Source organism: Streptomyces sp. NPDC002640 (assembly GCF_053592575.1).
The window spans coordinates 56,299-170,689 of record NZ_JBSFVZ010000009.1; the positions used below are offsets into that span (position 1 = coordinate 56,299).

Genomic DNA, 114,391 nt, shown 5'->3' on the forward strand with positions numbered 1-114,391 from the left:
GGTGGACCGCGGCCGGATGACGGCCGAGGACGCGGCGCAGGTCCTGGACCGTATCACCCCGGCGGGCAGCTACGACGCCTTCGCCGACGTCGACCTGGCCCTGGAGGCCGTCGCCGAGGACCTGGAGGTCAAGCGGCAGCTCTTCGCCACCCTGGACAAGGTCTGCAGGCCCGGCGCGATCCTGGCGACGACCACCTCCTCGCTGCCGGTGGTGGCCTGCGCCCGCGCCACCTCCCGCCCGCGCGACGTCATCGGGATGCACTTCTTCAACCCGGCCCCGGCGATGAAGCTGGTCGAGGTGGTCCGCACCGTCCTCACCGACGACGACGTGCACGCCACGGTCCTCGAGGTCTGCCGGAGGATCCGCAAGCACCCGGTGGACTGCGGCGACCGGGCCGGCTTCATCGTCAACGCGCTGCTGTTCCCGTACCTCAACAACGCCGTGAAGATGGTCCAGGAGCACTACGCCACGCTGGACGACGTCGACGCCGCGATGAAGCTGGGCGGCGGCTACCCGATGGGCCCGTTCGAGCTGCTGGACGTCGTCGGTCTGGACGTCTCGCTGGCGATCCAGAAGGTGCTGCACCGCGAGTTCCGCGACCCGGGCCTGGCCCCGGCGCCGCTCCTGGAGCACCTGGTGGCCGCGGGCTGCCTGGGCCGGAAGACGGGCCGCGGCTTCCGCGAACATGCCCGGCGCTGAGCCCCGCCCCGGCCCCGGCCGGGCCCCGGGGGACGAGGAGTCCCCCGGGGACTGGGGCGGCCTGCTGGACCGCCCCGGCTTCCCTCCCCCGGACCCGGCGGCGCCCCTCCCGCCCGGGCCTCCCGCGGCCTCGCCGCCCGCCCCCGGCCGGGGAAGTCCGGGGCGCGCACATCGGGGTGCGCGGATGGAGTACGTTCGGGGCATGTCCCACCCCGCCAAGTCGACACGATCCCCCGCCGCGGCCGACGCCCCGGAGAGCACCGCGGGCAGCCGGGCGGCCGCCCAGCGGCTCAAGATGCGCCGCGAACTGGCGGCGGCGGCCATGGAGCTGTTCTCCACCAAGGGGTACGAGGCGACCACCGTCGACGAGATCGCCGCCGCGGCCGGCGTGGCCCGGCGCACCTTCTTCCGCCACTTCCGCTCCAAGGAGGAGGCGATCTTCCCGGACCACGACGACACCCTGGTCCGGGCCGAGGCCGTGCTCAAGGCGGCCCCGGCGCACGAGCACCCGCTGGACACGGTGTGCCGCGGCATCAAGGAGGTCATGCGGATGTACGCGGCCCACCCGGAGGTGTCGGTGGCCCGCTACCGGCTGACCCGCGAGGTGCCGACGCTCCGCGAGGCCGAGATCGCCTCGGTGGCCCGCTACGAGCGGCTGTTCACCCGCTACCTGCTGGGGCACTTCGACGAGAAGGCGCACGCCGACGACGCGAACGACGACCCGCTGCTGGCCGAGGTGGCCGCCTCCGCGGTGGTGACGGCCCACAACCACGTGCTGCGGCGCTGGCTGCGGGCCGACGGCCAGGGCGACGTGGAGCGGCAGCTGGACCACGCGTTCGCGATCGTCCGGCGGACCTTCGGCCGCGGCATCGGCGCGGGCCGGGACGACTCCGGCCGGACCTCGCCGGACGCGGCCTCGGTCTCCGCCTCGGGCGAGGTGCTGGTCACCGTGGCCCGGGTGGACGCGCCGCTGGACGAGATCATGCACACCATCGAGAAGGCCCTGCGGGACCGCGCCTGAGCGCTCCCCGGGGCCTTCCCCGCCTCCCGGCGCCTTCCCCCGCGGTGGAAGGCGCCGCGAACCGCGCCGCCGACCGCCCCGCGAACCGCGCCGCCGCCCCGGCCGCGAACCGCGCCGCCGCTCAGTGGACCCCCGGCGCCACCAGCAGGTCGGCCAGCACCGGCAGGTGGTCCGAGGCCCCCGGATCGAGGCCGACCACGGCGGCCCGGACCACGCGGACGTCCTCGGAGGCCAGCAGGTAGTCGATCCGGGTGTACGGGTCGAGCGAGCCGTAGGTGAACCCGTCGCCCTCGCCCGCGACCGTCCAGGTGTCCGTCAGGAGATCGGTCAGCACCCGGATCTCGGGGGCGTCCGGCCGGGCGTTCAGGTCCCCGGCCAGCACGGTCCGGCGGGCGTCGTCACCGAGCAGTTCCCGGATCCGCGCGGCCTGCAGCTGGCGTTCGGGGCTGTTGTCGTGCTGCAGGTGGGTGCCGGCGAGGCGGAGCCGGGCGCCGCGGACCTGGATCTCCGCCTGGAGCAGCCCGCGCTGCTCGTGACCGGCCAGCTTGGGCAGCGGGGTGTTGCTCCAGGACAGGATCGGCCACGGGGTGAGGACCGCCGTCCCGTACTGGCGGCGGGGCGCGCCCTCGGCGGGCGGGTCGAGGTCGAGGTTGGCGCCGAAGACGTGCCGCATCCGCAGCCGCCGGCCGAGCTCGGCGGCCAGGTCGGTCCAGTCGCTGCGCGCCCCCCAGTGCCGGTCGACCTCCTGGAGCGCGATCACGTCCGGGCCGGTCTCCTCGATCACCCGCGCCACCCGCTCCGGGTCGAACACCTCGCCGGCGTCCGCGCCGTGGTGGACGTTGAACGTCAGCACCCGGACCGGGGTCAGGGCGGACGGCGCGGCGACGGCGGGCGCGGCGGCCAGAGCTCCGCCGAGCGCTCCCAGCGCGGCGGCCAGCACACTGCGTCGGCCGGGGATCAGGTCGGTGGCACGGAGTGTCATCTACTCCCTCGTTTCGGGGCGTCGGGACGGGTCCCGGCGAGTCTGCGGGACGTCGGCCAACCGCTGTGGACGATCGTCCGAACGCCCTCTGAACCCCTCACCACCCTTGCAAATATTGATCGATCATCGATCGGGCGGGCCCCCTGGACGGCCTCTGATCGATCATCGCTCGTTTGTTGCGTAAAGATTTCACCTGAGCGCAACTTGTGGCACTCAGTGCCTTGTCAACCGTCACGCCGTGCCATACGTTGGGGATGTCCGGACGGCCGGCGCACCGCGGAACCCCAGGTGCGACGGGTGTCCCCCGGGGCGATGCCCCGTGCGTCCGGGCGCCTGCGTCACAGGCATCCACCGCGCCACCACGCGCTGCCGCACCACCCGCCGAACCGACGGCACCCCACCGAACAGCACCAGCACCGACGTACCCCCTGCGCCCCGCGAGCGGGCGCCCGTCGCCGGAGGCAACACCGTGACCGTGAAGGACATCCTGGACGCGATCCAGTCGCAGAACGCCTCGTCCGAGGACTTCGCCGCCATCGAGCTCCCCGAGTCGTACCGCGCGATCACCGTGCACAAGGACGAGACGGAGATGTTCGCGGGCCTCGCCACCCGCGACAAGGACCCGCGCAAGTCCCTGCACCTGGACGAGGTCCCGCTGCCCGAGCTCGGCCCGGGCGAGGCCCTGGTGGCCGTCATGGCGTCCTCGGTCAACTACAACTCGGTGTGGACGTCCATCTTCGAGCCGCTGTCGACCTTCGGCTTCCTTGAGCGCTACGGCCGGACCAGCGACCTGGCCAAGCGCCACGACCTGCCGTACCACATCATCGGCTCCGACCTGGCGGGCGTCGTCCTGCGCACCGGCCCGGGCGTCAACGCCTGGAACCCCGGTGACGAGGTCGTCGCGCACTGCCTGAGCGTCGAACTGGAGTCCTCCGACGGACACAACGACACCATGCTCGACCCGGAGCAGCGGATCTGGGGCTTCGAGACCAACTTCGGCGGCCTGGCGGAGATCGCCCTGGTCAAGTCCAACCAGCTGATGCCGAAGCCGGCCCACCTGACCTGGGAGGAGGCCGCCTCCCCGGGCCTGGTCAACTCCACCGCCTACCGGCAGCTGGTCTCCACCAACGGCGCGAACATGAAGCAGGGCGACAACGTCCTGATCTGGGGCGCCAGCGGCGGCCTCGGCTCGTACGCCACCCAGTTCGCGCTGGCCGGCGGCGCCACCCCGATCTGCGTGGTCTCCTCGCCGGAGAAGGCGGAGATCTGCCGGAAGATGGGCGCCGAGCTGATCATCGACCGCGCGGCCGAGGACTACCGGTTCTGGAAGGACGAGCACACCCAGGACCCGAAGGAGTGGAAGCGCTTCGGCAAGCGCATCCGCGAGCTCACCGGCGGCGAGGACATCGACATCGTCTTCGAGCACCCCGGCAAGGAGACCTTCGGCGCCTCGGTGTTCGTCACCCGCAAGGGCGGCACCATCACGACCTGCGCCTCCACCTCGGGCTACATGCACCAGTACGACAACCGCTACCTGTGGATGTCGCTCAAGCGCATCATCGGCTCGCACTTCGCCAACTACCGCGAGGCGTGGGAGGCCAACCGCCTGATCGCCAAGGGCAAGATCCACCCGACGCTCTCCCGGACCTACAGCCTGGAGGAGACCGGCCAGGCCACCTACGACGTGCACCGCAACCTGCACCAGGGCAAGGTCGGCGTGCTCTGCCTGGCGCCCGAGGAGGGCCTGGGCGTCCGCGACCACGAGATGCGCGCCCAGCACGTCGACGCCATCAACCGCTTCCGGAACGTCTGAGGACCGTCATGGCAGAGCGTCAGAAGGACCGTCCGTGGCTGATGCGGACGTACGCCGGCCACTCCACGGCCGAGGCGTCCAACGAGCTGTACCGGCGCAACCTCGCCAAGGGGCAGACCGGTCTGTCGGTGGCGTTCGACCTGCCCACCCAGACCGGCTACGACTCCGACCACGTCCTCGCCCGCGGCGAGGTCGGCCGGGTCGGCGTCCCGGTGGCCCACGTCGGTGACATGCGCCGGCTCTTCGAGGACATCCCGCTCGAGAAGATGAACACCTCGATGACCATCAACGCCACCGCCATGTGGCTTCTGGCGCTCTACCAGGTGGTCGCCGAGGAGCAGGGCGCGGACGTCTCCGCCCTGCAGGGCACCACCCAGAACGACATCGTCAAGGAGTACCTCTCCCGGGGGACCCACGTCTTCCCGCCCGGGCCCTCCCTGCGCCTGACCACGGACCTGATCACGTACACGGTCACCCACATGCCGAAGTGGAACCCGATCAACATCTGCAGCTACCACCTGCAGGAGGCGGGGGCCACCCCGGTCCAGGAGATCGCCTACGCGATGTCCACCGCGATCTCCGTGCTGGACGCCGTCCGCGACAGCGGCCAGGTGCCCCCGGAGAAGTTCGGCGACGTGGTCGCCCGGATCTCGTTCTTCGTGAACGCCGGCGTCCGCTTCGTCGAGGAGATGTGCAAGATGCGGGCCTTCACCCGCGTCTGGGACCGGGTCACCCGGGAGCGGTACGGCATCGAGGACCCCAAGCAGCGCCGCTTCCGCTACGGCGTCCAGGTCAACTCGCTCGGCCTGACCGAGGCGCAGCCGGAGAACAACGTCCAGCGGATCGTGCTGGAGATGCTGGCCGTCACCCTCTCCAAGGACGCCCGCGCCCGCGCGGTGCAGCTGCCGGCCTGGAACGAGGCGCTGGGCCTGCCCCGGCCCTGGGACCAGCAGTGGTCGCTGCGCATCCAGCAGGTGCTCGCCTACGAGAGCGACCTGCTGGAGTACGACGACATCTTCGAGGGCTCGACCGTGATCGAGACCAAGGTCGCGGAGCTGGTCGAGGAGTCCTGGGCCGAGATCGAGCGGATCCAGGAGATGGGCGGCGCGCTGGCCGCGGTGGAGTCCGGCTACCTCAAGTCGCAGCTCGTCGCCTCGCACGCCGAGCGCCGGGCGCGGATCGAGTCCGGCCAGGACAGGATCGTCGGCGTCAACGCCTTCGAGTCGACCGAGCCCAGCCCGCTCACCGCGGACCTGGACACCGCGATCCAGACCGTCGACCCGGCCGTCGAGGCCCGGGTGATCGCCTCGCTGCAGGCCTGGCGGGACACCCGCTACCAGCCGCCCTTCAACCACCCGCGCCCGTGCAAGGCGCTGGAGCGGCTGAAGCAGGCGGCGCGCGGCGACGGCAACCTGATGGAGGCCACCCTCGAATGCGCCCGTGCGGGGGCGACCACCGGGGAGTGGGCGGGGGCGCTGCGTGAGGTGTTCGGTGAGTACCGCGCGCCCACCGGCGTCTCCGCCGCCCCGGTGGCGGTGGCTCCGGAGGAGGGCACCGCGCTCGCCGAGGTGCGCCGCCGCGTCGACGCCACCGCCCGCGACCTGGGCGTGGGCAAGCTCCGCTTCCTGGTCGGCAAGCCGGGCCTGGACGGGCACTCCAACGGCGCCGAGCAGATCGCCGTGCGGGCCCGCGACGCCGGCTTCGAGGTGGTCTACCAGGGCATCCGGCTGACTCCGGAGCAGATCGTGGACGCCGCCCTCGCCGAGGACGTGCACGCGGTCGGCCTGTCCGTCCTGTCCGGCTCGCACGCCCAGTTGGTGCCCGACGTCCTGACCCGGCTGCGCACCGCCGGGGCGGACGACATCCCGGTGATCGCGGGAGGCATCATTCCCGGCGCGGACGCCGAACAGCTCCGGTCCGCCGGGGTGGCCGCGGTGTTCACCCCGAAGGACTTCGACATCACGGGGATCATCGGCCGTATCGTCGACGAGATCCGCAAAGCCAACAAGCTCGACCCCCTGGAGGTCACCGCATGACCGCGCCCCAGCCCGTGAACCGCCTGCGTCCCCGGCGTTCCTGCCTGGCCGTTCCCGGCTCCAACCCGCGCTTCCTGGAGAAGGCCCAGGGGCTGCCCGCGGACCAGGTGTTCCTGGACCTGGAGGACGCCTGCGCGCCGCTGGCCAAGCCGGAGGCCCGGCACACCATCGTCAAGTTCCTCAACGAGGGCGACTGGACGGGCAAGACCCGGGTGGTGCGGGTCAACGACTGGACCACCGAGTGGACCTACCGCGACGTGGTGACCGTGGTCGAGGGCGCCGGACCGAACCTGGACTGCATCATGCTGCCCAAGGTGCAGAACGCCGAGCAGGTCGTGGCGCTGGACCTGCTGCTGACCCAGATCGAGAAGACCATGGGCTTCGAGGTCGGCCGGATCGGCATCGAGGCGCAGATCGAGAACGCCCAGGGCCTCAACAACGTCAACGCGATCGCCGAGGCGTCGCCGCGCCTGGAGACCATCATCTTCGGGCCGGCCGACTTCATGGCCTCCATCAACATGAAGTCCCTGGTGGTCGGCGAGCAGCCGCCGGGCTACGGCGCCGACGCCTACCACTACATCCTGATGAAGATCCTGATGGCGGCCCGCGCCAACGACCTGCAGGCGATCGACGGCCCCTACCTGCAGATCCGCAACGTGGACGGCTTCCGCGAGGTGGCCGGCCGCGCCGCGGCCCTCGGCTTCGACGGCAAGTGGGTGCTGCACCCGGGCCAGGTGGACGCCGCCAACGAGGTCTTCTCGCCCTCCCAGGAGGACTACGACCACGCCGAGCTGATCCTGGACGCGTACGAGTACTACACGTCGGAGGCGGGCGGAAAGAAGGGCTCGGCGATGCTCGGCGACGAGATGATCGACGAGGCCAGCCGGAAGATGGCGCTGGTCATCGCGGGCAAGGGCCGCGCGGCCGGCATGAAGCGCACCAGCAAGTTCGAGATCCCGGAGGGCTGAGCCGATGCAGTTCGGGCGCACCTACGAGGAGTTCGAGGTCGGGGCGACGTACAAGCACTGGCCGGGCAAGACGGTCACCGAGTACGACGACCACCTGTTCTGCCTCCTCACCATGAACCACCACCCGCTCCACATGGACGCCAACTACGCCGAGAGGACGACCGACTTCGGCAAGAACGTCGTGGTGGGCAACTACGTCTACTCGCTGCTGCTCGGCATGTCGGTGCCGGACGTCTCGGGCAAGGCGATCGCCAACCTGGAGATCGAGTCGCTCCGGCACGTGGCGCCGACCTTCCACGGCGACACGATCTACGGCCAGACCACCGTGCTCGACAAGTGGCCGTCGAAGTCGAAGAGCGACCGCGGCATCGTGCACGTGGAGACCAAGGGCTACAAGCAGGACGGCACCCTGGTCTGCGTCTTCCGCCGCAAGGTGATGGTGCCCACCGAGACGTACATCAAGGAGCGCGGCGGGGAGCAGCCCGGGCGTCCCGAGCTGAAGGAGAAGGAGTCCAAGGGATGAGCCGACTCGCCCGGACCCACGGTCTCACCGACGTCCAGCAGGAGATCCTGTCCACCGTGCGGGAGTTCGTGGACAAGGAGATCATCCCGGTCGCCACGCAGCTGGAGCACCGCGACGAATACCCGCAGGCGATCGTCGACGGGCTGAAGGAACTCGGCCTGTTCGGCCTGATGATCCCCGAGGAGTACGGGGGTCTGGGCGAGTCCCTCCTGACCTACGCGCTGTGCGTGGAGGAGCTCTCGCGGGGGTGGATGTCGGTCTCCGGCATCATCAACACGCATTTCATCGTGGCCTACATGCTCAAGCAGCACGGCACCGACGAGCAGAAGGAATACTTCCTGCCGCGGATGGCGGCGGGCGAGATCCGCGGCGCCTTCTCGATGTCCGAGCCGGCGCTCGGCTCCGACGTGTCGGCCATCTCGTCCAAGGCCGTCCGGGACGGCGACGAGTTCGTCCTCACCGGCCAGAAGATGTGGCTGACCAACGGCGGAACCTCCACGCTGGTGGCCGTCCTGGTCAAGAGTGACGAAGGACACCCCGAGGGCACCGCGCCGCACCGCTCGATGACCACCTTCCTCGTGGAGAAGCCGGCCGGCTTCGGCGAGGTCCTTCCCGGTCTGACCATTCCCGGCAAGATCGAGAAAATGGGCTACAAGGGGGTCGACACCACCGAGCTCATCATGGACGGCCTGCGAATTCCGGCCAATCGGGTGCTGGGCGGCACGACCGGCCGCGGCTTCTACCAGATGATGGACGGCGTCGAGGTGGGCCGGGTGAATGTGGCGGCCCGTGGCTGCGGTGTCGCACAGCGTGCGTTCGAGCTGGGTGTCCAGTACGCGCAGCAGCGCCACACCTTCGGCAAGCCGATCGCACAGCACCAGGCGATCCAGTTCAAATTGGCCGAAATGGCCACCAAGGTTGAGGCCGCTCATGCGATGATGGTTAATGCAGCCCGCAAAAAGGACTCCGGGGAACGAAACGACCTCGAGGCAGGCATGGCGAAATACCTCGCCAGCGAGTACTGCAAAGAGGTCGTGGAGGACTCCTTCCGGATCCACGGCGGCTACGGCTTCTCCAAGGAGTACGAGATCGAGCGCCTCTACCGAGAGGCACCGATGCTGCTGATCGGTGAAGGCACCGCAGAAATCCAGAAAATGATCATCGGACGCAGGCTCCTCGAGGAGTACCGGTTCCAGGGCTGATTCCGGAACGTTCCGGACGCGGCCCGGCCGATTGTCCTGCTACGGGGTGTTTTCTTCGAGAAGAAGATCACACCCCGTCAGCGCTCTCGGTCGCCGACTCGGCTTCTGGCTTGCCCAGTTGCAGTGCCTGCCCGGTACGATTCCGGAAAGCCGCCGTCCCCAGAACTGCAGCGCGGCCCCATCCCGCTACGAAGGTCTTCCATGCCCCACAGCCAATCCTCTGCACACCGCGACAGCCTCGTCGGCGCACGGATCGCGCGCGGAGCGTCGCCGTGGCTCGCCCCGACGGTCGCCACCGCCGCTCTCAGCCTTCTCCGGGCTCGCCGCTCCGGCGCGGCCAAGGCCGTGGCGGTTCCCGCCACCGCCCTCGCGGCGGGCATGCTGTGGTTCTTCCGGGACCCGGAGCGTGAGATCGCGCAGGGCCGCGTGATCTCGCCCGCCGACGGCGTGGTGCAGAGCATCATGCCCTGGAAGGACGGCCGCACCCGCGTCGCCATCTTCATGAGCCCGCTCAACGTCCACGTCAACCGCGCGCCGCTGGCCGGCACCGTGACGTCGGTCGAGCACGTGCCGGGTGGGTTCGTCCCCGCTTTCAACAAGGAGAGCGAGAACAACGAGCGGGTCGTCTGGCACTTCGACACCGAGCTCGGCGACATCGAGATGATTCAGATCGCCGGCGCGGTGGCCCGCCGCATCGTGCCCTACATCCCCCAGGGGACCAAGGTCGAGCAGGGCGAGCGGATCGGTCTGATCCGGTTCGGCTCGCGCGTCGACCTGTACCTCCCGGCCGGGGTGGAGGTGGCGGTCGAGGTCGGCCAGAAGACCGTGGCTGGGGTGACTCGAATTGACCGTGACTGACCAAGATCCCAGTACCGGCTGGGCGCCCTCGGCGTCCGGCCGGGCCGGCGTCGAGGAGGCCGAGGACGAGGAGATGCCGCTGTCGCTGCGTCTGTCGATAGCGGACACGCTGACCCTCGGCAACGCGACCTGCGGCTTCATGGCGGTGTACTTCACCACCACCGGCATCCTCATCCCGCACCTCACCGGCAGCCAGGAGACGGGCATGGCCCGTCACAGCGCGGCCACCGCGGTGATCCTGATGCTGTGCGCGGCGGTCTTCGACCTGTTCGACGGCCTGGTCGCCCGCAAGCTGCGCTCGTCCCCGATGGGCGCGGAGCTGGACAACCTCTCCGACCTGATCAGCTTCGGTCTGGCACCGGCGTACTTCGTCCTGGTGTACGGCATGGTCGCCGACGACGCGCATCAGCGGGTCGCGGCGCTGGCCGCGATCGTGGTGCTGCTGGCGGTGGTGCTGCGGCTTGCGCGGTTCTCCTGCGTGACGGTGCCCAACGGCACGTTCCAGGGCATGCCATCGCCCTTCGGGGCGTTGACGGTGGTCTCGATCGTGCTGCTGGAGCTGCCGTTCGTGGCGACGCTGCTGGCGGTGCTGGGCACGGCGTGGCTGATGGTGAGCCGCGTCGAGTACCCGAAGCCGCGGGGGAAGTCGGCCGCGGCGATGCTGATCTGGATCGTCGCGTCGATGGGCATGCTGGTGGCCTGGGCCGCCGGTGCGCCGAGCGGTGAGCTGCTGCTCCAGACCGGCTGCGCCCTGCAGCTGGTGCTGGGCGCGGTGATCCCGCTCTTCGCGACCGCCCGCCGGGTGAACAACTTCCGCGACAACCGGCGCGAGGCCAGGGCGGCCCAGCTCCAGTAGTTACGCCGCCTCCCGCACCGCTCCACGGCCCCCCGAGCCCACCCGGCCCGGGGGGCCGTCGGCGTTCCGGGGCCGCTGCGCCGGGCCGTGACGTCGCCGGGCCGTGCCTTGGGCCCCGTGCCCGGGTGTGGGCGGGTACGGGGCCGCGGGCGTCAGGCGAGCCAGTCGTGGGCGAGGGTGGTGGCCGCGCGTTCCAGCAGGGGGCCGGCGTTCGCGATGCTGCGGGGGACGTCCGGCTCCAGTGCGGAGAGGGGGTAGGCGCGGGCGATGCCGGCGCCCGACAGCTCCTCGGGGGAGAGCGCGAGCCGCCCGCAGACGGCGACCACCGGCACCCCCGCCGCGACGGCGGCCGCGGCGACCCCCGCCGGCGCCTTGCCGCGCAGGGTCTGCGCGTCCAGCGACCCCTCCCCCGTGACCACCAGGCCGGCCCGCCGCAGCTCGGCGTCGAACCCCACGACCTCCAGCAGCACCTCGATGCCCGCCCGGAACCGCGCCCCCAGCAGCAGCGCGGCGAAGCCGATGCCGCCGGCCGCTCCCGCCCCCGGCGCCTGCGCCAGCCCGGCCGCCCGCGGCCCCACGGCCCGTTCCAGGACCTCCGCGTACCGCGTGAGCCCGGCGTCCAGCACCGCCACGTCCTGCGGCGAGGCGCCCTTCTGCGGCCCGTACACCGCCGCCGCCCCCGAGGGGCCGGTCAGCGGGTTGTCCACGTCGCTGGCGAGGACCAGCTCCACCGTGCCGTCCGACAGCCTCGGGTCCAGCCCGGAGAGGTCCACGGAGGCCAGCGCCCCGAGCGCCCCGCCGCCGGGGCCCAGCTCCTGCCCCCGCGCGTCGAGGAACCGCGCGCCGAGGGCCGTCAGCATGCCCGCCCCGCCGTCCGTGGTGGCGCTGCCGCCGACGCCGAACACCAGCGTCCGCGCCCCCGCGTCCAGCGCGGCCCGCAGGAGCTCGCCGGAGCCGTGGGTGGAGGCCGTGAGCGGCGCGAGCTCGCCGGCCGGCAGCCGCTGCAGCCCGCTGGCCTCGGCCATCTCCACCACGGCGGTCTCCCCCCGTACCGCGAACGCCGCCGTGACGGGTGCGCCGAGGGGGCCCGCGACCCGGACCTCGTGCCGTTCGAAGCCGGAGGCCACCGCCGCGGCCACCGTGCCGTCCCCGCCGTCCGCGACCGGCAGGGACACCGTCTCCACCTCCGGCACCGCCGTCCGCAGCCCGGCCGCGACCCGTTCGGCGACCTCCACGGCCGTCAGTGACCCCTTGAACTTGTCCGCCGCGATCAGCACCCGCACCCGCCGGCCCGTCTCCGCCACAACGCCTCCGCTCGTGTCCTGCGTGTCCGGTGCGACCCTAGGGGTCCTCCCGCCCTGTCCGCCACGGACCTGGAGAAGACCGGCCAGGACGCCGCCACCCGGCGGGCTGCTCGCGGTGGACCGGGGGCGCGGTTCCGGCCCCGCGGAGCTGGTGGACGGCCGGCGGGCCGGCCAGGTCCGGGACCGGCGGGCCGGCCGGGTCCGGGACCGGCGGGCCGGCCGGGTCCGGGACACGCCGCCCCGACAAATCCGCTCGCGGACGTCCGGGCGCCCGCCCTACCCTCGGCCGCATGACCACGCCCGACTCCTCCCCGCGCGCCTCCGCCGGGCCGCTGGTGGCGATCCTCAGCGGCGCCGGGATCTCCACCGACTCCGGCATCCCCGACTACCGGGGCCCCGGCGGCGTGTGGACCAGGGACCCGGACGCCGAGAAGCTGGTCACCTACGACCACTACATGAACGACCCGGAGATCCGGCGCCGGTCCTGGGCGATGCGCCGCGACACCGGGGTACTCACGGCCGAGCCGAACGCCGCGCACCTGGCCGTGGCCGAGCTGGAGCGGTCCGGCGTCCCGGTCCGGGTGATCACGCAGAACATCGACGGGCTGCACCAGAGGGCCGGGATGCCGGACCGGAAGGTCCTGGAGCTGCACGGTTCCCTGCGCTCCGTGGTCTGCACCCGCTGCCACGCCCGGCGCCCCATGCCGGAGGTGCTGGCCCGGCTGGACGCCGGTGAGGCGGACCCGGCGTGCACGGGCTGCGGCGGCGTCCTCAAGCCGGCGACGGTGATGTTCGGCGAGCGCCTCGACCCGGAGGTCCTCGGGCAGGCCCTGGCGATCGCCAAGGCCTGCGAGGTCTTCGTCGCCGTGGGCACCAGCCTCCAGGTGCACCCCGCGGCGGGGCTGGCCGGGGTCGCCGCGGACCATGGGGCGCGGCTGGTCGTCGTCAACGCCGAGGAGACCCCGTACGACGAGCTCGCCGACGAGGTCGTGCGCGAGCCGATCGGCACCGCCCTGCCCCGTCTCCTGTGCGAGCTGCGCGAACGCCACGAACGGCGCCGCTGACGCCCCGCACGCGGGTCCCCCGGGGCCCGGGCGTCAGCCCGGCAGGGGGACCGCCCCGCGCTCGAACTCCAGCAGCCGCTGCTTGCGCTCCAGCCCGCCGCCGTAGCCGGTGAGCGAACCACCCGCCCCGATGACCCGGTGGCAGGGCACGATGATGCTCACCGGGTTCCGGCCGTTGGCGAGCCCCACGGCCCGCGAGGAGTTGGGGCTGCCCAGCTCGACGGCGAGCTGCCCGTAGGAACGGGTCTGCCCGTACGGGATGGCCCGCAGCCGCTCCCAGACGGTTTGCTGGAAGGGCGTGCCGTTCAGCCGGAGCGGCACGTCGAACTCCGTGAGGTCGCCCGCGAAGTAGGCCGCGAGCTGTTCCGTCACCGCCGGGAACGGTCCCTCGTCGGCGGCGACCCGCTCGCCGAAGGTCTCGTCGGCCGGGCGGTGACGCTGCTGCGTCATGTAGAGCCCGCACAGGACGCCGTCCTCGGCGACCAGCGTCAGGACTCCGTACGGACTGTCCACCACCGTGTGCTGCTTCATCTCTCTCATTTCTCGAACGCCCTCACACCGGAAGGAAGTTGATGGGGTGACTCTCGGTCGCCCACAGGTACTGCACCGCGTACGCCCGCCACGGCCGCCACGCCTCGGCCCGGGCGGTGAGCGCCGCGGGGGTGGACGGCAGCCCCAACTCCCGCGCCGCGCGCCGGATCCCGAGGTCCGTGGGGAGGAAGGCGTCGGGGTCGCCGAGGGCCCGCATGGCGATGACGTCCACCGTCCAGGGCCCGAACCCGGGCAGCTCCAGCAGCCGGGCCCGTGTCTCGGGCCAGTCGCTGTCCACGCCCAGCCTGACCGTCCCGTCGGCGAGTCGGGCGACCAGCGTGGTCAGGGTCCCGCGGCGGCTGCGCGGCATGGCGAGCGCCTCGGGGTCCAGGGCGGCCAGCGCCTCCGGCGACGGGAAGAGGTGGGTGAGCCCGCCCTCGGGGTCGTCGACCGGCTCGCCGTGCGCGGCCACCAGCCGGGCGGCGTGGGTGCGGGCGGCCGCCGTGGACACCTGCTGGCCGAGCACCGCCCGCACCGCGAACTCCGCCTCGTCCACGGTCCGAGGCACGCGCCGCCCGGGCGCCTTGTCGACGTACGGCTGCAGCACGGGGTCCGCGCGCAGCTGTTCGTCCACGGCGACGGGGTCGGCGTCCAGGTCCAGCAGGCGGCGGCAGCGGCTGATGGCGACGGTGAGGTCGCGCAGGTCCTTGAGGGTGAGCCGGCAGGCCACGTGGTCCGGGCGGGGCGCCAGGGAGACCACGCCGTGACCGTGCGGCAGCCGCAGGGTGCGGCGGTAGGCGCCGTCCCGCCACTCCTCGACGCCCGGCACGGCGGTGGCCGCGAGGTGGCCGAACAGGTTGTCCGGGTTGAGGGGCGCGCGGAACGGCAGCCGCAGCGACAGGGTCCCGCCCGCCGTCCCCTCGGCGGGGGTCGCCCTCGCCCGGAGCTCCCCGGGGGTGAGCGCGTAGACCTCGCGGACCGTCTCGTTGAAACTGCGCACGGAGGAGAAACCGGCCGCGAAGGCGACGTCGGCCATGGTGAGCGCGCTGGTCTCGATCAGCATCCGCGCCGTCTGGGCCCGCTGGGCCCGGGCCAGGGCGAGCGGCCCCGCGCCGAGCGTGGCGCGCAGCTGCCGCTCGATCTGCCGGGTGCTGTACCCGAGCCGCCCGGCCAGCCCGGGGACGCCCTCGCGGTCCACCACGCCGTCGGCGATCAGCCGCATCGCCCGCGCCACGACGTCGTCCCGCTCGTTCCACTCCGGCGAGCCGGGGGTGGTGTCGGGCCGGCACCGCTTGCAGGCCCGGAACCCGGCCTGCTGGCAGGCGGCCGCGCTCGGGTGGAACACCATGTTCTCCGGCTTCGGCGTCATCGCCGGGCAGCTCGGCCGGCAGTAGATGCCGGTGCTGAGCACGGCGGTGTAGAACCACCCGTCGAACCGCGCGTCCCTCGACCGCACGGCCCGCACACAGCGTTCCGCGTCGAGATGCATTCCCATCCGCATGCATCCAGCATCCGCCATCGGGAGCGCGGAGGCTGGCAGGAATCCGACATGGCCTTCCCGGCGACCAGCGGCCGTGCTAGGCGAACGGCGCCCGGTGGTCAAGGTTGAGGGAGCGGCGGCCGGCCCAGCGCCAGACGCGGGCGGCGGCGTCCCGGTCCTCGTCGGTGACCAGGTTGCCCATCCACCGCAGCGCCAGCCGCATCAGCAGCTGGGACCGCATGCCGACCGGGCCGAGGGCGGGCAGCAGCCGCGGCACGGTCACCAGACCAGCCAGGCGGCGGGCCACGGAGAACGCCTCGCCGTAGTGGCCGCGCAGCACCTCCGGCCACACCGCGGACAGGTCGTCGTGCTCCGCGAGGACGTCGGCGATCAGCCGGCCCGTCTCCAGGCCGTAGTCGATGCCCTCGCCGTTGAGCGGGTTGACGCAGCCCGCCGCGTCGCCGATGAGCGCCCAGTTGGGGCCCGCGACGCCCGACACGGCGCCGCCCATCGGCAGCAGCGCGGAGGTCTGGGCGCGCAGTTCGCCGCTCAGGCCGAAGCCGTCCCGGCACTGCTCCGCGTAGTGCCGCATCAGCGGCTTGATCGCGACGTCCGCGGGCCGCCTGGCGGTGGCGAGGGTGCCCGCGCCGAGGTTCACCTCGCCGTTGCCGAGGGGGAAGATCCACCCGTAGCCGGCGAGGGCCGCGCCCTTCTCGTCCCGCAGCTCGAGGTGGCTGCTGATCCACGGGTCGTCGGAGCGGTCCGAGGCCACGTACGAGCGGCCGGCCACGCCGTACACCGTGTCGCGGTGCCACTCCCGGCCGAGCGCCTTGCCGAGCGGCGAGCGCACGCCGTCGGCGATCACCAGGCGGCGGCAGAGCACCGTCTCGACCGGCGCGTCGTCGCCCTTGCCGACGCGGAACCGGACGCCGCGCACGCGTCCGCCCTCCATGACGGCGTCCAGCGCCCGCACGCCGTCCTGGGCCGCGGCGCCGCTCTTCACGGCGACGGTGCGCAGGTGGTCGTCGAGCTCGGTGCGGGGGACGGCGGAGCCCCAGTCGGGGAGCGAGCCGCCGGGCCAGCGCAGGTGCAGGGTCTGCCCGAAGCCGTGCGCCCGCAGGCCCTGGTTGACGGTGTGGGTCCGCAGCCAGTCCTCCAGCCCGAGGCGGACCAGCTCGGCGACGGCCCGCGGGGTGAGGCCGTCGCCGCAGGTCTTGTCACGGGGGAAGGTCGCTGCGTCGGTGAGCAGGACGTCCTTGCCGGCGCGGGCCAGCCAGGCGGCGGCGGAGGAGCCGGCCGGGCCGGCGCCCACGACGAGGACGTCCACGGAGGTCGGGAGAGTCACGGGCTCATCCTCCCATCCCGCCCGGTGACGGCCGAAGGACCCCGTCGGCCACCGGCCGGAAGACCGGTCGGCCACCGGCCGGAGGGCTCCCCTGCACCCTGCCGCCTTCTCACCATGCGAGACATTCTTGCCGGTCAGTGAGACGATCATGAGATCGTTCCGGTAGCCGTACGGCGCACGTCCTCCTGTCGGAACGACGCGTTCCGTCGTGCGGGGCCGCCGACGACGGCGCCGGCGGCCTTCACCCTCGTGCGAAAGAACCCGAGCAAAGACATGACCGCAGCAACACCCGCAGCCTCAGCCCCGGCACCCGTCAATTCGCGGTCGCGCGTCCTCATCGCCAGCCTCATCGGCACCACGATCGAGTTCTACGACTTCTACATCTACGCGACCGCGGCCGTCCTGGTCTTCCCCACGCTCTTCTTCCCGAGCGACGACCCGACGACGGCGCTGCTCTCCTCCTTCGCCGTGTTCGGCGCGGCCATGGTGGCCCGTCCGATCGGCGCGGTGGTGTTCGGTCACCTCGGCGACCGGCTCGGCCGCAAGGGGACGCTGGTGGCGTCGCTGCTCACCATGGGCATCGCGACCTTCCTGATCGGTGTGCTGCCGACCTACGCGCAGGCCGGCTGGGTCGCCACCGCGCTGCTGGTCGTGATGCGCCTCGCCCAGGGCTTCGCACTGGGCGGTGAGTGGAGCGGCGCGGCGCTGATCGCCACGGAGAACGCGCCGAAGGGCAAGCGGGCCCTGTTCGGGACGTTCCCCCAGCTCGGCGCCCCGCTGGGCTTCATCATCGGCAACGGCCTGTTCCTGCTGATCGGCGCGCTGCTGCCGTCCGCCGCGGGCGCCGACCCGTCGCAGCCGTCCGAGGCGTTCCTCAGCTGGGGCTGGCGGATCCCGTTCCTGTTCTCCGCGGTGATGGTCGCGATCGGCCTGTGGGTGCGGATGCGGCTGGTCGAGTCGCACGTCTTCTCCAAGACCCGCGAGGCGGGCCTGGTCCGCAAGCTGCCGCTGGCCACCGTCTTCCGCGGCCACTGGAAGCAGCTGGTGCTGGGCACGTTCTTCATGCTGGCCACGTACGTCCTCTTCTACCTGATGACGACGTTCTCGCTGAGCTTCGGCCGCACCCCGGCCGACGCCGCCGTGCCGGGTCTGGGCTACAGCTACACGACGTTCGTGCTGATGCTGATCTTCGGCGTGCTGTTCTTCGCCGCCTTCACCCTGATCTCCGGCCCGCTGGCCGACAAGTACGGCCGCCGCCGCACGCTGATCGCCGTCACCGTCGGCATCGTGGTCTTCGGCCTGGTGTGGGTGCCGCTGATCGACCTGGGCACGCTGGGCGTGGTGCTGTGGCTGGTGCTGGGCTTCTCGCTGATGGGCATGACCTTCGGCCCGATGGGCGCGCTGCTCCCGGAGCTCTTCCCGACGAGCGTCCGCTACACCGGCTCGGGTGTCTCGTACAACGTGAGCTCGATCCTCGGCGCGGCGGTGGCCCCGTTCATAGCGGTCGCCCTGTGGGAGGCCGGCGACGGCTCGCCGTGGCTGGTCGGCGTCTACCTCTCGGCGATGGGCGTGCTCACGCTGATCGCCCTGCTGCTGGGCAAGGAGACCAAGGACGTCGCCCTGGACGAGGGCGAGATCCCGGCGGGCGACCAGCCGGACGACTCGGCCCCGGCCGCTGCCGCCACCACCGTCTGACCTCGCGGCACGACGCACCCGGCGCCCGCCCCCTCACCGTGGAGGGGGCGGGCGCCGTCCCGTGCGCGATGCGGGCGCGGGGTGCGGCGCGCGGGGGCCTCACCAGATGACGATCCCGCCGCCCATCCCCTGGGCACGTCGGACGACCTCGTCGATGATCCGCAGGCGCTCGGCGATGGCCCACCGGTGCTCCTCGACGGAGCGCACGGGTTCGGTGCCGGTCACGATCTCCTCCAGCTTCTCCCGGAGCAGGAGGCACTCGCGATGGAAGGCCGGCAGTTCGTCGGGCCGCACGACGAGGTCCTCATGGGCGAGGACGGGGAAGAAGACCGCCCCGAGCGACCGCACCGCCTGCGACCCCCACACCCGGGTGCGCCAGCTCTCGAAGCCGGCCGACTCGTAGGGGTCGTCCGGCGGGTCGACGATCCGCCACGTTCCGTCCGCGTCGACGACCATGGCGTGCACGGTGAGACTCATGCGCCGAGTCCAGCACGCGGGCAGCCGGTGATCCACGGAATATCCGCCCCCCGGGCACACCGACCCTGGTAGGCGGGTATCTCACTGGGGGGAACGGGAATGAGACCTGTGAGCGCCGCGGTCTGCCTGGCGGTGGGTCCTGTCAGGGATCTCGCTGCTGAGCTGGACGGACGAGGAGGGTGCGGCGGACAGCGGGTGGACGGCGCCGGGGGGCGACCCACCGGGGAGGTGCCGTGTTCCCGGTCTTCTCACCGCCCTCCGCGTGGCGGGCGGAGCCCATGGGCACACAGCGGCGGCTGCCCGACCGGACCTACGCCCTCGCGTTCCGCGGTTCCGGCGGCTACTCGGGCCACGTCCGGTTCACCGCCGCCGACCTCGTCTCCCTCTCCCCCGGCCAGGTCTGGGCCGACGACCGGGCCATGAGCGCCGCGGACTTCGACGAACTGGTCGACAGCTGCTGACGCCGGGGCGCCGTCGCCGGTGCCGGTGCCGGTGCCGGTGCCGGTGCTCTCAGGGGAGCACCAGGACGGCGTCCCCCACCGGGCGTTCGCCGGCGGCGTCCGACGGGGTGTTGATCACGCGGTCGCCCGTCACCATCGTGGTGGAACCTCCGCCGTCGAGGTTGACGGCGTCCCGCATGCCCAGCGCCTGGGCCACCGCGGCCGACTCGGCGATGGACAGGCCGAGGCTGGTGGTCGCCCGGCCGTCGGCGGTGGCCAGCAGGATCCGGCCCCGGGCGTCCACGCCGGCGAGAGTGCGCGGGTTCCGCTTGGTCACCCAGCCGTAGGTGAAACTGGGGTCGCCGGGGCGGATCATGCCGTCGGTGGCGGGGGTGGCGTGCCGGCGGCCGTCCCGCACCAGTTCCGGTCCGCCGTTGACGACGAAGTCGGTCCTCGGGCCCAGCACTCGGCTCCTGATCGTCAACTTCTGGCTCTGCTCGGCCAGTTCGGTGAGCTCCGCCGCCCGCGTGCCGGTGCCCTGGACCGACCTGCCGCCCGGCGGAAGCGTCCCGCCCCGCGGGCTGCGGACCTCCACCACGCGGTCACGCGCGTCGAGGACCACCTCGGCGCCCTCGCCGGACGGGGTGGCGGCGCCGTACTCCGCCGTGTACGCGACCAGTTCGCCCTGGTCGGTGCAGGTCGTGTCGTGGAGCGGGAGGTCGGTGGGCACGTCGCCGGTGCCGCCGCAGTTGCGGATCAGGCCGGGCGCGCGGTTCACGCCGTCGAGTGGCAGCACCGTGCCGCCGCCCGCGAGGGAGCCGGACCAGGTGGGTCGGGCCACGGCCGCGCGGCGGGCGCTCGAGGAGAACAGCAGCGAGGGGCGGCCGCCGACCGACTCGCTCAGCACGCGCCCGTCGTACACGCCGAGCCCTGCCGGGTCGCCGGGGGCGCCCGCCGCCGGGTCCATCACGAAGAAGCCGCCGTTGACCGCGGCAGTCGCGCCCCGGGCCGCGGCCAGCGCGCTGGTCCTCTCGCTGCGCTCCAGGTCCGGGCCGAAGTCGCCGGCCAGTTCACCGCGGAAGGTCCGCGGGTCGACGGTCAGCACGCGGACCACCCACGGGCCGCGGTCCGTCGCCGCCCCGTCCCAGCCGGTGTACACGGTGGACGCCGTGTATCCCGCCGCCCGGACCCGCACCCGCTCCGCCTCGGCGGCGGACCGGTCGCCGTGCCGGCCCACGCGGACCCGGAACCCCAGCGAGCCGCCCGGATGGTCGGCCGCGGGCGGGGTGGTGACCTCCTCCACCCGGGGCGTGAACCCGGCGGCGCGGAGCGCGGCCGCCAGCCGGTCGGCCCGGGCGCGGGCGGCGACGGCGGTGGGCGGCGCGTCGGGGTCCGGCGAACCGCTGCCCCCGGGGACGGCGATCTCCACCGTCCACGCCTGCGCCGGGTCCTCGGCGCCGCGCACGATGGTGGTGAGGGTGACACCGGGCCGCAGCGTCTCGGTGGTCCGGGTCTCCGGGAGGTCCCGCGGGCCGAGCGGCAGCGCCGCGGCGGGCGCGTTTTCGGCGGCCCCGCCCGCGGAGGCGGCGCCCGCGGAGGCCGCGTCTGCGGAAGCCGCGCCCGCGGAGGCCTGACCGGCCGCGGGGGCCGCGCCCGCGGAGGTCTGACCGGCCGCGGGGGCCGCGTCCACCGGGGCCGTGAGGGTGGCCGCCACCAGCAGGGCGCCCGCGAGCACAGTCGGTCTCCTGGTCCACATGCGCCGGACTCAACCACAGGCCGCGACGGCCGGGCAGGCCCCGCAACGCGAGTTCATCGACCCTTCAACGCCCGTTCCAGGGCGATTACTTGAGGTGAAGGACCGGCCGGGCGGGCCGAGGCGATCTGTTGCGGCCGCCCCGGGCCCGCCACACTGGTGCCGCTCGGCACGGCTCCCGTCCGTGGCCGGGCGGGAGCGGCTCGACCGGGGGGAGTGGGCGTCACCGTGACAGTGAACGATCCGTCCGACGACGAGGTGCGCGCGGCGCTCCGCGCCCATGTGACCCGCTCCGGCCCGGGGAGGCGGCGCCCCGCCCCCGCGCCGGAGGACTTCGTCCTCACCCGTCTGCCGCTCCTCGAGGCCACGGTCACCCGCCGCGTCGAGCACCGCACCGAGCGGGTGGAGACCCGGCCGGGCGCCGTCGACCTCGCCCACCTGCCGACGTACGACGTCCTCGCGGAGCACAAGCTGGGCCCGCACGAGACACCGCTGGAGGGGCCGCTCGACCTGGTCCGGCGCGGTTCCCTGCACCTGCGGGCCTGCGACTGCGGCAACGGCCGGCGTCCGTGCGCCGACTGCGGGGGCAAGCGGTACCGGCCGTGCGAGGCCGCCGTGGTGTGCACCGTCTGCGAGGGGATCTCGGCGTGCGCACAGCCCCTGAAGCACGGCGGGACGCCGGATGCTCCCCGGGGAGGCCTGAAGCCGGCCAGGACGGTCGGCGGCGCCGCCGCCGACCGGCGGGTGCCCTGCGAGGTGTGCCGCGCGCCCGACAGCGCGTGCCCCGGCTGCCGGGGCTGGGGAAAGGTCCGGTGCGCCGACTGCAAGGGGAGCGGACGCGTCCCGTGCGGGCCGTGCGGCCGGAAGGGCACCGTCACGTGCGCCACCTGCCAGGGGCGCGCGAGTCTGAGCTCCTGGACGGCGGGGCGGATCGAGTGGACGCGGGAACCCGACGTCGTCACCCCTCCGGTCCCCCGGCCCCGCCGCGTCGCCTCGGTGCTGGACACGGCGGGCTGGCGGGAGGACCGCCTGGACGGCTACGGGCAGCTCCCGGAGGACCTCTCTCCCAGCCACCGGGACGCCGTGCAGCGGCACCTCGGCAGGCGGGGCAACGAGAAGGACCGGGAGGTCGTCGTCCGGCGCCTGGACGTCGTGCGGGCGGAGCTGCCGGTCCTCAGGCACCGGGAGTTCTACGTGTTCCGCGGCGCGGACGGACGGGTCAGGGTCGCGGACCGGCTGTCCGAGGCGGGCCGGTTCCGGTTCACGGCGGTCACCGTGGCGGCCCTGGCGGTCCTCGGACTCGTCCTGTTCCTGGTGGCCCGCTGACACCCGGCCGCACCGGTGGCGACCGGGAGTTGTACGGGTCCGCGCGGCGGTTGTACGGGGCGGCGCCCACGACCCTTCGCCTGGCGGCTCGTTGATGGCGGCACGGGACACCGCGGCAGGCAGGGGTGTGATGGGCAGGACCGAGGAGTGCGGGACGGCGGGGCGACGTCCGGCCGACGAGGAACGCCCCGCGGTGTGGCGCGCGTACGGGAAGCTGGTGCGGCTCTTCCGCGAGCGGGCCGGGCTCACCCAGCAGGGGCTCGCGGAGGCGATCGGGTACTCGCCGGAACAGGTCGCCTCGGTCGAGCGGGGGCGGCGCCCGGCGAAGTCCGCGTTCACGGAGGCGGCGGAACGGGTCCTCCACACGGAGGGCGCGCTGCGGGTCCTGCAGGAGGACGTGGACCGGGCGAAGCTGCCGCTGTTCTTCCGGGACTTCGCCTCCCTCGAGTGCGACGCGGTGAGCCGCTGCTCGTACGAGCCGCTGCTGGTCCCGGGGCTCCTGCAGACCGAGGCGTACGCCCGGGCGTTGTTCTCCGCGCACTGCCCGGCGCTGGAGGACGAGGTGATCGAGCTGCACACCGAGGCGCGCCTGGCACGTCGGCGGTTGCTGACGCGCTCCCCCGTCGTCGAGCTGTCGTTCGTGATCGGGGAACCGGCGCTCACCAATCCCGTGGGCGCGCCCGAGGTGATGCGGGAGCAGCTGCGGCACCTGATGGAGGTGGCGGGGCTGCGCAACGTCGACCTGCAGGTGATGCCCGCCGTGCAGGGGTTCCATCCGGGACTCAACGGCGGCTTCGTGGTGCTGGAGACGGTGGAGCATCGTCGGGTCGGCTACGTGGAGTCGCAGGAGGTCGGGATGGTGGTGACGGACCCTTCTCAGGTCAGCGCCTTCGCGGCGCGGTATGGCAAGCTGCGCTCGCAGGCGTTGACCCCGGAGGAGACCGTGCGGCTGCTCCGGAGACTGGCAGGGGAGGCCGCTGCATGAGTGGTGATCAGCACCCTGGCCCCGGCGGGGGCCGCACCGTTTGGCGCAGGAGCAGTTACAGCGGCTCGGGGGGCGGTGACTGCGTGGAGGTCGCGGAGGACGCGGGGGCCGTGCGGGTGCGGGACTCGAAGCGGCCCGACGGCCCGGTGCTGGCGTTCCCCCGGGCCCGGTGGGCGGCGTTCACCGCGTACGCGCGGGAGCGGTCCGGCTGAACCGGCGCCGCCCCGCCGAGGTCAGCCCCCGAACGTGTACGTGGCCACCGGCTCGCCCGGCCCGGCGGGCGGCACCTCAGGGGTCGGTGTCGGGCGGGGCGGCGCCGGCGGAGGCGTGGGGCCGCGGTTCGGGTTCTGCTGGACCGTCCCACCGCCCGAGGAGCCGCCGCTCACCGTGCCGCCACCACCGCTCGTACCGGTCCGCCGAGGAGCCGGCGGCGTGGAGGCGGGTGGCCGGGCGGTTCCGGCGGCGGCCTTCCCGGACGGGGACGACGAGGGCGAGGGCGAGGCCGACGCCGAGGGGGAAGGGCTGGTCGTCCCGCTCGCGGACGGGGACGCGGCAGGTGGGACCGAGGACTTCCGCCCGGCGTCCCGCTCCCCCTCACCGCCCCCGCAGGCGACCGCGCCGAGGGCCAGCAGGCCCGCTGCCACGCCCAGCCCCGTCCACACACCGCCACGCCGCGCAGCCATGCTCATGCTCGTCCCGCCCCGGAATCCCGTACCCTCACGAAGATCACGGAGGGTGAGTGCGGTGATCGTACCGGAGCGGGGCGGTCAGGCTTCCAGGCCACCGGTCCTGGCGAACACCTGGTACGCGCGCTCGTCGAACAGCACGAACCGGACCTCCTCGACGGAGGTCGGTGTCGCCCGCACCGTCTCGACGGCGATGCGGGCGGCGTCGTCCATCGGCCAGCCGTACACGCCGGTGGAGATCGCGGGGAACGCCACGGTGCGTGCCCCGAGTTCGTCCGCCACTCGCAGGCACTCCCGGTGGCAGGAGGCCAGCAGCTCCGAGCGGTCCTCGTCCCGCGCGAAGACGGGGCCCACGGTGTGGATCACCCAGCGGGCGTCCAGCCGCCCCGCGGTGGTCGCGACGGCCTGGCCGGTGGGGAGGCCGCGGCCGTAGTGGGAGGCGCGCAGGGCGCGGCACTCGGCGAGGATCTCGGGGCCGCCGCGGCGGTGGATCGCGCCGTCGACGCCTCCGCCGCCGAGGAGGGAGGAGTTGGCGGCGTTGACGACGGCGTCCACGGACTGCTGCGTGATGTCTCCCCGGACGAGCGTGATGCGGGTCATCGCCGGTTCTCCCTCAGGTGGCGCCAGACGGCCTTGGCGGCGTTGTGCCCGGACATGCCGTGGACGCCAGGGCCGGGCGGGGTGGCGGAGGAGCAGAGGAAGACCGCCGGGTGGCGGGTCCGGTAGGGGTGCAGGGTGACCTCGGGCCGCATCAGCAGCCGCAGCCCGGAGGCGGCTCCGCAGGCGATGTCGCCGCCGACGTAGTTGGCGTTGCGGGCGGCGAGTTCGGCAGGGCCGCTGACGGCGCGGGCCAGCACGCGGTCCCGGAACCCGGGGGCGAAGCGCTCCAGTTGGCGCTCGATGGCGTCCGTGAGGTCGCCGGTCCAGCCGTTGGGGACGTGGCCGTAGGCCCAGAAGACGTGCTTGCCCTCGGGGGCGCGGCTCGGGTCGGCGAGGCCGGGCTGGGTGGTGATCAGGAACGGGCGTTCCGGTGCGCGTCCCTCGCGGGAGGCGGCGTTCAGCGCCGTGCCGATCTCGGCGGCGCTCGCGCCGACCTGCACCGTGCCGGCCTGGCGGGCCTCGGGCGCGGTCCAGGGGACGGGGCCGTCCAGCGCGTAGTCGATCTTGAAGGCGGCGGCGCCGTACCGGTAGTCCTGGTAGGTGTTGCCGAGGCCGGCGATGCGGGCCAGCGCGGTCGGCGAGGTGTCGAAGACGTAGGCGCGGGCGGGCGGCAGGTCGTCGAGGCGCTTGACCTCGTAGCCGGTGTGCACGACACCGCCGAGGTCCCGGAGGTAGCCGGCGAGGGCGTCGGAGATGGCCTGGGAGCCGCCGCGGGCGAACGGCCAGCCGCGGGCGTGGGCGGCCAGGGCGAAGACCAGGCCGACCGCCCCGGTGGCGAGGCCGCCCAGCGGAGCCATCACGTGGGCCACCAGCCCGGCGAACAGGGCCTTGAACCGCTCGTCGTGGAAGCGCCGCATCAGCCACGTGGACGGCGGCAGCCCGGTGAGGCCGAAGCGGGCCAGGGAGACGGGGTCCCGGGGCAGCGCGGTGAGCGGCAGCGACATGAAGTCGCGCACCAGCGTGTCCCAGTTCCGCAGGAACGGCTCGGCCAGCCGCCGGTAGGCCCCCGCGTCCCGCGGCCCGAAGGAGGCCGCCGTCTCGGCGACGGAGCGGGAGAGCACGGCGGCCGTGCCGTCGGTGAACGGATGCGCCATCGGCAGCGGGGCGTGCACCCACTCCAGCCCGTACCGCTCCAGCGGCATCCCCCGGAAGGCGGGCGAGCTGATGCCCAGCGGGTGAGCGGCGGCGCACGGGTCGTGCCGGAACCCGGGCAGCGTGAGCTCCTCGGTGCGCGCGCCTCCGCCCACCGTGTCCTTGGCCTCGAACACGGCGACCGAGTAACCGCGCCGGGCGAGCTCCACGGCGGCCGTCAGCCCGTTCGGTCCCGCGCCCACCACGACCGCGTCGAGTATCGATGTCGCCGGCACCTCGGACTCCTTCGTCGGCGGTGACCCCCTGGGTGATCAGGATAGGCCGCCGCGCCGACACCCGTACGGAGCGGGGCCTGAGCGCGGCCTGAGCGATCCTGCGGCGGGCCGTGGTCGCGGCGCGGCCGGGCCCGCCCGCGGCGGTCTCCCTACGGGGCGCGGGCCCGCCCCGCCCCGCGGAGGTCCGAGGTCAGCGCCCGACCGCGTAGCCCTGCATGCCGCGGGGGTTGGCGGCCGCCGACAGCACACCCGTCCCCGGGTCGCGGGCGACGGCGCACAGCCGGCCCTCCGACCATGCCTCGCCGACCCGCACGTCGTGCCCGCGGCGGCGCAGCTCCTCGACGACGGCCGGATCGGTGCCGGACTCGACGACGACCCGGCCGGGGCGCATGCCGCGGGGGTAGAAGGAGCCGGGGAAGGACTCGTTGTGCCAGTTCGGGGCGTCGATCGCGCCCTGGAGGTCGAGGCCGCCGCGGACCTCGGCGCGTTCGGCGACGGCGAGGAAGAAGTGGAGCTGCCACTGGTCCTGCTGGTCGCCGCCGGGGGTGCCGAAGGCCATGACCGGCACGCCGTCGCGCAGGGCGAGGGACGGGGTGAGGGTGGTGCGGGGGCGGCGGCCCGGGGTGAGGGTGTTGGGCAGGCCCTCCTCCAGCCAGGTCATCTGCAGCCGGGTGCCGAGCGGGAAGCCGAGTTCGGGGACGACCGGGTTGGACTGCAGCCAGCCGCCGCTCGGGGTGGCGGCGACCATGTTGCCCCAGCGGTCGACGACGTCGAGGTGGCAGGTGTCGCCGCGGCTGCCGCCGTCCGGGGCGACGGTGGGCTCGCCGACGCCGAGGGCGTTGAACTCGGGCTCGTCGTCGGCTGTCAGGTGGGCCTGGGCGGCGAGGCGGGGGGTGCGGCCGCCGGGGCTGCCGGGGCGCAGTTCGTGCGAGGCCTTGGCGGGGTCGATCAGGCGGCGGCGTTCGGCGTTGTACTCGGCGGACAGCAGGTCGGCGAGGGGGACCTCGCCGGGGGCCGCGTCGCCGTACCAGGCCTCGCGGTCGGCCATGGCCAGCTTGCAGCCCTCGATCAGCAGGTGGAGGTGGTCGGCGGAACCGTGCGGGGGCAACCGGTCGGGCAGCAGGGCGAGTTGCTGGAGGAAGGCGGGGCCCTGGCTCCACGGGCCGGCCTTGCAGAGGGTCCAGTCGCGCCACCGGAAGGTCGCGGGGGCCTCGTAGGTCGCCGACCAGGAGGCGAGGTCCTCGGCGGTGAGGGTGCCGGTGTGGCGTTCGCCGCTGGTGTCCAGGGTGGGGCGGGCGGACCGGTCGAGCAGGGCGCGGGCGACGAAGCCCGAGCGCCAGATCTCCCGGGCGCGTTCGATGCGGGCCGCGCGGTAGCCGCCGGGCGCCTCGGCCTCCGCTATCAGGCGCCGCCAGGTGGCGGCCAGCGCCGGGTTGCGGAACAGCGTTCCGGGGCGCGGGAGTTCACCGCCGGGCAGGTACACGTCGGCGGACGTCGTCCACTCGGTCTCGAAGAGTTCCCGCACCGTGGCCACGGTCTGCGCCATCCGCTCCACGGGCGGGTGGCCGTCCTCGGCGTACCCGATCGCGTACTGGAGGACGTCGGCGAGCTCCTTGGTGCCGTGGTCGCGCAGCAGCACCATCCAGGCGTCGAACGCGCCGGGCACGGCGGCGGCCAACGGGCCGGTGCCGGGCACGAGTTCGAGGCCGAGGCCGCGGTAGTGGGCGACCGTCGCGCCGGCGGGCGCGACGCCCTGCCCGCACAGCACGCGCACTTCTCCCCCGGCGGGCGCCAGCAGGATCGGGACCTCGCCCGCGGGGCCGTTGAGGTGCGGTTCGACGACGTGCAGCACGAACCCGGCCGCCACCGCCGCGTCGTAGGCGTTGCCGCCGTCCTCCAGCACCGCCATCGCCGACTGCGAGGCGAGCCAGTGGGTGGACGACACCATGCCGAAGGTGCCCTGGAGAGTGGGACGGGTGGTGAACATAGGGCCTCTCACCTCGCTGTTTACGCGTCGCGGCCCGGCTGACGGGCACTCGGGACGGGGCCTGGGGAGAATCTGAGGAGCTTGCGCCGTCGGCCCCCTCCTTCTCTCTCCCCCGCTCCCCCAGAAGGTTATCGATCGCCCTGCGCCCTTCCGCCTCGCCTCCGGCATGCAGTGCGCGTAGTGGTCGAGGGTTCCGTCACGTTGAGGACGGTGTCCTCGCGCAACCGTCGGCGCGGCCGAAGCGCGAGGAGGGCCCGAGGTGGTCGATGATGCGGTCGGCTGCGGACTTCGAGACCCCGAACAGCGGACGGAGCCGGCACAGCGGCAAGTTGGTCCGCCAGTACGCTGCGACCAGCAGAATCCGGCCCTCCGGCGACAGGCTCAACGGCCGGCCCGGCCGGACCGCGTCCGCTCCCTCGCGGCGCGGCGCGGCGCGGTCACGAGCTTACGGAAACAGTGCGGGCTCAGCCCGGCGAAGGCGACAAGTTCGGCGACCTCGCCGACGGTATGCGCTTCGTCAGCTTCCAGCCGACCTGTGTACGCCTCGATATCGGCTGGCTGGCCGCCGGCCACCGGTGGGTGAGCGGCCCGGCTTCCGAGGCTTTCACCAGTCTCGGCGGACGGGACAGTGCGGCGGGACCAGCGTGCGAGCCTTGGTGGGCTCACCGCGGCCACCACGCGCAGCACCGGTGCCGTGAGGCGTCGCCTCCGTACTCAATCGATGAAACGCACCTCCGGGTGGGCGGAGGAAGGGCCGTTCAACAAGTCCTGGGGCCGGTCCCGCAGGTGCTGGTCGAAGAACGCGGTGATGAAGGCGCGCTGGGCGGCGGTACTGCGCTCGGGGTCCACCGTGCCGATGTACTGCTCGCGGAGTTGGGCCGGGACGTCCAGGCGCTCGTCCAGGGCCGGTACGAACGACTGGGCATCCGTGTAACTGAAGTGACTGCCCTGTTCCAGACTCAGGTCGCGCTTCCAGCCCGTCGAGCGGTCCCAGAAGGACTGCCAGGACGACTTGTTGAGGTGCGTCTGGTTGGCCTTGCCCATGAGCATGAACGGACGGTCCAGTCCGCTCCGCGCCACGGGAAGGAATTCGCTGTCGTTGAACTGAAGCGTGCCGTCCATGTTGATACCCGCGTCGATACGGCGGTCCACGCGCATGGTCTCAGCCGCAGTGGCGCCCCCGCCCGAATGTCCGTACATCCCGACCCGCTCCAGGTCCAGCGCCTTCCCCAGCCCTTCAGGCAGTCGGCGCCCCTCTGCGTCCGGGTTCCGACCGCGATGGAGTACGGCGAGCTGATCGAGAACGAAGCGCGTGTCGCGCACCCGGGTGTCCACGGCCTTCTTCAGTCCTTCGGTTCCGGACATCGGTTTCTGCGACTCGACCCGGCCCCGGGGGAACTCCACCGCAGGGGCCTCATAAGTGTGGTCCACGGTGACGACGACATAGCCACGGCTTGCCAGCTCCACCGCTGTCGAGGTGCCGAGCGTCCGGGAGACCTGCAAGCCCGGTGAGTACAGCACAACAGGCCGGCCCTCACGGTGGTCGGCCGGGGCAACCGCGGCCGCCTCCGTGCGGATGCCGGCCCAGTCCACCTGGCCGGGCTCGGCAAGATTGAAGGAGCCGGATTCGTCCACGGAACGCGCGACGCCGGCAGGCATGTACGGCTGACGCGGATACCCCTGCGCCCGACGGGCCGGGTACCAGATGCTGACCATCAGCTCCCGGGCCCTGTCGGTAGCCCAGGGGTCTCGCCGGTCACGGTCGACGAGATGGAGCTCGGTGCTCCCGACAGGATGCGGTCCCGTCGACTCCGGCAACTCGAATCGCACACCCGCATGACCAAGGGGCGGGGGCGGAGCGGAAGGCGCGGCAGAGGCGGCAGCCCCCGCGGCGACGACCAGGCACAGGGCAAGAGACACGCTGGTGTTCACGACCGGGTGAATTCGCATGGCGACCAATCTCCGCCCGGGCAGGCGCTCATGGCATCCGTCGCCAGACGGACTCGCCCCTCACATCCCCCCAGTGACTTCTCATCAACTCGTCAGGGTCGGCTCTGCGTCGGGAATCCCGACTGCTCGGGCGTCAGACGCTCCGCCGGCGCGCGAGCGCCACCCCCGGGCCGGTCCATCTCCCGCCACTGCGGCCGGAGTCCGGCGAGGGTGGTGGTGAGGAAGTACAGCACCGCGCTGGCCAGGAGCGCCGGGGCCGCTCCCGCGAGACCCACCGCCGCACCGGCGAGCAACCCGCCGAACGGGATCCCGGCGAACGCGACCGAGTCGGCGAGGGCGTTGACGCGGCCGAGCATCTCACGGGGGACCCGCTCGACCATGACCGCTCCCAGCACGGGGTTGATGAACCCGCCGCCGAGGCCCGCGACCACGAACACGGCGAGCACCAGGGGGACCGGCAGGTCGCCGAGCAGGACCAGCCGCACCGGCGCGCCGATGAGCGCGAACCCGCCGAGGACCACCAGCCGCCGGTCGAGCCGGTGGGCGAGGACCGCGGCGAGCACGCTGCCCACCACGGCGGCCCCGCTGAACACCGCCATCACCAGGCCCAGCAGGGCGGGGCCGTGGCCCGATTCCCTGGCCCACACGGGCAGCAGGACGGACATGAACGCGGCGTCCAGCAGGTTGGCGACGGCGACCGTCAGGACGACGGTGAAGAGCAGGGCGTCGCGCCGGACGAAGGTGAGGCCCTCGCGCAGGCTGCGCCAGTAGCCCTGGGTCCCGGCGGTGCGGGCGGCGGGCCGTCCCACCGTGCGGGGCAGGGCCAGCGCGACGACGACCGAACCCGTCGCCATGCAGGCGGCGTTGACCAGCAGGACGGTCATCGGGCCGAACAGCGAGACCAGCACGCCGCCGACCGCCGGGCCGACGGTGGAGGCGAGCCGTTCGGTGGTGGCGGAGACGGCCATGGCCCGTTCCATCGGGATGCGGCCGCGGTCGGCCGCCTCGGGGACCATGACCTCCTTGGCCAGGTCGCCCGGCCCGCGGGCGGCGCCGATCAGTGCCACCAGCACCAGCAGGACGGGCAGGGTGAGCAGGTCCCTGGCGTGCAGGACCGGCACCGCGAGCGCGGCCACGGAGCTCACCAGGTCGGTGGTCCAGGAGACGACGCGCGGGCCGACCCGGTCCACCACCGGTCCGCCGAGCGCCTTGACCACCACGAGCGGCGCCATCTGGCAGAACGCCACCAGGCCGGTGTGCGCGGCGCTGCCGGTGGTGACCAGCACGAACCAGGGGATCGCCACGGCGGCCACCCGGGTGCCGGTGAACGACACCGCCATCGCGGCCAACACGCTGCTTAGCGGCTTCAGTTCAGGTCCTGCGGTACCGCTCCCCGCGCTTCCCGTGCCCCTCGCCCATGCCTCGTCTCCCCCTGTGTCGTGCGGGCCGTCAGCCGCCGTCCCGCGTCCCGGGCGGCTCCTCCTCGCCCGGGTCGGGCAGGATCTGGAGGATCACCGAGACGGTGCCCGCCGCGGCGGGCGCGGAGTCCGCGGCCTCGGTGCCCTCCTCCCGGTGCCGCCGCACCACGGCGACCAGTTCCTCGCGCAGCGCGACGGCCTCCTCGGGGGTGAGCCGCAGCGCCCAGTCGTTCATGTCGAAGGCCTCCCGCCACCGGGCGGGGAGGGTGTCCACCTCGGACACCGCCTGCTGGACCCGCAGGGCGTAGGTGTCGGCGACGGACTGGAGGTAGGCGCGGGTGGCGTCCGGTTCGCGGTCGGCCAGGTCACGGTCGGCGAAGCAGGTCACCCGGTGGGCCGCCCTCCACCACCGCTCGCGGGCGTTGCCCCGGTCGGTGAGTTCCTCGACGAACCCGGCCTCGGCCAGCTGCCGCAGGTGGTAGCTGGCGCTTCCGGAGTTCACCCCGAGCCGCTCGGCGAGCCGGGTCGCCGTCGACGGCCCGTGCCGGCGCAGCAGTCCGACGATCCGCACGCGCAGCGGGTGGGCCATCGCCCGCAGGCCTTTCGCGTCCAGCCAGACCTCGTCGCTCTTCCACATGACGGCCACCGTAGACCGCCAAGAAGTCTTTGCAAAGACTCCTTCGCGAAGAATCTTTGGCGATCGCCGTGAGAGAGACCAGGGGCGACTCCAGGGGACAGGGCCGCCGCTGCGGGCCGGGACGCTACGGGCGACCATGGTGTTACCTGGGCAATCGCCCGCGGAACCGTCCGGAAGGGAACGAAGCCCGTGCATGGCGAGTACAAGGTGCCCGGCGGCAAGCTGGTCGTGGTGGACCTGGAGGTCCGGGACGACCAGCTGCGCGATGTGCGCGTCGCCGGGGACTTCTTCCTGGAACCCGACGAGGCGATCCTCGCGATCAACGGCGCCCTGGAAGGCGCACCCGCCTCGACGGACGCCGCCGGGCTGGCGGCCCGGATCACGGCGGCACTGCCGGAGTCGACCGTGATGCTGGGCATCACCGCGGAGGGCGTGGGCACCGCCGTGCGGCGCGCGCTGGCCCACGCGACCGAGTGGGGCGACTACGACTGGCAGCTCGTGCACATGGAACCGCAGGCCCCGGCCCTGCACATGGCGCTGGACGAGGTGATCACGGCGGAGGTGGCGGCCGGCCGGCGGCCGCCGACACTGCGGGTGTGGGAGTGGGCCGCCCCGGCCGTCGTCATCGGCAGCTTCCAGTCCCTGCGCAACGAGGTCGACCCGCAGGGCGCGGCCCGCCACGGCATCACCGTGGTGCGGCGGATCTCCGGGGGCGGCGCGATGTTCGTCGAACCCATGAGCACCATCACGTACTCCCTGTCGGTGCCGGACTCGCTGATCTCCGGGCTCTCCTTCGCCGACAGCTACGCCTATCTCGACGACTGGGTGCTCGGCGCGCTCGGCGACATGGGCATCAAGGCCTGGTACCAGCCGCTCAACGACATCGCCACGGAGGCCGGGAAGATCGCCGGCGCGGCGCAGAAGCGGGTGGTCGGCCCGGACGGCGGTCCGGGCGCGGTGCTGCACCACGTGACGATGTCCTACGACATCGACGCCGACAAGATGCTCGAGGTACTCCGGATCGGCAAGGAGAAGATGTCCGACAAGGGGACCAGGAGCGCCAAGAAGCGGGTGGACCCGCTGCGGCGCCAGACCGGTCTGGCCCGCGAGCAGGTCATCGAGAACATGATCGCCTCCTTCCGGGGCCGCTACGGGCTGACGACCGGCGGGGTCACCGCGGAGGAGATGGCCCGCGCGGAGGAGCTGGTGCGGACGAAGTTCGCGACGGAGGAGTGGACCGCGCGGGTGCCGTGACCGAAAATCGCCGGCCGGAAATCGCTGTAGCAGTTGCGCCACCGGATGTAGTACTTCTTGTACATGAGCGAGCAGGTGCACAACAGGCTGTCGATGGTGCGTGCCGAGCGGAAGGTGTCGCGGCAGGTGCTGGCCGAGGCCGTGGGGGCGCACTACCAGACCATCGGTTACATCGAGCGGGGGCAGTACAACCCCAGCCTCGACCTGGCGTTGCGCATCGCCCGGTACTTCGGCCTGCCGGTGGAGGCGCTGTTCTCCCTGGAGCCGTTTGCGCCGCTCACCGAAGAGGTCTACGGAGGGAAGCAGTGATGACGACGTCCACGAGCCGGCTCACCCGCTACGACCGGGCGATGCTCCGCCTGATGAACCGGGGGGAGGGCCGCGCCCTGTACGCGACGGCGGCCCGCCGCCGCGGGGTCGTCGCGGCGCACGTGGCCCTCACGCTGGCGCTGGGCGGGCTGCTGCTGTACGTCTACCTGGCGGAGGAGGGCCAGTGGTGGGCCGTCGCGCCGATGGCCGTGCTGCTGCTCGGCTGGTGCGTGTGCACCGGCGTCATCAACAGCGCCACCCGAGGCCTGCTGGAACTGCGGGAGCGGGCACTGGACGAGCGGCAGCTCGCCGAACGGACGAGGGTGCAGGCGCGAGCGCACTGGACGATGACCGTGCTGCTGCTGACGGCCGCGGTGACGCTGCTGGTCGCCGGGGCCGTGCGGGGACACGCCCCGACCGCATACGCGGCGCCCGTGCTGATCGCCGTCCTGGTGACGCACTGGCTGATGCCGCTGTGGGTCGCGGGCCTGATGGCCGGGGACGAGCCGGACGACGAGCCGCTGGAGGCCTGACCGGCGGGGCGGCGCCCGCGCCGCCCCGCCTCACCGCCCCACCCCGCCTCACCGCCCCACCCCGTCCCACCGCCCCGCCTCACCGCGCCGCCCCGCCTCACCGCGCCGCCCGCCTCACCGCGCCGCCCCGCGTTACCGCCCCCCTCACCGCGCCACCCCGTCCCACCACCCCGTCTCACCCTCTCGCTCACATGGCGAGACGCGTGGCCCGTACAGGCATTGCGTCCGTATCCTCGTTCGCATGTCCGCACCCGCCTCGCTGCTGTGTCTCGCGCTCTTCGCGACCTCGGCCTGGTGCGTCGACGACGCTCTCTGTCGCAGCTGACCGCGCCCGTGCGTCGTCGGCACCCCACGTGCCGGCGACGGCTTCCGAACGCCTTCGGCTCCGTCCCCCACGCGACCCTGGAGACACTCCTTGACCACCGCGCCTCCCTCCGAGGTGACGGCCGCGCCGCCGCACGCGCCGGCCGCCGCCCGCTTCTCCCCCGCCCGGACCTCCCGCCCCGCTCCCCCGGCGCCGCCGCTGCGGCCGGTCCGCAAGGGGCCGCTGACCGTCTCCGCCCTCGCGTCGGTGGCGCTCACCGCGTACGTGTGGACCACGCACGGGGCCCGGCCGGGCGTGCTGCTCCTGCTCGGCCTCGGACTAGGCGTGGGCCTGTTCCACTCCCGGTTCGGTTTCACCTCCGCCTGGCGGCAGTTGGTCGCCGTCGGCAACGGCACCGGGTTGCGCGCCCACACCCTGCTGCTGGGCACCACGGCGACCCTCTTCGCCCTCGTCATCGGCACCGGGACCGGTCTGTTCGGGTCGACGCCGGCCCCCTCGTCCGGTCCGCTGGGCATCGGTCTGCTGCTCGGGGCGGTGCTCTTCGCCGTCGGGATGCAGCTCGGCGGCGCCTGCGCCTCCGGCACGCTCTACGTGGTCGGTTCCGGCCAGTCCACGCTGCTGCTCACGCTCGGCGGCTTCATCGGCGGCGCGACCCTCGCCGCCTGGCAGTTCGACCTCTGGAAGGACCTGCCCGCGCTGGAGCCGGTCGTGCTCGCCGACCACGTCGGCTGGTTCGGCTCCTGGGCCGTCACGATCGCCGCGCTGGCACTGATCGTCCTGGTCACCCGGCGGATCCAGGCACGCCGCAATCCGCCGCCGGTGGACACCGTGCCCTCCGCCCAGGGCGCCCTGGCCCGCGTGGTGCGCGGCTCCTGGCCGCTGGCGGCCGGCGCCCTGGTCCTCGCCGTCCTCGGCGGCGCGGTGCTGCTGGTCTCCGGCGGCGCCTGGGGCGTCACCAGCGCCTTCAGCCTCTGGGGCTCCGAGCTGATCGGCGCCCTGGGCGGCCACCCGGAGAACTGGACGTGGTGGCAGCGCCCCGGCAACGCGGAGATGCTCGCCGGTCCGGTGCTGGCCGACAAGACCAGCCTCACCGACATCGGGATCATGCTCGGCGCCGCCGTCGCCGCCTCCCTCGGCGGCACCTGGGCCCTGCACCGGCACATCCCCTGGCGCACGGCGGTGGCCGCGGTCCTCGGCGGCGTCCTGATGGGCATCGGCGCCCGCCTGGCCGGTGGCTGCAACATCGGCGCGTACCTGGCGGGCATCGCCTCCGGGAGCCTGCACGGCTGGCTGTGGGGGGCGTTCGCCCTCGGCGGGACGTGGATCGGCCTCAAGCTGCGTCCGCTGTTCGGCCTCGGCAACCCCCGGCCGGGCGACGGCGTCTGCTGACCCCGTGCCGCCGCGCCGGGGTCCGGGCGGGCCCGCCCGCCGCGGAGCGACCGGTTCCGCCGTCACGTCGGCGTGACCGGTCGGCCACGGAGCGAGTTCGGACTTCCGCACCGGCGGAAACACATGTTTGACTGGCGTCCGCCTGCCCCGGCAGGCTCCGCCGTCGTCTCCCAGAGAAGTGCGCCGTGCCTTTTCCTCTGCCGCTCGCTCTCACTGTGCGCCTGATGCCGGTCGTCGTGCTCGCCTCCGTGGGCTGGGCGATGTCCGCCGGTCCGCTCGCGGACGCCCCCGAGGCCGCCGCGAGCGACCAGGGGAGCGGCGCGTCCGGCACCTCCTCGGACTCCGGCGACGGCGGCGGGGACGGGGACGGCGCGGCCGAGGAGGAGCAGGGCTCGTCGGAGAAGTCGGCCGAGCAGGAGAAGAAGCGGTACGAGACGGCGCCGGACCCGTGCAAGGCGCTCGCGAAGAAGACCGTCTCCTCCCTGGTGCCGGGCAAGCTGACCAGCGGGGAACTGCCGTCCACCGACAAGGACGTGCGGCGGATGTGCCAGTGGAACGCCCTCAAGGGCTACTCCTACCACTGGCTCGACGTCTCCTACGAGATACGGCGGTCCACCGAGGACGCGGAGAAGGCCTTCGACCGCGTCGCCGCCGGCAAGGGCGGACCGTTCAAGGGGCTGGGCGACGAGGCGTACTCCCTCAGCGCCGTGACCAGCGACAAGGGCAACAAGGTCCAGGAGACCGAGCTCACCGTCCGCTCGGGCAACGCGCTGATCGTGGTCACCTACAACGGCGGCGACTTCGTCGAGAAGACGACGCCGAGCGCGGACAAGATCCGTGACGGGGCGGCGAAGGCGGCGGGCGAGGCGCTCGCCGCGCTGGAGAAGCCGGCCGGCTGACGACGCGGCGGCTCAGGCCTCACCACTCCCGCCCGCGCGGCGGATGCACGGTGGGCGCGCCCCGCGACCGGACCCGTGACCCCTGCCGGAGCCGGGCGTCAGGTGGCGTCGCGGGACGGCGCCCCGGCGGAGGCGCCGAGGACCGGGACCACCCCCGCCCCGTACGCGTCGACGACCTTCTCCCGCGCGTCGTGCATGGCGTAGACCGCGAACTGGTCGACGCCCAGGTCGCGCAGGGCGGACAGCTTCTCCAGGTGCCGTTCGACGGGCCCGAGGACGCAGAACCGGTCGACGATCTCGTCCGGCACGAAGGCGGTGTCCGGGTTCCCGCTGCGCCCGTGGTGGGAGTAGTCGTAGCCCTGGCGGGCGCTGATGTAGTCGGTGAGCTCGGGCGGCACCACACCGGTGTCCGCGCCGTAGCGGGCGACCAGGTCGGCCACGTGGTTGCCGACCATGCCGCCGAACCACCGGCACTGTTCGCGGGCGTGGGCGAGCGCCTCGGGCGAGTCGTCGTCCGTGACGTAGGCGGGGGCGGCGACACACACGGTCACCGCGTCCGGGTCCCGTCCGGCGGCCGCGGCGGCCTGGCGGACCGCCTTGACCAGGTACTCGGTGAGGTACAGGTCGGCGAGCTGCAGGATGAAGCCGTCCGCCTGCTCGCCCGCCAGACGCAGCGCCTTCGGCCCGTAGGCGGCCATCCACACCGGGAGCAGCGACCCGGGCCGCACCCACGGGATGCGGACCGGCGTGCCGTCGCCGAGGTCGGCCTCCTCGCCGGAGGCCAGGGCACGGATCGCCCGGATCGCGGCGCCCACGGTGGCGAGGGAGTTGGGCCGGCGCCCGGCCACCCGCATGGCCGAGTCGCCGCGCCCGATCCCGCAGACGGTGCGGTCGCCGAACATGTCGTTGAGCGTGGCGAAGGTGGAGGCGGTGACCTCCCAGGTGCGGGTGCCGGGGTTGGTGACCATCGGGCCGACGACCAGGCGCTCGGTCCGCGACAGGATCTGGCTGTGGATCACGAACGGCTCCTGCCAGAGCACGGCGGAGTCGAAGGTCCAGCCGTGGGTGAAGCCGTTGTCCTCGGCGCGGCGCATCAGGTCGATCACGCGGGAGGCGGGCGGGTCGGTCTGCAGGACGAGGCCGAAATCCATGGGTGGGCTCCTGGAGGACGAGGCGTGGCCGAGGCGTGGCCGAAAGAGGGGTGCTGCGGCGTGCTCACGTCGACCAGGTCGTGCGCGGAGTCTGGTTACCGACCCGTAGGGCCGTTACCTTACCCCCGGTAACAGCATCCCTGGTGTTCACACCCGGTCACGGGAGACAGGAGCACAGCGTGAGACTCGAGGTCGGACGCGGACGGACGTTCTCTGCGCTCGTGGCCGCGACGGTGCTAGCCGTCACGGGTGCGGGGCAGGCCAACGCCGAGGAGGCCGGGCAGCAGCGCGAGGTTCTGTACGTCGCCAACAACTGGGAGGGCACCGCCAGCGTGCTCTCCTCCGACGCCCGGCTGACGCCGGTCGGGAAGCTGAACCTGATTCCCGACAAGGAGCAGCGCCTGCGGGAGATCTACCTCAACCCGGTGCGGCTGGCCGGCTTCCTCGTCATCCGGGAGACCGCGGGCGAGGGCCACGACCAGTTCGCCGACGACATGTACTCCACCCCGGACGGCTCCTCGGTGGTCGTCTCCCGGCCCAGCTTCGCCGACGTGGTCTCCATCTCGCTGACCACGGGCCGGATCAACTGGCGCTTCCAGGTGGACGGTTTCCGCTCGGACCACATGGCGGTCTCCCCGGACGGCAACCGGGTCGCGGTCTCCGCCTCCACCGGCAACAAGGTGCACGTCCTCGACATCACCACCGGCCGGGAGATCGGCAACTTCCCCACCGGGGACAAGCCGCACGAGAACGTCTTCACCTCCGACGGCAAGATCTGGAACATGTCCATCGGCGAGGTCAACAACGACCTGGACGCGCCCTGGCTGGACTTCCTGAAGGGCGACCGGAAGATCACCGTGGCCGACGCGGAGACGCTGCGGGTGGAGCGCACCATCGACATGCGCGAACGCCTGGACGCGGCCGGCCACGACGAGTACTCGGACGCGGTCCGCCCGGCGGCGTTCAGCCCGGACGAGTCGAAGCTCTACTTCCAGGTGTCGTTCTTCAACGGCTTCTTCGAGTACGACGTGGCCGCCGACCGCATAACCCGCCTGAAGACCCTGCCGAAGAACCCGGCCACCTCCGACGAGCGGACCGGTTTCGTCAACGACTCCCGCCACCACGGCCTGACCATGCAGCCGAACGGCGACAACCTGTGCGTCGCCGGGACCATGGACGACTACGCGACGATCGTGAACCGCTCGACGCTCCAGGAGGGCCCGCTGGTCCCGGTCTCCAAGCCGTACTGGTCGACGGTCACGGGCGACGGCACGGCGTGCGTCGTCTCGGAGTCCGGCGCGGACCAGGTCACCTCGATCTCCTTCGCCACCGGCCGGAAGGTCGCCTCCACGCCGGTGGGCGACCACCCGCAGCGGGTCCGTCTCGGCACGGTGCCCGCGGGCTGGAGCGGCGTCGACTGACCGCCGGGCCGCCGGGGCCGCGTGGGCGTGCCGTTCCGGTCGCCGCGTCCGCATACCGCCTCCCGTGGGTGCTCGAGGGGCCGTGCCGTGCGGACCATGGTGCCCCCCGCCCCCTGCCGGGGGAAGGGCGCCTCGCTCGCGGTGTCGCCCGTCAGGGGGAAGGACCGGGGGTGCGGTCGGAGCACGAGGGCGCGGTCAGAGCACGAGGGCCTCGAACTCCCACTCCGGCTCCCGCCCGAGCCGCAGGGCCTCGCGAAGCCTGCCGCTTCCCGTGGTCCAGGGGTGGCGGCCCCCCAGCGCCGCGGCCAGCCCCGCATGGGCCTCGGCGGCCGCCCGGGACGCCTCCCGCGGGTCCCGGGCGGCCAGCGCCGCGGCCAGGTTGGCGCGGGCGCCCAGGGTGAACGGATGGCGTCCGCCCAGGAAGGCGGTGTACCCGCGCCAGGTGTCGGAGGCGAGGTCCAGGCCGCGTTCGGGGTCTCCGTGCCGGCACTCGAACATGGCCGCCGAGGTCGCGATCTGGAGGTAGAGCAGGTTCCGGTCCCCCAGCGTCCGGGCCGCGTCGTCGAGCGTCCGCCGGATCTCGTCGCCCGCCGCGGCGGTCTCGCCCACCGCCCTGAGGCACTGCGCCCAGTTGTGCCGCACCGAGAGCGTCTGGGCGCGGTCGGGGCCCAGCAGATCCGCGGTGAGCGCCAGGTTGGTCTCCTGGAGGGCGAGGGCGCGCCGGACCTCGCCCAGCAGCCTCAGGTCGAGGGCGATCTCGTAGGCGCTCCACAGCGTCCAGGGGTGGCCGCCGCCCAGCGCGCCCTGGCGCAGTTCCAGCGCCCGCTCGTCCAGGGCGAGGGCCTCCGGGCAGCGCCCCAGCAGCCGCAGGGTCACCGCGAGGTTGTTGAGCGACGTGGCCAGGTGGCCGTCGCTGCCCTCGCCGGTGCGCGCCCGGCAGATGGCGTGCACCTGGTCGCAGAAGCGCAGCGCCTCCTGGAACCGGCCGAGCCCCCGCAGGTCGGCCGCGTAGCCGCCGGCCGCGCGGATGTACCCGGTGTCCGTGTTCTCCTGGCGCACCAGGGCGTCGCCGACCGTCATGCTGCGCGCGAAGTCCCCGACCGACCGCAGGAAGTTGGCGTACTGGTGGTCGAGTTCGCGCAGGACGTCGTCCGACGCCCGCCCGACCCAGGCCTCGCGGGCCGTCTCGGCGAGTTCGAGACCGTAGTCGTACTCGGCGGCCAGGTACATCTGCCGCAGGCACCCGAGCACCGACGGCGCCGCGTCGACCTCGGTGAGGGCGCCGCAGTGGGGCAGGTGGCGGGCCATCTCCTCGTACACGGGCCAGACGCGCACATCGGCCGGGGCGCCCGGATCGCAGGCGGCCAGGGCGCGGCGGACCAGGCGGGCACCGTCCTCACGGAGACCGTGCGGGGTCCCGGCGCGGACCTGGGCGTGGACGAGGCCGTGCACCCCCAGGCAGGGTTCGAGGCCCGTGCCCCGGTCGGGCGCCCGGCTCACGAGGGAGTACCGCAGCAGTGGTTCGACCGCCCGCCGCACGGCGTCACGCGAGGCCAACAGGGCGCGCAGCCGGGGTGGGACGTCCTCGCCGACGAGGGCGTCGAGCATGCCGACGGGCACCGGCCCCGGGGCGAAGTGGGCGCACAGGCGCAGGAGTTCGAGCGACAGGGGCGCCTCCCGCTCGAGTTCCCGCAGGGTGACCGTCCAGGTGGCGGCGAAACCGGCCGGGCCACCCAGGTCCCCGTCCGCCGGCCACGCTCCGACCAGGTCGAGGTAACGCCGCACCGGCTGGCCGGAGTTGGCCAGCCAGGCGGTGGCCTGGGTGAGCGCCAGGGGCAGGTCGCCGACCGCCTCCGCGAGCGCCTCGGCCTCGGTCGTGCTGAGACCGGGGGCGTGGGCGCGGGCCCATTCCACGGCTTCCGCGCGGTCGTACACGGGCACTTCGAGCACCTGGGCGTCGTGGCTCTCCCAGAGCCCGGAGCGGGAGGTCGTCAGCACGTGTCCGGGGCCGGACGGCAGGTGGTCGCGGAGGTCGGCCGGAGCGTCCGCCCCGTCCACGACGACCAGCCAGGGCGAGCGGACGCCGCGCCGCAGCGCGTCCAGGACGGTGCGGAACCCCTGGGCGCGCCCCGGTTCCGCGGACGGATCGGCGGCGAGCGGCAGGGACGCGAGCTGGGAGCGGTAGGTGGCCGGGGTCTCGCCGCTCACCCACCAGACGACCTCGTACTGCGACGCGAACCGGTGCGCGTACTCCGCCGCCAGCTGGGTCTTCCCCACGCCGCCCATGCCGACCAGCGCCAGCGGCGTCCCCTGTCCCAGCCGCCGCCGGATCCGCTCCAGCAGGACGTCGCGCCCGGTGAAGTCGTCGTTGCGCGGCGGCAGGGAGTCCAGCCCCGCCGGTGACCGGCCGGGGTGCCGCACGAGCGGCCCCGGATCCGCCGGACGGGGCGGGAGTCCGAGCAGTAGCGCCAGGTCCTCCTCGGCCCGTTCCCCGTCGACGGCGGCGAGGCGGAGCGGCCGGGTCCCGTCGGGGAGGCGTGGCAGCGGTCCGTCGTCCACGGCGGCGACGTGGAGGCCGTCGGGGAACGCCGCGCCCTGCCCCGCGAGCGCCGCCTCCCACGCCTGGAGGGTGTGACCGCCCCGGGTGAGGAACGCGGGGCCGAGGAGCAGGAGGACCGGCCCGGCGGCCGACTCCCGCAGGCGGGCCAGCAGTCCGGCCGGGCTCCGGTCGCCCCGCACGGTCTCGGCGCGCAGCCGGGCCGCACCTCCGCGGCGCCGGATCGCGTCCGCCGCCCAGAGCGCCCAGGCGCTGTCGACGCCGGCGTGGACGACGGTGACCGGGGGGTCCTCCGCGTCCGCCCCGGTCCCCGTCCCGGCCCCGGCACCGGTCTCCGGGCCCGGGGCTTCCTCCGGGGTGCTCCGCCACGCATGCTCGCCGTGCGCGCTGTCGTCGTCCCGGGGCTCCCCCTCCTCGCCGTCCGCCACGATCTCCACCGGGAGGTCGACGCTGTGCACCGGCATGCCGTGCTCGTTGTTCAGGGTGAGCCAGAGCCCTGCGGGCCCGACGGTGTCCGCGGCGACCACCAGGAACTCCACCGGCTCGTAGGTGCCCCCGAACCGGTGCAGGAGCAGCAGAGGTTCGCCGAGCGCCTTGCAGGCGAAGGCGGATCCGCCGTCGAGTCCGACGGTGAACCCGAGTTCCTCCTCCGGCCAGGGCCAGGGCCCGAGCCCTCCGCCGTCCTCGTCGTCCGCCGCCTCGCCGCCGACCGCCTCGCCGTCCCACACCTCGTCGTCCCACACCTCGTCCCCGGTGAGCGGGCCGCGGAGGTCGACGGTGACGATGTGGCGGCTGCCGGGTGTCGCCCGCGCCGGCCAGGCCACGACGGGGACGGTGAGCAGGGTGTCGTCGTCGCCGGTCATGCGGGGGCCTCCCGGCCGGTCGCGGTCAGGGCGAGGGCGCGGTCGGGGTGCCCGTAGTAGTGGAACATGAAGGCGTACAGCACGGAGCGGACGCGGCTCTGCCCCTCGACGTCGCTTTCGTCGTCCTCGTCTGCCAGGAACGGCAGGTCGTCCAGGTCGATCCGTGCGGCCGCCCGGGCGCGGAAGTCCTGGAGGAAGCCGCCGAGCGGCCGACCCGGTCCGCGGGCGGTGTCGGCCATGAGGGCGTGGACGAGGACGCGGGCCTCGCGGTCCCCGACGGCTCCGGCGGCCACGATGCAGCCGTCGGCGCCCTTGCGCAGGAAGAGTTCGGCGAAGCCCCGCAGCCGGCGTTCGCCCTGTCCCCGGTTGTCGAGGAAGCGGCCGGTCTCGCAGACGTTGAGGAAGACGACCGGGCGGTGCTTCTCCACGGCGGCCAGGGGACGCCGGTCGAGCTCCTGCCAGGTGAGGGTGCCGAGGCGCAGGCCGCTGAGGCGGTCGCCGTGGTGCCCGTGGCAGGCCATGTACACCAGGTCGGTGTGGGCGGCGGCGTCCTCCAGGTCGGTCAGGAAGTCCCGCATCCGGCGGTGCAGCCGCGGGGCGAACGACTCGAAGGCGCCGATGTCGTCGGCCATCGCGTCGTGCACATAGCCCACCACCCGGCCGGGGACGGGGTCGCGCCGCACCGGCAGCGTCTCCGGTCCCCGGACGATCCAGCGGCTCACCGGCATCAGGGCGCCGAGCAGCGCCGGGGACTCCCGCGGCGGCGCGGTGACCCACAGCAGCTCCCAGGGCATGTCCCCGCCGGTCTCGTCCCGGACCAGCAGGGCGGGCACGGGGTGCCGGCCGTCGTGGAGGCCGCGGAGCCAGGCCAGCAGTTCCGGATGGCGTTCGGACCAGCCGCCGATGGCGCGCAGCAGCTCCGACGGCGGCTCGCCGCCCGCCCGCGCCTTCGACAGCGTCACATCGGGGGCGAGGAGGCGGTCGGCGGACGGGCCGAGGTTGAGCGGCCGGTGCGCGGCGCACCAGCAGTGTCCGAGGATCCGGTAGGACTCGCCGTCCTCGAACCGCTCCGCCGCGACCCGCAGGACGGCGAGCCCCTCGGGCAGCCGGCGGCCCAGCGGGATGCGTGCCAGGGGCAGGGCGACCCTGGGGTGGGCCGCGGCGCGGGCGGCGGTCCGGCGCGCCGTCCGCCGCACCCGGCCCAACGGCCCCGGGCCTCCGGGGGGTTCGGGGAATCCGGGTCGCGGGGTCACGGGGCGGCCTCCTCGGCCCGGGTCGCGGGGAGCACCACCGCGCCCATGCGGTCGGCCAAGTCCTGGACCAGCGTGCGCCCTCCGTGTCCGGGCGGGGCCAGCACGAAGGGACGGAAGCGTGTGGGGTCCTGGCTTCCGAGCAGCGCGGCCTGCGCGTGGGCGTCCCGGACGGCCTCGGAGCCCACGGGTCGGTCGGGGGCGCGGTTCCGGAGGCTCGCCGCGAGCGGCACGTTGGCCCGTCCGTCGGTCGCCGCCACGGCGAGGACCTCGGTGACGGCGGCCGCGTGGCGGCGCAGGTGCCGGACGAGGAGCGCCATGCCGTGCGCCAGCGGTGTGGCGCGGCCGGGCCGGCGCCGCAGGACGGGGGCCAGTGCCGGGTGCAGCACGCCCCGCAGGCCGAGGGCCTCGGCCCGCAGTTCGGTGGCGGCGGTCGCCGCCCCCACCTCGACCACCAGCAGCTCGGCCCGGCGGGTGTACGCCCAGCGCAGGAACGGTTCGAGGTGTGGCGTCCAGTCCGGCCCCTCCCGTGCGGTGTGGTCCAGCAGGAGGGCCAGCAGCCGGTCGGGCAGCGGTGGGCGGAGGTGTTCGCGCAGATCCTGCGGCCGGACGACCAGGGGCCCGCCCCGCGGGGAGCGCAGCGGTCTGAACCGCGCGGCCTGGAGCACCGTCCCGACGACGGAGACGTCCCGCAGCGAGCGGGCCTGGAGCAGGCCGGTCGACGGTCCCCGGCCGGGCTGCCGGCCGGCGCCGGCGCAGCGGCCGTGCGGGAGGCGCAGGCGGGACGGGCCGCCGTCGGGGGCCTCGGTGTCCCCGCCCGGGGCCGTGTCGGGGTAGGGCTCCCAGTGGGGCAGCGGCGCCGACGGCAGGGTGCGCAGTTCCGACGGCGGGTGGACCCGCGCGGTGGCCGTCGCCGGGCGGTCGCCGTCCGGTCCGGGCTGCCGCGGCCGGTGGGTGCGGCGCGGCAGGGCGGGCGGCATGTAGGGGCGTGGGCCGGGCGTGTCCTGCCGCTCCGGCGTGGGGAGTCCGGGCAGGCCCATGGCGTCCGCGGCGCGCCGCGCGTGCGGCGGTCCGGCGCGGTCGGCGGCGTCGAACCGCGCCAGGACCCGGGCGAGGCGGGCGGCGGTGAGCAGCCTGCGCGGGGTGACGGCGGCCCCGAGACGGCGGGTCAGGTGGCGCACCGCCTCGTCGGTGACGGCCGGACAGGGCCGGGCGGTGCCGTCGTCGCGGGGCGGCCGGCGGGCGAGGGCCGCCACCTGCTCCGGGGTGATGCCGACGGCCGAGGCACGCAGGGCGAAACGTTCCCGCACGTGCCGCGGCACGGTGGTCAGTGCCGCGGTCTCGCAGAGGACGAGCCAGCGGGAGCGCGGCCGGAACCGGCGGCTGACCCCGGCGTGCTCCACGACGGTCTCCTCGGCGCCGACGATCTGCAGCGCGGCCCGTAACCCGGCCACGCCGAGCCGCGCGAGGTCGGGCACCACGACCACCGGGGCCGGCCCCGGCGCCAGTTCCGCCGCGACCAGGGGGCCCGGGCCGAGCCGCCAGTGGTGCGGTGGCCGGGGGTCGGGGCGGGGTGCGGCCCAGATGTCCTCGTCGCGCGCACCGGCGCCGAGGATCAGCCGCGGCGCGGGGCCGTCCGGGCCTCCCACCTGCCGCGCGAACCAGGCGGTCAGCGGTTCGACCAGCGCCGGGTCGGCGTCGAGCACCAGGGCCCCGCCGAGCGCGGGTTCGGAGGCGAGGGCGGTGAGCAGCAGCTCCAGCCGCTCGGCGGCGACGGTCGTCGTGGCGGCCACCGTCACGCTCCCAGCAGTTCGTCCAGTACCGCCTCGTCCTGCTCGGACCAGACCCGGACCCCGGTCTGGTCGTCGTCGGGCCGCCGGTGGGTCAGCGCCATCGGCAGGACCTCGCGGACGTGGCGGGCGGTGACCTCGTCGGCGCCGTCGCGGGCGGCGTGGGCCTTGGCGGCGGTGAGGGCGGCGATCTCGCCCCGGTGCCCCAGGGCGCCCAGCCGCATCGCGGCGTCGGTGGTTGCGCGGACCAGGTCCTCGGGGAGCCGTACCGCGGGCAGGGCCTCGCGGGCGGCGGCGAGGGCCGCGGCCTGCTCCCGGTCCTCGGCCCGCGCCTCCTCCAGCCAGGCGGACGGCTCCCCCGCCTGCTGCCGTGCGCGTTCCTCCTCGAAGCGGAGGACGGTCGTCACCATGCGGTGCCGCTGCTCGGCGTCGAGCGGGGCGACGGGCGCCAGCAGGCCGAAGCGGTCCAGGAGTTGGGGCCGTAACCAGCCCTCCTCCGGGTTCATGGTGCCCAGCAGGACGAACGACAGGCGGGCCAGGACGTCCTGGCTCTCGCGCTGCACGGAGAGGATGCCGGTGGAGGCGACATCGAGCAGGATGTTGACGATGTGGTCGTCCAGCAGGTTGACCTCGTCGATGTAGAGCATCCCGGCCCGGCCTGCCTCCTCCAGCAGGCCGGCGCGCTTGCCGGCCCGGCTGTTCATCAGCGCGTCGATGTCCCAGCCGCCCAGCACCCGGTCGTCGGTGGCGTTGATGGGGAGGGTGACGGGGAGCGTCCCGTACGCCATCGTGGCGAAGGCGCGCACCAGGGTGGACTTGGCGGTGCCGCGCTGGCCGCTGACCAGGACCCCGCCCACCGCCGGTGCCACGTAGGCCAGTTCCAGCGCCAGTTTGAGGGGTTCCTGGCCGACGACTCGGCCGTACGGGAGGATGCCCGCCGCGAGTTCCTCGTGGGTCCGGCTCAAGACTGCGGCTCCGGCTGCCCGTCGGACGCCGCCGCGTCGCCGGGGCTCGTCTCGACCTGGGTGACCTGCTCGTCGAGGCGCGGGGACGGGATGACCGGCACGGCGGCGGTGTGCCAGCGGAAGGTGAAGCGGATCTGGGACTCGGCGCCGGCCTTGGCGATGCCGACGGTGCCCTCGCCCTTGACCGTGATGCCGAACTGCATCTCGATCTCGTCGGGCCGCACCGCGTTCCCGAGGGCGCGGAACCGTGCGGCGGCCTCCCGCACGGCCTGCTCGGCGACCTCCAGCGCGGGGCCGTAACTGTCGCGCGCCACCGCGCCGACCCGGCGGGCCGTGCCGCCCGGTCCGCCGCGGGTGCCGACGTCGGAGAAGAAGACGTCGTCGCCGGGCGGGACGGCGCCACCGCGGGCGCCGTCCTCGTCGTCCACGAAGATCGGGATGCGTATCTGGTCGTCGTCGGGCATCGGATCCCCCCGTGTCCTGGTGCCGGTCAGGTGATCTGCGGTTCGAAGTCCCAGTAGGGCCGGTTCTGGTTGCGGGCGGACAGGGTGTGCGGGTGGCTGCGGCCGAGCGTCTCGGCGAGGTCGGTGACGGCGGCCTCCTCCTCCTTGGCCGCGCGGGTCCACTTGCGCATGCCGCGGAGGTCGTCGGCGTAGGCGACGCGGGCGGACAGCGCCATGGGGTGCGTCCGGCCCAGGACCTCGGTGGCCCGTGTGACGGTGGCCTCGGACAGGTCCACGGCCTGCTCGTACTCACCGATGAAGTTGCGCAGGGCGCTGGCGTTGATGGCGCAGCCCAGCGTCCAGGGGTGCAGTTCCCCGACCGCGGACGTCATGGCGGCCAGGGCCTCCTCCGCCATGTCGTACGCCTGACGGCGCTCGCCCAGGTTCCGCAGCACGATGGCGAGGTTGCTGCGCGTACCCGCGCTGTACGGGTGACCGGGACCGAGCTGCGTCTCGTAGGCGTGGACCACGCGCTCCGAGAGGCTGCGGGCCTCGTCGATGTCGCCGTGCTCGCGGGTGTAGACGGCCAGCGAGTTGAGGAACCGGCTGGTGTCCGGGTGGCGTTCACCGAGTTTCCGCTCGGCGCGTTCGACGACGGAGGCGATCTCCTGACCGGCCTCACGGATACGGCCGTTGCGGTAGCGGACGAGGGCGAGGTTCAGCTCCGCGGACAGCCGCCAGGGGTTGTCCTCCTCCACCCGTGCCCGCACGAACTGACGGAGGTTGTCCCTCTGCAGCGACTCGGCCTCGTCGTAACGCCCGAGGAAGCGCTGCACCTCGGCCGTGAGCGTGTCGGAGAAGAGGACGTTGAGGTCCTGGCCGTCGAGGATCCGGCGGTACGCCTCGGTGGCCGCCCGGTGCGTGGTCAGCGCGTCCTCGTAGCGTCCGAGCAGGCGCTGGCTGATGGCCACGTTGTGCAGCGCCCTGACGGTGAGGAACTCGTCCTCCCCGAGCACCCTGCGGTAGGCCTCCATCACCCAGACGGACACGTCGAGGGCTTCCCGGTAGCGCCCCAGCCCGCGCAGGTCGGCCGCGAGGCCTCCGGCCGCCCGCAGGTGGTCGAGGTCGTCGTTGCCCCGCTGGGTGCGCAGGCGTTCCACGATGCGCCGGTTCAGCTTCTCCGTGCGCGCGTAGTCGCCCGCTCCACGGAGCAGGTTGGTGTAGTGGTGGTTGAGGTCCCAGATCCGCTCGTGCTCGGGGCCGAGCAGGTCGCGCCACGCCTCGAGGGTGCGCTCCGCCAGCTGGATGCCCTCGGTGTACTCACCCGACCGGTACAGGTAGCGGAGGCAGTTGAGGACGAGTTCCTGCACCTCGGGAGCCGTGCTGCGCAGCGCGTCCGACTGCACCAGGTGAGGGGTGATGGTGGCGTACTGGGCCCAGGAGGACGACTCGTCGGGGCGTCGGGGGTCGGCGGCGGCCAGGGCCTTGCGGGCGACCTGGCAGAACGCCTCGTGGTCCGCGTCGGACATGTTGAGGTGCACGATGCCGTGCACCATCCGGTGCAGGTAGACCGACTCACGGGCGCCGTCGTCCCGGTCCGGCGCCTCGAGGCTGACCACCGAGTACTGGCGCAGCTGGGCCAGCGCCCGGTTCCACAGCACCCGGTCGGTGAGCAGCCCGCGGACCTGTTCGGGGACGTCCTGGCGGCGGAGCCCCTGGAGGAGGCCGACGGGGATGTGCCCGGGCGCGAAGCAGGTGCACAGCCGCAGCAGCGCGACGGACTCCGGCAGTTTCTCGCGGAGGTTGTTGATGAGCAGGGACCAGGCCGTGGGGAAGGCGACCGGGGAGTCGTCGGAGACCCGCAGGACGTCGTCGTCGATCCCTTCCCGCAGAAGCTCTATGTACTCGGGGACGGACATCTCCGAGTCGCTGAGCCAGGCCGCCGTCTGGTCGAGGATGAGCGGCAGGTCGCCGAGCGCGTCGGCCAGCAGGTCCGCGTCGTGGTCGGTCAGGCGGGGAGCCCGCCGGCGGATGAAGGAGACGGACTCCACCCGGTCGTAGACCGGGACCTCCATGAGTTCGCTGTTGTAGTGCGACCACTCGGTGTTGCGTGAGGTGATGAGCACGTGCCCGGGCCCCGAGGGCAGCAGGTTCCTGAGCCCTTCCGGCTCGTCCGCGCCGTCCAGGATGATCAGCCAGCGGTCGTAGGGTTCGCCCTTCCGCAGGGCCTCCATGACCGCGCGGAGCCGCTCGCCGTAGCCCTGGCCGGTGGAGAGCCCCAACGCTCCGGCCAGGCGCGCGACTTGCTGCCGGTAGGTGGGCACCGACCCGGCGTCGACCCACCACACCACGTCGTACTCGGAACCGAAGCGGTAGACGTACTCCGCCGCGAGCTGCGTCTTGCCCACCCCCGGCATGCCGTGGAGGGTGAGGACGCCGGCGCCGGGAGCCGCCTGGCCGAAGAACTGGTACGCGTCGTGGAGGAAGCGCTCGCGGCCGGTGAAGCGGATGTTGCGTCGGCGGATGCCGCCCCACACGTCGGGCACGCTGCGGGGGAAGCGGGGCGAGCGCGGGCCGGCGGGCTGCGGCTCCACGTGCGTGAGGGAGAGGCTGGCCAGGAGCCGCCGCTCGGCCTCCGGCTCGCCGTGGCCGATCAGTTCGACCGGCGCCAGGGCGGCGGTGGCCGCCGGGAGCGGGTTGGCGGCGACCGTCACGGCGTGGAAGCGTCCCGGGTGGCTTCGCAGCACGGTGCGCAGCGCCTGGTTCCACTCGCCGACGGTGCGCGGACCCATCTGGAAGTACCAGTCGCTGCACACCATGAGCACGCGTCCCGGCGCCATCGCCAGGTCGGTCAGCAGGACCTCGAGCGGTTCCTCGGGCGCCGGGTCCCAGCGTTGGTAGACGACGCGCAGACCGCGCCGCTCGAGGCGGTCGCCGATCCAGGCCGCCCAGGGGCGGTTGAAGCCCGCGAAGCTGATGGTGACGACTTCGTCCTTCGCCGCTGCCGGCATCTGATCCCCCATCGTTCAGCCTCGACTCTCCACTTTAGAGCGGACCTCACCCGACCACACGCGTAACATCTCACTTATACCGTTTTGGCACGACTCCACAGGGCACGCGCGGTCTGGATGTACGAACGCGCCCTGACGAGGTGGCCGGGAGGCGGGTCGATCTCCTGGAGCCGCTGGTGCGCGGCCACCATACCGTCGGCCAACCTCCTTCCCTCGTAGGTGAGTTGTTCGGACCCGACGAGGTCGGGGAGGGCTGCCGCGGTCTGCTCCCGGCAGCGGGTGTACTCCGCCCATGCGTGTTCCCGGGCAGGGCCGTCCGGCGTAACGAGGGCGCAGTGCTGCCACCAGAAGGCGAGCGCCAGATGGCTGTAGATGCCCTGCCAGAGGCCGTCGAAGGGGCGCGGGTCCGGCCGCCAGGGGGCGAAGTGGCGCGGCTCGGGCCCGGCGTGGTGCAGCGGTACGAGGTCCGCGAGCGCGCTCAGTTTGGCGTGCTGCAGTTCGTGGACCAGCATCGAGGCCAGTCCGGCCGTGGTCGGCGGGACGCTGCTGTAGACGGCCCCGAAGGCTCCCCGGCGGGTCCCGCTGCAGTAGCCCGCGGGGCCCGCGTCCCGGGGAGGCAGGAGGGGAACGACCGAGCGCAGCAGGCGGGCCGTCTCGCGCAGCCGCATCGGGTGGCCGAGGTCCAGCAGTTCGGCCGTCTCCCCGGTCCACACCTCGTACCAGCGCTTGCGTCCGGTGTCGTCCGGCGGCGTGGGCGGAGCCGGGTGGGGGGCCGCGTCCTGCTGCCCTGCGTCCCGGTACGGCCCCTGGTCGTCCAGCGGGACGGGCGGGTTGCCGGGTGCGAGCGGCGGCAGGGCGACGACGGAGCGCCAGAGCGAGTGGGCGGCCCAGGCTCCGTGCGCGGGCTGCGGGCACACCGTCACCTCGGTGGCGGCGCCTTGCGGGCGCAGCCGGAGCACGGTGCCGTCCGAGCGGATCTCCACCGCGCCGCGCGGGCAGGTCAGCGTGCCCAGGGTGGGGAGGTGCAGCCCGTCCTCGCCGGCGTGCAGGCGGGTGGTGAACGTGAGCCCCGCCCGTAAGCCGGCGGCCACCGCCATCGCCCCGAGCCGGTCCACGTCCGCCGGGCGGCGCGCGCGGAGGTCGGCGAGGGCCTGCCGGATCCACGGGCCGGTGAGGGGGTGCTGGACGGTGGTGCGGACGGTCTCGCGACCGGTGGGGTCTTGGAGTTCGGCCGCCTCCAGGAGGGACCAGTGGTCGAGGAAGCGGGCCCGGTCCCCGGGCGGGGCGTCGGCGCTGACGGTGTCGAGGAGGAGGCGCAGCAGCAGGAGCCGGCGGGTGTGCTGGCCGTGGACGAGGAGGTCGAGGGTCTCCTCGTCGCTCTCCGTGCGGGCGAGCCGGTCGATGACGTGACCGGGGACGGCGGGCCGCGCGGCGGGGGCGGGCGTCATCGTAATTCTCCTCCCGGGGGCTCGACGGCCGTCGGCGGGACGGCCGGGGGTAAGAAGGGCGCGGGCGGCACAGGCGCGGGTGCCGCAGGCGCGGGCGTCACGGCGCCGGGCCTCGTGGCCGGAGGCGCCGCGGGCGCGGGCAGCTGAGCAGGGCGCGTTGCGGTCGCGGGTGCCGCAGGCGCGTGCGTCACGGCGCCGGGCCTCGTGGCCGGAGGCGCCGCGGGCGCGGGCAGCTGAGCAGGGCGCGTTGCGGTCGCGGGTGCCGCAGGCGCGTGCGGCGCAGGCGCGGGCGTCACGGCGGCGGGCCTCGTGGTCGGAGGCGCCGCGGGCGCGGGCAGCTGAGCAGGGGGCGTTGCGGTCGCGGGCGGCGCAGGCGCGTGCGGCGCGGGCGTTGCGGTCGCGGGCAGGGCCGGCACGGCCGGCGCCGGCTTGGGCGGCGCGGGCGGCGGCGGCTGCGCGGGCGCGGCGGTCACGGGCACCGCGGGAGCAGGAGTGTCGGCCAGGGGTGCCACTGGCTCGGGCGCTGTGGCCGGGGTCGCAACGGGTGCGGGCGGCCCTGGCTCGGACGTCACGGGCGCGGCCGGCACGGCCAGCGCCGGCTCGGGCGCTGCGGCCGCCGCGGGCGGGGGCGGCGCGGGCTGGGCGGGTGTGGCGGATGGGGTGGTGCGGGTGAGGGTGGCCGCCTGGGTCGCGAGGGCGGTGGCGACGTGGTGGATGAGGCGTTGCAGGTCGGCGCAGTAGACGGACGGGTGGGCGAAGCCGGCGCCCGCCCGGTACCGGTGGGCGTAGTGGCCGCCGCCGCACACCCGGACCACGGGGCACGCGCGGCAGGCGGGGGCCAGGGCCGCGGTTCCGGCCTGGCGGGCGGCGATGCCGGGGTGGTCGAGGGCGTCGTCGAAGGTGTGGCGGAAGACGTCCAGGCCGGTGGCGGCGGCGCCGTGGTAGGCGGACTTGAGGCTGTCGACCTGTTCGAGGGCGCCGTCGGTCTCGACGACGACGGCGGTGAACGGGGCGGTGCCGAGGGACTCGCCAGCGGCGGGACGCCCGAGCAGCAGGGCGACGCACTGCTCGAAGAGGCGGACGCGGGTGCGGTGGCGGGGGGCGTTCCACCACAGGTCGAAGACGGCGCGGAGCCAGTCGCCGTAGGGGGTGGCGGTCCCGTCGGCGGGCAGGCCGGGCGGCGGGGAGGTCCAGTTGCCGTGGGGCAGCAGGAGGTCCAGGGCGGGCGGGTCGAGGTCCAGCAGGGAGCCGTACACCTCGGCCGGGTCCAGCGTGGGGTCGACGACGACCAGGACGCCCGCGTAGGCGTCGCGGTGACGGGTCGCCAGCAGGCGGGCGGCGCGGACCACGTCGGGGTGGGAGGGGCGGCCGGCGTGGTCCACGCGGTGGCGGTTGTGGTGCTGGCGGCCGCCGTCGAGGCTGAGCCCCACCGTGATGCGGTGCCCCGAAAGGAGAGCGGCGCTCTCGTCGGTGAGCAGTGTTCCGTTGGTCTGCACGGTGGCGTGGACGGTGGTCCCGACGGGCACCGCGCGGCGGACGGCCTCGGTGTACGCGACCAGCGGTCCGGCGCCGTGCAGCAACGGTTCTCCCCCGTGCAGCACCAGGGAGACGTGGCGCAGCCCGTGCCGGGCGGCGTGCTCGCCGATCCGCCGGGCGGTCCGGTCCCGCACCGCCGCGGAGGCGGTCGGCGGGCGGCTGCGCCAGCTCCGGTCGGGGCCGGAGTACAGGTAGCAGTAGCGGCAGGCCAGGTTGCACCGGGAGTGCGTCTTGACGATGAACTGGTTGAACGGCAGGCGCGCCCCGCCGCCCGGCCGCGCCGTCGTGCCCGGCGCGGGGGTCGCCGCGGGCGTCACTGCGGGGCTGAGTTGTTGAAGCCCCAGAGGGTCTCGGTGCCGTCGTCCTGCCGGGCCTGCAGGCGCTCGAGGACGTCGCGCAGGACCGGGTGGTCGAGGCGGCGCAGGGACTCGAGGTCGAGCGCGGTGAGGTCCGGAAGTGCGCGGGCGTCGCGGTCGGTCATGGGTCCCCCGTGGTCGTCGGCCGGCCTGGTGTCCCGGTGAGCTCCTCGAGGCGGCGTGCGGTGTCCTCGGGCGTCGGCTCCCCTAGCACCTGCATGCCCGCGGGCAGCCGACTCCACTCCTCCGCGGCCTCCCGGTAGGCGGCCTGCGCGGCCCTGGGGCGCTGGGCGGCCTCCTGGGCGGCGGCGTGCAGGTGGAGGGCGCGGGCGGCGAGGGTGACGGTGCGTGCGGCGCGCCGTGGGGTGAGGACCTCCTCGCCGGTGTCGATGAGCTGACGGGCCGTCCGGGCGGCGGTGCGGAAGGTGCGGGCCGCGTCGTCGTGGCGGGCCGGGCGGTCCAGGCCGGTGGCGGCGGTCATCTGGGCGCGGCCGAGGTCGACGAGGCGGGCGGCGCGGGTGAGCGGGTCGGTGGTGGCGCGGGCGGCGAGCCCGAGGTGGTGTTCGGCCTCGCGCAGGTCGACGCGGTCGCGGGCCAGGTCGTAGCGGGCCAGCAGGGCGCGGCCGAGCAGGGCGCGGCGTTCGGGGCCGGCGGGGTCGTCGGCGGCGGTGCCGGCCAGGCAGGCGCGCAGCGCGGAGACGGCGCGGCCGACGCGGTCCGGGTCGGGCGCGGCGTTCGGTGTGGCGGGGGTGAGGAGGGCGCCGCCGAGGAGGACCTGGGCGGTGGCGTGTTCGCCCTCGTGGCGGGGCAGCGTGTCGAGCGCCCCGGTGAGGTCGGCCTCGGCCGCCGCCAGGTGTGCGGGGTCGTCGGTCTCGTGGTGCCGGGCGAGGTTCAGGCGGCCGGAGCGGACCAGGAGGCGGGCGCGGTGGACGCCGTCGGCGCCGGGGAGGCGTTCGGCGAGGAGGGCGCGCAGGTCGGCGTGGGCCTCGGGTCCGGCGTCGAGGAGGGCGTCGGCGAGTTCCAGGACCAGGGCCCGGTCGGCGTCGTCGCCGTGCGCGGACAGGGCGGTGTGCAGGGAGCGGGCGGCGCGGGCCGCGTGGGCGCGGGCCTCGGCCTCGTCGGCGGTGGTGGTGGCCAGGCGGCGCAGCAGGCGGCCGTGGACGAGGGCGACGTCGGGAGGCAGGTCGCCGGGGGTGCGGGCGTCGGCGAGGGCTTCGAGCATGCCGATGCCGCTCTGCAGGGGCGCGGAGCGGCCGCCGACGCTCCACCGGTTCTCCAGGGCGCGGGCGCGGGCGAGGGTGTGCCGGAGCAGGGTGTCGGCGTCGGGCGCGGTGCGGCAGGCGTCGGCGTAGGCCTCGTCGGCGCGGGCGAGGAGGGCGAGGGCGGCGGAGCGGTCCTCGGCGCGGACGGCTTCGTCGGCCTGGGCGCAGAGCACGGCGGCGACGGCGGCGTGGCCGGGTCCGGCCGGGTCGCGGTGGACGGAGGTCTCGGCGTGCCGGAGGGCTTCGTCGAGGAGGCCGGCGCCTCCGTGGACGTTCCAGAGGCGGAGGAGGGTGGTGGCGCACTCGGCGGCGAGGGCGGGATCGGCGTCGTGGTTCTCGGCGGCCTGCCGGAGCAGGCGCACCGCCTGGAGGAGGGAGGGGACCATGCCGTTCACCTCGAAGTCGGCGACGAGCCGGCGGACGTCGGCCAGGGTGGCGTCGGGCGGTGCGGGGACGAGGGTGGGCAGGAAGCGGCGCAGGACCTCGGCGGCCACCTGGGCGAACGGCCGGGTGGCGGGGTCGGCGCCGTGGGCGGCGCCCTCCCAGACCCCGGGCGGCACGGCGGTGCGGCCGGGGTCGGCGTTCTCGAGCTGGGCGTGGGCGAGGGCGGGGAAGTTGGGGCCGCCGCGGCCGAGGTTGCGGGTGACGTAGGCGGAGCAGTGCTTGAGGACGAGCAGGGCCTCGTCGCGTCCGAGGGGGCCGAGGAGGGCCTGGCGGACCTCGGGGTCCATGGTGAAGCGGGGGCCGTCGTCGGGGACGGGGCCGGGTTCGCGGGCGACCAGGCCGCCGAGCAGGACCTCGGCGAGTTCGGTGGGCCCGGAGGAGGGCAGCATCGCGCGCTGGACGAGTTGCATGACGGGCAGGTGGAGCGGGGCGGCGGCGAGGTGGGTGGCGAGGCGGGAGGCGGTGGGCGAGGCGGAGGCGCGGAAGCGGCTGACCCGCTCCAGCGGCCCCGGCGGGTGGGCGGCGGGCCGTGTCGGCGCGGGCGGCTGGTCGGCGCGGACCCAGCCGGCGGCGCCCGGGACGGTGCCGGTGCCGGCGCTGGTCAGCAGCCGGGCCCAGGCTTCGAGGGCCTCCGGCAGCGGGGGCAGGACGGGAACCGGGACGGCGCCGGGGGCGGGCGGCGGGTGCGGCGTGGCGAGCCGGACGCGGCCGTCGGGGCCGCAGCGCAGCGGTCCGGGGGTGGCGGGCAGGGCGGTGCGGCGCCACATCCGCTGCGGCAGCGGCTGCACCACGACGACGGGTCCGGCGGAGGCCAGCCGGTGCAGCAGGCGGTGGGCCTGGCCGCCGCGCCACAGTGGTCCGGCGCAGTCGCTGACCAGGCAGGTGACGCGCCGTCCGGTCGGGTCGATCAGGCGCTGCGGGAAGTAGGGGACGCCGGCGCCGGGGTTCGGGGAGCGGCTGAGGCGTGGACGGCCGCCGGGTCCCTCGTGGAGGTGGTGGGTGCGCACGTCGCGGAAGGCGCCGATGCGGGCGAAGATCTGCTCGAGTTCGGCGGCGAGCCGGTCCCAGACCCGCATGGACGGCGAGGCGTCCACGACGATCTGCAGGTCGGCGTCGCGCCGGGTGTCCTCGCGGAACGCGGGCAGCAGCAGGCCGCCGGCGCGGGCGCTGAGGTCGGCGGTCGCGGCCTCGTCGAGCACCGGCCGGGGGCGGCTGCCGGGGGTGCGGTAGCGCTGGAGCGGGCGCAGGGCGCGCTGGAGGCGGAGGGCGGAGGGGAAGGCGGGGGCGGCCGGCACCGCGATCGCGGGGGCGCCGGCGGCGGCCCCGGCGTCCTTGCCCGCCTCGGGGGGCGGGGCCGGGGTGATCGCGTAGTTGTCGGGCGGCACGCCGCCGCGCCCCGGGTCCGGGCCGGCCGCGGGCTCGTCGGTGCCGTCGGCCGCGTCCGGGCCGCGGTCGTGAGGCGTGCCGGTCCCGGTCCCGCCGTCGCCGGAGGTGGCGCCCGTGCCGAGCCGGCCGTCCCCGGCAGCCGTGTCGCGCCCTCCGCCCTCCCCTTCGGCGGCGGGGGCGGGATCCGGGCCGAGGTGGCCGGCCAGCCACAGGGCGTCGACGAGTTGCGCGGCGTCGGGTTCGATGCCCGACTCGCGCATCGCGCCGACCAGTTCGGCGATCGGGTCCCGTGGTCCCCCCATCACGTCACCTCGGCCGGTCGAGTCGCTGGACGAGCAGGTCGGCGAGGCGTTCGCGGTCCATTCCGGGGGCCTGTCCGGTGAGGTGGATGGCGTTGAGGAGCTGGTCGGCGGCGAGCATCTCGGTGCGCGAGCGTTCCATGAACCGCTGGACGAGGTCGGCGGCGGCCTCGGCCCGGTCCTCGCCGAGGTGCGCGCGGACGAACGCGGCGAGGCGTTCCCGGTCGGGGCGTCCGAGCTCCAGGTGGAGGCAGCGGCGCATCAGGGCGGCGGGGAAGTCGCGTTCCTGGTTGCTGGTGAGCACCACGAACGGGAACTCGGTGCACCGCACCTTGCCGTCGCGGATCTCGACCGTGGTGCCGTCGGCGGCCCGCACCCTGGCCACCCCGTCGGGCAGCCGGTGCGCCACGCGTTCCAGCTCGGGGATGGCGAACTCACCCTCCTCCAGGACGTTGAGGAGGTCGTTGGGCAGGTCGATGTCGCTCTTGTCGAGTTCGTCGACGAGCAGCACCCGCGGCTTCGTCGTCGGCAGCAGGGCGGTGCCGAGCGGGCCGAGGCGGATGTAGTCGCCGATGCTCTCCACCGACCCGGGGTCGCCCTGGCCGACGCCGCCGGGGGCGTGGGCGGCGATCTGCACGTCCTGGAGGCGGGCGATGGCGTCGTAGCGGTAGAGGCCGTCCTGGAGGGTGGTGCGGGAGACCACCGGCCAGCGCAGCACCGCGCCCAGGCCGAGTTCGTCGGCGACCGCGTGGGCGAGGGTGCTCTTGCCCACCCCGGGCGCCCCGGTCACCAGCAGCGGGCGGCGCAGGTAGAGGGCGGCGTTGACCACCTCCAGCTCCTCGGCGCCGGGGCGCCAGGCGGCGGCCCGGCTGCGGTGCACGCCCAGGCGGCGGGTCTCCGCGTCGCGGTCCCGGTCGCGGAAGTCGCGCCAGGGCGGCGGGGCGGGGAGCCGGTCGATCCCGTCGTGGCGCTCCCCCGCACCGCGGAAGATGAGCCATTCCCCGGTCGGGCTGGGTTCGCTCATGTCGGTTCCTCGTCCTCGCTCGGTTCGGGTCGGGCGACGGCTGCGGCCCACCGTAGTGGTCCGGACCGCTCCTCGGCAGTGGTCCCGTGGCCCCGGCTACAGGGCGGCCAGCGGATCCTCCTCGGGCAGGGGCGGGTCGTAGAGCAGGGTGACCCCGGCGCTCCAGAAGTGGCCGGTGTCGCCGGCCGCCACCGCGGCGCGCCAGGCCCGGACCCGGCCGGGGAGCGCGGCGGCCGTCCGCATCGCCTCGGTCTCCTCCTCCGCGCGGCGGTGCAGCTCGCCGCACACCTCGCCCACCAACTCGTCCAGCACGGCGGCCCGTTCGCCGCGGCGGCGCCAGAGCGAGACGGGGAACCCGGCCTCGACCACGGAGGCGGGCCCTTCCTCGTCGTCGCCGTGGCGGCACAGTACCGGCACCGCCTCGAGGGGCAGCTGGGCGAGCCGGTCGCGGTCCGGCGGGAAGGGATGGGGGTTGCCCCGGTCGCAGTCGACGATCTGGGCGCGCAGGCCCGCCGCGCCGTCCTCGGGGTGGGCGGCGGCCCACCGTTTGGCCTGCCACTGCGAGGGCGTGCGGGAGGAGCAGCCGATGACCACCGGGCGTGACTCCCCCAGCGGGCGGCCGCCCGGGCCCAGGGGCCACTCCTCCGGGCGCAGGCGCAGCATGCCGAGCGGCACCATCAGCCGGAACAGGGCGGGGGCGCCGTCGAGGTCGGCGGTGTCGAACGCGGCGGTGAGTTCGGCGGCGGCGCGCTCCGCGAGCAGGCGCACAGGTGTGCCGGAGCGGTCCTCCGCGACGGTTTCCGGGAGGGCCTCCGGGCCGGGACCGGTGATCTGGATCCACCAGTCGACCACTTCCGTGTCCCAGCCGCTCGGCCAGAAGTGCAGGGTGACCGTCCGGGCCGCGGGGGGCTCGGCGGACGGCTCGTGCGAGGTGCCGCCCTCGGGCCGGTCCGCGGGCGGGAGGAGCGGCCGGTCCCGCAGCGGCCCGATGCGCCGGAGCACCTCGCTGCGGGTGAACGGGTCGAGGTCGGCGCTGAGTTCCTCCGCCCAGGCGCACAGTTCGTTGCCGGCCTGCTCGTGCCGCGGGTCGCGGGGCGGTCCGCCGGTCTCCAGCGCCCCGACGACGTACTGCAGGTACAGCTCCAGCTGGCTCGCGCGGTCACCGCGGGCGCCGCGCAGCAGGCCGATGCCGTCGCGCCACAGGCACGGCCGGGCGACCAGTCCGGGGCCGCGCAGCAGACCGCGCAGCATGTGCAGCAGCGCCATCGGGTCGGGCGGCGGCGGCAGCGTGGCCAGCCGGGCCAGCAGGCGGGTCAGTTCGGACGGCCCGAGGTCCCTGCCGCGGGCCGCGGCGGTGGCCGGCAGCCGGTTCTGCGCGTCGGTCCAGGTGCCGGCGGGCGGGGCACCGGTCATCGCCTGGCCGTGGTACCGGTCGTGGGCGGCCAGCAGTTCGTGGTGCAGGCCGCCCTTGCGGGGCAGCAGACTCAGCTTGGTCAGGTCGACGAAGTAACCCCCGCTCTCCGGGGGCGCGTTGCGCTGGTAGGGGTCGGGCTGGGCCAGGGCCTTGCTCTTCACCAGGCCGACCACCTCGCCGCGTTCGAGGTCGAGCACCGGCCCTCCGGAGACGCCCTCGCGCGGGGTCTCGCCGACGAAGCGGATCAACTGCCGTGCCGGGCCGTGGTCGTGGGTGCCGCCGACCTTGACGCCGGCCCCGATCCGCACGGCGTCGCGGTCGCCCCGGGGGGCCCAGCCGCAGTAGCGCATCTCGGCGCCGCTCTCGGTGCGGGCCGGCCGGTGCGCCAGCAGGACGCAGGGGTGCGGTCCGGCGTCGCGCAGCCGCAGCACGGCGAGGTCCGGCGGGTGGTGACCGCCGCGGCCGTCGGGTTCGCCGAGGACCGCCTCGACGACGGCGCGGGCGGCGAGGGTACGGCCGGGCAGTCCGGGTTCGTACACCACCGTCACCCCCTCCCCCTCACCGGCCCCGTCCAGCACGTGAGCGCAGGTCAGGACGAGTCCCGGCGCCGCGAACACGCCGCTGCCCAGGAACACCCCGGGCTCCCATCCCGCCTCGTCCGGGTCATACCCCTCGGTCCCGCGGTGGATGCGCACGGTGGCCGCCTCGGTGAGGGTCACCAGGAGGCTCCTCGCGTCCTCCCCGCTCACCGCCGCGCCCCCGGACCGCCCCCGGGTTGCGGCGCTGCGCCCCGTCGTGCTCCCGCCCGCACGGCTCCCGCGTCCCTCACGGCCCACCCCCGTCGTCCGTCGCGGCGCCGCCGGTCAACGGGCGCCGATGAGAAGGGAGTCGAGGGTAGCCCGCCCGGCAGGGTGCCGGGGAGGGTTCCGTCCGGGTCCCGGCGTTCCCCCCGCCCCGCGCGTCACCGGGTCAGCCGTGGAGAGGGAGGGTTCCCGGTCCGCGGTCGCACCGGCACGCGGGGGGCGCGGAGGCCGGCCCGGATCCCGTCCCGGGCATGCCTGATCCGGTGCCGGGCACCACCACCGCGGTGGTGACGAACCCTCCGGCCGCGTTCCACCGGCCGTCGAACGAGGCCGGACCGCCGTCGACGAGCGCGCCCGGCAGCACCCGGGCGTGGAACGCGCCGGAGGGGTCGAAGGTGAGGACGGCGTCCTTGAAGCCCAGCCAGGCGCCGGTCAGCGGGTACCAGGTCTTGTAGACGGACTCCTTGGCGGAGAACAGCAGGCGGTCCCAGTGGATCTCCGGCCGCTTCCCGGCGAGTTCCGCCAGGTGCTCGCGCTCGACGGGCAGCGTGACGCCGTCCAGCACGCCCTCGGGCAGCGGCTCGTGCGGCTCCGCGTCGATGCCGACGGAGGCCACGACCGCGGCGTCCGCGACGGCCGCCGCCCGGTAGCCGTCGCAGTGGGTCAGTGCCCCCACCACGCCCGCCGGCCAGCGCGGCGCCCGGCCCTGGCCGGGGACCACCGCGGCGTCGCCGTGGCCGAGGCAGGCCAGGGCGCGCCGCGCCAGGTGCCGGACGGTGGTGTACTCCTGGCGGCGCTTCGCCACGGCCCGGGCGACGGCCGGCTCCTCCTCGGGCAGCAGCACCGCCCCGGGCGGGTCGCCGAACGTCTCCGCCACGTGCACGGTGGGGGGCAGCAGGTCCCGCATCATCGCCGGGCGCTCCCGCGCCGGCGGTGGAGCGCGACGTAGTGGCTCCGGCGTTCGCCGTCGGCGGCGAGGTCGATGCCGGTGCGGGCCAGCAGGGTGGCCGCGTCCAGCAGGGCGGTGTCGGCGGCGGGGGTGGTCATGGCGTCGGCGAACTCCGCGTTGTGGGGCGTCGCCTCGCAGCCCAGCACCCCGATGTGCGGGTGGATCGACGGCAGCGCGTGGCTGACGTTGCCCATGTCGGTGGAGGCGGTGACGCTGCCGGGCGGCAGCGGTTCGGCGGTTCGGCCGACGTCGGCGAGGTGCCGCTCGTAGGTGCCGAGCAGCCACGGGTCCTGGCGGAGGTCGAGGTAGTCGGGCTGGGTGCGTTCGGTCCCGGCGGTGGTGCCGGTGGCGAGGGCGGCGCCGCGGAAGCAGTCCAGCACCCGCTCGGTGAGCGGCGCCAGTTCCTCGGCGGAGGGCACCCGGACCTCGTACTCGAGCACGGCCCGGTCAGGGATCATGTTGGTGCGCCGGCCCGCCTCGCGGACGTAGCCGGATATCCGGGAGCCGGGGGTGGTCTGCTGCCGCAGCAGTCCGACCGCCACCTGGGCGACCACCGCGGCGTCGCCGGCGTTCAGCGCCAGGTGCGGCGACTTGGCGGAGTGGGCGGTGCGGCCGTGGAAGACCGCCCTGAAGCGCGCGGCCGCGGTGGTGCGGTCGCCGCCGAAGGTGAGGTCGGTGGGGCCGGGGTGGACCATCATGGCCACGGTCACGTCGTCGAACGCGCCGCGCTCGAGCATCAGCACCTTGCCGCCGCCGTGCTCCTCGGCGGGCGTGCCGAGGAGTTTCACGCGGAAACCGAGGTCACCGGCGACCGCGGCCAGGGCGATCGCGGCACCCACGGCCGCGGAGGCGATCAGGTTGTGGCCGCAGGCGTGGCCGACCTCCGGCAGGGCGTCGTACTCGGCGCAGAGGCCGATGGTGAGGTCCCCCTCGCCGTAGGAGGCGGTCAGCGCGGTGGGCAGCTCGCACACGCCGCGCTCCACCGCGAACCCGGCCTCCTCCAGCAGACCGGCCACCCGGGCCGAGGCCGCGTGCTCGGCGAAGGCCGTCTCCGGCTCGGCGTGGATCGCCCGGCTCAGCGCGAGGAGCCGGTCGGTCCACCGGCCTATCGCCTCGTCGGCGGGGGCGTAGGAGGTCTCGGTCATCATCGCTTCCTGGGCGGCGGCACGGCACGTCGAACGGGCCTTCGGGCGGAAGGCTCCCTCGGACCGTACACGGCGCCCCCGCACCGGCGAAGAACGCCTCCCCCAGGGCCCGGTGACGCCGGTGCGCCCCCGGCTACCCTGGCGCGATGCGCCTTCCGCCCGGCCCCGGCCGCCCCGGTCCCGCCCCGTCCTCCTTCTGGGACCCGGACCCGGCGTTGCCGATCCGCCCTCCGGTGACCGACGCCGCCGTGCGGGAGGCGGAGCGCGTGCTCGGGGTGACCCTCCCGGAGGCCCTGCTCGAACTGCTGCGGGTGCGCGACGGCGGGGTGGTCTCCGACCGGTACAGCGTCTTCCCCACCTCCGCGCCGACCTCGTGGAGCGCCGACCACGTCCCGCTGGACCTCCTGATGGGCGCCGGCCCGGACCCGGACGGCCACACGCTCCTGGACACGCCGTACCTAATAAATGGGGCCTCCCCTCCCCCGTCGTGCTGCTCGACGGGGACGGACACTGCTGGATCGCCCTCGACCACCGGCTCCGCGGCCCGCACGGGGAGCCGTCCGAGACCTGGCTGGACGCGGAACTCGGCACCGAACTCCCGCCGGCGCCGGACTTCCGGACGTTCCTGCACGGCCTGCTCCCGGAGACCGCCTTCCCCTACGAGCCCTGCGGCCCACCGGTCGCCCGCGGCCCCCGCCGCAGCGATCTTGACAGGGCTCCGGTGACCGAGCATCGTCGCCCCCATGACCGACGATCCGGGCCTGGCGCTGGGCCGGAAGATCCTCGCCGAGCAGCCGTTCAGCACCCTCCTCGGCGCGCGCCTGACCGCCTTCGGGGACGGCCGGGCCACGCTGGAGGTGAACGTCCGTGACGAGCTGCGCCAGCAGAACGGGTACCTGCACGGCGGTGTGCTGAGCTACACCGCGGACAACGCAATCACCTTCGCCGCGGGCGCCGCCGTCGGGCCGGGTGTCCTCACCGCCGGCTTCACCGTCGACTACCTCCGTCCCGCCGACGGCGTCCTGCTGCGCGCCGAGGCGCGGGTGGTGCGGGCGGGGCGCAGCCGGGTGGTGTGCCGGTGCGACCTGGTCTGCGTCGCCGAGGACGGCACCGAGTCGCTGTGCGCCGTCGCCCAGGGCTCCGTGTCACTGACGTCACCGCGCGCCGGGTCCTGAGCGAGCGCCCGGGGGAAGACCTGAGCGAAGGCCCGAACGCCCGCGGGGCCCCGGTGCCGGGGCCCCGCGGGCGCGCGCCCGGTCAGGGCTGCGGCTGCAGGTAGCGCGCCAGCAGGTCGTCGAGGGCGACCATGCCGGTGACCCGTCCGGCCTCGTCGCGCACCACCGCCAGCGAGGCCCGGTTGCGGCGGAGCAGTTCGATGGCGTCGGCCACCGTGGTCCGGCCCGGCATGGCGGGCACCGGCCGGGCCAGGTCCCGGGCGAGTATGGCCCGCCCCTGGGCACGGGCGACCAGCGCGTCCCGGGCGTGGACGGAGCCGAGGAACTCGCCGTCCTCGCGGACCAGCAGGCGGGTGCGGTCGTGGGCCGCGGCCAGGGCCAGGAGCTCCTCGACCGGGGCCGCGCCGTCCACGGAGGTGATGTCGGCGGCCGGGATCCGCAGCGCCTCCACGGGCGTCTCCGGCTCGACGAGGGAGCGGGTCAGCAGCTCCGAGTCGGACGCGCTGATCAGTCCGAGCCGCTCCGACTCCTCGACGAGGTGGGTGAGCTGCTCGCGGTTGTGCACCGAGGCGAGCTCGTCGCGCGGTGCGACCCGGCAGAGCCGGACCAGGACGTTGCTGATCCGGTTCAGCAGCCCGATCAGCGGCCGGACGGCCTTGGCCACCGCCCGGAAGGGCGGGGACAGCAGCATCGCCGAGCGCTCCGGGTGGGCGATGGCCCAGGACTTGGGCGCCATCTCGCCGACGACCATGTGGAGGAAGACCACCACGATCATGGCGACGGCGAAGGCGATCCCGTAGCTCAGGGCGCTCGGCAGCCCCAGGTCCTTGAGCAGCGGGTCGATCTCGTGGGAGATCGCGGGCTTGGAGACGGACCCCAGCCCCAGGGTGCAGACGGTGATGCCCAGCTGGGCCCCGGCGAGCATCAGCGAGAGCTCGCGCATGCCGGCGAGCGCCGCCTTGGCGCCGCGCTGACCCGCCGCGGCGGCCTTCTCCATGCGGTGCCTCTTGGCGGCTACCAGCGCGAACTCCGCGGCGACGAAGAAGCCGCTGCCGACGAGCAGCAGGACGGTGACGAAGACCGCCATCGGGAAACTCATGCCTGCTCCTCCACGGCTTCACTGCCGTCCTCGGCCAGCCGCTCGATGCGCACCCGGTCGGGCACGTGGCGGTCCAGGGTCCGCACGTCGATCAGCACGCGGCCGCCGTCGTCCGGTTCCACGGTCAGCCGGTCGCCGACGGCCGGGAAGCGGCCGAGGCGGTCCACGACCAGGCCGGCGACGGTGTCGAAGTCCTCCTCCTCGGGCAGGTCGATGCCGGTGGCGGCGGCGATCTCGTCGATGCGGCGGCCCGCGTCCACCAGCCAGCCGTCCCCGTCCGGGACGGCGGGCTCGGTGACGACGTCGCTCTCGTCGGCGATGTCGCCGACCAGTTCCTCGGCGATGTCCTCGTAGGTGACGATGCCGGCGACGCCGCCGTGCTCCTCCAGGACGACCGCGAACTCGTCGCCCCGTTCCCGCATCTGCTCGACGGCCTGCGGAAGGGGCAGCGTGTCGGGGAGGAACAGCGGGCGCCGGGCGGCCGCTCCCGCGGTCGTCGTGGCGAGCCGCTCGGCGGGGAGCCGCATCAGGTCGCGGACGCCGAGGACGCCCGCGACGTCGTCGGGGTGGTCCCCGAGGACGGGGTAGGTGGAGTGGCCGTGCCGGCCGATGAGGGCCACCGCGTCCGCCGCGGTGGCGTCCCGGCGGACGAAGACGGCGTCGACGCGCGGCACCATCACCCCGGCGAGCGTGCGCTCGGAGAACTCCAGGGCGTGGTCGACGAGTTCGGCCGTGTCGCGGGGCAGCTCGCCCTTCTCGTGGGACTCGCCGATGAGGTGGCCGAGTTCCTCCAGGGTGGCGCCGTGGTGCAGTTCCTCGACCGGCTCGATGCCGACCTTGCGCAGCAGCTTGTTCGCCGCGCTGTCGAAGACGCGGACGAGCGGGCCCACGACCTTGAGGTAGACGAGCGTGGAGCCGGCCAGCGCCTTCGCCAGCCGTTCGGGCACGGCGATGGCCAGGTTCTTGGGGAAGAGCTCGCCCAGCACCATCTGGACGACGGTGGCCAGCACGAAGGCGAGGGTGACGGACACGCCGCCCACCGCGCCCTCGGGGACGCCGATGCCGGTCAGGGCGGGGCGCAGCAGCGCGGAGACGGCCGGTTCGGCGATGAAGCCGACGACCAGGCCGGTGACGGTGATGCCGAGCTGGGCGCCGGACAGCATGAAGGACAGGCGCTCCAGCACCTTCAGGGCGCGCGCCGCCTTCCTGTCCCCCGCCTCGGCCTGCCGCGCGAGGGCGAGGCGGTCGACGGAGACGAAGGCGAACTCCTGGGCGACGAAGTACCCGGTGCCCGCGGTGAGCACGAAGACGGCCAGCAGGCCGAGCAGGGCGGTGGCGGCACTCATCGGTCACCACCCCGCCGGGTGCCGCGTTCTCGGTTGCTGGGGCGGGATGGCCGGGGACTGTCCCCGGGGGAGTCCGTCGGACTGGCGGACACGGGCTTGCTCCTTCAGGAAATCGTTGTGCGAGCTGTGAACGGACGAGACGGACGGGACGTTCCCGTCAGTGTGGAACGGGAGCGTCCGCACCACGCCGCGGCACACCGGGGGAGGCTGCCGAGTGCTGTGCGCCGTCAGGACCACCCTATGCTTCTACGCGCTTGTAGAAAATGACCGGGGCCGTGCGGCCCCGGACGGGAACGAGAGGGAGTGGACGTCGCGATGGTGTTCAAGCGACTGCTCGGCGCGCTCGGGGTGGGCGGACCCACGGTGGACACGGTTCTCGACGCGGGAGCGGCCCGCCCCGGCGGGAGCCTGACGGGGCGCGTGCACATCAAGGGCGGCGACCGCGACGCCGAGATCGCCGGCGTGACCCTGGAGCTGGTGGCCCGGGTCGAGGCCGAGCACGCGGAGGGCGAGAGCGAGGGCGTCGTCGGCTTCGGCCGGTTCGTCGTGGGCGGTGGTTTCCGGCTCGGGGCGGGCGAGGAGCGGGACGTGCCGTTCTCGGTGACGCTGCCGTGGGAGACGCCGGTCACCGAGCTGCACGGCCAGCCGCTGGGCGTGGTCCTCGGCGTGCGCACCGAGCTGGAGGTGGCCGGCGCGAGGGACAAGGGCGACCTCGACCCCCTGGCCGTCGCGCCCCTGCCGGCCCAGGAGGCGGTCCTGGAGGCCTTCGGGCAGCTGGGCTTCGGCTTCCGGTCGGCCGACCTGGAGTACGGCCGGATCGCGGGCACCGGCCAGGAGCTGCCGTTTTACCAGGAGCTGGAACTGGTCCCGGCGCCGGATCACGCCGACCGGATCGGTGAGCTGGAGCTGACCTTCCTCGCCTCTCCGGCCGGCCTGGAGGTGGTCCTGGAGGCGGACCGGCACGGCGGCCTCCTCTCCGGAGGGCACGACGCCCTGGCCCGCTTCACGGTCCCGCACGACCAGGCGGAGGGCCAGGACTGGAATGCCCTCGTCGACGGCTGGGTCCGGCAGCTCGTCGACCCCGCACCCCGGACCGCGTACGCGTACGGCCACCACGGGCACGACGGCCACCACGGGAGCCACGATCACGACGACCACCACGGGCACGGCCGCGGCGGATACGGCGGCGCGGTGGCGGCCGGGGCGGCCGGGCTGGCGGTAGGGGTCGCGGGCGGCATGGTCGCCGCCGAAGTGGTCGACGAGGTCGGCGACCTCGTCGAGGACGAGGACGACGACGAGGGGGCGGAGGAAGCCTGACGCCCCACGGCCCACCGCGGGTCGGCCCAGGCCGGACCAGGCCAGGTCGGGCCGGACCAGCTCCGGCCCGGCCAGGTCAGAGCGGTGTGGCCGCGTGGAGGATGAGCATCATGGTCACCGCCGAGTTCGCGGAGGACATCGCGGAGGCGACGACCCCCGCGGCGGCGGTCCACAGCGCCGCGCCCACCGCGGTGAACAGCGACGGCCAGTGACGCGGCGCGGGCGGCGGCGCCAGCAGGGCGGCCATGCGGCGCGGCACGGGACCGGGCGCGGCGAGGCCGGCGAGCGTGGGGGCGGGGACGGCCCGGGAGACGAGTGCGGCCCTGCCGATCGCGCTCGCCACGGTCCGCCGGTCGCCGACGGCCCGCGCCGCCTCCTCGTCGGCCCAGCGCTCGGCCGTGTAGGCGACGGCCGTCCGCAGGGGGCGCAGGAACGGGTTGGCGCAGGCGGCGAGGTGCGTCAGCAGCAGGAAGCGGTGGTGGCGGCCCACCAGGTGGGCGCGCTCGTGGGCGAAGACGGCCCGGCGTTCGGCCGGGCGGAGCGTGTCGAGCAGTCCGGTCGTCACCACGATCCGGCCGCGGGGCCTGCCGGGCAGGGCGTAGGCGTAGGCCTCCGGGTCGGGCAGCACCGCCACCTGGGTCTTCGGCAGCCCGGCGAGCACGCGGTGGGCGCGCCGCCGCACCCGGACGTGCCGTCGGAGCGTCCCGGCGCACAGCACGGCGACGGCGAGCAGGGCGGGGACGGCCACCGTGCCGACGACCTCGTCGTAGGGGACGGCCTCACGGACCTCCGGGTCCGACCAGCCGTCGGGCAGCGGATTGCCGGGCAGCTGGGCGGTGCCCACGACCATCAGCAGCCCCAGGCACACGGTGCTGCACAGGGCCATCACTCCGGCCACGCCGGTCAGCAGCCGCGTGGCCACGCGCGGGTGCAGGTGCTGGGCCAGCCGGGCGATCGGCCAGGCCGTCAGCGGCAGGACCAGGGGCAGGAGGACGAACAAGCCCATGGCGGCGCCTCAGCCTTCCCTCTCGTTCTTCCCCTGCTCCAGCAGTTCGCGGACCAGGCGCTCGTCCGCGGGGTCCAGGGTCGTGATGAAGCTGGCCAGGACGGCCTGCCGGTCCCGTTCCCCGTCGAGCATCCGGCGCATCTTCCGGGCGGCGAGCCCCGCCTCGTCGGACGACGGCGTCCAGAGGAAGGAGCGCCCGGCCCGCTCGCGGGACACGGCCCCCTTCTCCATCAGCCGGGTGAGGATGGTGATCACCGTCGTGTACGCGAGGTCACCGCCCAGGCGCTCCTGCACCCAGCCGGCCGTCGCCGGTTCACCCGCCTCGCGGAGGGCGGCGAGGACCTGCACCTCCAGCTCTCCCTGCCCCCGGCGCCGGGGACGCTGGTGCTCCGTCACGCCCTCGCCTCCTTTCGCTGCCGCGCACGTCATGGACGGTCCATCGTAAGGACACCTCCCGCCGGGACGTCCAGGAATCGCACCCCGTCGCGTTTCTACAGTGCTGTAGATTCTCCTCGGCGGCGCCGCCGCGTACGGCGTCAACGTCTGAGAAGGGATCCTGAGATGTTCGGACTGAGCGAACTCGCGATCATCCTGATCGTGGTCGTCCTGCTCCTCGGCGCGAAGCGGCTTCCCGACCTGGCCCGGGCGGCGGGCCGGTCGGCGCGCATCCTCAAGGCCGAGGCGCGCGCCGCGAAGCAGCAGGAGAACGGGGATGCGGCGGACAGCGGGCCGGGCGCCCCGGCGGACGCCGCCGGGGCGGGCCCCGGCACCCCCGCGGACGCCGCCGGGGCCGGGTCCGGCACCCGGGCGGACGCGACGGCCGCGGGACCGGGGGCCGAACCCCGGGTGATCGAGGGAGTGATCCTCCCGCCCGGCACGGCCGTGCCGTCGGCCGGTGCCCGCCCCTCCCCGGCTCCCGGCGAACCGCACCCGAGGGGCTGACCGGACCGGCGGGCGCCGGGAGCGCCCTCGGCCGCTCACGCGTACTGGCAGAGCCCCCGCGGGAGGTACACACCGTGCCCGGCGCGCCCCACGTACGCGCCGGCCTCGATCACCGGCACCCCGCGGGAGAGGACCGTCTCGACCCGGCCGGTGATCCGCTTCCCCTCGTAGGCGGAGTAGTCGACGTTCATGTGGTGCGTCTCGGCCGAGATCACCTGCTCCGCGTGCGGGTCGTAGATCACCACGTCCGCGTCGGCGCCCGGCGCGAGGGTGCCCTTCCTCGGGTAGAGGCCGAACATGCGCGCCGGTGCGGCGCAGGCGATGTCGATCCAGCGGCGGCGGGTGAGGTGACCGTCGACCACGGCCTGGTGGAGGAGGTCCATGCGGTGCTCCACGCCGGGCATGCCGTTGGGGATCTTGGAGAAGTCGCCGACGCCCATGTCCTTCTGGCCCTTGAAGCAGAACGGGCAGTGGTCGGTGGAGACGACCTGGAGGTCGTCGGTCCGCAGGCCGCGCCAGAGCGCCGCCTGGTGATCCCGGGGCCGCAGCGGCGTGGAGCAGACGTACTTGGCGCCCTCGAAGCCGGGTTCGGCCAGGTTGTCGGTGGACAGGAACAGGTACTGCGGGCAGGTCTCCCCGAAGACCGGCAGCCCCTCGTCGCGCGCCCGGGCCAGCTCGGCCACGGCCTCCCGCGCGGAGACGTGCACCACGTAGACGGGGGCGCCGGCGACCTGCGCGAGCCGGACGACGCGGTGCGTGGCCTCGGCCTCGAGGAGCGCGTGGCGCACCTCTCCGTGGTGGCGCGGGTCGCGTTCCCCCCGCGCCAGGGCCTGTTCGACCAGGACGTCGATGGCGAGGCCGTTCTCGGCGTGCATCATGATCAGGCCGCCGTTGCCGGCTGCGCGCTGCATGGCGCGGAGGATCTGGCCGTCGTCGGAGTAGAAGACCCCGGGGTAGGCCGTGAAGAGCTTGAACGAGCTCACTCCGGCCTCGATCAGGGCGTCCATCTGCCGGAGCGACGACGTGTTGACGTCGGACATGATCATGTGGAAGCCGTAGTCGACGGAGCAGGTGCCCTCCGCCTTCTCGTGCCAGGCGTCGAGGCCCTCGCGCAGGGATCCGCCCTTGGGCTGGATCGCGAAGTCGACGATCGTCGTCGTTCCGCCCCAGGCGGCGGCCCGGGTGCCCGTCGCGAAGGTGTCGGAGGAGGTGGTGCCGCCGAACGGCATCTCCATGTGGGTGTGGGCGTCGACGCCCCCGGGGATGACGTACCGGTCGGTGGCGTCCACCGTGCGGTCGGCGGTCCACGACTCGGCGGCGGAGGTGCCGTGGGCGGCGAGGGCGGCGATGCGGCCGTCCTCGATCAGGACGTCGGCGTGGACCTCGTCGGAGGCGGTGACGACGAGTCCGCCGCGGATCAGGGTGCGCGACATGGGCTGTGCCTCTCCTTCCGTGCGGCGCCCCTGGGCGGGGAGGCCGGGAGCCGGGGGGACCGGTGCGGGCCGTGAGGATGCGAGGACTCGGGACCGCCGCGGTCAGCCGGTGATGCGGTGCAGGGCGCGTGCGAGGACGGCCGCTCCCTCCTCGGCCTCGGCGGCGGTGAGCGAGAGCGGCGGGGCGATCCGCAGCGCGCTGGTGTCGTGGCCGCCGCCCTTGCCGATCAGCAGACCGCCCGCGCGGGTCTCCTCGAGGACGGCCGCGGCGGCCTCCGGGGCGGCCAGGCCGGTGCCGGGCCGGACCAGTTCGATGCCGATCATCAGCCCCCGCCCGCGGACCTCGCGGACGCCCGGCAGCCCGGCGCAGGAGGCGCGCAGACGCTCCAGCAGCAGGCCGCCGACCCGGCGGGCGTTGCCCTGGAGGTCGTGCTCCAGGAGGTGGCCGAGGTTGGCGAGGGCGGCGGCCATGGTGACCTGGGTGCCGCCGAAGGTGGAGATGGAGTTCGCATCGAGGCAGTTCATGATCTCGGCGCGGGCGATCACGCCGCCGACCGACATGCCGTTGCCGATGCCCTTGGCGAAGGTGACGATGTCGGGCGGCCCGTTGCCCGCGTGGGCCTGCCAGCCCCAGAAGTGGTCGCCGGTGCGGCCCCAGCCGGTCTGCACCTCGTCGGCGATCCACAGCACGCCCTGCTCCGCGAGGACTTCGCGGAAGGCCGCGTAGAGCCCGTCGGGCGGCGAGGTGAACCCGCCGACGCCCTGCACCGGTTCGGCGATCAGCGCGGCCGGGGCGCGGACGTGGCCGAGCAGGTCGCGCAGGTCGGCGACGCAGGCGGCGGTGAACGCCGCGTCGTCCAGGTGCGCGTAGGGCCCGCGGTGGCGGACCCCGCCGTGGACGTAGAGGGTCTGCAGCGGGGAGAGCGAGGTGGGCGACCAGCCGCGGTTGCCGGTGACGGAGACGGTGGAGAAGGACCGGCCGTGGTAGCTGTTGCGCATGGCCAGGATCTGGTTGCCGCGCCGGTGGGTGGTGGCGAGCAGCAGGGCGGTGTCGTTGGCCTCGGTGCCTGAGGTGGTGAAGAAGACGCGGGCGTCGGGGATGCCGGACAGGGCGGCGATCCGTTCGGCGAGGTCGACCATCGGCCGGTTGAGGTAGAGCGTGGAGGAGTGCGGCAGCCGGCCGGCCTGGTCGGCGACCGCCCGGGTGACCTCGGGGAGGGCGTGGGCGGTCATGGTGGTGAGGATGCCGCCGAAGAAGTCGAGGTAGCGGCGGCCCTCGGCGTCCCACACGTGGCGGCCCTCGCCGCGGACGATCTCGAGGGGGTCGTCGTAGTAGAGGCCGAGCCAGTCGGGCAGGACGGCCCGGTGCCGGCCGAGCAGTCCCCGCGCGCCGGCGGGCGCGTCCGTCACGGCTCGACCAGCCCCTGGTAGGCGTCGGGCCTGCGGTCGCGGTAGAAGGCCCACTGCTGCCGGACCTCCTCGATCAGGTCGAGGTCGAGGTCGCGGACGACGAGTTCCTCCTCCTTGTCGGAGGCCACCTCGCCCACGAACTGCCCGCGGGGGTCGACGAAGTAGCTGGTGCCGTAGAAGTCGTTGTCGCCGTACGGTTCCTGGCCGACCCGGTTGATGGCGGCGACGAAGTACTCGTTGGCGACGGCGGCCGCGGGCTGCTCGAGCTGCCACAGGTGGGCGGAGAGCCCGCGCGAGGTGGCCGACGGGTTGTAGACGATCTGCGCGCCGTTCAGGCCGAGTTGCCGCCAGCCCTCCGGGAAGTGCCGGTCGTAGCAGATGTACACGCCGACCCTGCCGACGGCGGTGTCGAAGACCGGCCAGCCCAGGTTCCCCGGCTTGAAGTAGTACTTCTCCCAGAAGCCCTTGACCTGGGGGATGTGGTGCTTGCGGTACTTGCCCAGCACCGTCCCGTCCGCGTCGACGACGACGGCGGTGTTGTAGTAGAAGCCGCTCCGCTCGACCTCGAAGACCGGCACCACGATCACCATGCCGGTCTCCCGGGCGAGGGACCGCATACGGGTCACGGTCGGCCCGTCGGGGACGGGTTCCGCCCACCGGTAGTGCTCGGGCTCCTGGACCTGGCAGAAGTAGGGGGCGTTGAAGACTTCCTGGAAGCCGATGATCCGCGCGCCCTGCCGGGCGGCCTCGCGGGCGTGTTCCTCGTGTTTGGCGATCATGGATTCGGTGTCCCCGGTCCAGGTCGCCTGGACGAGGGCCGCGCGTACGACGTCGGCCACGAGCTGCTCCTTCGACGGAACGTCAGAGGGCCTTCACTGCATCGACTCACCGCTGGGACGGCACTGGCACCACCGGACGGCCGGAAGGGGCCGGGGAGGCCGGCCGGCCGCACACGCTGGAAGCTCGAACTTAGGACGCCCCGGAGGGCTTGCCAAGACCATCCCGGCGAAACCGTCGAATCGCCGCCCGCAAGCACCCTTGCGGGCCAGTTCCGGCCACCGGGAAACCCGCCGGCACCTGCTGGAACGGCCGGATCCGGTACCCGGATTCTCTTCCCACCGGAACGTTGGTTAGCCTAACCTTACTTTCGTTGCGCTGCCCGCAGCGGTGGTGACCCCTGCGCACGCTCACCGGGGACGACTGCCGCCACGGGCGGTCCGGTTCCCGGGAAGAAGGAAGCCACCAGTGTCCCACCCGTCCACTCCGCCCGTACCCGCACTCCCGGATCCCGGGGCCACCGGCGCGCAGGAGTTCGCCGGCCGGACCGCGCTGGTGACCGGTGCGGCGCGGGGCATCGGCCGGGCCGTGGTGCACGCGCTCGCCGCCCGGGGCGCCCGGGTGCTGGCCACCGACCTCGAGAAGCCGAAGGCCAAGAAGCTGGCCCGCCGGTACGACGGCCGGGTCGCCGCCCTGGCGCTGGACGTCCGCGACTCGGCCGCCGTGGACGCCGCGGTCGCCCACGCCGAGGACGTGTTCGGCCCGCTGGACGTCGCCGTGAACGTCGCGGGGGTGCTGTGGACCTCCGCCGTCGTCGACCTGACGGACGAGCGGTGGGACGCCCACTTCGCCGTGAACACCACCGGCGTCTTCCACGTCTCCCGGGCCGCCGCCCGGCGCATGACGGAGCGTGGCCGCGGCAGCATCGTGACCGTCGCCTCCAACGCGGCCGGTATCCCCCGGGCCGGTCTGGCCGCCTACGCCGCCTCCAAGGCCGCCACGGTCATGTTCACCAAGTGCCTCGGGCTGGAGGTGGCCGCGCACGGCGTGCGCTGCAACACGGTCTCCCCGGGCTCCACCATGACCGACATGCAGCGCGGCCTGTGGGCCGGGGGCGACGCCGAGGCCGCCGCGCGCCGCGTGATCGAGGGCGACCTGGCCGCCCACCGCACCGGCATACCGCTGGGACGCATCGCCGACCCGGAGGACGTCGCCGAGGCCGTGGCGTTCCTCGCCTCGGACCGCGCCCGGCACATCACCATGCACGACCTCTACGTCGACGGCGGAGCCACCCTGCGTGCCTAGGCCGACCGCTTCCCCCTCCCCCACACCCTCCGGGCCCCACCGCCCCGTCCGACGAACTGGAGATGTGATGACCGCCCCCCTGCGAGAGCCCATGGTCCTCCCCGCTCCGCCGGCCACGCTCGGCGCGGCGACCGCGCTGCTCGACTCCTACCGCCCGGGCGACCGCTTCGTCGCCACCCCCCACCGCACCCTGCTCGGCGAGGGCGTCGTCGCGGAGGTGCCGCACGACGCCCGCCCGCTGACCGAGCGCGTCCGGGAGGTCCTGGCGGCCGCCCGCGACCTCACCGGGGACGACGCCGCCCGCACGGTCGTCCTGGGCTCGGTGCCGTTCTCCCCCGACGCGCCGCCCGCCCTGGCCGTTCCCGCCGCCCTGCGCACCGCGCCCGCGCTGTGCGAGGACCCGCTGATCGCGCTGCCGACGCCCGAGGGCCCGCGTCACGCCTGGCAGGTGCGCGAGGTGCCGTCCGCCGCCGAGTACGGACGCGCGGTCACCGACGCCGCGGCCCGCATCCGCGCCGGGGAGTTCGACAAGGTCGTCCTCGCCCGCACCCTGGAGCTGACGTCCGGCCAGGAGCCCGACCTGCCGCTGATGCTGCGTCGGCTGGCCCGCCGCGACCCCGGCGGCTACACCTTCGCGGTGCCCACCGGCCCGGCCCGCACCCTGATCGGCGCCAGCCCCGAGCTGCTGGTGTCGCGCCGCGGCACCACCCTCGTCGCCAATCCGCTGGCCGGTTCGCTGCCGCGCGGCGCGGACCTCGCCGAGGACGTCCGCCGCGCCAACACGCTGCTGGAGTCGCCGAAGGACCTGCACGAGCACGCCGTCGTGGTGGAGGCGGTCCGGGCCGCGCTGGCCCCGTTCTGCTCCCGCCTGGACGTCCCCGAGCGTCCCACCCTGGTCAACACCGCGGCGATGTGGCACCTGTCCACCACCGTCACCGGCGAGCTCGCCGACCCCGGCACCACGGCGCTGGACCTGGCCTCGGCACTGCACCCGACGCCGGCTGTCTGCGGCACGCCGACGGGCCTCGCCCGTGAGGTGATCGCCGGCTACGAGCCCTTCGACCGCGGCGCCTACACCGGCATGGTGGGCTGGCAGGACGCCGCCGGCGACGGCGAATGGGTCGTCACCATCCGCTGCGCGGAGGCCGAGGGGGCGCTGCTGCGCCTGTTCGCCGGAGCGGGCATCGTGGGGGCGTCCTCCGCCGAGGCGGAGACGGCGGAGACCGCCGCCAAGTTCCGTACCTTCCTGACCGCCGTGGGAGCCTCGCTGTGAACACCGGTACCGACGCCCGCCCGCCCGCCACGACGCCCGGCGTGGACGCGCCGACCTGGCCCGAGGAGTTCGCCGCCCGCTACCGCGCCGCGGGCTGGTGGCGGGGCGAGACCATCGGCGGGATGCTGCGCGAGCGCGCCGAGCGGTACCCGGACCGGGAGGCCCTGGTCGACCCGGCGCCCGAGCGGCGTTCGTGGACCTACCGCGAGCTGGACGCGGCGGTGGACCGGCTCGCCGCCGGATTCGCCGCCCGGGGCGTGGCCAAGGGCGACCGGGTGGTCGTCCAGCTCCCCAACATCGCCGAGTTCATCCACGTGATCATGGCGCTGTTCCGGATCGGCGCCCTGCCGGTGTTCGCGCTGCCCGCGCACCGCGAGACCGAGATCCGCTACTTCTGCGCCTTCACCGAGGCCGTCGCCTACGTGACCGTCGACCGGCACGCCGGCTTCGACCACGCCGCGCTGGCGAGCCGGATGAAGGACGAGGTGGCCACGCTGCGCGAGGTGTTCGTGGTCGGCGAGGCCGGCGAGCACACCCCGCTCACCGAGGTGACCGGCGACCCCGCCGCCCTGCTCGCCGGCCCCGAGCCGCACGAACTGGCCTTCCTCCAGCTCTCCGGCGGCACCACCGGCGTGCCCAAGCTGATCCCCCGCACCCACGACGACTACCTGTACTCGGTGTGGGGCTCCAACGAGATCTGCGCGGTGGACACCGGCACCCGCTTCCTGGTGGTGCTCCCCGCGGCGCACAACTTCCCGGTCAGCAGCCCCGGTTGGCTCGGCGTCTTCCACGCGGGCGGCACCGCGGTGCTCGCCCCGAACACCGACCCGGCGACCGCCTTCCCGCTGATCGAGCGGGAGCGGATCACCATGACCGGCCTGGTGCCCCCGCTGGCGATCGTCTGGACCGACGCCGCCGCGGCCACCGAGCACGACCTCTCCAGCCTGAAGTCGGTGCTGGTGGGCGGCGCGAAGTACAGCGAGGCGGCGGCCCGCCGCTTCGAGCCCGCCCTCGGCTGCCGCCTGCAGCAGGTCTTCGGCATGGCCGAGGGCCTGGTCAACTACACCCGACTGGACGACCCGTACGAGACGATCGTCTCCACCCAGGGCCGGCCGATCTCCCCCGACGACGAGATCCGCATCGTCGACGACCACGACCAGGATGTCGCCGAGGGCGAGTTCGGGCACCTGCTGACCCGCGGCCCGTACACCATCCGCGGCTACTGGCGGGCCCCGGAGCACAACGCGCGTTCCTTCACCGAGGACGGCTTCTACCGCACCGGCGACATCGTCCGCCGCACCCCGAGCGGCCACCTGGTGGTCGAGGGCCGCGCCAAGGACCAGATCAACCGGGGCGGCGAGAAGATCGCGCCGGAGGAGGTGGAGAACGTCATCCTCCGCCACCCGTCGGTGCACGACGTCTCCGTGGTCGCCGTCCCCGACGAGTACCTCGGCGAGCGCAGCCTGGCCTACGTGGTGCTGCGCAAGGACGCCGAGCCGGTGAAGTCCGTGGCGATCAAGCGGTTCGTCCGCGAGCAGGGCATCGCCGCGTTCAAGGTGCCCGACCTCGTGGAGTTCGTCGACGAGTTCCCGCAGACCGGCGTCGGCAAGGTCAGCAAGAAGGGGCTGCGGGCAGCCGCGGACTCCGCCCAGGATCACTGAAAGGCCCTCGACGAATCCCATGGCACTCCCCGCCATCGCCCCCTATCCGCTGCCCGCGCCCGAGGAACTGCCCGAGAACCGGGTCTCCTGGACGGCGGACCCGAGGCGCGCCGTGCTGCTCGTGCACGACCTGCAGAACCACTTCCTCGGCGCCTTCCCGGCCGGTGAGCAGCCACTGACCGGCATGCTCGCCAACACCGCCCGGCTGATCGCCGCGGCCCGCGCCGCCGGCGTGCCGGTGGTGTACTCGGCCCAGAAGGGCGGTCAGACGCCCGAGGAGCGCGGTCTCCAGCTGGACTTCTGGGGGCCGGGCGTGGCCGACGACCCCGAGAAGCTGGCCACCCCCGAGATCGTGGCGCCGGCGCCGGGCGACACGCTGCTCCGCAAGTGGAAGTACAGCGCCTTCGTCCGCACCGAGCTGGCCGACCTGATGGCCGGGTGGGGACGCGACGAGCTGATCGTCACCGGGGTCTACGCCCACATCGGCGTGCTGATGAGCGCGGCCGACGCCTGGCAGCGGGACATCCGCGCCCACCTGGTCGCCGACGCGGTCGCCGACTTCAGCCGCGACGACCACGACATGGCCCTGCGCTGGGCCGCCGGCCGCTGCGCGGCCGTCACCACCACCGACGCCCTGCTGGGCGCGCTGACCGAGAAGGACTGATCCGCGCGATGGCCCTCACCCTGAACCGGATCCACGCCGACGTCGCCGACTGTCTCGGCGAGGACCTCGCCGACATCCCGGTGGACGAGAACCTCGTGGACTACGGCCTGGACTCGGTCCGGATCATGGCGCTGCTGGAAGGCTGGCGCCGTGACCACGGCGTCACCGCCGACTTCGCGGACCTCGCGGAGAAGCCCGCCGTCGAGGCCTGGGCACAGCTCCTGGGGGCGACCTCGTGACGGTCGCCACGCCCGCCCCCACCGGGCAGTCCCGCACCGGGGGACCGGCCGAACTCCCGCTGACCGGCGCCCAGTCGGGCATGTGGTACGCGCAGGCCCTGGACCCGGCGAGCCCGGCGCTGAACACCGCGGAGTGCGCCGAGATCGACGGGCCGCTGGACCCGGAGCTCTTCGCGCGCGCCCTGCGGCTGGTCGTCGCGGAGGCCGACGCGCTGCGCGCCCGCTTCCTCGAGACCCCCGAGGGGCCGCGGCAGATCGTCCCGGACGAGGTCGCGGTGCCGTTCCAGGTGCTGGACCTGCGGGACGCCGCGGACCCGGCGGGCGCCGCCGAGGAGTGGATGCGCGCCGACCTGGCCGAGCCGTTCGACCTCACCGGCACCGAACCCCTGTTCAAGCAGGCCCTGTTGCGCACCGGGGACGAGCGCTGGCTGTGGTACCAGCGGATCCACCACCTGGTGATGGACGGCTACGGCTACACCCTGCTGGGCCGCCGCACCGCCGAGGCGTACACCGCGTTCGCCCGCGGGGAGGAGCCGCCCCCGCGCACCTTCCGGCCGCTGGCCGAACTCGTCGAGCTGGACGCCGAGTACCGCTCCGGCGACGCCTTCGAGGCCGACCGCGGGTACTGGGGCGAGCTGCTGGCCGACCGGCCGGAGGCCCCCCACCTGGCCGGCCGTCCCGCGCACCCCTCGCGGACCTTCCTGCGCCGCACCGCCCACCTGTCCCCCGAGGCCACCGACCGGCTCCGGCGGACCGCGTCCGCGCTGAAGGCCACCTGGCCCGAGGTGATGATCGCCGCCCAGGCGCTGTACACCGCACGCGCCACCAACCGGCAGGACGTGGTGCTGGGCGTGCCGCTGATGGGCCGGATGGGCTCGGCGGCGCTGCGCGTCCCCGGCATGGTGATGAACGTGCTGCCGCTGCGCGTCTCGGTGGAGCCGGAGCAGACCTTCGCCGAGCTGGTCCGCCAGGTCGTGCTGGCGCTGCGCGCGGCCCGCCGCCACCAGCGCTACCGCTACGAGGACATCCGCCGCGACCTCGGTCTCCTGGGCGAACAGCGCGCCCTGGTGGGGCCGTTGGTCAACACCATGCCGTTCGACTACGCGGTGGGCTTCGCCGGCTCCCCGGCCCGGCTCCGCAGCCTGTCCGCGGGTCCGGTCGACGACCTCACCGTCAACATCTACGACCGTGCCGACGGCCACGGCCTGGAGATCGACCACGACGCCAACCCCGCCCTCTACTCCGAGGACGAGGTCGCCGTCCACCAGCGGCGCTTCCTGGCCCTGCTGGACCGCCTGGTCGACGCCGACCCGCACCTCCCCCTGGCCGTGCACCCGGTGGCCCTGCCGGAGGAACTCGACCTGGTGCTGCGGGAGTTCAACGACACCTCCCGGGAGCTTCCGCCCACCACGCTGATCGGCCCGATCGAGGCGCAGGCGGCCCGCACCCCGGACGCCCCGGCCCTGGTCTTCGACGGCACCACCCTCACCTACGCCGAACTCAACGCCCGGGCCAACCGGCTGGCCCGCCACCTGATCGAGCGGGGCGCCGGTCCCGGCACGGTCGTCGGCGTGGCGGTCCCCCGCTCCCTGGAGCTGGTGACGGCCCTGCTGGCGGTGCTCAAGGCGGGCGCGGCCTACCTGCCGCTGGACCCGGACCACCCGGCGCAGCGGCTCGTCGACATGCTGGCGGACGCGGCCCCGGTCTGTGCGGTGACCGACCACGAGCGGCGGCTCCCGTCCGGCGTGGACACGCCGCTGGTGGTGCTGGACGGTCTGGACCTGTCGGCCCACCCGGCCTGCGACCCGGCCAGGGCGCTGACGCCGTCCCACCCCGCCTACGTGATCTACACCTCCGGCTCCACCGGCCGCCCCAAGGGCGTCGTGGTCCCGCACGGGGCGATCGACAACCGGCTGCGGTGGATGCAGCACGCGTACCCGCTGTCCGCGGGCGACCGGGTGCTGCAGAAGACCCCGGCCTCCTTCGACGTGTCGGTGTGGGAGTTCTTCTGGGCGCTGCGTGTCGGCGCGACGCTGGTGGTGGCCGAGCCCGGCGGGCACCGCGATCCGGCGTACCTGACGTGGCTGATCAACGAGGAGCGGATCACCACCTGCCACTTCGTGCCCTCGATGCTTCAGCTGTTCCTGGCCGAGCCGTCCGCCGCGTCGGTGGGCTCCACGCTGCGGCAGGTGTTCTGCAGCGGCGAGGCGCTGCCCCGGGACACCGCGCGGACCTTCGCCGCCCGGCTGCCGCAGGTGCGGCTGCACAACCTGTACGGCCCGACCGAGGCCGCCGTGGACGTCAGCTTCCACGAGGTGCTGCCGGGGCACGACGGTCCGGTGCCGATCGGCGCGCCCGTCTGGAACACCCGCCTGTACGTGCTGGACGCCGCGCTCCAGCCGTGCCCGCCCGGGGTTCCCGGCGAGCTGTACCTGGCCGGCGTCCAGCTGGCCGACGGCTACCTGGGCCGGCCGGAGCTGACCTCGTCCCGGTTCGTCGCCGACCCGTTCGGGCCGCCCGGTGAGCGGATGTACCGCACGGGCGACCTGGCCCGCTGGCGGGCGGACGGTCAGGTGGAGTACCTCGGCCGCACCGACCACCAGGTGAAGCTGCGCGGGCAGCGCATCGAACTCGGCGAGATCGAGGCCGCGTTGGCCGCCCAGGACGGTGTGGACGGCGCGTGCGCGCTGGTCCGCGAGGACCGGCCCGGCGACCAGCGGCTGGTCGGCTACGTCACCGGCTCCGCCGACCCGTCGGCGGTCCGCGAGGCGGTGGCGCTGACCCTGCCGGAGCACATGGTGCCGACGGCGGTGGTGGCGCTGGCGGAGTTCCCGCTGTCCCCCAACGGCAAGCTGGACCGCCGTGCCCTGCCCGCGCCGGTGCACGCGTCGGGAGGCCGCCGTCCCACGGTGGCCCGCGAGGAGGCGATGGCCCGGGTCTTCGCCGAGGTACTGGGGCTGGGCGAGGTGGGCGCCGACGACGCCTTCTTCGACCTCGGTGGCTCCTCGCTGCTGGCGATCCGGCTGGTGGCGCGGATCCGCGAGGAGTTCGGCGCCGAGCTCACCCTGGGCTCGCTGTTCGCCTCGCCGACGCCGGCGGCGCTCGCCGCGCGGCTGGACAGTGCCCGGCCGTCCTCCTCGGACGCGCTGGACGTCGTGCTGCCGCTGCGCCCCGAGGGCGACCGGCCGCCGCTGTTCGTGCTCCACCCGGCGGGCGGCATCGCCTGGTGCTACGCGGGCCTGCCCGCGCGGCTCGGCCCCGACCAGCCGGTGTACGGCATCCAGGCGCCGGGCCTGCTCGAGGGCGGTCCGCTGCCGGAGTCGCTGGAGTCGCTGGCCGCCGAGTACGTCGAGCGGGTCCGCGCGGTGCGGCCGCACGGGCCGTACCGGCTGATGGGCTGGTCCGTGGGCGGCGCGCTCGCGCAGACGATGGCGGTGCTGCTCCAGGAGGCCGGCGAGGAGGTGGACCTGCTGGCGCTGCTCGACGCGTTCCCCGCGGAGCAGTGGCGGGAGCGGCCCGCCCCCGAGGAGGGCGACGCCCTCACCGCGGTGCTCCGGATGGCGGGCCTGGAGCGGACGGGGGAGGCGACCAAGGAGGACGTCGTCGCCACGCTGGCCCGGCTGGGCAGCCCGCTGGGCGGCCTGTCCGACGTCACGCTCAACCGGATCGTCGACATCGTGCCGCACAACGCGCGGCTGATGCGGGAGCACGAGCACCGGTGCTACGAGGGCGACCTGCTGTTCTTCACGGCGGCGGCACCGCGGGCGGAGGACTGGCTGACGTGGGAGTCCTGGCGTCCGCACATCGGCGGCGAGGTCCGGAACCTCGACCTCGACTGCACCCATCCGCTGATCACGCAGGGCCGTCACCTGGACGCGGTGGCGGCGGCGGTCTCGGCCCGGATCAAGGAGCTCGACGCGTGAGTACGACGGACATTCCCTCCCCGTTCGACGGGGAGTCGCCGTTCCTGGTGCTGGGGAACGGGCGGGGGCAGCGGTCGTTGTGGCCGGCCTGGCGGGAGGTCCCCCCGGGCTGGACCCCCCTCTTCGGCCCCGCCCCCCGCCCCGCCTGCGACGACCACCTCCACCCCTCCTGACCCACCCCGCGACCCCACGGTCCACCACGGCAGGGGCGGCCCCACCCCGCCCCTGCCGCCGTCCACCGACCCCGCTCGTCGTTCATCACATCGTCCGGGGCGGCCCCGCAGCGGCGTGGACTACCTGGAAGAGGCGGCCGAGGCTGTCGGCGACTCCGTGACGCACGGTGGCGAGGGCCTGTGGTTGTCGTAAGCGTGGCGCCATGTTCCCGACCTCGACCTGACGGCGGACTGACTCACCGGCGCCGTCGTGATCGGTGAACCGGCGCTCGAACTCCTAGGCGCTGGGCGTTCACAGTTTCGCCCCCCTCGGCCACACCAACATCAGCAGGCAGGAAGCGGTGGAGAACAGGCGAGCAGTGTTCAACGACCTGCTCCCCGACGGCTGAGGAGCTGCCGCGTGGGCAGCCGCCCCGGGCGTTCGTACGACGGGATGCTCGCCCCGGCGGGCAGAAGCCGGTGGCGTCTCAGGCGCTGTCGGCGGTGTGCTGGTGAAGGTCGCGGTGCGCCTCGCACTGCTCGCCGAACACCTCCGCCCTGCAGGGTCCGGGACCCTCGTAGTGGTGGTCGTGGACCGTCGGAGTGACGGGAATGGCCTGCTGCCCGGCGAGCGGGGCGGCCTCGGTGTGGTCCAGGCGCTTCTCCACGGCGACGAGGCGGGCGACGAGTTCCTGCTGGGACGGGCTGCTCATGCTGCCTCCTCGAAGGACGGGTGGACGCCTGTGTCGGCTTCCCGGCGGCCTGTGCGTTATGTCCTCGCCCGGCGTGTGGGGGCGTCCCACCGGCGTTTTCCTTGCCGCCGGCCGGCTGATCCGGACGGAGGGACTACACCCCGCGGATGCCCGTGACGCGGAGGGCGTGGACGAGGGACCAGTGGTGGTCGTCGGAGACACCGCGGCCGGCCGCGAGGAGGAGCGGGACCAGGCGGTCCGGGTCGGGCCGGACGCAACGCACGACCTCCGCGGGGGCGTGGACCCGCACGTACGCGTCCAGCAGCAACCGCACCTCCCGGTGACGGCCCGCGGCGGTGAGGGAGAGGACCGCGTCGCCGATCTCCTCGGCCGCGCGGGCCACCCCCTGCCGCAGCACCCGCTCCCCGTCCTCCCCGCGCCCCGCCGCCGCGAGCGCGTCCTCGACCGGGACCAGCCGCGTCACCGGCAGCGAGGACACCTCCCAGAGCAGCGTGGTCCACTCGACGTCGTCCCGGGACCGTGACAGTTCCTCCGCGACCAGCGGGAGACGGGCGGGGGGCCAGGAGGCCATCTCGGCCAGCAGTGCGTGCGCCTCGCCGGAGAGGCCCTGGCCGCGGAGCCGGAGCAGGCGGGCCACCTGCTCGGCCGCCAGCCGCCGGTCCTCGGGCCCCGGGGTGTCCGTCCCGCCGGCCGCCGGCTCCTCCGTCGCCCCCGCGAACCGCGCACCCCGCGGTGCCCCGGCCCAAGCCCCGGCCCCAGCCCCCGCACGCCCCGGCTCCGGACCGAACCCGGGCACGGGAGCAGCAGCAGGGACCACAAGAGGAAAGTGACCCGTGGGCGGCGCGGGAACCGCCTGGGCGTCCGGTTCCTCCAGCATGCCGGCGAACCGCGCACTGCCCCGCGGCCGCTTCCGCTTCTGCCGGTCGGCAGCGGCAGCGGCAGCGGAGGAGGAGGAACCCGCCACCCCGACGGGCTCCGCCCGTTCCACGCGGCTCAACGCCTCCCACCGCCCCCGCAGTTCGGCGCACCGGGCGACGGCCCGCTCGTGGTCGTCGCAGGCCCAGGCCAGGTCCGCCCGCAGCGCCTCGGGGGCCCGGTCGCCGCCCGCCGCCTCGAGCGCGCGGCCCAGTTCCGCCCGGCGTCCGGCGGCCTCCTGCTCCTCGCGCCACGCGGCCTCCAGCCGGTCCCGCAGTGCCTCCCGCCCGCCGGGCCGGGCGTCGTACGCGGTCGCGGCGGCGGCGTGGAGGGCGCGGGCCGGCTCCGTCTCGGCGGCCGCCGCCGGGGCGCCGTGGGCGGCGGCCAGGTCATGGAGCAGTCCCGCGACCACGTCCCACGGCGGCACGTCCCGACCCTCCAGGCAGGCGCGCATGCCCTCGGGGTGCCGGTCCCAGAAGACGCCGGACCAGCCGGCCCGCTGGTCGACGCGCCCGAGGAGGCCTCCCAGGTAGCCTGCGAATTCCCGGACCCGCGCCGGGAGCTGTTCACCTGCCATGCCGTGTTCACCCCACCGCTGCGGACCGGAGCTTCCCGGCTCCGAAGGGAACACCAGCCGTGTTACGTCCGCGCTACGCGGAGTTTTCCGGCATGACGCGGCGTCGCCCCGCGCCCGCGAACGGTGACGGCCGCCGCCGGTGGCGCCCCTCCGGGGGCGAGGTGTAGCCACCGGCCGCAGGGGCACCCGGCGGGCGCACGCGACGTCGACCTCGTGCGCCCGCCCGCAGCAGGGGGCGCGCCGAAACGGATGGCTGATGACCAGCGGATTTCCGGGTCCGCAGGGCTACGGCTCGGACCCCTTCGCAGAGTTCTTCGCACGCCTGTTCAGCAGTGGTCTCCTCGGCCCGGCGCCGTCGGCCAGGAGTTCGGGCGGGGGCGCGCAGGGGCAGGGCGGCAACGGCGGCCCGCCCCGCCGGGTGGACATCGGCCGGCTGATGAGCCGCCCCGCCCAGGACCTGGTGCGCGCGGCGGCCGCCTACGCGGCCGAGCACGGCAGCCGTGACCTGGAGACCGAGCACCTGCTGCGCGCCGCCCTGGCCATCGAGCCGACGCGGAGCCTGATCGCCCGGGCGGGCGCCGATCCGGACGAGCTGGCCGCGGACATCGACAGCCGCGCCCCGTCGCCGGGCGAGGACGAGACGCCCCCGGCGTCGGTGGCGATGACCCCGGCGGTGAAGCGGGCCCTGCTGGACGCCCACGAGCTGGCCCGCAGGCGGGGCGACGGCTACATCGGCCCGGAGCACGTGCTGAGCGCGCTGGCCGACAACCCCGACTCGGCGGCCGGTCACATCCTCAGTACGGCCCGCTTCGCGCCCGCTCCCCCGCCGGAGGCGCAGGAGCCGCCCGGTGCGGCGGCCGGACGCGGTCCTTCCGGCTCCACGGCCGTGCGCCGCGGTCCCGAGGGGCCGCGGCACGGCATGAACACCCCGAACCTGGACCGCTACGGCCGTGACCTGACGGAACTGGCCCGCCAGGGGCGGATCGACCCGGTGATCGGGCGCGAGGAGGAGATCGAGCAGACCGTCGAGGTGCTCTCCCGGCGCGGCAAGAACAACCCGGTGCTGATCGGCGACGCGGGCGTCGGCAAGACGGCGATCGTCGAGGGCCTCGCCCAGCGGATCGCGGACGACGACGTCCCGGACGTGCTGACCGGGCGCCGGGTGGTGGCCCTGGACGTCTCCGGCGTGGTCGCCGGCACCCGCTACCGGGGCGACTTCGAGGAGCGGCTCAACGGGATCATCGACGAGATCCGCGCGCACCCCAACGAGCTGGTCGTCTTCATCGACGAGCTGCACACGGTGGTGGGCGCCGGCGGTGGCGGCGAGGGCGGTATGGACGCGGGCAACATCCTCAAGCCCGCCCTGGCCCGCGGCGAGCTGCACGTGGTGGGCGCGACGACGCTGGAGGAGTTCCGCAAAATCGAGAAGGACGCCGCACTGGCCCGCCGGTTCCAGCCGGTCATGGTGCCGGAGCCGTCGGTCGCCGACGCGATCCAGATCCTCCGCGGCCTGGCCGACCGCTACGAGGCCCACCACCAGGTCCGCTACACCGACGAGGCGCTGGTGGCGGCCGTGGAGCTGTCCGACCGCTACCTCACCGAGCGCTTCCTGCCGGACAAGGCGATCGACCTGATGGACCAGGCCGGCGCCCGGGTCCGGCTGCGGACGCGCTCCCGCGGCACGGACGTGCGGGCGCTGCAGCGGGAGGCGGAGCAGCTCACCCGGGACAAGGACCAGGCGGTCGCCGCCGAGCAGTACGAGGAGGCGATGCGGCTGCGGGACCGGATCGAGGAGGTCCGCGGCAGGATCGAGGCGGCCGGCCAGGAGGAGCACCCGGACGACGGGCAGCACCTGGTCGTGACCGTCGAGTCGATCGCCGAGGTGGTGTCCCGGCAGACGGGCATCCCGGTGGCCAGCCTGACCGCGGAGGAGAAGGAGCGGCTGCTGCACCTGGAGGAGCACCTGCACGAGCGGGTGGTGGGCCAGGAGGAGGCCGTGAGGGCGGTCTCGGACGCCGTGCTGCGGGCCCGCGCCGGCCTGGCGGGTCCGGACCGGCCGATCGGCAGCTTCCTCTTCCTCGGGCCGACCGGCGTGGGCAAGACGGAGCTGGCGCGCGCCCTCGCCGAGGCGCTGTTCGGCAGCGAGGAGCGGATGGTCCGCCTGGACATGAGCGAGTACCAGGAGCGGCACACGGTGAGCCGCCTGGTCGGCGCCCCGCCCGGCTACGTCGGGCACGAGGAGGCCGGCCAGCTCACCGAGGTGGTGCGGCGCCATCCGTACTCGCTGCTGCTGCTCGACGAGGTGGAGAAGGCGCACCCGGACGTCTTCAACATCCTCCTGCAGGTGCTGGACGACGGCCGGCTGACCGACTCGCAGGGACGCACGGTCGACTTCACCAACACGGTGATCGTGATGACCAGCAACCTGGGCTCGGAGGCGATCGTCCGGGGCGGCGGGACGCTGGGCTTCACCACCGCGGACGCGGCGGCGGACGAGGAGGCCCGCCGGGAGCAGGTGCTCCGTCCGCTGCGGCAGCACTTCCGGCCGGAGTTCCTGAACCGGATCGACGAGATCGTGGTGTTCCGCCAGCTCACCGACGTCCAGCTGCGGCAGATCACCGACCTGATGCTGGAGCGGACCCGGCGGCGGCTGCACGCCCAGGAGGTCACGGTGCGGTTCACCGACGAGGCCGTGGACTGGCTGGCGCGCCACGGTCACCAGCCGGAGTACGGTGCCCGGCCGCTGCGCCGCACCATCCAGCGCGAGGTGGACAACGAGCTGTCCCGGATGCTGCTGGACGGCCGGCTGTCCGGGGGCGGCCGGGTCACGGTGGAGGTCGGCGCGGACGACCGCCTCGCGTTCCAGGTGGAGGGCGGCGGGGCGACCGCGGCGGCCGGGGGCCAGGAGGCTCCGCCGGAAGCGCCGTTCGGCGGCTCCGGCGGCACCGGCTCCTGAGCAACCCGGCCCTGCGGCACCGGCTCCTGAGCGCCCCGGCCGCGGTGGTGCGGTCCCGTCAGCGGGCGGGCCGCACCACCATGGCGGAGCCGCCTCCCCGGCGAACCGTTTCGGCGGCCGCGGTCCAGCGGCCGTCGGGCAGCCGGTGCACACCTGTGGCCGCGCCAATCTCCGGGTTGCGGCCGAACACGTGCCCGATCGCCTCGAGTTCGGCCCGCAGCGCGCTGTCGTACAGGCCGGGCTCGAGCTCGGTGCGGGCGGCGTTGCGCTGGCTGGCGCGCGGCGCGGCGATGGCGTCGACCAGCGGGAGCCCCCGGTCGACCACGCCGGTGAGGGTCTGCAGCACGGTGGTGATGATGGTCGCGCCGCCGGGCGAACCGAGCGCCAGCACCGGCCTGCCGTGTCCGTCGAGGACGATGGTGGGCGACATCGAGGACCGCGGCCGCTTGCCCGGACCGGGCAGGTTCGGGTCGTGCACGGCGGGGTTGGCGGGGGCGAAGGAGAAGTCGGTCAGCTCGTTGTTGAGCAGGAACCCGCGGCCCGGCACGGTGATGCCGCTGCCGCCGGTCTGCTCGATGGTGAGCGTGTAGGCGACCACGTTGCCCCACTTGTCGGCGACCGTGAGGTGGGTGGTGCTCTCGCCCTCGTAGGTGGTCGGGGCGGCCTCACCGCCGGTGGCGCAGGCCGCGGGGTCGCGCGGGTCGCCGGGGGCGACGGGGCTGGTGAGCACCGCGTCGTCCTTGATCAGGCAGGCGCGGGAGTCGGCGAACTCCTGGGAGAGCAGTTCGCGGGTGGGCACGTCCTCGAAGGCGGGGTCGCCGACCCAGCGCCCCCGGTCGGCGAAGGCGACGCGACTGGCCTCGACGAAGCGGTGCAGGTACTGGGCCTGGGTGGCCCGGGAGAGGTCGGTGCGCTCCAGGATGTTGAGGGCCTCGCCGACGGTGGTGCCGCCCGAGGAGGACGGGGCCATGCCGTAGACCTTCAGGCCCCGGTAGTCGACGCGGGTGGGCGCCTGCCCCTTGACCCGGTACCGCGCCAGGTCCCGTGCGGTGAGGTCGCCGGGCCGCGCGCGGTAGCCCGAACCCGGGTCCACGGGCGGGTGGTTGACCGTCTCGACGACGTCCTCGGCGATCGGCCCGCGGTACATGACGCCGGCGCCGTCGCGGGCCATCCGCGCGTAGGTGCGCGCCAGGTCCGGGTTCGTGAACGTGGAGCCGACCACCGGGAGCCGGCCACCGGGGAGGAAGAGGTCCACGGTGTCGGGGAAGTTGCGGAACCGGGCCTCGTTGGCGGCGGTCTGCGCGCGGAAGGTCTCGTCGACGGTGAAGCCCTCGCGGGCCAGCCGCTCGGCGGGCGCCAGGAGGGTGCCGAGCCGCTTGCTGCCCCAGCGGTCCAGCACGGCGTCCCAGGTGGCGGGCGTTCCGGGGGTGCCGACGGAGAGGCCGCTGGTGACGGCCTCGGCGAACGGGATCGGCCGGCCGTCCTCGAGGAACAGGTCGCGTCCGGCGCTGAGCGGCGCCGTCTCACGGCCGTCCACGGTGTGCACGGTGCGGGACCGGGCGTCGTAGTGGACGAAGTAGCCGCCCCCGCCGATTCCGGCCGAGTAGGGCTCGGTGACGCCGAGGGCCGCGGCGGTGGCGACCGCGGCGTCGACCGCGTTGCCGCCCTTCCTGAGGATCTCCAGCCCGGCCGCCGTGGCGTCCGGGTCGACGCTGGAGACGGCTCCGCCGTAGCCGGTGGCCACCGGCGTCTTGACGGGCGTCGCACCGGGCCGGTCCGCGGGCGAGCCCTGCGCCGGCGCGGCGACGGTGAGGGAGGAGAGGAGGGCGGCGGAGACGGCGAGGACGGCCGGCCTCCTGCGCCGGAGCCCTCCCGGCGCTCCGGCCTCGTTCCGGGTGACGGGCTGGGGTGTGACGGAAGGACGCACCTTTACCTCCGGTCGTCGGGAATCGCCGCAGCCTAGCCCAAATTGCCGTGCACACTTCAGAGGCGCGCTCGAACGCCTGATGGGCTCCCGCTAGGCTGCGCGCCCATGAATACCGTCGTACTGTTCCTCGCCGTCGCCGTGGTCGCGCTGGGCGTGGGCGCGGCACTGGGCTGGCTGTTCCGCGGCCGCCTCGCCGACCGCCGGCTCCGCCGCAAACAGTCCTTCTTCGGCCTGCCGGACAACGCGGAGTCACTGCTGGTCGTCAACCGCGACCCGGGGGCCGGCCCGGAGCTCACCGTGGTGCGGCACGACGTCTTCGCCCTGCTGGAGCTCGCCGCCGTGGTCAAGGAGTGCAACGCCCACGCGCAGCTGGTGCCGCACGACGCGGCGCAGCAGAGCTTCGGCGAGCGGACCGAGTTCTGCGTCGGCGGCCCGGGCGCCAACCGGCGGCTGGCGGCGCACCTGCACTCGCTCCTGCCGGGCGTGCGGATCAACGTGGAGCCGGACGCCGGCCCGGACCGGGGCGCGTTCCAGATCGGCTCGGAGCGCTTCCGGATGGAGCCGGGCAAGGAGGAGTACGTCCTGCTGGCGCGGCTGACGGCGGGCCAGGGCAGGAACGCGCGCCCGGTCTTCCTCTTCTGCGGCCAGCGCGCCATCACCAACCAGGCGGCGACCCGCTACCTGGCCCGCAACCACGAGAAGCTGGCGCGGAAGTACGACGGCGGTTCCTTCGTGCTGCTGCTCAAGGTGGTGAACTCGGCCGCTTACGGGGCCGATGTGGTCGAACTGGTGGGCGACGTGACCAAGGCGGCGCAGTCGGCGGCCCCGGTGAAGACGCTGCAGGCGCAGCCCAAGCACCGGGCGGGTTCCTGAGCGGGACGCCCTGCGGAGGCCGGTGCCGGGCGGCCGGGCTCGGACCCGGCCGGCGCGCAGCTGACCTTCTCCCCGTCCGGGGCGGGCCGTCCTGCGGACGGGCCGCCACCGCGCGAGCAGTGATCTCCGGCTGCTGCCGGGCGGATCCAGGGGTGCCCTGTGAGCCGCCGCTCCCTACGGCCTGTCGGCCGTGGGCGGGGCCTCGCCCGGCAGCAGCGGTCCCGCCTCGGCCGGGCCGACGGCCTCGGTCTTGGGGTTGCGCTGCTCGCGCCGGGCGACCCACCCGGCGAACCAGGAGAGCAACATGCACATCCCGATGTAGACAGGCGAGATCACCAGGACCACGGGGATGAAAGGCAAATCATAGTCAAGGTTCGACGCGATGAGTTTCCCCGCGTGCAGGAACTCCTCGTAGGTGATGAGGAAGCCCAGTGAGGTGTCCTTCAGGGCGACCACCAACTGGCTGATGATGGAGGGCAGCATGGCCCGCGCCGCCTGGGGCGCGAGCACGTAGGTCATCACCTGGGTCTTGCGCATGCCGAGGGCGTAGGCCGCCTCCCGCTGGCCCCGGTCCACCGAGTTGATGCCGGAGCGGAAGACCTCGGCGAGGACCGAGCCGTTGTAGAGGGTGAGCCCCGTGACGAGGGCGGGCAGCGGCTGGACCTCCAGCGCCACGAAGACGAAGAAGATCATCACCAGCACCGGCATGGCGCGGAAGAACTCCACCAGCAGGGTGGAGATCCAGCGCAGGACGCGGTGCTCGGAGAGCCGCCCGACGGCGAGCACGCATCCCAGCAGCAGGGAGAGCACGGCGGCGATCGCGAAGGCCTTGAGGGTGTTGCCGAGCCCCCGCAGCAGCAGTTCCTGGATCCCCTTGTACTGGAACGGGCTCCACTTCTCGCCCTCGAACTGGCCCGTGTCGATCAGCAGGTACACCAGCCAGCCGAGCAGCGCCAGGATCACCACGGTGGCCCCCACGCCGTAGAGGCGGTGCCGGGCACGGGCCTTGGGGCCGGGGAGGTCGTAGAGGGCGGAGGGCGTGTTCGCGGTCATCGGGGCACTCCCCACTTGCGCTCCAGCACGTTGAAGAGCGCGCTGATGGCGAGGGTGATGATCAGGTAGCCGAGGGCGATCCAGACGAAGGTCCAGATGACGTCGTAGCCGAGTTCGCCCAGCGTCTTGTAGGTGCCGAGCAGTTCGGTGACGCTGAACGCGCCCGCGATGGCGGAGTTCTTGGCCAGGGCGATCAGGGTGGAGCCGACCGGCGGGATGACGGTGCGGAAGGCCTGCGGCAGGACGACGTGGGAGAGCGTCTGGGTGAACGTCATGCCGAGGCTGCGGGCGGCCTCGCCCTGGCCCCGGGGCACCGTGTTGATGCCGGAGCGCAGCGCCTCGCAGATGAACGCGGAGGTGTAGCAGCCCAGCGCCAGCACCGCGAAGACGTTGAACGGCAGCACCAGGCCGAACCGGGGCAGGCCCAGCAGCACCGCGAAGAACAGCAGGGTCAGCGGGGTGTTGCGCAGCACCGTCACCCAGACCGTGCCGACGACCCGCAGCGATCCGACCGGGGCGACCCGGAAGGAGGCCATCACGAAGCCCAGTGCCAGGGCGAGCAGCGAGGCGAAGAAGGTGAGCTGGACGGTGCCGAGGAAGCCCTCGCCGTAGGTGGAGAAGTTGTCGCTCAGTACGTTCACGTCAGGTTCCGGTCCCTCGCTCAGCCCGCCGGGTATCGGTCGATGGGGGGCGGCTGGGGCGCCGGCACCCCGGAGAGGCCGAGGGTGGCCTCGTACGCCCGCTTCCAGTCGCCGTTCTTCTGCCGCTCCTCCAGGGCGTCGTTCAGGGCCTCCCGCAGCGCGTTGTCCTCCCGGGGGACGCCGATGCCGTAGGGCTCCTCGGAGAACGGCCTGCCGACCACCTTCAGCTCCTCGGGCACCTTGGCGGCGTAGCCGATGAGGATGGCGTCGTCGGTGGTGACGGCGTCGACCTGATAGGTCAGCAGGTTGTCCACGCAGACCGAGTAGGAGTCGTAGGCGACGAGGGTGGCCTCGGGGTACTCGTCCCTGATCCGCTGGTACGGGGTGGAGCCGGAGGCCGAGCAGACCCGCTTGCCGGACAGGTCGTCGGGGCCCTTGATGTCCTTCTCGTCCTTGCGCACCAGGAGCCCCTGCCCGGCCATGTAGTAGGGCCCGGCGAAGCCGACCAGCTTCTTGCGGTTGTCGTTGATGGTGTAGGTGCCGACGTAGAAGTCGATCTGCCCGTTCTGCAGGGCGGTCTCGCGGTTGGCGGAGGCGATGGTCCGGAATTGGATGCGGCCGGGGTCCAGGCCGAGCGAGGCCGACATCATGCGGGCGATCTCGATGTCGAAGCCGGTGTAGTCGCCGGTGGCCGGGTCCTTCTCCCCGAGGAACGGCTGGTCCTCCTTGGCGCCGACGACGAAGTGGCCGCGCCGTTCCGCGCGACGCCAGGTCGGGGACTCGGGCAGCCGGAAGTCCTCGTTCACCCGATAGGTGGGGAGCTGGTCCTGGGCGGGCCCCTTCACCGGCGGGCTGCCGTCCTTGCCACAGGCGGCCGTGGCGAGGACCAGGGCGGCGGCGAGGAGGGAGCCGACGGCACGGCCGGCGAAGCGCCGTCGGGCGGCGCGGCGGGGCGGGACGGTGCTGGGGCGGGGTGGGACGGTGCTGTGGTGTGCGGTGCGGGGGTGCAGGGCGGTGCGGGGGTGGGCGGTGCGGTGGTCGGCGGTGCGGTGGTCGGCGGTGCTGCGGGCGGGATTCGTCATGGGCGCGCCCCGGTCAGTGCTTGAGGATCTTGGACAGGAAGTCCTTGGCCCGCTCGCTTCGCGGGTCGGTGAAGAACTCCTCCGGCGGACGGTCCTCGACGATCTTCCCGTCGGCCATGAAGACCACGCGGTTGGCGGCGGAGCGGGCGAAGCCCATCTCGTGGGTGACCACCACCATGGTCATGCCCTCGCGGGCGAGCTGCCGCATGACCTCGAGGACCTCGTTGATCATCTCCGGGTCGAGGGCGGAGGTGGGCTCGTCGAAGAGGAGCGCGGTGGGTTCCATCGCGAGGGCCCGGGCGATCGCCACGCGCTGCTGCTGGCCGCCGGAGAGCTGGGCGGGGTACTTGTCGGCGTGGGCGGCGAGCCCCACGCGTTCCAGCAGTTCGCGGGAGCGCCGGTCGGCGTCCTCCCGCTTGCGGCCGCGGACCTTGATCTGGGCGAGCGAGACGTTCTGCAGGACCGTCTTGTGGGCGAAGAGGTTGAACGACTGGAAGACCATCCCGACCTCGGCCCGCAGCTGGGCGAGTGCCTTGCCCTCCTCGGGCAGCGGCCGCCCCTCGAGGCTGATGCTGCCGGACTGGATGGTCTCCAGCCGGTTGATCGCCCTGCACAGCGTCGACTTGCCGGACCCCGAGGGGCCGATCACCACGACCACCTCGCCGCGCGAGACGGTCAGGTTGATGTCCTGAAGGACGTGCAGGTCGCCGTAGTACTTGTTGACGTCGCGCAGTTCGATCAAAGGCTCGATCAGAGGATCGAAGGCCATGCCCAGCCCCATTGCTCATCGACGTGTCGTTGGCTCCGTAAACTATCCGACACCCTCCGATATGTGATGGAGGCACGCACTTCGGACACCATCCCACCGGTCCACGCGAAGGGGCGGGCGGGAACAGGCCGCACGGGGTCCGGTGGCGGACCGATCCGGTCACCGCACGCAAAGGGGGCTCCCCCCGGGGCGCGGTCCGCGCCGTGGGAGGAGCCCCCTACCGCCCGCCGGGTGCTACTCGATGCCGAGCAGCATCTTCAGCGGGCTGATGGCGAAGTAGGCCAGGAAGAGCACCGCGGTCCCCCACAGCAGCCAGTGCACCTCGCGGGCGCGGCCCAGGCAGGCCTTGATGACCACGTAGGCGATGAAGCCGGCGCCGATGCCGTAGGTGATGGAGTACGTGAACGGCATGACGGTGATCGTCAGGAAGGCGGGGATCGCGACGTCGTAGCGGTCCCACTCGATGTGCCGGACCTGCGTCATCATCAGGAAGCCGACCGCGACCAGGGCCGGGGAGGCCGCCTGCATCGGCACCATGGTGAGCAGCGGGGTGAAGAAGAGCGCGAGGGCGAACAGACCGCCGGTGACGAGGCTGGCGAAGCCGGTGCGGGCGCCTTCACCGACACCGGCGGCCGACTCCACGTAGGTGGTGGCGGACGAGGACGAGGCCGCGCCGCCCGCGACCGCCGCGGCGCCGTCGATCAGCAGGACGCGGCTGAGGCCGGGCACCTGACCCCGCTCGTCGAGCAGACCCGCCTCGGCGGTGACGCCCACGACGGTGCCCATGGTGTCGAAGAAGTCGGAGAGGATCAGGGTGAAGATCAGCAGGACCACGGTCAGGACGGTGACCTGACCGAAGGCGCCGAGCAGGTCGAACTGGCCGAGCAGGCCGAAGTCAGGGGCCGCGACGGGGCTGTCCGGCAGGGCCGGGGTGGTGAGGCCCCAGCTCTTCACGTCGGCCAGCGCGTTGATGACGATGGCGAGCAGCGTCATCAGGACGATGCTGATGAGGATGGCGCCCTTCACCTTGCGGGCGAGCAGGACGATCGTGACAAGGACGCCCAGGCAGAAGACCAGCATCGGCCAGCCGGTGAGGGTGCCGGTGCCGAGCTGCACGGGCACGGTGGTGTTCGCGGCGTCCGGGATGCGGGTGACGAAGCCGGCGTCGACGAAGCCGATGAAGGCGATGAACAGACCGATGCCGACGCTGATCGCCTGCTTGAGCGGCTGCGGGATGGCGTGCATGATCGCCTCACGCAGACCGGTCATCACCAGCACGCAGATCAGCAGGCCCTCGAGGACGACGAGGCCCATCGCGTCGTCCCACGCCATCAGCGGGGCGATCTGGAAGGCGACGACGGCGTTGAGGCCGAGGCCGGCGGCCAGGGCGAGCGGCAGGTTGCCGCCCACGCCCATGATCACCGTCATCACGGCGGCCACCAGGGCGGTGGCGGTGGCCAGCTGGGCCGGGTCGAGCTGGTCGCCGAACTTGTCCTTGGCACTGCCGAGGATGATCGGGTTCAGAACCAGGATGTACGCCATGGTGAAGAAGGTGGCGAGTCCGCCGCGGATCTCCCGACCGTAGGTCGAGCCCCGCTCACTGATGCGGAAGAACCGGTCCAGTCCACCGCCACCGCCGCCGCCGGCTCTGGCGGGCGGCGCTGCGTTTCCGGTGTCTGTTTGCTGCATGACGTCTCCTGGAACTGAACGGGCAGGGGGAACGGCCGGCGTGGCGCCGTGGACGGCATGCTGCCGCCAGGCGTCGCGAACACACGTGCGGCGTCTTGCGAGCGGATCATACGCATCACACGCGAACTCTCAACTCCCGCATACGCGCGTAGATTTGATCAAGAAACTTTCCTCGTAGCTTGCTACGAACCTGACGGTGATCTATCCCGCCCAATCGGGACACCGGCGACAGCGACCGTGGAACAACCCGGTGTGACTGCATACTCTCCGTCCGTGCATCCACAACTCCCTTTCAATGCACGCGCTGCCCGCACACTGCGCGAGAGGCTCGGGATGGCACCCGGCCACGTCGCGTACGGAATGCGCGCCTCCTACGGGATGACCTACGTGACGCCCGATCACATCACCGCCTGGGAGCGTGGCATCGCGGTGCCCAGCCTCCATGAACTCACCGCCCTGGCAGGGGCGTTGTGGTGCGCTCCCGGTGATCTGATGGGCGCCCCGCGCACCTTGCGCGAGCACCGTCTGGCGCGGGGGATGGCGCCGGAGGACGTCGCCCAGGCGATCGGCATGCCGCTCGGCGACTACCTCCGCATGGAGGAGTCCGGCCGGTGGACGGGCACGCCGTTCCAGGCGGGACAGCTGGGCAGCGCACTGCAGTTGCCGGCGTCCGCCATGATCGCCATCACCGGCCTGGAGGAGCAGCTCGCCTCGCTGCTCGTCGAGGCGGTCTCCACACGGTGGCAGGCCCACATCAAGGCGGTGGCCCGCCTCGTCTCGATGGAGAAGCGGGATCTCCAGGACGCTCTGCGGACCATGCACGGCGAGTACCAGAACCTGATGGCGATGGCGCTCGGCCGGACCACCGCGGCCGCCGCTTCCGCCGAGGAGGGGAAGAAGAACTACCTCGACAACATCGTCCAGCGGTTCTGGGAGTGCCTCGGGCACCGGTGAGCGGGCACCGCGGCGAGGCAGTCCCCCGGCGCGAGCCCCCCGGCGCGCGGACGCCCCCGCCGGAGGTCCGGCGGGGGCGCCTGTGGGGGCCGCCGACGACGAGGTGCGTGGCCGGCGGCGGACCGTGGTGGGGGCACGGCCGTGGGGCCCTGACCGGTCCGCCGGGAGGAGGGGGGCACGTCCTCCCGCCCGGCGGACCGGCGGTCCCCCGTCAGGCCCGAAGGCCTGGGATCAGGAGGTCGAGCAGCCCGTCACGGTCGGGGCGGAACCGCCGCCGCCGGCCGTGAAGCCGTAGCCGGTCGACGCACCGGCCGCGAGCGAGCCGTTCCAGGCGGCGTTCCGGACCGTCACCGTGCTGCCGCTCGTGGTGGGGGTGCCGTTCCACAGCGACACCACGCTCTGCCCGGACGGCATGGCCATCGTCACGGTCCAGCGGCTGACGGCGGAGCCGCCCGCCGTGACGGTCACCGTGCCGTTGTACCCGCCGTTCCAGGCGGAGTCGGTCCGGAAGATGGCGGTGCAGGAGCCGGATCCGCCTGGGGGCGGCGTGGTGGTGGCGCCGTTCAGGGCGTCGAGCCGCATGGCCGTCCGCCACAGGGACTGGATCGTCATCGTCGTGCGACCCTTCGCCGGGGGTGGTCAGGATCGAGCAGGCAGCGGACGGCTTGGACGGCGCCCCAGCCGCAATTTTCGGTACGCACTCCTCGGCGTGGGGCGCCGTTTACCGCTGCGAGCCGAGAAATTAGCGAACACGAGGGGAAGTTGCATCCCCTCGGGACAATTTTTATTACGAAAACTCGCCGAAAGTTTCGACTCCGCAGGCCGGAGCGGGCGGGGCCGCCGGCGCGACGTGGACGTGCGCCCCGCCGGGCGGAGGGAACCACCGGCGGGGCACACGGGAACGGGGGGCAGGAGGTGAGGTCGACGTCGCCACCCAGAGGGTGGAAGCGATGGGAGCGCTCCCACACACAGATTGCGGGCATGTCAACGGGAGGGCAACATCTGATTGCGCCAGAGTCACGCTGCGCCGTTGCCCTCCGCTCCCCCGGCGGCGCCCCCCGCGACGCCCCCTGTGACTAGGGCAGTTGACGGAGGAGAGGCGCGGCGCCGGGGGCGGAGATTGTTGGCGGAACTCCAACCTTGACGTGAACCCGCCCAACTGAATTCATGGGAGCGCTCCCAGGAACGTACGCATCCCCTCGTCACAGGCGCCGATGACAACGTTGGCGCCGCCTTGTTGGAGGCATCGTGAGAACCGCACGCGTACCAGGACGGCGGCCCGTCGCGGCCGTCGTCTCCGCACTGGTCATGCTCCTCGGGCTCCTCGCCCTGGGCTCCGCCCCGGCGCACGCCGCGCCGGCCGGGATCCGGGTCGTCGACGGCCGGGTGGTCGAGTCCAACGGCAACCCCTTCGTCATGCGCGGGGTCAACCACGCGCACACCTGGTACCAGAGCCAGACCCGGTCGTTCGCCGACATCAAGGCGCTCGGCGCCAACACCGTCCGCGTCGTCCTCGCCAGCGGGCAGCGCTGGACCGCCAACAGCGCCCAGGACGTCGCCGCCGTGGTCGACCGCTGCAAGGCCAACAAGCTGATCTGCGTCCTCGAGGTGCACGACACCACCGGGTACGGCGAGCAGTCCGGGGCCGCCACGCTGGACCAGGCCGCCGACTACTGGATCAGCCTCAAGGACGTCCTGGCGGGCCAGGAGGACTACGTCGTCGTCAACATCGGCAACGAGCCCTGGGGCAACAGCAACCACGCGGGCTGGACGGACGCCACCAAGAGGGCCGTCGTCAAGCTGCGCGACGCCGGATTCCGCCACGCCCTGATGGTGGACGCCCCCAACTGGGGCCAGGACTGGTCGAACACCATGCGCGACAACGCCGCCTCGGTCTTCGCCGCCGACCCGGACCGCAACACCGTCTTCTCGGTCCACATGTACGGCGTGTACGACACCGCCGCCGAGGTGCAGAGCTACCTCAACCACTTCGTCACCAACAAACTCCCCCTCGTCGTCGGCGAGTTCGGCCACGACCACAGCGACGGCAACCCGGACGAGGACGCCGTCATGGCGACCGCCCGCTCGCTCGGCATCGGCTACATCGGCTGGTCGTGGAGCGGCAACGGCGGCGGGGTCGAGTACCTCGACATGGTGAACAACTTCGACGCCGCCTCCCTCACCACCTGGGGCAACCGCTTCTTCAAGGGCGCCGACGGCATCGCCCAGACCTCCCGCGAGGCCACCGTCTACTCCGGCGGTACGGGCGGCGACACCCAGGCGCCCACCGCGCCCGGAGCACCGAAGGCCTCCGGCGTCACCTCCGGTGCGGCCACGCTGACCTGGACCGCGTCCACCGACGACGTGGGCGTCACCGGGTACGAGGTGGTCCGCGTCGACGGCTCCTCGCGGACCGTGGTCGCGACCTCCGCCACCACCTCGGCGACGGTGGGCGCCCTGTCCGCGAACACCGCCTACACCTTCGCGGTCCGGGCCCGGGACGCGGCCGGCAACCGCTCCGCCGACTCGGCCACGGTCCAGGTCACGACCCAGCCGGGCGGCGGGACCCCGGGCGGGAGCTGCGCCGTCGGCTACCGGGCGACCAACCAGTGGTCGGGCGGTTTCCAGGGCGAGATCGTCCTGCGCAACACGGGCGCCGCGGCCGTCGGCAACTGGAAGCTGGAGTTCGCCTTCGCCGACGGTCAGCGGATCGGCAACATGTGGGGCGGCACGGCCGCGCAGTCGGGCGGTGCGGTGACGGTCACTCCCGCCTCGTACACCTCCACCGTCCCGGCGGGCGGCTCCGTGACCCTGGGCTTCCTCGCCACCAAGGGGTCGGTCAACACCGCCCCCGCGCGGTTCACCCTCGACGGGGCGGTCTGCTCCGCCCTGTGACCCGGACCGGGCGACGGCCCGCACCCCCTCCCCGGGGGGTGCGGGCCGTTTCCGTGTACCCGCCCCGGAACCACGGCCGCGGCCGCCGCAGGACGCCTCCGCCGCTTCCCGAAAGGCCTCCGTCACGCCCATTGCCCCCACCCACAGGGCTCGCTATGTTAACGGGAAATCACATCTGCTCGGGCGCGCTCTTTACGTGATGGACAGCCAACAGGCCAGTCGTAGCAGGGAATTAACTCCGGCCGGCCCCTCAGGGAAGCAGGTAAGTCAATGCAGAACCTCAACCGGCGAAGGGTGCTGTCGCTCGGGGCGGCGCTCGGCCTCGTGAGTGTCACGAGCCCGGCCACGGCGTGGGCCTGGTCCTCGTCGAACTCCGTGGCCGGGAGCGGCGACGGGACCGACCCCGAGTACGTCTGGGACGACCTGGCCGACCCGCTGATGGCGTCGATGTTCGACAGCGGGCGGATACCGGCGATCAACACCGCCTGGGCGTCGTGGGTGAACAACAACGACCCGCTGCCCGCCGGTCTGCCGGCTCCGGTCGCCACCTACCTGCGGCAGGTCAACCGGCTCCCCGCCTGGGCCGACCAGGCCAAGCTGGACCGTGCCGCCGACTTCAACCGGCGCCGCAGCACCTACCTGTTCATGCTGTACGGCCTCGGCAGCGGCATCATGAGCACGGTGATCCCGCGCGAGGCCCGGAGCGTGTACTGGTCCGCGGGCGGGGCCGACATGCAGGACCGCGCGGCCAAGACGTTCACCTTCGGCTACGACCTCGTCCAGCTGGACGCGTTCCGGCCGTCGGGGCAGTTCATCGTCACCGCCAACAAGACCCGCATGGTGCACGCCACCGTGCGGCACCTCCTGCCGCAGTCGCCGCACTGGCGCGCGGGCGCCGACCAGACCATCCCGATCAGCGCCGCCGACGTCCTGGTCACGTTCCACAGCCTCGGCACGTTCGTGCACAAGAAGCTGAAGGACTGGCGGATCCCGTACCCGGCCGCCGACCAGGAGGCCTTCCTGCACTCGTGGCAGGTCGCCCTGCACCTGCTCGGTGTGCCGGACCAGTACATCCCCAGCACCTGGGCGGCCGCGGAGGCCCAGTCCGCGCAGGTCCTCACCCCGATCATGGCCCCCACCACCGAGGGCATCGAGCTGGCCGAGGTGCTGCTCGGGCTGACCGCCCAGATCGACCTCGGGGTGACGCGCGGCTTCCTCAACGAGTTCGTGCGCTACGTCCTCAGCGACGACGTCGGGGACTGGCTGGGGCTGCGGCGCGACTACGCGGCCGCGGCGCTGGTCCGCACGGCGTGGCCGGCGTACATCCTCTTCCACGAAGGGCTGTCGCCCGTCATGCCCGGCACGTTCTACATGATGGACCAGTTCATCAGGGCCGTGGCCATGGCGTTCCTCAACCGCGGCGAGGACTCGCAGACCACTCCCATCACCATCCCCACCGGGAACCGTCCCTCCTGATCCGCCGAAGGGCCCGCCCCGCCTTCCGCGGGGCGGGCCGCCGGCTCACACCCCCAGGGCGGCGGCCATCAGGACGGTCACCGCGTCACGGTGCTCGGGGCGGTCCTGCCAGCGCAGCCGGCGGCCGGCCTCGACCACCACGCCGAAGCCCGCGTGCACCAGGGTCCGTGCGCCGCGCGGGTCCAGTTCCGGACGGGCGAGCAGCAGTTGCTGCTCCCACACGGCGATGTGGTCCCGCTGTGCGAGGACCACCGGGCGCCGCAACGTGTCCGGCAGGCCGGCCAGTTCCGCCTCGGCGACGCTGTTGAGCTCGGTGTGCTCGAAGCTGTAGGCCACGTAGGTCGCGGCGAGCGCCACCACGGCGTCGCGGGGATCACCCACCCCGCGCAGGCTCCGCTCGACGCCCTGGGCCAGCAGTTCCGCCGCCTGCAGGCAGGCCGCCGCCAGGATGTCGACCTTCCCCGGGTAGTGCCGGTACAGCGCCGAGGGGGCCAGTCCCACCGCCCGGGCGATGTCCCCGTTGGTGACGCTGGTGAACCCGTCGCGCGCGAAGAGCGGAACGGCGGCGGCGAGGATCTCCGCCCGCCGGGTGCGCGGCACCGGGGCGGGCAGTTCGACGTGCCGCGCTCCTTGCGGCACCGCCGCCGTGGGGTCGGTGGCGGTCACCCGCAGCGCGGCGGCGACCAGCAGGTCCTCGGTGCGGCGCCGGGCGACGGAGACGTGGTGCGTCGTGACGGACCCGATCGCGCCGAGCGCGGCCACGGCCCGCAGCCTCCGGTCCGGGAGCGCGTACTCCCGCTGCACCGCCTCGTCGACCCGCTTGACGAGGTGGACGAACTTCGCGCCCAGCCGCCGCCGGTCGGCGCGCTCCAGGTACCGGGCCTCCCACCGGTACAGGCCGCCCGAGCGGCGGTGCTCCACGGTGACCCGCGCCGCCGCGGCCAGCACCTCGGCGGCCGGCGCCCCCGGCGGGACCTCGTCCACCGCGGCGACCAGCCGGTCCGCCATGACCTCGGCGCAGGCGGCGAAGAGGGCGTACTTGTTCGGGAAGTGCCGGTAGAGCGCGGCAGCGGTGATCCCCACGGCGGCGGCGATCTCCTCCATCGACGCCGCGTGGTAACCGCGCCCGCTGAAGACCCGGCAGGCCGCCTCGACGATGAGCTGCTTGCGGTTGCGGGGCCTGACCGTGGCGGGCGGACCCGCGGTCACGGCCGGGCGGGAGGGGCGCAACGACCGGGGAGGAGAAGAGACATGACCATGTGATCAGTGAATCACATCACGCCCGCCGCCATGGGGGATCCGCCGCCCTCGCCGTCAGGGGAAGGTCAGCACCGGCTTCACCACGCTGCCGTCGCGCATGGCGGCCACCGCGGAGCCGATCTCCTCGAACGGGAAGGTGGTCACCAGCCGCTCCACCGGGAAGAGCCCGCGCCGGTGCAGGCGGACCAGTTCGGGGAGGAACCGGCGGGGGTCGCTGTCGCCCTCGAGGACCCCGTGCACCCGGATGCCCTTGTTCAGCAAACCCATCAGGTCGAAGGCGACCTCCCCGCCGAGGCCGAGGAGGGCCAGGGCGCCCCGTGGACGCAGCGCGCGCACGGCCCGGCGGAGCATCTCGGGACGTCCGGTGGTGTCGACGACATGGTGGGCGCCGCCGCCGGTGACGTCCCGCAGGGCGGCCACCAGGTCCTCGTCCGGGACCAGTGCGGCCGTGGCGCCGAGGGACACCGCCAGGTCCCGTCGGGAGGCGACCGGGTCGACGGCCACCACCGGGCCGCAGCCCGCGGCCAGCGCCGCCATCAGGGCGCTGAGCCCGACCCCGCCGGCCCCGAGGACGACCAGCGCGTCGCCCTCCGCGGGACGCAGCCGGTTGAGCACCGTGCCCGCCCCCGTCTGTCCGCCGCAGCCCAGCGGGGCGACGACGGAGGGCGGCAGGTCGGGGGGCATCCTGACCACACCCCGCTCGTGCACGACGGCGTGGGTGGCGAAGCTGGACTGGCCGAAGAACCCGGCGTGCAGCGGGGCGCCGCCCGCGAGGGACAGCGGTGTCGTGCCGTCCCCGCGCCCGCCGGAGAAGTTCAGCCGCCGCCCGTCGAGGCAGTAGGCGGGATGGTCCGCCGTGCACTGCCCGCACCGGCCGCAGCTGGCGAAGGTGAGGCAGACGTGGTCGCCGGGCGCGAGGTCCGACACCTTCGACCCGACCGCCTCGACGCGTCCCGCGCCCTCGTGTCCGAAGACCATCGGGGTGAGCGCCGCGGGCCAGGCGGCCGCCGTCGTCAGGTCGGTGTGGCAGACGCCGGCGGCGGTCATCGACACCAGCACCTCGTGCGGCCGCGGGTCCTGCAGCTCGGCGTCGCGGACGGTGAACGGCGCGCCCGGGGCGTCGAGGACCGCGGCGCGGACGCTCCTCACGCCTCGTCCCCGCCCGCCCCGGCTCCGGCACCGGCACCGGCACCGGCGACGCGCTCGAGGAAGAAGTAGTAGTACGGGCCCTCGGGAGGCACCCCCTTGGCGTTCATGATGCCCATGAGCGTGCCGGCGTCGGCCCGCTTGAGGTGGTCGAAGACCGGCCGGCCGTCGTAGACCATCGTGGCCGTCGTCTCGCCGCGGAACTCGACGGTCCAGAGGCTGGCCTCCCCCTGGCCGAGCTCCTGGTTCGAGTACAGCTCGCCCTCGGCGTTCCGGCACATCAGCGGCTTCGCGTCGTGCACGGAGTGGAACGTCTTGCCGTACCAGCCGGCCTTGGCCAGCATCCCGTTGAGGGGATGGCCGGTGTCGAACTCGCCGCCCTTCCACTCCCCCAGGATCTCCTCGGGGCGCACGGTCTCCAACGCCGCCCACACGGCGTCGAGTTCGGACGCGGCCACCGGGCCGTCCTGCTCGCGGAGTTCCTCGAGACGGGCTCGTGCCTCGGACAGGTCCATGCGGGTGTCCTCTCGTCGGTGCCTGGCGCGACAGGGCTGCCGCGCGGGGTGGTGGTGCGGCGTGATGACGCGGCCGGGGTCAGCGGGCGGCCTGCCGGACCGGTCCCTGCCGCCGTGCGGGGGGCAGCGTGCCGCCGGCGACCGCCCCGGGGTGGCCCACGGTGCCCAGGCTCAGCAGCACATGGCGTTCGGCCACCTCCTCCGGGGTGAGCGCTCCGTCCTCCCGGTACCAGTTGGCCACCCCCTGGCACATGATGAGCACGGCCCGGACGGCGTCCGCGGGGAAGGGCGTGGTGAACACCCCCTGGGCGCGTCCGGTCTCGACCATCTCCAGCAGCATGTGCTGCAGGTAGTCGCGCAGGGCGACGTAGCGGGCCCGGTTCTGCGGCTCCAGGCTGCGGATCTCCGTGTCCAGGAAGGCCAGTTGGCGGCGGTGGGCCATGTAGAGCACGATCGACTCGACCATCGCGCGAAAGCGCGCCAGCGGGTCCTCCCCCGCCTCGGCGGTGGCCGCCCGGCAGCGGTCCAGGACGTCCTTGATGGAGGTCTCCAGCAGGGTCGCCAGCAGCGCCTGCTTGTTCTCGTAGTGGTAGTAGAGCGAGGGAACGGTGACGCCGACCCGGGAGGCGATGTCCCGCACCGACGTGCCGTGGTAGCCCTGCTCGTTGAATGCCTCCATGGCGTGCACCAGGATCGGGTGCAGGGCGAGCGGGCCGTAGGAGCGCCAGTGCTGCGCCGGGGGCGTGGGGACCTGGCTCGGCTCGGTACTCAACGGCTCTCCTCAGGACGTACGACGGTACGGCGCACGGCGGGCGGCGGCACGCAGCGCGGCGGGGGACGGTCCGACGCGGCCGCGACGGTCGCAGCTTAGCGATCGCTCGGTGAATTGCGCGAGCGGTCGTCCGGTCCGGTCTGACTTCCCCACCCCGAAGCCGCGAAAACCCGTGCCGCACGGGGAGTTGACCGGCCGCCGTCGCGACTCTACGTTCTAGCGAACGCTCGGTAAGTACGCTGTCGAGGGCATCCGTGAGGAGCCGGCTGTGACCCTGGAACGCACCCTGTACGAGCCCGACCACGAGGCCTTCCGCGAGACCGTGCGGGCCTTCCTCGCCAAGGAGGTCGTGCCGCACCACGAACGGTGGGAGGAGGACGGCCTCGTGGACCGCGAGGTGTGGCGCGCGGCGGGCCGTCAGGGTCTGCTCGGCCTCGCCGTCGACGAGGAGTACGGCGGAGGGGGGACCGGCGACTGGCGGTACAGCGCCATTCTCATCGAGGAGTTCGCCCGCGCCGGGGCCTCCGGGCTCGCCCTGAGCCTGCACAACGACATCGTGGGCCCCTACCTGACCCGGCTCGCCGACGAGGAGCAGCGGCGGCGCTGGCTGCCCGGGTTCGTCTCCGGCGACATCGTCACCGCCATCGCGATGACCGAGCCGGGCGCCGGCTCCGACCTGCAGGGCATCCGCACCACCGCCACCGACGAGGGCGACCATTACCTCCTCAACGGTTCGAAGACCTTCATCTCCAACGGCATCCTCGCCGACCTGGTCGTGGTGGTCGCCAACACCGCGCCCGGGGGCGGCAGTCGCGGGCAGAGCCTGCTGGTCGTCGAGCGGGACATGCCGGGGTTCGAGCGGGGCCGCAACCTCGACAAGATCGGGCAGAAGGCGCAGGACACGGCCGAGCTCTTCTTCCGTGACGTGCGGGTCCCCAAGGAGAACCTGCTCGGCGCGGAGAACAAGGCCTTCACCTACCTGATGGGCAACCTCGCCCAGGAACGGCTGGCCATCGCGGTCGGAGCCGCCGCCGCGGCCGAGGAGGTCCTTCAGGTCACCACCGCGTACGTGAAGGAGCGGGAGGCGTTCGGACGGGCGCTGGCCGCGTTGCAGCACGTCCGCTTCGAGATCGCCGAGATGGCCACCGAGACCGCCGTCACCCGCGCCTTCCTGGACCGCTGCATCGCCGACCACGGCGAGGGGCGCCTGGACGCCGTGCACGCCTCGATGGCCAAGTGGTGGGCCACCGAGCTGCAGAAGCGGGTCGTCGACCGGTGCCTCCAACTGCACGGCGGCTACGGCTACATGACGGAGTTCAAGGTGGCCAGGGCGTTCGTCGACAGCCGGATCCAGACGATCTACGGCGGCACCACCGAGATCATGAAGGAGATCGTCGGGCGCTCCCTCCTGAGCTGACCGGGCCGAGCCGTCTCCGGCTCCGTCTCCGGCTCCGGCTCCGGCCCCCTCTCCGTCCGTCCGTCACCCCGCGCGCGTCCGGCCCGGCGGGGCGCGCACAGCACCTCCCGGCACATCCGCCGGGGCGATCCGCGCCCCGGTCGTCGTCCCGGACGTCCCCTTCCCGCGGACGTCACGTCACCCGCATGGAGGCTCCGTTGACCTCGGTACCGCGCACCGCCGACAGCCCCGCCGGCAGTCCCGCCGACAGCCCGGCCGACCGCACCGTGCCGCAACTGCTGGCCCGCAACGCCCGCGACTACCCCGACCTCCCCGGTCTGTCCTGGATGACGGCCGGCCCGGACGGTTCGGAGGAGTGGACCACGCTCACCTGGGCGGAGATCCACGAGCACACCCGCCGACTCGCGGCCGGGTACGCGGCGCTCGGGGTGGGCCGCGGCGACCACGTGCTGATGATGATGTCCAACCGGCGCGAGCACTGGCTGTCGGACCTCGCGCTGGTCCGCCTCGGGGCGGTGCCGGTCAGCGTCTACGGCACCGCCGCCCCCGGGCAGATCACGCACATCGCCCGCAACTGCCGGGCCCGGCTGGCCGTGGTGGAGGCGTCCGCGCAGGCGTCCGTGTGGGAGCCGCTGCTGGAGGACGCGGACACCCCGCTGGAGCTGCTGGTGGTGGCCGAGACCGGCGAGGAGGGCGCCCACATCGCCTTCGCCACCCTGCTCGAGGCCCCGGTGCCGGAGTCGTTCGACAAGGAACTGGACGCCGCCGGGTCCGGGGACCCGCTGACCGTCGTCTACACCTCCGGCACCACCGGCGACCCCAAGGGCGTGGTGCTGACCCACCGGCACGTGATGGCGAACGCGCTGGCGCTCGACGCGGTGGTGGACCTGCCGCCACACGTCGAGCACGTCTGCTACCTGCCGCTGGCGCACATCGCGGAGCGGATGCTGGGCATCTACCTGCCCTGTCACCGCGCCTCGCACGTCTACCTGTGCCCCGATCCCACGGCCGTCGGCACGGTGGTGCGCGCTGTGCGCCCGGCGCAGTTCTTCGGCGTCCCGCGGATCTGGGAGAAGCTGTCGGCCGCCGTACGGGCCGTCCTGTCCCGGATGCCCGCCGAGCGGCAGGCCGCCATCGAGCAGGCGTCCGCGGTCGCCCGCGAGCACGTGGGGTACCGCGAGCGGGGCGAGACGCCGCCCGCCGATCTCGAGGAGCGGTACGCGGCCGCCCGGGAGCAGGTGCTGCTGCCGGTCCTCGCCGCCGCCGGCCTGGACCGGGTCACCTGGGCCACCAGCGCCTCGGCCCCGATGCCGGTCGACGTGGTCCGGTTCTGGTCCGGCTTCGGGATCGCCATCATGGACGCCTGGGGACTGACCGAGACCGTGGGCGTGGCGACCACCAACAGCCCCCGTACCGGTTTCCGCATCGGCTCGGTGGGGCGTCCCGTGGAGTCCGTGGAGGTCAAGATCGCCGCGGACGGCGAGATCGAGGTGCGCGGCCCCTCCGTCTTCGACGGCTACCTCCAGCCGGACGGCTCGGTGCGTTCGGTGCTGGACGCGGAGGGCTGGCTGGCCACCGGGGACATCGGCCGGATGGACGAGGACGGCTTCCTCTGGCTGACCGACCGGAAGAAGGAGATGATCATCACCTCGACCGGCAAGAACGTCTCCCCCGCCCTGGTGGAGAACACGCTCAAGGAGCACCCGCTCATCGGTCAGGTGCTGGCCCACGGCGACCGGCGTTCCTACCTGGTGGCCCTGCTGGTCCTCGACGCGGAGGCGGCCCCCGCCTGGGCCGCGGCCCACGGCATCGACGCGGAGGGCGGCCTCGCCGCCCTGGTGGACCACCCGGAGGTCCGCGCCGAGGTCGACCGCGCGGTGGCCGCCGCCAACGCCCGCCTCAACCGCACCGAGCAGGTGAAGCGGTACGCGCTCCTCACCGAGGAGTGGGGCCCGGCCACCGGAGAACTCACCCCGTCGCTGAAGCTGCGGCGCCGGGTGGTCCGCGACAAGTACGGCGACCTGCTGGACGGCCTGTACGACAACTGACCCGGCCGGAGCGCTCCCGGTCGCGTGGCGGGTGCCGCGCGGCCGGGAGCGTCGTCGGGTCAGAGGCCGTAGGACTTGCCGATGATGTCGCGCTGGATCTCGCTGGTCCCGCCGTACACGGTGGAGACGACCGCGGCCCGCAGGTGGCTCTCCATGTCGAACTCCGTGGTGTAGCCGTAGCCGCCCATCATCTGCATGCCCTCCAGCGCGACCCGCTTGGCGAGTTCGGTCGCCTTCAGCTTGGCCATGGACGCCTCGCGCGGGAACACCTTGTCGGGCTGGGCGTCGCAGTCCAGCGCGACCTCCCGCACCAGCAGCCGGGTGCACTCGAGCTCCGTGGCCAGGTCCGCGACCCGGTGCCGCAGGGCCTGGAAGGTGCCCACCGGGCGCCCGAACTGCTCGCGCTCGCGGACGTAGGCGACGGCGTCGTCGAAGGCGCGGCGGGCCCGCCCCAGCATGTTCGAGGCGAGGAACAGCCGCTCGTAGTTGAGCCCGGCCATCAACTGCGGCCAGCCCTGGTCCACTTCGCCGACGACGGCGTCCGCGGGCAGCCGCACCCCGGTGAGGAAGACGTCGTTCACCTCCCGGCCGCCCATGGTGTCGATGCGCCGGATCTCCACCCCCGGGGTGTCGGCCGGCAGGTGGAACATGGTCAGGCCGCCGTGCTTGCTCGCGCCGGTGCGCGCCACCAGCAGGATCGTCTTCGCGAAGTGCGCGTTGGAGATCCAGGTCTTCTGGCCGTCGATCACCCAGGTGCCGTCCTCGTCCCGCACGGCCCGGCAGCGCAGCGCGCCCACGTCCGACCCGGCGCCCGGCTCGGACATGGCGATGGACAGCACGTCGCCGGCGACCACCCCGGGCAGCACCTCCTGCCGCTGCTTGTCCGTGCCGAACCGCTCGTAGGCCTTGGCCGCGATGACCGTGGTGACGAATCCGCCGGCCGGGACCATGCCGTACGAGGTCTCCTCCAGGAAGAGGCAGGCCTCGGCCAGGCCCCCGCCCGCGCCGCCGTACTCCTCGGGCAGGCACACGCCGAGCCAGCCCAGGTCGGCCAGCCTGCGGTAGAGCCCCGGCTCGTGGGCCTCCTGCCCGCCGTCGGTCAGCGCGTCACGCTGTTCGCGGGTCCCGCACTCGCGCTGCGCGAAGTCGCGGAGCGCCGCGACGAACGCGGCCTGTTCTTCGGTGAGTCGACTGCCCATCAGGTCCTCCGGTCATGGCGGCCGTCGGCGCGGCGCGAGCCGCGCGCCAGGCTGTGCGATCAGCGGTGTGCGCCGCGGGGGTGCACACCGGGCGTGCACACCGGGCGTGCACATCGAGGCGTGCACATCGAGGCGTGCACATCGAGGCGTGCAACAAAGACATGCTAGTTGTTTCATCGTTTCCCGGGGAGTGGTTCGCGGGTATCGTGAGGACCACCATGAGCACTGACATCAACGAGTCCTGGCTCGCCCGGGCCCTCGCCGAGCCGGAGACCGAGGACCCCACGGCACGGCAGATCCTGGACGCCGCTCTGGAGCAGTTCACCCTGCTGGGGCTGCGCCGCTCCTCCATGGACGACGTCGCCAAGCGGGCCGGGGTTTCGCGGGTCACCGTCTACCGGCGTTTCCAGGCCAAGGACAAATTGGTCGAGGCGACCCTGCTGCGCGAGCACCGCCGCTTCTTCCTGCGGCTGGACGCCGCCGTGGCGGGGCTGCCGACGATGGAGGAGCGCGTGGTGGAGGGGTTCGCCGTGGCGCTGCGCCACACCCGCGCCCACCCGCTGCTCGGCGGCCTGCTGCGGCTCGAGCCCGAACTGGTGCTGCCCTACCTCACGGTGCGGGGCAGCACCATCCTCTCGGTCACCGTCTCCTACCTGGTGGCCCACCTGCACCGGGCCCAGCAGGCGGAGGGGCGCCCGGAGAAGGACCTGTGGCCCGTCGCCGAGCTCATGGTGCGGGTGGCGGTCTCCTTCCTGCTCAACCCGTCCGGGTACATCGCGACGGAGGACGAGGAGCAGGCCCGCGCCTTCGCCCGCCGCTACCTCGCCCCGCTGCTGCACGCCTGAGGCGCCGCCGGCACCTCCCCACCGGCGGCGCCCGACGGGCCTCCGGCGGCCTGTCGTGACGTCAGCGCCAGACGTAACGTACGGGTCTTTGGTGACGTCAGCGCCTGCGGTGGAGGGAGCGGGCCATCCGTACGGCCTTCCGCCGGGCCTCCTCGGTGAGCCGGAACGAGGTCAGCGCGACCGGCGGGGAGAACCGCTGGACCGTCGTCGACTGCACCGAGGTGAAGGCCCGCAGCCCCTCCTCGCCGTGGATCCGCCCGAACCCGGACTCCTGCGAGCCACCGAAGGGGAGCGCGGGAACCGCCGCGAAGCCCAGCACCGAGTTGACCGAGACCGCTCCCGCCCGCAGGCGTGCCGCGATCGCCGCGCCGGTACGGCCGTTGCCGCAGAACACGGCGGCGCCCAGGGCGTACCGGGAGGCGTTGGTGCGCCGCACCGCCTCGTCCGTGTCGGCCACCTCGTTGATCACCACGACCGGCCCGAAGGTCTCCTCCGTCATCGCCTCGACGTCCTCCGGCACGCCGGTCAGCACCACCGGCTCGACGTAGGGCGCCTTGACCGCCTCGGGCCCGCCCAGCAGCGCCCGGGCGCCCGCCGCGAGGGCTCCCTCCACGTGCCGCCGGACGACCGCGACCTGGCCCGGCAGCGTCATCGGGCCGTAGACCGCGCCGGCCGCCGGGCCGTGCGCCAGCTCCCCGGCCTGCCGCACCACCCGGTCGCACAGCTCCTGGTACACCTCCCGCACCGCGTAGACCCGTTCCACGCCTGCGCAGGTCTGGCCCGCGTTGCTCAGCGCGCCCCAGACGACCGCGTCGGCGGCGGCGTCCAGGTCGGCGTCCGCGGTGACGATCACCGCGTCCTTCCCGCCGGCCTCGGCGAGGAACGGCGTCAGCGTCTCGGCGCACACCGCCATCACCGCGCGCGCCGTCCCCGGCGAACCGGTGAACGCCAGCTTGTCGACCCCGGACCGGGCCAGCGCCTCCCCCGTCCCGGCGGCGCCGGTCACGGTGGTGAGCAGCCCCGCGAACCCGGGCACCGCCTCGTCGAAGATCCGCGCGAGGACGACCCCGGTGGCGGGCGTCAGCTCGGAGGGCTTGAAGACCACCGCGTTCCCCGCCGCCAGGGCGTAGCCGATGGAGCCCATCGGGGTGTAGAGCGGGTAGTTCCACGGCCCGATCACGCCCACCACACCCACCGGCCGGTACACCAGCGACGCCCGCTGGTGGACGGTGAACAGCCCGGTGCGCACCTTCCGCCGCCGCAGGACGCGCTCCGCGTTGCGGGCCGCCCAGCCCAGGTGCTCCAGCGTCAGCACGACCTCCGACTCGGCGTCCCCGACCGGCTTGCCGGTCTCCTCGGCGACGGTCCGCGCGACGGTGTCCAGGCCTTCGGCGAGGGCCCGCTTCCACTGCAGCAGGTGGTCCCGGCGCCGGGCGGCGGGCAGTGCGGCCCAGCGCGCCTGGACCTCCCGGGCGCGGGCGACCGCACGGGCCACGTCCTCGGCGCCGTGCACCGGGTGTTCGGCGAGTGGTTCACCGGTGGCGGGCGAGCGGGTGGTGAACGTCGCGGCGCGCGGCGGGGCGTCCGGGGCGGTGTCGGTCATGGTGCCTCCTTACGGGAGGGTACGGGCGGCTCGGGCGGCTGCCCGGGACCGGCGGACCCTCGGGGCGCCCGTGCGGCGACGTCGGTCCTGCCCTCGAGAGTCGGTGAGACAAGAGTCAGTGATACAAGAACTATCGACTTGTTTCACGGCCCGTCAATACCGTTGCCCGAGGACACCGGTGTGGACTCCGGCCCGGCTGCTGGTCCCCCGGCCGGAGCGGGTCCACGGCACCCCCCGCACGGGGGGTGCGGCGGAACTCCGGTTGTGGCGCGGCATGGTGGCCGCGCCCCCCCTTGACGGTCGTGCGCGGCTGGTGGCGCGGCACCGCGCGGGAGCGCCCACGGGCGCCGCCTCCACGACCCCGGCGGTGGGGAACGGCGCGGGAGATGAGACCCTGGGAAGGGTGAGCGAGACGAAGACCCCGGCCCTGCAGTTCCGCTTCGACGGGCCAGACGACGCCCCGGTCCTGATCCTGGGCCCCTCACTGGGCACCACCTGGCACATGTGGGACCGCCAGGTTCCCGAACTCGTCCGGCAGTGGCGCGTGCTGCGCTGGGACCTGCCCGGGCACGGCGGGGCCCCCGCCTATCCCGGCGGTTCGGTCGCCGAGCTGACGACCCGCCTGCTGGCCACCCTCGACGGCCTGGGCGTCCACCGCTTCGGCTACGCGGGCTGCGCCCTCGGCGGGGCGGTCGGCCTGGAGCTCGCGCTGCGGCACCCCGAGCGGGTCGCCTCGCTGGCGCTGATCGCCGCCTCGCCCCGCTTCGGCACCCCGGACGAGTTCCGCCAGCGGGGCGTGGTGGTGCGCAGCAACGGGCTGGAGCAGATCGCCCGGTCCTCCCCGGAGCGCTGGTTTACCGGCGGATTCGCGGCGGCCCAGCCGGCCATCACCGAGTGGGCGGTGCAGATGGTCCGCACCACGGACCCCGGCTGTTACATCGCCTGCTGCGAGGCGCTGGCCTCGTTCGACGTGCGCGCGGAGCTGGGCAGGATCGGCGTGCCGACGCTGGTGCTGGCCGGGTCGGAGGACCGGATCACCGGCCCCGCCGAGGCCCGGACGCTGGTCGCGGGGATCCCCGACGCCCGGCTCGCGGTGGTGCCCGGCGCCTCCCACCTGGTTCCGGTGGAGCAGCCCGCCGCCGTCACCGACCTGCTGGTCCGCCACTTCTCCACCGCCTGGCTGTCCGGTGCCGAGGGGCCGGGGACTCCGGCGCCGTCGGGCGTCACCCAGAGCGTCTCCCGCCCCCGGGCCATGCCGATCGCCGAACTGGCCCCCGCCCCGGGCCGTTCCGGCGCCGGGGACCGGGACGGCCTGTACGACACCGGGCTGAAGGTGCGCCGGGAGGTGCTCGGCGACGCCTTCGTGGACCGGGCGCTGGACGGCGCGGACGACTTCTCCGGCGACTTCCAGCAGTTCGCCACCCGTTACGCCTGGGGCGAGGTCTGGGACCGCCCGGGCCTGGACCGGCGGTCCCGCAGCTGTGTCGCGCTCGGCGCGCTGGTCGCGGGCGGCCATTGGGAGGAGTTCGCCGCGCACACCCGCGGCGCGCTGCGCAACGGGCTCACCCCGGACGAGATCCGCGAGGTGCTGCTGCAGACCGCCCTGTACTGCGGCCTCCCCGCCGCCGACCGGGCCTTCGCGATCGCCCAGCAGGTGGTGCGTGAGGAGACCATGCCGCAGGAGTGACCGCCGACTCGTGGTGCATGAGGGGCAGGATGGGGACCATGAGGTTCATCAAGAAGTCCCACTCCTGTGTCCGTCTGGAGAAGGACGGCGGCGTCCTGGTCGTCGACCCCGGCTCGTTCACCGAGGAGGACGCCGTGGCCGGGGCGGACGCCGTCCTGGTCACCCACGAGCACCCGGACCACTTCGACGAGGGCAGGCTGCGCGCCGCGCTGGAGGGGAACCCGGCCGCCGAGATCTGGACCCTGGCCTCGGTCGCCGACCAGCTCTCGGCGGCGTTCCCGGGCCGGGTGCACACGGTCGGCAACGGTGACGCCTTCTCCGCCGCCGGGTTCGACGTGCAGGTGCACGGCGAGCTGCACGCGGTGATCCACCCGGACATCCCCCGCGTCACTAACGTCGGCTTCCTGGTCGACGGCCGCGTCTTCCACCCCGGGGACGCGCTCACCGTGCCCGAGGGTGCCTCGGTGGAGACGCTGCTGCTTCCGGTGCAGGCGCCGTGGAGCAAGATCTCCGAGGTGATCGACTACGTCCGCGAGGTCCGGCCGCTGCGCGCCTACGACGTGCACGACGCCCTGCTGACCGACCTGGCCCGGCCGATCTACGACCGGCAGATCGGCGCGCTCGGCGGCACGGAGCACCTGCGGCTCGCGCCGGGCGACTCGGCCCGGCTCTGACCCGGGCCGCGCGGGGCTGTCGGACCCAGCGGGTAGCGTGGAGCCATGCGCATCGCCACCTGGAACGTGAACTCGATCACCGCCCGTCTCCCGAGGCTGCTGGCCTGGCTGGAGAGCAGCGGCACGGACGTGCTGTGCCTGCAGGAGGCCAAGGTCGCCGAGGCGCAGTTCCCCTTCGAGCCGCTGCGTGAGCTGGGCTACGAGGCCGCGGTGAACGCCACGGGCCGGTGGAACGGCGTTGCCGTCCTGTCCCGGGTGGGTCTGGAGGACGTGGTCAAGGGCCTGCCGGGCGACCCCGGTTACGAGGGCGTCGAGGAGCCCCGCGCGATCTCCGCGACCTGCGGCCCGGTCCGCGTCTGGTCGGTGTACGTGCCCAACGGCCGGGAGGTCGGGCACCCCCACTACGCCTACAAGCTGCAGTGGTTCGAGGCCCTGCGGGCCGCCGTGGCCGGGGACGCGGCCGGCAGCCGCCCGTTCGCGGTGATGGGCGACTACAACGTGGCCCCGACCGACGAGGACGTGCACGACGTCGCCGCCTTCGAGGGGATGACCCACGTCACCCCGGCGGAGCGGGCCGCGCTGGCCTCGCTGCTGGAGACGGGCCTTCAGGACGTGGTGCCGCGGCCGCTCAAGTACGACCGCCCGTTCACGTACTGGGACTACCGGCAGCTCTGCTTCCCCAAGAACCGGGGC

At 73.9% G+C, this 114,391-nt stretch carries 91 protein-coding genes and 2 pseudogenes (2 of these 93 running past the window's edge); 42 read left to right on the forward strand and 51 right to left on the reverse strand.

Annotated features, from left to right (window positions below; genetic code table 11):
- Both ACWD3O_RS14265 and ACWD3O_RS14270 read left to right on the forward strand, forming a co-directional pair.
- Positions 1-700 carry the 3' portion of a 3-hydroxyacyl-CoA dehydrogenase family protein gene (locus ACWD3O_RS14265; protein WP_451416042.1) on the forward strand. The gene continues 1,115 nt to the left of window position 1, outside the view, so only the last 700 of its 1,815 coding nucleotides appear in the window; the start codon falls outside the window, past its left edge; it ends in the stop codon at positions 698-700.
- A 202-nt stretch (positions 701-902) separates the two neighbouring features.
- The gene (locus ACWD3O_RS14270) at positions 903-1,721 is read left to right on the forward strand and encodes a TetR family transcriptional regulator (RefSeq protein ID WP_451411320.1); all 819 of its coding nucleotides are present in this window, start codon (positions 903-905) and stop codon (positions 1,719-1,721) included.
- Between the two features lie 121 nt (positions 1,722-1,842).
- On the opposite strand, the gene ACWD3O_RS14275 is transcribed toward ACWD3O_RS14270, so the two are convergent.
- Positions 1,843-2,703: an endonuclease/exonuclease/phosphatase family protein gene (locus tag ACWD3O_RS14275; protein WP_451416043.1), complete on the reverse strand. Its 861-nt coding sequence runs from the start codon at positions 2,701-2,703 to the stop codon at positions 1,843-1,845.
- A gap of 475 nt (positions 2,704-3,178) precedes the next feature.
- Between ACWD3O_RS14275 and ccrA the strand changes: the two genes are divergently transcribed.
- From ccrA to pssA, 7 genes are all read left to right on the forward strand, one after another.
- On the forward strand, positions 3,179-4,516 hold the full coding sequence (gene ccrA / locus ACWD3O_RS14280) for a crotonyl-CoA carboxylase/reductase (protein WP_451416157.1): 1,338 nt from the start codon (positions 3,179-3,181) through the stop codon (positions 4,514-4,516).
- Between the two features lie 8 nt (positions 4,517-4,524).
- Positions 4,525-6,552, forward strand: coding sequence for a protein meaA (locus ACWD3O_RS14285; protein WP_451411322.1), 2,028 nt, complete (start codon positions 4,525-4,527; stop codon positions 6,550-6,552).
- Complete coding sequence (locus ACWD3O_RS14290; protein WP_451416044.1) at positions 6,549-7,520, forward strand: HpcH/HpaI aldolase/citrate lyase family protein; 972 nt, start codon at positions 6,549-6,551, stop codon at positions 7,518-7,520. The genes ACWD3O_RS14285 and ACWD3O_RS14290 overlap by 4 nt, the downstream gene beginning before the upstream one ends.
- A gap of 4 nt (positions 7,521-7,524) precedes the next feature.
- Entirely contained in the window at positions 7,525-8,043 is a 519-nt protein-coding gene (locus ACWD3O_RS14295; RefSeq protein WP_451411324.1) for a MaoC family dehydratase, read from the forward strand.
- A complete protein-coding gene (locus tag ACWD3O_RS14300) occupies positions 8,040-9,245 on the forward strand; it encodes an acyl-CoA dehydrogenase family protein (protein WP_451411325.1) in 1,206 nt (401 codons plus the stop codon). The genes ACWD3O_RS14295 and ACWD3O_RS14300 overlap by 4 nt, the downstream gene beginning before the upstream one ends.
- A 201-nt stretch (positions 9,246-9,446) precedes the next feature.
- Positions 9,447-10,103, forward strand: coding sequence for a phosphatidylserine decarboxylase (locus ACWD3O_RS14305; protein ID WP_356135138.1), 657 nt, complete (start codon positions 9,447-9,449; stop codon positions 10,101-10,103).
- A complete protein-coding gene (gene pssA / locus ACWD3O_RS14310) occupies positions 10,090-10,959 on the forward strand; it encodes a CDP-diacylglycerol--serine O-phosphatidyltransferase (protein ID WP_451416045.1) in 870 nt (289 codons plus the stop codon). Before ACWD3O_RS14305 ends, pssA begins: the two co-directional genes overlap by 14 nt.
- A gap of 152 nt (positions 10,960-11,111) precedes the next feature.
- Here the strand turns inward: pssA and ACWD3O_RS14315 are convergent, their stop codons facing one another.
- A complete protein-coding gene (locus ACWD3O_RS14315) occupies positions 11,112-12,263 on the reverse strand; it encodes a glycerate kinase (protein ID WP_451416046.1) in 1,152 nt (383 codons plus the stop codon).
- A gap of 290 nt (positions 12,264-12,553) precedes the next feature.
- Here ACWD3O_RS14315 and ACWD3O_RS14320 point away from each other — a divergent pair, with 290 nt between their 5' ends.
- Positions 12,554-13,327, forward strand: a complete 774-nt coding sequence (locus ACWD3O_RS14320) for an SIR2 family NAD-dependent protein deacylase (RefSeq protein WP_451416047.1) — start codon at positions 12,554-12,556, stop codon at positions 13,325-13,327.
- A gap of 33 nt (positions 13,328-13,360) precedes the next feature.
- On the opposite strand, the gene ACWD3O_RS14325 is transcribed toward ACWD3O_RS14320, so the two are convergent.
- The 3 genes from ACWD3O_RS14325 to ACWD3O_RS14335 form a co-directional block, all read right to left on the reverse strand.
- Positions 13,361-13,858, reverse strand: coding sequence for a methylated-DNA--[protein]-cysteine S-methyltransferase (locus ACWD3O_RS14325; RefSeq protein ID WP_451416048.1), 498 nt, complete (start codon positions 13,856-13,858; stop codon positions 13,361-13,363).
- Positions 13,859-13,880: 22 nt separating this feature from the next.
- Positions 13,881-15,347, reverse strand: a complete 1,467-nt coding sequence (locus ACWD3O_RS14330; RefSeq protein ID WP_451416158.1) for an AlkA N-terminal domain-containing protein — start codon at positions 15,345-15,347, stop codon at positions 13,881-13,883.
- Between the two features lie 88 nt (positions 15,348-15,435).
- A complete protein-coding gene (locus ACWD3O_RS14335) occupies positions 15,436-16,683 on the reverse strand; it encodes a geranylgeranyl reductase family protein (protein ID WP_451416049.1) in 1,248 nt (415 codons plus the stop codon).
- Between the two features lie 273 nt (positions 16,684-16,956).
- On the opposite strand from ACWD3O_RS14335, the gene ACWD3O_RS14340 reads away from it, so the two are divergent.
- Complete coding sequence (locus tag ACWD3O_RS14340; protein WP_451416050.1) at positions 16,957-18,378, forward strand: MFS transporter; 1,422 nt, start codon at positions 16,957-16,959, stop codon at positions 18,376-18,378.
- Between the two features lie 99 nt (positions 18,379-18,477).
- Here ACWD3O_RS14340 and ACWD3O_RS14345 read toward each other — a convergent pair whose 3' ends face one another.
- Positions 18,478-18,855 carry a hypothetical protein gene (locus ACWD3O_RS14345; RefSeq protein ID WP_451416051.1) on the reverse strand — a complete coding sequence of 126 codons (378 nt, stop codon included), beginning with the start codon at positions 18,853-18,855 and terminating at the stop codon, positions 18,478-18,480.
- Positions 18,856-19,133: 278 nt separating this feature from the next.
- Between ACWD3O_RS14345 and ACWD3O_RS14350 the strand changes: the two genes are divergently transcribed.
- The gene (locus tag ACWD3O_RS14350; RefSeq protein WP_451416052.1) at positions 19,134-19,316 is read left to right on the forward strand and encodes a hypothetical protein; all 183 of its coding nucleotides are present in this window, start codon (positions 19,134-19,136) and stop codon (positions 19,314-19,316) included.
- A gap of 49 nt (positions 19,317-19,365) precedes the next feature.
- Here ACWD3O_RS14350 and ACWD3O_RS14355 read toward each other — a convergent pair whose 3' ends face one another.
- On the reverse strand, positions 19,366-21,051 hold the full coding sequence (locus tag ACWD3O_RS14355; RefSeq protein WP_451416053.1) for a phosphodiester glycosidase family protein: 1,686 nt from the start codon (positions 21,049-21,051) through the stop codon (positions 19,366-19,368).
- Positions 21,052-21,276: 225 nt separating this feature from the next.
- Here ACWD3O_RS14355 and ACWD3O_RS14360 point away from each other — a divergent pair, with 225 nt between their 5' ends.
- The 3 genes from ACWD3O_RS14360 (at position 21,277) to ACWD3O_RS14370 (ending at position 23,571) form a co-directional block, all read left to right on the forward strand.
- Entirely contained in the window at positions 21,277-22,374 is a 1,098-nt protein-coding gene (locus ACWD3O_RS14360) for a hypothetical protein (RefSeq protein WP_451416054.1), read from the forward strand.
- Between the two features lie 130 nt (positions 22,375-22,504).
- A complete protein-coding gene (locus ACWD3O_RS14365) occupies positions 22,505-23,359 on the forward strand; it encodes a helix-turn-helix domain-containing protein (RefSeq protein WP_451416055.1) in 855 nt (284 codons plus the stop codon).
- Positions 23,356-23,571 carry a DUF397 domain-containing protein gene (locus ACWD3O_RS14370; RefSeq protein ID WP_451411335.1) on the forward strand — a complete coding sequence of 72 codons (216 nt, stop codon included), beginning with the start codon at positions 23,356-23,358 and terminating at the stop codon, positions 23,569-23,571. Before ACWD3O_RS14365 ends, ACWD3O_RS14370 begins: the two co-directional genes overlap by 4 nt.
- Positions 23,572-24,126: 555 nt before the next feature.
- Here ACWD3O_RS14370 and ACWD3O_RS14375 read toward each other — a convergent pair.
- From ACWD3O_RS14375 to ACWD3O_RS14405, 7 genes and pseudogenes are all read right to left on the reverse strand, one after another.
- Complete coding sequence (locus tag ACWD3O_RS14375; RefSeq protein WP_451411336.1) at positions 24,127-24,645, reverse strand: O-acetyl-ADP-ribose deacetylase; 519 nt, start codon at positions 24,643-24,645, stop codon at positions 24,127-24,129.
- Positions 24,642-26,057, reverse strand: a complete 1,416-nt coding sequence (locus ACWD3O_RS14380; RefSeq protein WP_451416159.1) for a phytoene desaturase family protein — start codon at positions 26,055-26,057, stop codon at positions 24,642-24,644. The genes ACWD3O_RS14375 and ACWD3O_RS14380 overlap by 4 nt, the downstream gene beginning before the upstream one ends.
- Before the next feature lie 205 nt (positions 26,058-26,262).
- On the reverse strand, positions 26,263-28,059 hold the full coding sequence (locus tag ACWD3O_RS14385; protein ID WP_451416056.1) for a gamma-glutamyltransferase family protein: 1,797 nt from the start codon (positions 28,057-28,059) through the stop codon (positions 26,263-26,265).
- Positions 28,060-28,232: 173 nt separating this feature from the next.
- A pseudogene (locus ACWD3O_RS14390) lies at positions 28,233-28,587 on the reverse strand (helix-turn-helix domain-containing protein); the annotation flags it as partial.
- 186 nt (positions 28,588-28,773) lie between these two features.
- On the reverse strand, positions 28,774-30,009 hold the full coding sequence (locus ACWD3O_RS14395; RefSeq protein WP_451416057.1) for an alpha/beta hydrolase family protein: 1,236 nt from the start codon (positions 30,007-30,009) through the stop codon (positions 28,774-28,776).
- A gap of 92 nt (positions 30,010-30,101) precedes the next feature.
- Complete coding sequence (locus ACWD3O_RS14400) at positions 30,102-31,349, reverse strand: MFS transporter (RefSeq protein WP_451416058.1); 1,248 nt, start codon at positions 31,347-31,349, stop codon at positions 30,102-30,104.
- A 109-nt stretch (positions 31,350-31,458) separates the two neighbouring features.
- Positions 31,459-32,064 (reverse strand): ArsR/SmtB family transcription factor, encoded by a 606-nt coding sequence (locus ACWD3O_RS14405; RefSeq protein ID WP_451416059.1) that lies wholly within the window; start codon positions 32,062-32,064, stop codon positions 31,459-31,461.
- A 189-nt stretch (positions 32,065-32,253) separates the two neighbouring features.
- Here ACWD3O_RS14405 and ACWD3O_RS14410 point away from each other — a divergent pair, with 189 nt between their 5' ends.
- The 5 genes from ACWD3O_RS14410 to ACWD3O_RS14430 all read left to right on the forward strand — a co-directional run bounded on the left by ACWD3O_RS14410 (position 32,254) and on the right by ACWD3O_RS14430 (position 36,773).
- Positions 32,254-33,318: a lipoate--protein ligase family protein gene (locus tag ACWD3O_RS14410; protein ID WP_451416060.1), complete on the forward strand. Its 1,065-nt coding sequence runs from the start codon at positions 32,254-32,256 to the stop codon at positions 33,316-33,318.
- A gap of 63 nt (positions 33,319-33,381) precedes the next feature.
- The gene (locus ACWD3O_RS14415) at positions 33,382-33,627 is read left to right on the forward strand and encodes a helix-turn-helix transcriptional regulator (RefSeq protein ID WP_356137684.1); all 246 of its coding nucleotides are present in this window, start codon (positions 33,382-33,384) and stop codon (positions 33,625-33,627) included.
- A complete protein-coding gene (locus tag ACWD3O_RS14420) occupies positions 33,627-34,160 on the forward strand; it encodes a hypothetical protein (protein WP_451416061.1) in 534 nt (177 codons plus the stop codon). The genes ACWD3O_RS14415 and ACWD3O_RS14420 overlap by 1 nt, the downstream gene beginning before the upstream one ends.
- A gap of 415 nt (positions 34,161-34,575) precedes the next feature.
- Positions 34,576-35,874, forward strand: coding sequence for a YeeE/YedE family protein (locus ACWD3O_RS14425; RefSeq protein ID WP_451416062.1), 1,299 nt, complete (start codon positions 34,576-34,578; stop codon positions 35,872-35,874).
- 224 nt (positions 35,875-36,098) lie between these two features.
- Positions 36,099-36,773: a hypothetical protein gene (locus ACWD3O_RS14430; protein ID WP_451411344.1), complete on the forward strand. Its 675-nt coding sequence runs from the start codon at positions 36,099-36,101 to the stop codon at positions 36,771-36,773.
- 98 nt (positions 36,774-36,871) lie between these two features.
- Here ACWD3O_RS14430 and ACWD3O_RS14435 read toward each other — a convergent pair whose 3' ends face one another.
- Positions 36,872-37,924 carry a TIGR03842 family LLM class F420-dependent oxidoreductase gene (locus ACWD3O_RS14435; protein WP_451411345.1) on the reverse strand — a complete coding sequence of 351 codons (1,053 nt, stop codon included), beginning with the start codon at positions 37,922-37,924 and terminating at the stop codon, positions 36,872-36,874.
- 179 nt (positions 37,925-38,103) lie between these two features.
- On the opposite strand from ACWD3O_RS14435, the gene ACWD3O_RS14440 reads away from it, so the two are divergent.
- Entirely contained in the window at positions 38,104-39,345 is a 1,242-nt protein-coding gene (locus tag ACWD3O_RS14440; RefSeq protein ID WP_451411346.1) for a YncE family protein, read from the forward strand.
- Between the two features lie 195 nt (positions 39,346-39,540).
- Here the strand turns inward: ACWD3O_RS14440 and fxsT (ACWD3O_RS14445) are convergent, their stop codons facing one another.
- The 14 genes and pseudogenes from fxsT (ACWD3O_RS14445) to ACWD3O_RS14510 form a co-directional block, all read right to left on the reverse strand.
- The gene (gene fxsT, locus ACWD3O_RS14445) at positions 39,541-42,765 is read right to left on the reverse strand and encodes an FxSxx-COOH system tetratricopeptide repeat protein (RefSeq protein WP_451411347.1); all 3,225 of its coding nucleotides are present in this window, start codon (positions 42,763-42,765) and stop codon (positions 39,541-39,543) included.
- Complete coding sequence (locus tag ACWD3O_RS14450) at positions 42,762-44,018, reverse strand: CHAT domain-containing protein (RefSeq protein ID WP_451411348.1); 1,257 nt, start codon at positions 44,016-44,018, stop codon at positions 42,762-42,764. The genes fxsT (ACWD3O_RS14445) and ACWD3O_RS14450 overlap by 4 nt, the downstream gene beginning before the upstream one ends.
- Positions 44,015-45,808, reverse strand: coding sequence for a hypothetical protein (locus ACWD3O_RS14455; protein ID WP_451411349.1), 1,794 nt, complete (start codon positions 45,806-45,808; stop codon positions 44,015-44,017). Before ACWD3O_RS14455 ends, ACWD3O_RS14450 begins: the two co-directional genes overlap by 4 nt.
- Before the next feature lie 2 nt (positions 45,809-45,810).
- Complete coding sequence (locus tag ACWD3O_RS14460) at positions 45,811-46,770, reverse strand: AAA family ATPase (protein WP_451411350.1); 960 nt, start codon at positions 46,768-46,770, stop codon at positions 45,811-45,813.
- Entirely contained in the window at positions 46,767-47,234 is a 468-nt protein-coding gene (locus tag ACWD3O_RS14465; protein WP_451411351.1) for a CU044_2847 family protein, read from the reverse strand. The genes ACWD3O_RS14460 and ACWD3O_RS14465 overlap by 4 nt, the downstream gene beginning before the upstream one ends.
- A 26-nt stretch (positions 47,235-47,260) precedes the next feature.
- A complete protein-coding gene (gene fxsT, locus ACWD3O_RS14470) occupies positions 47,261-50,224 on the reverse strand; it encodes an FxSxx-COOH system tetratricopeptide repeat protein (RefSeq protein ID WP_451411352.1) in 2,964 nt (987 codons plus the stop codon).
- A gap of 74 nt (positions 50,225-50,298) precedes the next feature.
- Positions 50,299-51,672 carry an aKG-HExxH-type peptide beta-hydroxylase gene (locus ACWD3O_RS14475; protein WP_451411353.1) on the reverse strand — a complete coding sequence of 458 codons (1,374 nt, stop codon included), beginning with the start codon at positions 51,670-51,672 and terminating at the stop codon, positions 50,299-50,301.
- Positions 51,673-52,349: 677 nt separating this feature from the next.
- A pseudogene (locus tag ACWD3O_RS14480) lies at positions 52,350-53,465 on the reverse strand (FxsB family cyclophane-forming radical SAM/SPASM peptide maturase); the annotation flags it as partial.
- A 56-nt stretch (positions 53,466-53,521) separates the two neighbouring features.
- A complete protein-coding gene (gene fxsA / locus ACWD3O_RS14485; RefSeq protein WP_356137661.1) occupies positions 53,522-53,689 on the reverse strand; it encodes an FxSxx-COOH cyclophane-containing RiPP peptide in 168 nt (55 codons plus the stop codon).
- Positions 53,686-56,958: an SAV_2336 N-terminal domain-related protein gene (locus tag ACWD3O_RS14490; RefSeq protein ID WP_451411354.1), complete on the reverse strand. Its 3,273-nt coding sequence runs from the start codon at positions 56,956-56,958 to the stop codon at positions 53,686-53,688. The genes fxsA and ACWD3O_RS14490 overlap by 4 nt, the downstream gene beginning before the upstream one ends.
- A gap of 4 nt (positions 56,959-56,962) precedes the next feature.
- Positions 56,963-57,979, reverse strand: a complete 1,017-nt coding sequence (locus tag ACWD3O_RS14495) for an AAA family ATPase (RefSeq protein WP_451411355.1) — start codon at positions 57,977-57,979, stop codon at positions 56,963-56,965.
- Between the two features lie 96 nt (positions 57,980-58,075).
- Positions 58,076-60,112 (reverse strand): VMAP-C domain-containing protein, encoded by a 2,037-nt coding sequence (locus ACWD3O_RS14500; protein WP_451411356.1) that lies wholly within the window; start codon positions 60,110-60,112, stop codon positions 58,076-58,078.
- Between the two features lie 250 nt (positions 60,113-60,362).
- A complete protein-coding gene (locus ACWD3O_RS14505; protein ID WP_451411357.1) occupies positions 60,363-61,106 on the reverse strand; it encodes a 4'-phosphopantetheinyl transferase family protein in 744 nt (247 codons plus the stop codon).
- The gene (locus ACWD3O_RS14510; protein ID WP_451411358.1) at positions 61,103-62,290 is read right to left on the reverse strand and encodes an amidohydrolase; all 1,188 of its coding nucleotides are present in this window, start codon (positions 62,288-62,290) and stop codon (positions 61,103-61,105) included. Before ACWD3O_RS14510 ends, ACWD3O_RS14505 begins: the two co-directional genes overlap by 4 nt.
- Before the next feature lie 743 nt (positions 62,291-63,033).
- Between ACWD3O_RS14510 and ACWD3O_RS14515 the strand changes: the two genes are divergently transcribed.
- A complete protein-coding gene (locus ACWD3O_RS14515) occupies positions 63,034-63,465 on the forward strand; it encodes a PaaI family thioesterase (protein WP_451416063.1) in 432 nt (143 codons plus the stop codon).
- A gap of 82 nt (positions 63,466-63,547) precedes the next feature.
- Here the strand turns inward: ACWD3O_RS14515 and ACWD3O_RS14520 are convergent, their stop codons facing one another.
- Both ACWD3O_RS14520 and ACWD3O_RS14525 read right to left on the reverse strand, forming a co-directional pair.
- Positions 63,548-64,564 (reverse strand): hemolysin family protein, encoded by a 1,017-nt coding sequence (locus tag ACWD3O_RS14520; RefSeq protein ID WP_451416064.1) that lies wholly within the window; start codon positions 64,562-64,564, stop codon positions 63,548-63,550.
- Positions 64,561-65,910 (reverse strand): hemolysin family protein, encoded by a 1,350-nt coding sequence (locus ACWD3O_RS14525; protein WP_451416065.1) that lies wholly within the window; start codon positions 65,908-65,910, stop codon positions 64,561-64,563. The genes ACWD3O_RS14520 and ACWD3O_RS14525 overlap by 4 nt, the downstream gene beginning before the upstream one ends.
- Positions 65,911-66,225: 315 nt before the next feature.
- Here ACWD3O_RS14525 and ACWD3O_RS14530 point away from each other — a divergent pair, with 315 nt between their 5' ends.
- A complete protein-coding gene (locus ACWD3O_RS14530) occupies positions 66,226-67,227 on the forward strand; it encodes a sporulation protein (protein WP_451416066.1) in 1,002 nt (333 codons plus the stop codon).
- Positions 67,228-67,303: 76 nt separating this feature from the next.
- Here the strand turns inward: ACWD3O_RS14530 and ACWD3O_RS14535 are convergent, their stop codons facing one another.
- Entirely contained in the window at positions 67,304-68,233 is a 930-nt protein-coding gene (locus ACWD3O_RS14535) for a M56 family metallopeptidase (RefSeq protein ID WP_451416067.1), read from the reverse strand.
- A 9-nt stretch (positions 68,234-68,242) separates the two neighbouring features.
- Positions 68,243-68,629: a BlaI/MecI/CopY family transcriptional regulator gene (locus ACWD3O_RS14540; RefSeq protein ID WP_451411365.1), complete on the reverse strand. Its 387-nt coding sequence runs from the start codon at positions 68,627-68,629 to the stop codon at positions 68,243-68,245.
- Positions 68,630-68,794: 165 nt separating this feature from the next.
- On the opposite strand from ACWD3O_RS14540, the gene ACWD3O_RS14545 reads away from it, so the two are divergent.
- Complete coding sequence (locus ACWD3O_RS14545; RefSeq protein ID WP_451416068.1) at positions 68,795-69,175, forward strand: twin-arginine translocase TatA/TatE family subunit; 381 nt, start codon at positions 68,795-68,797, stop codon at positions 69,173-69,175.
- A gap of 35 nt (positions 69,176-69,210) precedes the next feature.
- Here the strand turns inward: ACWD3O_RS14545 and hydA are convergent, their stop codons facing one another.
- The 3 genes from hydA to ACWD3O_RS14560 all read right to left on the reverse strand — a co-directional run bounded on the left by hydA (position 69,211) and on the right by ACWD3O_RS14560 (position 72,857).
- Positions 69,211-70,608 (reverse strand): dihydropyrimidinase, encoded by a 1,398-nt coding sequence (hydA, locus tag ACWD3O_RS14550; RefSeq protein WP_451416069.1) that lies wholly within the window; start codon positions 70,606-70,608, stop codon positions 69,211-69,213.
- 102 nt (positions 70,609-70,710) lie between these two features.
- Positions 70,711-72,018 carry an aspartate aminotransferase family protein gene (locus ACWD3O_RS14555; protein ID WP_451416070.1) on the reverse strand — a complete coding sequence of 436 codons (1,308 nt, stop codon included), beginning with the start codon at positions 72,016-72,018 and terminating at the stop codon, positions 70,711-70,713.
- On the reverse strand, positions 72,015-72,857 hold the full coding sequence (locus ACWD3O_RS14560) for a nitrilase-related carbon-nitrogen hydrolase (protein ID WP_451411369.1): 843 nt from the start codon (positions 72,855-72,857) through the stop codon (positions 72,015-72,017). Before ACWD3O_RS14560 ends, ACWD3O_RS14555 begins: the two co-directional genes overlap by 4 nt.
- Positions 72,858-73,263: 406 nt before the next feature.
- On the opposite strand from ACWD3O_RS14560, the gene ACWD3O_RS14565 reads away from it, so the two are divergent.
- The 7 genes from ACWD3O_RS14565 to ACWD3O_RS14595 all read left to right on the forward strand — a co-directional run bounded on the left by ACWD3O_RS14565 (position 73,264) and on the right by ACWD3O_RS14595 (position 82,033).
- Positions 73,264-74,100 carry a 2,3-dihydro-2,3-dihydroxybenzoate dehydrogenase gene (locus tag ACWD3O_RS14565; protein WP_451411370.1) on the forward strand — a complete coding sequence of 279 codons (837 nt, stop codon included), beginning with the start codon at positions 73,264-73,266 and terminating at the stop codon, positions 74,098-74,100.
- Between the two features lie 67 nt (positions 74,101-74,167).
- Positions 74,168-75,373 (forward strand): isochorismate synthase, encoded by a 1,206-nt coding sequence (locus ACWD3O_RS14570; protein WP_451411371.1) that lies wholly within the window; start codon positions 74,168-74,170, stop codon positions 75,371-75,373.
- Complete coding sequence (locus ACWD3O_RS14575; RefSeq protein WP_451416071.1) at positions 75,370-77,034, forward strand: (2,3-dihydroxybenzoyl)adenylate synthase; 1,665 nt, start codon at positions 75,370-75,372, stop codon at positions 77,032-77,034. Before ACWD3O_RS14570 ends, ACWD3O_RS14575 begins: the two co-directional genes overlap by 4 nt.
- A gap of 19 nt (positions 77,035-77,053) precedes the next feature.
- Positions 77,054-77,698 (forward strand): isochorismatase family protein, encoded by a 645-nt coding sequence (locus ACWD3O_RS14580; protein WP_451411373.1) that lies wholly within the window; start codon positions 77,054-77,056, stop codon positions 77,696-77,698.
- An 8-nt stretch (positions 77,699-77,706) separates the two neighbouring features.
- Positions 77,707-77,937, forward strand: coding sequence for a phosphopantetheine-binding protein (locus tag ACWD3O_RS14585; protein ID WP_451416072.1), 231 nt, complete (start codon positions 77,707-77,709; stop codon positions 77,935-77,937).
- The gene (locus ACWD3O_RS14590) at positions 77,934-81,860 is read left to right on the forward strand and encodes an amino acid adenylation domain-containing protein (RefSeq protein ID WP_451416073.1); all 3,927 of its coding nucleotides are present in this window, start codon (positions 77,934-77,936) and stop codon (positions 81,858-81,860) included. Before ACWD3O_RS14585 ends, ACWD3O_RS14590 begins: the two co-directional genes overlap by 4 nt.
- A complete protein-coding gene (locus ACWD3O_RS14595; protein WP_451416074.1) occupies positions 81,857-82,033 on the forward strand; it encodes an MbtH family NRPS accessory protein in 177 nt (58 codons plus the stop codon). Before ACWD3O_RS14590 ends, ACWD3O_RS14595 begins: the two co-directional genes overlap by 4 nt.
- A 467-nt stretch (positions 82,034-82,500) precedes the next feature.
- Here ACWD3O_RS14595 and ACWD3O_RS14600 read toward each other — a convergent pair whose 3' ends face one another.
- Together ACWD3O_RS14600 and ACWD3O_RS14605 are read right to left on the reverse strand one after the other, a co-directional pair.
- Positions 82,501-82,725, reverse strand: coding sequence for a hypothetical protein (locus tag ACWD3O_RS14600; RefSeq protein WP_451411378.1), 225 nt, complete (start codon positions 82,723-82,725; stop codon positions 82,501-82,503).
- A gap of 133 nt (positions 82,726-82,858) precedes the next feature.
- Entirely contained in the window at positions 82,859-84,217 is a 1,359-nt protein-coding gene (locus ACWD3O_RS14605) for a hypothetical protein (protein ID WP_451416075.1), read from the reverse strand.
- Positions 84,218-84,473: 256 nt separating this feature from the next.
- Here ACWD3O_RS14605 and ACWD3O_RS14610 point away from each other — a divergent pair, with 256 nt between their 5' ends.
- Entirely contained in the window at positions 84,474-87,173 is a 2,700-nt protein-coding gene (locus tag ACWD3O_RS14610; RefSeq protein WP_451416076.1) for an ATP-dependent Clp protease ATP-binding subunit, read from the forward strand.
- Between the two features lie 58 nt (positions 87,174-87,231).
- Here ACWD3O_RS14610 and ggt read toward each other — a convergent pair whose 3' ends face one another.
- Entirely contained in the window at positions 87,232-89,100 is a 1,869-nt protein-coding gene (gene ggt, locus ACWD3O_RS14615; protein WP_451416077.1) for a gamma-glutamyltransferase, read from the reverse strand.
- 105 nt (positions 89,101-89,205) lie between these two features.
- On the opposite strand from ggt, the gene ACWD3O_RS14620 reads away from it, so the two are divergent.
- Positions 89,206-89,973: a hypothetical protein gene (locus ACWD3O_RS14620; protein ID WP_451416078.1), complete on the forward strand. Its 768-nt coding sequence runs from the start codon at positions 89,206-89,208 to the stop codon at positions 89,971-89,973.
- A gap of 174 nt (positions 89,974-90,147) precedes the next feature.
- Here the strand turns inward: ACWD3O_RS14620 and ACWD3O_RS14625 are convergent, their stop codons facing one another.
- The 5 genes from ACWD3O_RS14625 to ACWD3O_RS14645 all read right to left on the reverse strand — a co-directional run bounded on the left by ACWD3O_RS14625 (position 90,148) and on the right by ACWD3O_RS14645 (position 95,207).
- Entirely contained in the window at positions 90,148-91,026 is an 879-nt protein-coding gene (locus ACWD3O_RS14625) for an amino acid ABC transporter permease (RefSeq protein ID WP_451411383.1), read from the reverse strand.
- Positions 91,023-91,667 carry an amino acid ABC transporter permease gene (locus ACWD3O_RS14630; RefSeq protein ID WP_451411384.1) on the reverse strand — a complete coding sequence of 215 codons (645 nt, stop codon included), beginning with the start codon at positions 91,665-91,667 and terminating at the stop codon, positions 91,023-91,025. The genes ACWD3O_RS14625 and ACWD3O_RS14630 overlap by 4 nt, the downstream gene beginning before the upstream one ends.
- A 20-nt stretch (positions 91,668-91,687) precedes the next feature.
- Positions 91,688-92,749, reverse strand: a complete 1,062-nt coding sequence (locus ACWD3O_RS14635; protein WP_451416079.1) for a glutamate ABC transporter substrate-binding protein — start codon at positions 92,747-92,749, stop codon at positions 91,688-91,690.
- A gap of 13 nt (positions 92,750-92,762) precedes the next feature.
- Positions 92,763-93,518, reverse strand: a complete 756-nt coding sequence (locus ACWD3O_RS14640) for an amino acid ABC transporter ATP-binding protein (RefSeq protein ID WP_451411386.1) — start codon at positions 93,516-93,518, stop codon at positions 92,763-92,765.
- Between the two features lie 234 nt (positions 93,519-93,752).
- Complete coding sequence (locus ACWD3O_RS14645) at positions 93,753-95,207, reverse strand: NCS2 family permease (RefSeq protein WP_451416080.1); 1,455 nt, start codon at positions 95,205-95,207, stop codon at positions 93,753-93,755.
- 333 nt (positions 95,208-95,540) lie between these two features.
- Here ACWD3O_RS14645 and ACWD3O_RS14650 point away from each other — a divergent pair, with 333 nt between their 5' ends.
- Positions 95,541-96,161 (forward strand): helix-turn-helix domain-containing protein, encoded by a 621-nt coding sequence (locus ACWD3O_RS14650; RefSeq protein WP_451411388.1) that lies wholly within the window; start codon positions 95,541-95,543, stop codon positions 96,159-96,161.
- 231 nt (positions 96,162-96,392) lie between these two features.
- On the opposite strand, the gene ACWD3O_RS14655 is transcribed toward ACWD3O_RS14650, so the two are convergent.
- Complete coding sequence (locus ACWD3O_RS14655; protein ID WP_451416081.1) at positions 96,393-96,773, reverse strand: cellulose binding domain-containing protein; 381 nt, start codon at positions 96,771-96,773, stop codon at positions 96,393-96,395.
- A gap of 636 nt (positions 96,774-97,409) precedes the next feature.
- Here ACWD3O_RS14655 and ACWD3O_RS14660 point away from each other — a divergent pair.
- Complete coding sequence (locus ACWD3O_RS14660; RefSeq protein ID WP_451416082.1) at positions 97,410-99,056, forward strand: cellulase family glycosylhydrolase; 1,647 nt, start codon at positions 97,410-97,412, stop codon at positions 99,054-99,056.
- Positions 99,057-99,326: 270 nt separating this feature from the next.
- Positions 99,327-100,532 (forward strand): oxygenase MpaB family protein, encoded by a 1,206-nt coding sequence (locus ACWD3O_RS14665; RefSeq protein WP_451411391.1) that lies wholly within the window; start codon positions 99,327-99,329, stop codon positions 100,530-100,532.
- Positions 100,533-100,577: 45 nt separating this feature from the next.
- Here ACWD3O_RS14665 and ACWD3O_RS14670 read toward each other — a convergent pair whose 3' ends face one another.
- The 4 genes from ACWD3O_RS14670 to ACWD3O_RS14685 form a co-directional block, all read right to left on the reverse strand.
- Complete coding sequence (locus ACWD3O_RS14670) at positions 100,578-101,741, reverse strand: TetR/AcrR family transcriptional regulator (protein ID WP_451416083.1); 1,164 nt, start codon at positions 101,739-101,741, stop codon at positions 100,578-100,580.
- Positions 101,742-101,846: 105 nt separating this feature from the next.
- Entirely contained in the window at positions 101,847-102,941 is a 1,095-nt protein-coding gene (locus ACWD3O_RS14675; RefSeq protein ID WP_451416084.1) for an NAD(P)-dependent alcohol dehydrogenase, read from the reverse strand.
- The gene (locus ACWD3O_RS14680; protein ID WP_451416085.1) at positions 102,938-103,453 is read right to left on the reverse strand and encodes a DUF4334 domain-containing protein; all 516 of its coding nucleotides are present in this window, start codon (positions 103,451-103,453) and stop codon (positions 102,938-102,940) included. The genes ACWD3O_RS14675 and ACWD3O_RS14680 overlap by 4 nt, the downstream gene beginning before the upstream one ends.
- A 79-nt stretch (positions 103,454-103,532) precedes the next feature.
- Positions 103,533-104,225, reverse strand: coding sequence for a TetR/AcrR family transcriptional regulator (locus tag ACWD3O_RS14685; RefSeq protein ID WP_451411395.1), 693 nt, complete (start codon positions 104,223-104,225; stop codon positions 103,533-103,535).
- Positions 104,226-104,493: 268 nt separating this feature from the next.
- On the opposite strand from ACWD3O_RS14685, the gene ACWD3O_RS14690 reads away from it, so the two are divergent.
- Both ACWD3O_RS14690 and ACWD3O_RS14695 read left to right on the forward strand, forming a co-directional pair.
- On the forward strand, positions 104,494-105,642 hold the full coding sequence (locus tag ACWD3O_RS14690) for an acyl-CoA dehydrogenase family protein (RefSeq protein ID WP_451411396.1): 1,149 nt from the start codon (positions 104,494-104,496) through the stop codon (positions 105,640-105,642).
- Between the two features lie 197 nt (positions 105,643-105,839).
- The gene (locus ACWD3O_RS14695; RefSeq protein ID WP_451416086.1) at positions 105,840-107,690 is read left to right on the forward strand and encodes an AMP-dependent synthetase/ligase; all 1,851 of its coding nucleotides are present in this window, start codon (positions 105,840-105,842) and stop codon (positions 107,688-107,690) included.
- Between the two features lie 59 nt (positions 107,691-107,749).
- Here ACWD3O_RS14695 and ACWD3O_RS14700 read toward each other — a convergent pair whose 3' ends face one another.
- Entirely contained in the window at positions 107,750-108,889 is a 1,140-nt protein-coding gene (locus tag ACWD3O_RS14700) for an acyl-CoA dehydrogenase family protein (RefSeq protein ID WP_451411397.1), read from the reverse strand.
- A gap of 218 nt (positions 108,890-109,107) precedes the next feature.
- On the opposite strand from ACWD3O_RS14700, the gene ACWD3O_RS14705 reads away from it, so the two are divergent.
- Complete coding sequence (locus ACWD3O_RS14705) at positions 109,108-109,734, forward strand: TetR family transcriptional regulator (protein WP_451416087.1); 627 nt, start codon at positions 109,108-109,110, stop codon at positions 109,732-109,734.
- Positions 109,735-109,831: 97 nt separating this feature from the next.
- Here the strand turns inward: ACWD3O_RS14705 and ACWD3O_RS14710 are convergent, their stop codons facing one another.
- Positions 109,832-111,337, reverse strand: coding sequence for an aldehyde dehydrogenase family protein (locus ACWD3O_RS14710; RefSeq protein ID WP_451416088.1), 1,506 nt, complete (start codon positions 111,335-111,337; stop codon positions 109,832-109,834).
- Positions 111,338-111,740: 403 nt separating this feature from the next.
- On the opposite strand from ACWD3O_RS14710, the gene pcaDC reads away from it, so the two are divergent.
- The 3 genes in view from pcaDC to ACWD3O_RS14725 are tightly spaced (at most 45 nt apart) and all read left to right on the forward strand, a layout consistent with a single transcriptional unit that may run on beyond the window.
- On the forward strand, positions 111,741-113,024 hold the full coding sequence (gene pcaDC, locus ACWD3O_RS14715; protein ID WP_451416089.1) for a bifunctional 3-oxoadipate enol-lactonase/4-carboxymuconolactone decarboxylase PcaDC: 1,284 nt from the start codon (positions 111,741-111,743) through the stop codon (positions 113,022-113,024).
- Positions 113,025-113,062: 38 nt separating this feature from the next.
- The gene (locus ACWD3O_RS14720) at positions 113,063-113,698 is read left to right on the forward strand and encodes an MBL fold metallo-hydrolase (protein WP_451416090.1); all 636 of its coding nucleotides are present in this window, start codon (positions 113,063-113,065) and stop codon (positions 113,696-113,698) included.
- A gap of 45 nt (positions 113,699-113,743) precedes the next feature.
- Positions 113,744-114,391, forward strand: partial view of an exodeoxyribonuclease III gene (locus tag ACWD3O_RS14725; RefSeq protein ID WP_451416091.1) — the 5' portion only. It continues 132 nt past the right edge of the window; the window shows 648 of its 780 coding nt (coding positions 1-648); it begins with the start codon at positions 113,744-113,746; its stop codon lies off the right edge, out of view.

Bases quoted from the DNA above. Each gene is read 5' to 3' on its own strand.
- ACWD3O_RS14680 (WP_451416085.1), bottom strand. From the start codon at position 103,453: ATGGACCTGTCCGAGGCACGAGCCCGTCTCGAGGAACTCCGCGAGCAG.
- ACWD3O_RS14295 (WP_451411324.1), top strand. From the start codon at position 7,525: ATGCAGTTCGGGCGCACCTACGAGGAGTTCGAGGTCGGGGCGACGTAC.
- ACWD3O_RS14710 (WP_451416088.1), bottom strand. From the start codon at position 111,337: ATGACCGACACCGCCCCGGACGCCCCGCCGCGCGCCGCGACGTTCACC.
- ACWD3O_RS14605 (WP_451416075.1), bottom strand. From the start codon at position 84,217: ATGGCAGGTGAACAGCTCCCGGCGCGGGTCCGGGAATTCGCAGGCTAC.
- ACWD3O_RS14385 (WP_451416056.1), bottom strand. From the start codon at position 28,059: ATGTTCACCACCCGTCCCACTCTCCAGGGCACCTTCGGCATGGTGTCG.
- ACWD3O_RS14720 (WP_451416090.1), top strand. From the start codon at position 113,063: ATGAGGTTCATCAAGAAGTCCCACTCCTGTGTCCGTCTGGAGAAGGAC.
- ACWD3O_RS14400 (WP_451416058.1), bottom strand. From the start codon at position 31,349: ATGGCGGTGTCGTTCACCGGCACCCGGGTGGCCGCCGTGGCGATCCCC.
- ACWD3O_RS14435 (WP_451411345.1), bottom strand. From the start codon at position 37,924: ATGGATTTCGGCCTCGTCCTGCAGACCGACCCGCCCGCCTCCCGCGTG.
- ACWD3O_RS14570 (WP_451411371.1), top strand. From the start codon at position 74,168: ATGACCGCCCCCCTGCGAGAGCCCATGGTCCTCCCCGCTCCGCCGGCC.
- ACWD3O_RS14375 (WP_451411336.1), bottom strand. From the start codon at position 24,645: ATGACCCGCATCACGCTCGTCCGGGGAGACATCACGCAGCAGTCCGTG.
- ACWD3O_RS14325 (WP_451416048.1), bottom strand. From the start codon at position 13,858: ATGAAGCAGCACACGGTGGTGGACAGTCCGTACGGAGTCCTGACGCTG.
- hydA (WP_451416069.1), bottom strand. From the start codon at position 70,608: ATGTCGCGCACCCTGATCCGCGGCGGACTCGTCGTCACCGCCTCCGAC.
- ACWD3O_RS14355 (WP_451416053.1), bottom strand. From the start codon at position 21,051: ATGTGGACCAGGAGACCGACTGTGCTCGCGGGCGCCCTGCTGGTGGCG.
- fxsT (WP_451411352.1), bottom strand. From the start codon at position 50,224: ATGCCGGCAGCGGCGAAGGACGAAGTCGTCACCATCAGCTTCGCGGGC.
- ACWD3O_RS14610 (WP_451416076.1), top strand. From the start codon at position 84,474: ATGACCAGCGGATTTCCGGGTCCGCAGGGCTACGGCTCGGACCCCTTC.
- ACWD3O_RS14525 (WP_451416065.1), bottom strand. From the start codon at position 65,910: ATGAGTGCCGCCACCGCCCTGCTCGGCCTGCTGGCCGTCTTCGTGCTC.
- ACWD3O_RS14495 (WP_451411355.1), bottom strand. From the start codon at position 57,979: ATGAGCGAACCCAGCCCGACCGGGGAATGGCTCATCTTCCGCGGTGCG.
- ACWD3O_RS14405 (WP_451416059.1), bottom strand. From the start codon at position 32,064: ATGTGGAAGAGCGACGAGGTCTGGCTGGACGCGAAAGGCCTGCGGGCG.
- ACWD3O_RS14305 (WP_356135138.1), top strand. From the start codon at position 9,447: ATGCCCCACAGCCAATCCTCTGCACACCGCGACAGCCTCGTCGGCGCA.
- ACWD3O_RS14270 (WP_451411320.1), top strand. From the start codon at position 903: ATGTCCCACCCCGCCAAGTCGACACGATCCCCCGCCGCGGCCGACGCC.
- ACWD3O_RS14515 (WP_451416063.1), top strand. From the start codon at position 63,034: ATGACCGACGATCCGGGCCTGGCGCTGGGCCGGAAGATCCTCGCCGAG.
- ACWD3O_RS14370 (WP_451411335.1), top strand. From the start codon at position 23,356: ATGAGTGGTGATCAGCACCCTGGCCCCGGCGGGGGCCGCACCGTTTGG.
- ACWD3O_RS14285 (WP_451411322.1), top strand. From the start codon at position 4,525: ATGGCAGAGCGTCAGAAGGACCGTCCGTGGCTGATGCGGACGTACGCC.
- ACWD3O_RS14300 (WP_451411325.1), top strand. From the start codon at position 8,040: ATGAGCCGACTCGCCCGGACCCACGGTCTCACCGACGTCCAGCAGGAG.
- ACWD3O_RS14275 (WP_451416043.1), bottom strand. From the start codon at position 2,703: ATGACACTCCGTGCCACCGACCTGATCCCCGGCCGACGCAGTGTGCTG.
- ACWD3O_RS14290 (WP_451416044.1), top strand. From the start codon at position 6,549: ATGACCGCGCCCCAGCCCGTGAACCGCCTGCGTCCCCGGCGTTCCTGC.
- ACWD3O_RS14490 (WP_451411354.1), bottom strand. From the start codon at position 56,958: ATGGGGGGACCACGGGACCCGATCGCCGAACTGGTCGGCGCGATGCGC.
- ACWD3O_RS14330 (WP_451416158.1), bottom strand. From the start codon at position 15,347: ATGCATCTCGACGCGGAACGCTGTGTGCGGGCCGTGCGGTCGAGGGAC.
- ACWD3O_RS14705 (WP_451416087.1), top strand. From the start codon at position 109,108: ATGAGCACTGACATCAACGAGTCCTGGCTCGCCCGGGCCCTCGCCGAG.
- fxsA (WP_356137661.1), bottom strand. From the start codon at position 53,689: ATGACCGACCGCGACGCCCGCGCACTTCCGGACCTCACCGCGCTCGAC.
- ACWD3O_RS14650 (WP_451411388.1), top strand. From the start codon at position 95,541: ATGGCACCCGGCCACGTCGCGTACGGAATGCGCGCCTCCTACGGGATG.
- ACWD3O_RS14665 (WP_451411391.1), top strand. From the start codon at position 99,327: ATGCAGAACCTCAACCGGCGAAGGGTGCTGTCGCTCGGGGCGGCGCTC.
- ACWD3O_RS14320 (WP_451416047.1), top strand. From the start codon at position 12,554: ATGACCACGCCCGACTCCTCCCCGCGCGCCTCCGCCGGGCCGCTGGTG.
- ACWD3O_RS14465 (WP_451411351.1), bottom strand. From the start codon at position 47,234: ATGCCCGACGACGACCAGATACGCATCCCGATCTTCGTGGACGACGAG.
- ACWD3O_RS14645 (WP_451416080.1), bottom strand. From the start codon at position 95,207: ATGCAGCAAACAGACACCGGAAACGCAGCGCCGCCCGCCAGAGCCGGC.
- ACWD3O_RS14655 (WP_451416081.1), bottom strand. From the start codon at position 96,773: ATGACGATCCAGTCCCTGTGGCGGACGGCCATGCGGCTCGACGCCCTG.
- ACWD3O_RS14345 (WP_451416051.1), bottom strand. From the start codon at position 18,855: ATGAGTCTCACCGTGCACGCCATGGTCGTCGACGCGGACGGAACGTGG.
- ACWD3O_RS14580 (WP_451411373.1), top strand. From the start codon at position 77,054: ATGGCACTCCCCGCCATCGCCCCCTATCCGCTGCCCGCGCCCGAGGAA.
- ACWD3O_RS14365 (WP_451416055.1), top strand. From the start codon at position 22,505: ATGGGCAGGACCGAGGAGTGCGGGACGGCGGGGCGACGTCCGGCCGAC.
- fxsT (WP_451411347.1), bottom strand. From the start codon at position 42,765: ATGACCGGCGACGACGACACCCTGCTCACCGTCCCCGTCGTGGCCTGG.
- ACWD3O_RS14635 (WP_451416079.1), bottom strand. From the start codon at position 92,749: ATGACGAATCCCGCCCGCAGCACCGCCGACCACCGCACCGCCGACCAC.
- ACWD3O_RS14520 (WP_451416064.1), bottom strand. From the start codon at position 64,564: ATGAGTTTCCCGATGGCGGTCTTCGTCACCGTCCTGCTGCTCGTCGGC.
- ACWD3O_RS14700 (WP_451411397.1), bottom strand. From the start codon at position 108,889: ATGGGCAGTCGACTCACCGAAGAACAGGCCGCGTTCGTCGCGGCGCTC.
- ACWD3O_RS14415 (WP_356137684.1), top strand. From the start codon at position 33,382: ATGAGCGAGCAGGTGCACAACAGGCTGTCGATGGTGCGTGCCGAGCGG.
- ACWD3O_RS14530 (WP_451416066.1), top strand. From the start codon at position 66,226: ATGGTGTTCAAGCGACTGCTCGGCGCGCTCGGGGTGGGCGGACCCACG.
- ACWD3O_RS14600 (WP_451411378.1), bottom strand. From the start codon at position 82,725: ATGAGCAGCCCGTCCCAGCAGGAACTCGTCGCCCGCCTCGTCGCCGTG.
- ACWD3O_RS14620 (WP_451416078.1), top strand. From the start codon at position 89,206: ATGAATACCGTCGTACTGTTCCTCGCCGTCGCCGTGGTCGCGCTGGGC.
- ACWD3O_RS14535 (WP_451416067.1), bottom strand. From the start codon at position 68,233: ATGGGCTTGTTCGTCCTCCTGCCCCTGGTCCTGCCGCTGACGGCCTGG.
- ACWD3O_RS14350 (WP_451416052.1), top strand. From the start codon at position 19,134: ATGGGCACACAGCGGCGGCTGCCCGACCGGACCTACGCCCTCGCGTTC.
- ACWD3O_RS14625 (WP_451411383.1), bottom strand. From the start codon at position 91,026: ATGACCGCGAACACGCCCTCCGCCCTCTACGACCTCCCCGGCCCCAAG.
- ACWD3O_RS14340 (WP_451416050.1), top strand. From the start codon at position 16,957: ATGACCGCAGCAACACCCGCAGCCTCAGCCCCGGCACCCGTCAATTCG.
- ACWD3O_RS14505 (WP_451411357.1), bottom strand. From the start codon at position 61,106: ATGATGCGGGACCTGCTGCCCCCCACCGTGCACGTGGCGGAGACGTTC.
- ACWD3O_RS14585 (WP_451416072.1), top strand. From the start codon at position 77,707: ATGGCCCTCACCCTGAACCGGATCCACGCCGACGTCGCCGACTGTCTC.
- ACWD3O_RS14420 (WP_451416061.1), top strand. From the start codon at position 33,627: ATGACGACGTCCACGAGCCGGCTCACCCGCTACGACCGGGCGATGCTC.
- ACWD3O_RS14545 (WP_451416068.1), top strand. From the start codon at position 68,795: ATGTTCGGACTGAGCGAACTCGCGATCATCCTGATCGTGGTCGTCCTG.
- ACWD3O_RS14475 (WP_451411353.1), bottom strand. From the start codon at position 51,672: ATGACGCCCGCCCCCGCCGCGCGGCCCGCCGTCCCCGGTCACGTCATC.
- ACWD3O_RS14640 (WP_451411386.1), bottom strand. From the start codon at position 93,518: ATGGCCTTCGATCCTCTGATCGAGCCTTTGATCGAACTGCGCGACGTC.
- ACWD3O_RS14430 (WP_451411344.1), top strand. From the start codon at position 36,099: ATGCCGGTCGTCGTGCTCGCCTCCGTGGGCTGGGCGATGTCCGCCGGT.
- ACWD3O_RS14510 (WP_451411358.1), bottom strand. From the start codon at position 62,290: ATGACCGAGACCTCCTACGCCCCCGCCGACGAGGCGATAGGCCGGTGG.
- ACWD3O_RS14395 (WP_451416057.1), bottom strand. From the start codon at position 30,009: ATGCGAATTCACCCGGTCGTGAACACCAGCGTGTCTCTTGCCCTGTGC.